This window comes from Candidatus Woesearchaeota archaeon (genome assembly GCA_020854775.1).
Taxonomy (GTDB): Archaea; Nanobdellota; Nanobdellia; order Woesearchaeales; family 21-14-0-10-32-9; genus 21-14-0-10-32-9.
Window position 1 is genome coordinate 1 of sequence record JAHKLZ010000025.1, and the last position, 85,419, is coordinate 85,419.

At 32.0% G+C, this 85,419-nt stretch carries 100 protein-coding genes and 3 tRNA genes; 43 read left to right on the forward strand and 60 right to left on the reverse strand.

The features are described from left to right. The 6 genes from KO361_04480 to KO361_04505 form a co-directional block, all read right to left on the reverse strand. The coding region (locus KO361_04480) for a hypothetical protein (protein MCC7574822.1) at positions 1-1,081 on the reverse strand (1,081 nt) is incomplete at its 3' end. Between the two features lie 43 nt (positions 1,082-1,124). Continuing rightward, entirely contained in the window at positions 1,125-2,408 is a 1,284-nt protein-coding gene (gene hisS, locus KO361_04485) for a histidine--tRNA ligase (protein MCC7574823.1), read from the reverse strand. Between the two features lie 14 nt (positions 2,409-2,422). Continuing rightward, positions 2,423-3,271, reverse strand: a complete 849-nt coding sequence (lgt, locus tag KO361_04490; protein MCC7574824.1) for a prolipoprotein diacylglyceryl transferase — start codon at positions 3,269-3,271, stop codon at positions 2,423-2,425. 10 nt (positions 3,272-3,281) lie between these two features. Beyond that, the gene (gene trxA / locus KO361_04495) at positions 3,282-3,590 is read right to left on the reverse strand and encodes a thioredoxin (GenBank protein ID MCC7574825.1); all 309 of its coding nucleotides are present in this window, start codon (positions 3,588-3,590) and stop codon (positions 3,282-3,284) included. A gap of 68 nt (positions 3,591-3,658) precedes the next feature. Then, positions 3,659-5,062, reverse strand: a complete 1,404-nt coding sequence (locus KO361_04500; protein ID MCC7574826.1) for a site-2 protease family protein — start codon at positions 5,060-5,062, stop codon at positions 3,659-3,661. A gap of 24 nt (positions 5,063-5,086) precedes the next feature. Continuing rightward, positions 5,087-6,325, reverse strand: a complete 1,239-nt coding sequence (locus KO361_04505) for a hemolysin family protein (protein ID MCC7574827.1) — start codon at positions 6,323-6,325, stop codon at positions 5,087-5,089. A 117-nt stretch (positions 6,326-6,442) separates the two neighbouring features. Between KO361_04505 and KO361_04510 the strand changes: the two genes are divergently transcribed. Genes KO361_04510 through KO361_04520 form a run of 3 tightly spaced genes read left to right on the forward strand, consistent with a single transcriptional unit; the run spans position 6,443 to position 8,135 of the window. Then, positions 6,443-6,910 (forward strand): hypothetical protein, encoded by a 468-nt coding sequence (locus KO361_04510; protein ID MCC7574828.1) that lies wholly within the window; start codon positions 6,443-6,445, stop codon positions 6,908-6,910. A 6-nt stretch (positions 6,911-6,916) separates the two neighbouring features. Further along, the gene (locus tag KO361_04515) at positions 6,917-7,486 is read left to right on the forward strand and encodes a methyltransferase (protein ID MCC7574829.1); all 570 of its coding nucleotides are present in this window, start codon (positions 6,917-6,919) and stop codon (positions 7,484-7,486) included. Further along, the gene (locus tag KO361_04520) at positions 7,473-8,135 is read left to right on the forward strand and encodes a hypothetical protein (GenBank protein ID MCC7574830.1); all 663 of its coding nucleotides are present in this window, start codon (positions 7,473-7,475) and stop codon (positions 8,133-8,135) included. Before KO361_04515 ends, KO361_04520 begins: the two co-directional genes overlap by 14 nt. Here KO361_04520 and KO361_04525 read toward each other — a convergent pair. Beyond that, the gene (locus KO361_04525) at positions 8,113-9,039 is read right to left on the reverse strand and encodes a transcription initiation factor IIB (GenBank protein ID MCC7574831.1); all 927 of its coding nucleotides are present in this window, start codon (positions 9,037-9,039) and stop codon (positions 8,113-8,115) included. The two genes, KO361_04520 and KO361_04525, sit on opposite strands and share 23 nt — an antisense overlap. Before the next feature lie 301 nt (positions 9,040-9,340). On the opposite strand from KO361_04525, the gene eif1A reads away from it, so the two are divergent. Next, a complete protein-coding gene (eif1A, locus tag KO361_04530; GenBank protein MCC7574832.1) occupies positions 9,341-9,667 on the forward strand; it encodes a translation initiation factor eIF-1A in 327 nt (108 codons plus the stop codon). A gap of 48 nt (positions 9,668-9,715) precedes the next feature. Next, positions 9,716-9,789: transfer RNA gene (locus tag KO361_04535), tRNA-Phe, on the forward strand. Between the two features lie 129 nt (positions 9,790-9,918). On the opposite strand, the gene KO361_04540 is transcribed toward KO361_04535, so the two are convergent. Further along, complete coding sequence (locus tag KO361_04540; GenBank protein ID MCC7574833.1) at positions 9,919-10,848, reverse strand: metallophosphoesterase; 930 nt, start codon at positions 10,846-10,848, stop codon at positions 9,919-9,921. Between the two features lie 41 nt (positions 10,849-10,889). Continuing rightward, positions 10,890-11,303 carry a secondary thiamine-phosphate synthase enzyme YjbQ gene (locus tag KO361_04545; protein ID MCC7574834.1) on the reverse strand — a complete coding sequence of 138 codons (414 nt, stop codon included), beginning with the start codon at positions 11,301-11,303 and terminating at the stop codon, positions 10,890-10,892. Positions 11,304-11,392: 89 nt separating this feature from the next. Here KO361_04545 and KO361_04550 point away from each other — a divergent pair, with 89 nt between their 5' ends. Both KO361_04550 and dut read left to right on the forward strand, forming a co-directional pair. Beyond that, a complete protein-coding gene (locus KO361_04550) occupies positions 11,393-13,489 on the forward strand; it encodes an AAA family ATPase (protein ID MCC7574835.1) in 2,097 nt (698 codons plus the stop codon). A gap of 19 nt (positions 13,490-13,508) precedes the next feature. Continuing rightward, positions 13,509-13,934 (forward strand): dUTP diphosphatase, encoded by a 426-nt coding sequence (gene dut / locus KO361_04555; GenBank protein MCC7574836.1) that lies wholly within the window; start codon positions 13,509-13,511, stop codon positions 13,932-13,934. Here dut and KO361_04560 read toward each other — a convergent pair whose 3' ends face one another. Then, positions 13,935-14,432 (reverse strand): HIT domain-containing protein, encoded by a 498-nt coding sequence (locus KO361_04560; protein ID MCC7574837.1) that lies wholly within the window; start codon positions 14,430-14,432, stop codon positions 13,935-13,937. 84 nt (positions 14,433-14,516) lie between these two features. Here KO361_04560 and KO361_04565 point away from each other — a divergent pair, with 84 nt between their 5' ends. The 3 genes from KO361_04565 to KO361_04575 are packed head-to-tail and all read left to right on the forward strand — an operon-like array spanning position 14,517 to position 15,996. After that, the gene (locus KO361_04565) at positions 14,517-15,089 is read left to right on the forward strand and encodes a DUF2179 domain-containing protein (GenBank protein ID MCC7574838.1); all 573 of its coding nucleotides are present in this window, start codon (positions 14,517-14,519) and stop codon (positions 15,087-15,089) included. After that, positions 14,999-15,241: an SDR family oxidoreductase gene (locus KO361_04570; protein MCC7574839.1), complete on the forward strand. Its 243-nt coding sequence runs from the start codon at positions 14,999-15,001 to the stop codon at positions 15,239-15,241. Before KO361_04565 ends, KO361_04570 begins: the two co-directional genes overlap by 91 nt. After that, positions 15,226-15,996, forward strand: coding sequence for an SDR family oxidoreductase (locus KO361_04575; GenBank protein MCC7574840.1), 771 nt, complete (start codon positions 15,226-15,228; stop codon positions 15,994-15,996). The genes KO361_04570 and KO361_04575 overlap by 16 nt, the downstream gene beginning before the upstream one ends. 57 nt (positions 15,997-16,053) lie before the next feature. Here the strand turns inward: KO361_04575 and KO361_04580 are convergent, their stop codons facing one another. The 3 genes from KO361_04580 to KO361_04590 all read right to left on the reverse strand — a co-directional run bounded on the left by KO361_04580 (position 16,054) and on the right by KO361_04590 (position 19,033). Further along, positions 16,054-16,422: a hypothetical protein gene (locus KO361_04580; protein MCC7574841.1), complete on the reverse strand. Its 369-nt coding sequence runs from the start codon at positions 16,420-16,422 to the stop codon at positions 16,054-16,056. Beyond that, positions 16,361-17,206: a hypothetical protein gene (locus tag KO361_04585; GenBank protein ID MCC7574842.1), complete on the reverse strand. Its 846-nt coding sequence runs from the start codon at positions 17,204-17,206 to the stop codon at positions 16,361-16,363. The genes KO361_04580 and KO361_04585 overlap by 62 nt, the downstream gene beginning before the upstream one ends. Positions 17,207-17,293: 87 nt before the next feature. Continuing rightward, positions 17,294-19,033 (reverse strand): ATP-dependent DNA ligase, encoded by a 1,740-nt coding sequence (locus tag KO361_04590; GenBank protein MCC7574843.1) that lies wholly within the window; start codon positions 19,031-19,033, stop codon positions 17,294-17,296. A gap of 117 nt (positions 19,034-19,150) precedes the next feature. Between KO361_04590 and KO361_04595 the strand changes: the two genes are divergently transcribed. Further along, the gene (locus KO361_04595) at positions 19,151-19,531 is read left to right on the forward strand and encodes a hypothetical protein (protein ID MCC7574844.1); all 381 of its coding nucleotides are present in this window, start codon (positions 19,151-19,153) and stop codon (positions 19,529-19,531) included. A gap of 24 nt (positions 19,532-19,555) precedes the next feature. Here the strand turns inward: KO361_04595 and KO361_04600 are convergent, their stop codons facing one another. After that, positions 19,556-20,500 carry a hypothetical protein gene (locus KO361_04600; protein MCC7574845.1) on the reverse strand — a complete coding sequence of 315 codons (945 nt, stop codon included), beginning with the start codon at positions 20,498-20,500 and terminating at the stop codon, positions 19,556-19,558. A 141-nt stretch (positions 20,501-20,641) separates the two neighbouring features. Here KO361_04600 and KO361_04605 point away from each other — a divergent pair. After that, a tRNA-Gln gene (locus tag KO361_04605) sits at positions 20,642-20,714 on the forward strand. Positions 20,715-20,895: 181 nt separating this feature from the next. Here KO361_04605 and KO361_04610 read toward each other — a convergent pair. The 4 genes from KO361_04610 to KO361_04625 form a co-directional block, all read right to left on the reverse strand. Further along, positions 20,896-21,414: an AAA family ATPase gene (locus tag KO361_04610; protein ID MCC7574846.1), complete on the reverse strand. Its 519-nt coding sequence runs from the start codon at positions 21,412-21,414 to the stop codon at positions 20,896-20,898. A 70-nt stretch (positions 21,415-21,484) separates the two neighbouring features. Then, on the reverse strand, positions 21,485-22,087 hold the full coding sequence (locus KO361_04615) for a hypothetical protein (GenBank protein ID MCC7574847.1): 603 nt from the start codon (positions 22,085-22,087) through the stop codon (positions 21,485-21,487). Further along, complete coding sequence (locus tag KO361_04620) at positions 22,084-22,683, reverse strand: hypothetical protein (protein MCC7574848.1); 600 nt, start codon at positions 22,681-22,683, stop codon at positions 22,084-22,086. Before KO361_04620 ends, KO361_04615 begins: the two co-directional genes overlap by 4 nt. Before the next feature lie 157 nt (positions 22,684-22,840). Then, positions 22,841-22,990 carry a hypothetical protein gene (locus KO361_04625; GenBank protein MCC7574849.1) on the reverse strand — a complete coding sequence of 50 codons (150 nt, stop codon included), beginning with the start codon at positions 22,988-22,990 and terminating at the stop codon, positions 22,841-22,843. A 288-nt stretch (positions 22,991-23,278) separates the two neighbouring features. Between KO361_04625 and KO361_04630 the strand changes: the two genes are divergently transcribed. Then, the gene (locus KO361_04630) at positions 23,279-23,797 is read left to right on the forward strand and encodes an HD domain-containing protein (GenBank protein MCC7574850.1); all 519 of its coding nucleotides are present in this window, start codon (positions 23,279-23,281) and stop codon (positions 23,795-23,797) included. Here the strand turns inward: KO361_04630 and KO361_04635 are convergent. Further along, complete coding sequence (locus KO361_04635) at positions 23,794-24,348, reverse strand: hypothetical protein (protein ID MCC7574851.1); 555 nt, start codon at positions 24,346-24,348, stop codon at positions 23,794-23,796. The genes KO361_04630 and KO361_04635 overlap by 4 nt on opposite strands. Before the next feature lie 355 nt (positions 24,349-24,703). Between KO361_04635 and KO361_04640 the strand changes: the two genes are divergently transcribed. The 3 genes from KO361_04640 to KO361_04650 are packed head-to-tail and all read left to right on the forward strand — an operon-like array spanning position 24,704 to position 26,576. After that, positions 24,704-24,904, forward strand: a complete 201-nt coding sequence (locus KO361_04640) for a hypothetical protein (GenBank protein MCC7574852.1) — start codon at positions 24,704-24,706, stop codon at positions 24,902-24,904. 40 nt (positions 24,905-24,944) lie between these two features. Continuing rightward, positions 24,945-25,424, forward strand: coding sequence for a hypothetical protein (locus KO361_04645; GenBank protein ID MCC7574853.1), 480 nt, complete (start codon positions 24,945-24,947; stop codon positions 25,422-25,424). Between the two features lie 51 nt (positions 25,425-25,475). Then, positions 25,476-26,576: a hypothetical protein gene (locus tag KO361_04650; GenBank protein ID MCC7574854.1), complete on the forward strand. Its 1,101-nt coding sequence runs from the start codon at positions 25,476-25,478 to the stop codon at positions 26,574-26,576. Here KO361_04650 and KO361_04655 read toward each other — a convergent pair. Then, the gene (locus tag KO361_04655; GenBank protein MCC7574855.1) at positions 26,573-27,133 is read right to left on the reverse strand and encodes a hypothetical protein; all 561 of its coding nucleotides are present in this window, start codon (positions 27,131-27,133) and stop codon (positions 26,573-26,575) included. The two genes, KO361_04650 and KO361_04655, sit on opposite strands and share 4 nt — an antisense overlap. 152 nt (positions 27,134-27,285) lie before the next feature. On the opposite strand from KO361_04655, the gene KO361_04660 reads away from it, so the two are divergent. From KO361_04660 to KO361_04670, 3 genes are all read left to right on the forward strand, one after another. Further along, the gene (locus KO361_04660; protein MCC7574856.1) at positions 27,286-28,437 is read left to right on the forward strand and encodes a 2'-deoxycytidine 5'-triphosphate deaminase; all 1,152 of its coding nucleotides are present in this window, start codon (positions 27,286-27,288) and stop codon (positions 28,435-28,437) included. 76 nt (positions 28,438-28,513) lie between these two features. Then, entirely contained in the window at positions 28,514-29,167 is a 654-nt protein-coding gene (radC, locus tag KO361_04665; GenBank protein ID MCC7574857.1) for a DNA repair protein RadC, read from the forward strand. A 61-nt stretch (positions 29,168-29,228) separates the two neighbouring features. Then, positions 29,229-29,645, forward strand: coding sequence for a type II toxin-antitoxin system VapC family toxin (locus tag KO361_04670; protein MCC7574858.1), 417 nt, complete (start codon positions 29,229-29,231; stop codon positions 29,643-29,645). Here KO361_04670 and KO361_04675 read toward each other — a convergent pair. After that, the gene (locus tag KO361_04675; GenBank protein ID MCC7574859.1) at positions 29,575-30,471 is read right to left on the reverse strand and encodes a hypothetical protein; all 897 of its coding nucleotides are present in this window, start codon (positions 30,469-30,471) and stop codon (positions 29,575-29,577) included. The two genes, KO361_04670 and KO361_04675, sit on opposite strands and share 71 nt — an antisense overlap. A 243-nt stretch (positions 30,472-30,714) precedes the next feature. Between KO361_04675 and KO361_04680 the strand changes: the two genes are divergently transcribed. Beyond that, positions 30,715-30,855 carry a hypothetical protein gene (locus KO361_04680; protein ID MCC7574860.1) on the forward strand — a complete coding sequence of 47 codons (141 nt, stop codon included), beginning with the start codon at positions 30,715-30,717 and terminating at the stop codon, positions 30,853-30,855. Positions 30,856-31,057: 202 nt separating this feature from the next. Here the strand turns inward: KO361_04680 and KO361_04685 are convergent, their stop codons facing one another. The 3 genes from KO361_04685 to KO361_04695 are packed head-to-tail and all read right to left on the reverse strand — an operon-like array spanning position 31,058 to position 33,681. After that, positions 31,058-31,756 carry a hypothetical protein gene (locus KO361_04685; protein MCC7574861.1) on the reverse strand — a complete coding sequence of 233 codons (699 nt, stop codon included), beginning with the start codon at positions 31,754-31,756 and terminating at the stop codon, positions 31,058-31,060. A 7-nt stretch (positions 31,757-31,763) separates the two neighbouring features. After that, positions 31,764-32,216, reverse strand: coding sequence for a hypothetical protein (locus tag KO361_04690; GenBank protein MCC7574862.1), 453 nt, complete (start codon positions 32,214-32,216; stop codon positions 31,764-31,766). A gap of 25 nt (positions 32,217-32,241) precedes the next feature. Then, entirely contained in the window at positions 32,242-33,681 is a 1,440-nt protein-coding gene (locus tag KO361_04695) for a DUF2779 domain-containing protein (protein MCC7574863.1), read from the reverse strand. Positions 33,682-33,811: 130 nt separating this feature from the next. Here KO361_04695 and KO361_04700 point away from each other — a divergent pair, with 130 nt between their 5' ends. Then, positions 33,812-34,102, forward strand: coding sequence for a phosphotyrosine protein phosphatase (locus KO361_04700; GenBank protein ID MCC7574864.1), 291 nt, complete (start codon positions 33,812-33,814; stop codon positions 34,100-34,102). Positions 34,103-34,372: 270 nt separating this feature from the next. Next, on the forward strand, positions 34,373-34,597 hold the full coding sequence (locus tag KO361_04705; GenBank protein MCC7574865.1) for an HNH endonuclease: 225 nt from the start codon (positions 34,373-34,375) through the stop codon (positions 34,595-34,597). Between the two features lie 18 nt (positions 34,598-34,615). On the opposite strand, the gene KO361_04710 is transcribed toward KO361_04705, so the two are convergent. Next, entirely contained in the window at positions 34,616-35,383 is a 768-nt protein-coding gene (locus tag KO361_04710; GenBank protein ID MCC7574866.1) for a tryptophan-rich sensory protein, read from the reverse strand. 1 nt (position 35,384) lies between these two features. On the opposite strand from KO361_04710, the gene KO361_04715 reads away from it, so the two are divergent. The 3 genes from KO361_04715 to KO361_04725 all read left to right on the forward strand — a co-directional run bounded on the left by KO361_04715 (position 35,385) and on the right by KO361_04725 (position 36,704). Continuing rightward, positions 35,385-35,822 carry a ribbon-helix-helix domain-containing protein gene (locus KO361_04715; protein ID MCC7574867.1) on the forward strand — a complete coding sequence of 146 codons (438 nt, stop codon included), beginning with the start codon at positions 35,385-35,387 and terminating at the stop codon, positions 35,820-35,822. Further along, the gene (locus KO361_04720) at positions 35,795-36,127 is read left to right on the forward strand and encodes a type II toxin-antitoxin system PemK/MazF family toxin (protein MCC7574868.1); all 333 of its coding nucleotides are present in this window, start codon (positions 35,795-35,797) and stop codon (positions 36,125-36,127) included. The genes KO361_04715 and KO361_04720 overlap by 28 nt, the downstream gene beginning before the upstream one ends. Before the next feature lie 94 nt (positions 36,128-36,221). Next, a complete protein-coding gene (locus tag KO361_04725) occupies positions 36,222-36,704 on the forward strand; it encodes a hypothetical protein (GenBank protein ID MCC7574869.1) in 483 nt (160 codons plus the stop codon). On the opposite strand, the gene KO361_04730 is transcribed toward KO361_04725, so the two are convergent. From KO361_04730 to KO361_04750, 5 genes are read right to left on the reverse strand one after another with little or no spacing between them, the layout of a single operon-like run. Next, positions 36,705-37,520 carry a prenyltransferase gene (locus KO361_04730; protein ID MCC7574870.1) on the reverse strand — a complete coding sequence of 272 codons (816 nt, stop codon included), beginning with the start codon at positions 37,518-37,520 and terminating at the stop codon, positions 36,705-36,707. It lies immediately after the preceding gene. Then, entirely contained in the window at positions 37,520-38,524 is a 1,005-nt protein-coding gene (locus KO361_04735; GenBank protein ID MCC7574871.1) for a polyprenyl synthetase family protein, read from the reverse strand. Before KO361_04735 ends, KO361_04730 begins: the two co-directional genes overlap by 1 nt. Position 38,525: 1 nt before the next feature. Further along, on the reverse strand, positions 38,526-39,353 hold the full coding sequence (locus KO361_04740; protein MCC7574872.1) for a squalene/phytoene synthase family protein: 828 nt from the start codon (positions 39,351-39,353) through the stop codon (positions 38,526-38,528). Beyond that, positions 39,337-40,803: a phytoene desaturase gene (crtI, locus tag KO361_04745; GenBank protein MCC7574873.1), complete on the reverse strand. Its 1,467-nt coding sequence runs from the start codon at positions 40,801-40,803 to the stop codon at positions 39,337-39,339. The genes KO361_04740 and crtI overlap by 17 nt, the downstream gene beginning before the upstream one ends. Positions 40,804-40,811: 8 nt before the next feature. After that, positions 40,812-41,183, reverse strand: a complete 372-nt coding sequence (locus KO361_04750) for a transcriptional repressor (GenBank protein MCC7574874.1) — start codon at positions 41,181-41,183, stop codon at positions 40,812-40,814. 83 nt (positions 41,184-41,266) lie between these two features. Between KO361_04750 and tpiA the strand changes: the two genes are divergently transcribed. Beyond that, complete coding sequence (gene tpiA, locus KO361_04755) at positions 41,267-41,929, forward strand: triose-phosphate isomerase (protein ID MCC7574875.1); 663 nt, start codon at positions 41,267-41,269, stop codon at positions 41,927-41,929. Between the two features lie 13 nt (positions 41,930-41,942). On the opposite strand, the gene KO361_04760 is transcribed toward tpiA, so the two are convergent. From KO361_04760 to KO361_04780, 5 genes are all read right to left on the reverse strand, one after another. Beyond that, on the reverse strand, positions 41,943-42,461 hold the full coding sequence (locus tag KO361_04760) for a hypothetical protein (protein MCC7574876.1): 519 nt from the start codon (positions 42,459-42,461) through the stop codon (positions 41,943-41,945). A gap of 45 nt (positions 42,462-42,506) precedes the next feature. Next, a complete protein-coding gene (locus KO361_04765; protein ID MCC7574877.1) occupies positions 42,507-42,746 on the reverse strand; it encodes a hypothetical protein in 240 nt (79 codons plus the stop codon). Positions 42,747-42,759: 13 nt separating this feature from the next. Next, the gene (locus KO361_04770; GenBank protein MCC7574878.1) at positions 42,760-43,242 is read right to left on the reverse strand and encodes a hypothetical protein; all 483 of its coding nucleotides are present in this window, start codon (positions 43,240-43,242) and stop codon (positions 42,760-42,762) included. Positions 43,243-43,341: 99 nt separating this feature from the next. Next, the gene (locus KO361_04775; GenBank protein ID MCC7574879.1) at positions 43,342-43,926 is read right to left on the reverse strand and encodes a hypothetical protein; all 585 of its coding nucleotides are present in this window, start codon (positions 43,924-43,926) and stop codon (positions 43,342-43,344) included. A gap of 9 nt (positions 43,927-43,935) precedes the next feature. Continuing rightward, the gene (locus KO361_04780; GenBank protein MCC7574880.1) at positions 43,936-44,181 is read right to left on the reverse strand and encodes a YhbY family RNA-binding protein; all 246 of its coding nucleotides are present in this window, start codon (positions 44,179-44,181) and stop codon (positions 43,936-43,938) included. A gap of 114 nt (positions 44,182-44,295) precedes the next feature. Here KO361_04780 and KO361_04785 point away from each other — a divergent pair, with 114 nt between their 5' ends. Next, positions 44,296-44,751 (forward strand): hypothetical protein, encoded by a 456-nt coding sequence (locus KO361_04785; GenBank protein MCC7574881.1) that lies wholly within the window; start codon positions 44,296-44,298, stop codon positions 44,749-44,751. Between the two features lie 25 nt (positions 44,752-44,776). Here KO361_04785 and KO361_04790 read toward each other — a convergent pair whose 3' ends face one another. Beyond that, positions 44,777-46,363: a hypothetical protein gene (locus tag KO361_04790; protein ID MCC7574882.1), complete on the reverse strand. Its 1,587-nt coding sequence runs from the start codon at positions 46,361-46,363 to the stop codon at positions 44,777-44,779. Between the two features lie 242 nt (positions 46,364-46,605). On the opposite strand from KO361_04790, the gene KO361_04795 reads away from it, so the two are divergent. Beyond that, a complete protein-coding gene (locus KO361_04795) occupies positions 46,606-47,100 on the forward strand; it encodes a hypothetical protein (protein MCC7574883.1) in 495 nt (164 codons plus the stop codon). A gap of 1 nt (position 47,101) precedes the next feature. On the opposite strand, the gene KO361_04800 is transcribed toward KO361_04795, so the two are convergent. After that, positions 47,102-47,569 (reverse strand): hypothetical protein, encoded by a 468-nt coding sequence (locus KO361_04800; GenBank protein ID MCC7574884.1) that lies wholly within the window; start codon positions 47,567-47,569, stop codon positions 47,102-47,104. A 138-nt stretch (positions 47,570-47,707) separates the two neighbouring features. Here KO361_04800 and KO361_04805 point away from each other — a divergent pair, with 138 nt between their 5' ends. The 4 genes from KO361_04805 to KO361_04820 are packed head-to-tail and all read left to right on the forward strand — an operon-like array spanning position 47,708 to position 50,817. Then, positions 47,708-48,127: a hypothetical protein gene (locus KO361_04805; protein ID MCC7574885.1), complete on the forward strand. Its 420-nt coding sequence runs from the start codon at positions 47,708-47,710 to the stop codon at positions 48,125-48,127. A 3-nt stretch (positions 48,128-48,130) separates the two neighbouring features. Then, a complete protein-coding gene (locus KO361_04810) occupies positions 48,131-48,586 on the forward strand; it encodes a hypothetical protein (GenBank protein MCC7574886.1) in 456 nt (151 codons plus the stop codon). Positions 48,587-48,638: 52 nt separating this feature from the next. Then, positions 48,639-49,592, forward strand: a complete 954-nt coding sequence (locus KO361_04815) for an AAA family ATPase (protein ID MCC7574887.1) — start codon at positions 48,639-48,641, stop codon at positions 49,590-49,592. Further along, entirely contained in the window at positions 49,534-50,817 is a 1,284-nt protein-coding gene (locus tag KO361_04820; GenBank protein MCC7574888.1) for a VWA domain-containing protein, read from the forward strand. The genes KO361_04815 and KO361_04820 overlap by 59 nt, the downstream gene beginning before the upstream one ends. Here the strand turns inward: KO361_04820 and KO361_04825 are convergent. Genes KO361_04825 through KO361_04835 form a run of 3 tightly spaced genes read right to left on the reverse strand, consistent with a single transcriptional unit; the run spans position 50,814 to position 53,567 of the window. Then, a complete protein-coding gene (locus KO361_04825; protein ID MCC7574889.1) occupies positions 50,814-51,851 on the reverse strand; it encodes a ribose-phosphate pyrophosphokinase in 1,038 nt (345 codons plus the stop codon). The genes KO361_04820 and KO361_04825 overlap by 4 nt on opposite strands. A gap of 54 nt (positions 51,852-51,905) precedes the next feature. Then, entirely contained in the window at positions 51,906-52,505 is a 600-nt protein-coding gene (locus KO361_04830) for a peptidase C39 family protein (protein ID MCC7574890.1), read from the reverse strand. Positions 52,506-52,541: 36 nt separating this feature from the next. Continuing rightward, positions 52,542-53,567, reverse strand: a complete 1,026-nt coding sequence (locus tag KO361_04835; GenBank protein ID MCC7574891.1) for a tRNA pseudouridine(13) synthase TruD — start codon at positions 53,565-53,567, stop codon at positions 52,542-52,544. Positions 53,568-53,589: 22 nt separating this feature from the next. Here KO361_04835 and KO361_04840 point away from each other — a divergent pair. The 4 genes from KO361_04840 (at position 53,590) to KO361_04855 (ending at position 56,636) form a co-directional block, all read left to right on the forward strand. Further along, positions 53,590-53,664 (forward strand) — tRNA-Arg (locus tag KO361_04840). Positions 53,665-53,972: 308 nt separating this feature from the next. Further along, the gene (locus KO361_04845) at positions 53,973-55,067 is read left to right on the forward strand and encodes a flippase-like domain-containing protein (protein ID MCC7574892.1); all 1,095 of its coding nucleotides are present in this window, start codon (positions 53,973-53,975) and stop codon (positions 55,065-55,067) included. Beyond that, the gene (locus KO361_04850; protein ID MCC7574893.1) at positions 55,042-56,187 is read left to right on the forward strand and encodes a hypothetical protein; all 1,146 of its coding nucleotides are present in this window, start codon (positions 55,042-55,044) and stop codon (positions 56,185-56,187) included. The genes KO361_04845 and KO361_04850 overlap by 26 nt, the downstream gene beginning before the upstream one ends. Beyond that, complete coding sequence (locus KO361_04855; GenBank protein ID MCC7574894.1) at positions 56,184-56,636, forward strand: GNAT family N-acetyltransferase; 453 nt, start codon at positions 56,184-56,186, stop codon at positions 56,634-56,636. The genes KO361_04850 and KO361_04855 overlap by 4 nt, the downstream gene beginning before the upstream one ends. Here KO361_04855 and KO361_04860 read toward each other — a convergent pair. Both KO361_04860 and KO361_04865 read right to left on the reverse strand, forming a co-directional pair. Further along, entirely contained in the window at positions 56,633-58,039 is a 1,407-nt protein-coding gene (locus KO361_04860) for a glycosyltransferase family 39 protein (protein ID MCC7574895.1), read from the reverse strand. The two genes, KO361_04855 and KO361_04860, sit on opposite strands and share 4 nt — an antisense overlap. A 1-nt stretch (position 58,040) precedes the next feature. Beyond that, complete coding sequence (locus KO361_04865; protein MCC7574896.1) at positions 58,041-59,099, reverse strand: glycosyltransferase family 2 protein; 1,059 nt, start codon at positions 59,097-59,099, stop codon at positions 58,041-58,043. Positions 59,100-59,245: 146 nt separating this feature from the next. Between KO361_04865 and KO361_04870 the strand changes: the two genes are divergently transcribed. Continuing rightward, entirely contained in the window at positions 59,246-59,668 is a 423-nt protein-coding gene (locus KO361_04870) for a hypothetical protein (protein MCC7574897.1), read from the forward strand. Positions 59,669-59,673: 5 nt separating this feature from the next. On the opposite strand, the gene gatE is transcribed toward KO361_04870, so the two are convergent. The 9 genes from gatE to KO361_04915 all read right to left on the reverse strand — a co-directional run bounded on the left by gatE (position 59,674) and on the right by KO361_04915 (position 68,130). Next, positions 59,674-61,101 carry a Glu-tRNA(Gln) amidotransferase subunit GatE gene (gene gatE, locus KO361_04875; GenBank protein MCC7574898.1) on the reverse strand — a complete coding sequence of 476 codons (1,428 nt, stop codon included), beginning with the start codon at positions 61,099-61,101 and terminating at the stop codon, positions 59,674-59,676. After that, positions 61,094-62,377 (reverse strand): Glu-tRNA(Gln) amidotransferase subunit GatD, encoded by a 1,284-nt coding sequence (gene gatD, locus KO361_04880; protein MCC7574899.1) that lies wholly within the window; start codon positions 62,375-62,377, stop codon positions 61,094-61,096. Before gatD ends, gatE begins: the two co-directional genes overlap by 8 nt. A gap of 302 nt (positions 62,378-62,679) precedes the next feature. Then, positions 62,680-62,991 carry a 30S ribosomal protein S10 gene (gene rpsJ / locus KO361_04885; GenBank protein ID MCC7574900.1) on the reverse strand — a complete coding sequence of 104 codons (312 nt, stop codon included), beginning with the start codon at positions 62,989-62,991 and terminating at the stop codon, positions 62,680-62,682. Positions 62,992-63,084: 93 nt separating this feature from the next. Then, positions 63,085-64,374 carry a translation elongation factor EF-1 subunit alpha gene (gene tuf / locus KO361_04890; GenBank protein MCC7574901.1) on the reverse strand — a complete coding sequence of 430 codons (1,290 nt, stop codon included), beginning with the start codon at positions 64,372-64,374 and terminating at the stop codon, positions 63,085-63,087. Between the two features lie 144 nt (positions 64,375-64,518). After that, positions 64,519-66,696, reverse strand: a complete 2,178-nt coding sequence (locus KO361_04895; GenBank protein MCC7574902.1) for an elongation factor EF-2 — start codon at positions 66,694-66,696, stop codon at positions 64,519-64,521. A gap of 35 nt (positions 66,697-66,731) precedes the next feature. Then, entirely contained in the window at positions 66,732-67,310 is a 579-nt protein-coding gene (locus KO361_04900; GenBank protein ID MCC7574903.1) for a nucleoside-diphosphate kinase, read from the reverse strand. A 49-nt stretch (positions 67,311-67,359) separates the two neighbouring features. Continuing rightward, a complete protein-coding gene (locus KO361_04905) occupies positions 67,360-67,554 on the reverse strand; it encodes a 50S ribosomal protein L24e (GenBank protein MCC7574904.1) in 195 nt (64 codons plus the stop codon). A gap of 10 nt (positions 67,555-67,564) precedes the next feature. Beyond that, entirely contained in the window at positions 67,565-67,813 is a 249-nt protein-coding gene (locus KO361_04910) for a 30S ribosomal protein S28e (GenBank protein MCC7574905.1), read from the reverse strand. Positions 67,814-67,824: 11 nt separating this feature from the next. Continuing rightward, positions 67,825-68,130, reverse strand: coding sequence for a ribosomal L7Ae/L30e/S12e/Gadd45 family protein (locus KO361_04915; GenBank protein ID MCC7574906.1), 306 nt, complete (start codon positions 68,128-68,130; stop codon positions 67,825-67,827). A gap of 240 nt (positions 68,131-68,370) precedes the next feature. On the opposite strand from KO361_04915, the gene KO361_04920 reads away from it, so the two are divergent. After that, a complete protein-coding gene (locus KO361_04920; GenBank protein MCC7574907.1) occupies positions 68,371-68,847 on the forward strand; it encodes a hypothetical protein in 477 nt (158 codons plus the stop codon). Here KO361_04920 and tsaD read toward each other — a convergent pair whose 3' ends face one another. After that, positions 68,848-69,843, reverse strand: coding sequence for a tRNA (adenosine(37)-N6)-threonylcarbamoyltransferase complex transferase subunit TsaD (gene tsaD / locus KO361_04925; protein MCC7574908.1), 996 nt, complete (start codon positions 69,841-69,843; stop codon positions 68,848-68,850). It abuts the gene before it with no gap. A gap of 54 nt (positions 69,844-69,897) precedes the next feature. Here tsaD and KO361_04930 point away from each other — a divergent pair, with 54 nt between their 5' ends. The 4 genes from KO361_04930 (at position 69,898) to KO361_04945 (ending at position 73,287) form a co-directional block, all read left to right on the forward strand. Next, positions 69,898-71,115, forward strand: a complete 1,218-nt coding sequence (locus tag KO361_04930; GenBank protein MCC7574909.1) for a hypothetical protein — start codon at positions 69,898-69,900, stop codon at positions 71,113-71,115. Positions 71,116-71,569: 454 nt separating this feature from the next. Further along, entirely contained in the window at positions 71,570-72,109 is a 540-nt protein-coding gene (locus KO361_04935) for a hypothetical protein (GenBank protein MCC7574910.1), read from the forward strand. A 172-nt stretch (positions 72,110-72,281) separates the two neighbouring features. Then, positions 72,282-72,479, forward strand: a complete 198-nt coding sequence (locus KO361_04940; protein MCC7574911.1) for a hypothetical protein — start codon at positions 72,282-72,284, stop codon at positions 72,477-72,479. 88 nt (positions 72,480-72,567) lie between these two features. Then, a complete protein-coding gene (locus tag KO361_04945) occupies positions 72,568-73,287 on the forward strand; it encodes a metallophosphoesterase (protein ID MCC7574912.1) in 720 nt (239 codons plus the stop codon). 40 nt (positions 73,288-73,327) lie between these two features. On the opposite strand, the gene KO361_04950 is transcribed toward KO361_04945, so the two are convergent. The 3 genes from KO361_04950 to KO361_04960 are packed head-to-tail and all read right to left on the reverse strand — an operon-like array spanning position 73,328 to position 75,543. Continuing rightward, the gene (locus KO361_04950; GenBank protein ID MCC7574913.1) at positions 73,328-73,639 is read right to left on the reverse strand and encodes a hypothetical protein; all 312 of its coding nucleotides are present in this window, start codon (positions 73,637-73,639) and stop codon (positions 73,328-73,330) included. Between the two features lies 1 nt (position 73,640). Beyond that, complete coding sequence (locus KO361_04955; protein MCC7574914.1) at positions 73,641-74,795, reverse strand: hypothetical protein; 1,155 nt, start codon at positions 74,793-74,795, stop codon at positions 73,641-73,643. Between the two features lie 4 nt (positions 74,796-74,799). Next, positions 74,800-75,543, reverse strand: coding sequence for a hypothetical protein (locus tag KO361_04960; protein MCC7574915.1), 744 nt, complete (start codon positions 75,541-75,543; stop codon positions 74,800-74,802). 214 nt (positions 75,544-75,757) lie between these two features. On the opposite strand from KO361_04960, the gene KO361_04965 reads away from it, so the two are divergent. Beyond that, entirely contained in the window at positions 75,758-78,469 is a 2,712-nt protein-coding gene (locus tag KO361_04965) for a DEAD/DEAH box helicase (protein ID MCC7574916.1), read from the forward strand. 76 nt (positions 78,470-78,545) lie between these two features. Here the strand turns inward: KO361_04965 and KO361_04970 are convergent, their stop codons facing one another. The 5 genes from KO361_04970 to KO361_04990 all read right to left on the reverse strand — a co-directional run bounded on the left by KO361_04970 (position 78,546) and on the right by KO361_04990 (position 84,927). Beyond that, positions 78,546-79,397, reverse strand: a complete 852-nt coding sequence (locus tag KO361_04970) for a tyrosine-type recombinase/integrase (GenBank protein MCC7574917.1) — start codon at positions 79,395-79,397, stop codon at positions 78,546-78,548. Positions 79,398-79,838: 441 nt separating this feature from the next. Continuing rightward, positions 79,839-82,499, reverse strand: coding sequence for a DEAD/DEAH box helicase family protein (locus tag KO361_04975; protein ID MCC7574918.1), 2,661 nt, complete (start codon positions 82,497-82,499; stop codon positions 79,839-79,841). Position 82,500: 1 nt separating this feature from the next. Beyond that, positions 82,501-83,079 (reverse strand): hypothetical protein, encoded by a 579-nt coding sequence (locus KO361_04980; protein ID MCC7574919.1) that lies wholly within the window; start codon positions 83,077-83,079, stop codon positions 82,501-82,503. Position 83,080: 1 nt separating this feature from the next. Then, positions 83,081-84,784 carry a DNA methylase gene (locus KO361_04985; GenBank protein ID MCC7574920.1) on the reverse strand — a complete coding sequence of 568 codons (1,704 nt, stop codon included), beginning with the start codon at positions 84,782-84,784 and terminating at the stop codon, positions 83,081-83,083. Next, complete coding sequence (locus KO361_04990; GenBank protein MCC7574921.1) at positions 84,781-84,927, reverse strand: hypothetical protein; 147 nt, start codon at positions 84,925-84,927, stop codon at positions 84,781-84,783. Before KO361_04990 ends, KO361_04985 begins: the two co-directional genes overlap by 4 nt. Positions 84,928-85,419: the final 492 nt, after the last annotated feature.

The window sequence follows — 85,419 nt, forward strand, 5'->3', positions numbered from 1 at the left end:
AACAAGTAGCTTCAGGATCCTCAGGGATTTCTTCTACGCTACAAGGCTCACAAGGCCCACCACAATCAACACCATCCTCACAAAGAATACTACCATCAAGCATAACATGACAATTCTGAACACCATCAAAACAAGTAGCTACGTATTCACAGTCTCTCCAAAAAGTTTTATCTTTTTCACAACCCATCCTATCTCTGCAAAACCTGTACTGAGTACCATTAATGAAACAATCAGACCAAGGATCGCAACGCCAATCAGAAATACAAGGACTATCAAAACCAGACAGGTCCCTACCAGGATCAGAATCAACACCATCACACCTAGACTCAATAGAAACAACGTTAGAATCAGCTGTTAAATTACCACCATCCTTAGCTTCAAAAATAACATAATCAGTTTCACAATTACCTTCAGGACTAATAACCGTAACGAAAGAATTAGGAGAAATAATTACTTGAACCCTAAGATTGCCAACAGCAGCATAAGAATAATTCAAAGAAGACTTACCCCACTCAGGACGAATATCCACGTCCCCAAAGTAATCACCAAGCGCGAAAGCAACAATAGTAGAACCATCCTTTAAAACAATGTTAGGCAAATTATTCTTCAAATAAGGAGGATCATTAATATCAAGAACCTCGAAATCATAATACTCAACGGCCCAAAAAGAACATTCACCAATATCAAAACCAGAAACCGGAACGGAACGATTACCTACGCCTGATTGATTAGCGCTCAAAGAAAATGAACCATCCTCAAACAAATTAAAAAATAACCCGTTGTAAACAGAAGAATAATTATCAATAACGACTTCGTGCCCCCTAGGATGACTAGCATTAACATAACAAAAAACAGTGTTATCCTCTAAAGTAGTTGATTGATTAAAAACAGAAGGACAATGAGAAACATTAAGCACAGGAGGAAAATTAAGACAAAACTGAAAAGAACCAGACCTAGTAGCATCCCCTTTGAATAAGTTAGACTCAACAGAAGAATCAAACAAAACAACCAATAAAACTAATTGAATCAAAACTACTGATACAACAAAAAAAACAAGGAATGAAAGGAAATCTTTTTTCATAAATAACTAAAGTCAAGAGAGAACTATATAAATATTTTTATAATTAATTAAGAACAGAAAGAACCTTCTTAGAAATATCCTTCGGTGATAAGAACTCTTCTTCCCCAGAAGACATATTTTTAAGCTTGAACAAACCTTTTTTTAATTCATCTTCACCAACAAACACGACGAAAGGAATCTTTTTAGAATTAGCATAATTAAGATTCTTATTCAAATTCCTACCAATAATATCAGTTTCAACTCTTAAACCTTGATTCCTAAGATCTTTAACAACATGCAAACAAGACTTATCATCCACTAACGGAACAACGAATACTTGAGTCAAAGAATCAAAATCATCCTTAGAGAAAGCAACACTTAACCTGCTTAAACCAAAAGAGATACCTACGCAAGGATACTCATTCTTGGAATTCAAAAACTGAGAAACAACTTTATCATACCTGCCACCAGAAGCAACAGAGCTTTTAACTTCGCTATTAATAAGAGTTATCTCAAAAACAGTGCCTGTATAAATATTTAATCCACGAGACAAAGATAAATCAAGCTCATAATTATTAACATTATAAGCATCAAGATAATCAAATAAATCAAACAACTCAGAAATACCTTGCTTACCTTCCTCAGAAACAACAACTTCTTTTAACTTAGCAAGTTTCTCTTTGTTGTTGCCAGAAACATTAAAAAAATCAAAAACCTTATCAGCAGTTAATTTATCAACACCCACACTTTTCAATTCAGCATACAACTCTTCAATCTTAACTTTTTTTAATTTATCAATAATCAAAATAACCTCTTCCTTATTGGAAATCCCTGCAACATCCAGTAAACCATTTAATAATTTACGATTGTTAACACTAATCAACACACTCATATCTAATTCATTAAAAACAGAAGATGCCAATTCTAATATTTCCGCGTCAGCACTCATCTTCTTAGAACCAAGAATGTCAACGTCACATTGCCAAAACTCACGAAACCTTCCAAGACCAATAGGACCATCACGCCAAACCTTAGCCATATGATAACGCTTAAAAGGCAACTTCAACATAGGATTCATACCAATGAACCTAGCAAAAGGAACTGTTAAATCATACCTTAAACCAAGCTCCCTATCCCCTTGATCTTTCAACTTAAAAGTTTCCTTAAGAATCTCGGATCCACCAGCATACTTAGCAGATAAAATATCAAAACGCTCAATAGCAGGCGTATCAAACGGAACAAAACCATACTTCTCAAAAGTATCCCTTAAAAAATTCATAGTCCTCTGTAAAGAAATCATCTCCGAAGGAGAAGAATCACTCATACCCTTAGCAAGTTGCAACTTCATATTATCACGAAACACTAATTTTTTCTTGAATTAAACCTAAGATTCTTCTTAGACTTTAAATCTTTTTTTACTTTTTTTAAAAAAAAACCAGGATATTTAATTTTTATTATGAAAAACAAAGATACTAATGAGAAAACAATACAAAGATACTGCCCTGTGCCTAAACCAAGAAATAAAGGTTGTTCACGATAAAAATCAATAAAGAACCTTAACACGTTATAAAAAAACAAACCATACAAAAACAACAATCCTTTTTTCAAAGTAGAAAAAGAAGAATAAATCAATAAAGCTATGCTCACAGCGAAGTTCTTAAAAGACTCATATAATTGATAAGGATGCCTACAACCTTGAGGCGCATTATAAACGAAGTTGCTCTGAGAATAATCAATACAAAACTTAGCAGAGGAAGGAACACCCCATAATTCTCCGTTAATAAAATTAGCAATCCTGCCTAACCCAAGAAAGAACATGAACGGAACAATGAATTGATCAGCTAAATCATAAAATTTAACTTTCCTATCCTTAACAAATAATAAGCCCGCAATGACCGCGCCTATTATTCCTCCATGAACAGACATACCACCGTGCCAAATCTTAAAGACCTCGAAAGGACTAGTTAACAAAACACTAGTGTTAAAGAAAACAAAGTCAAAGAAACGAGCCCCGATGATGCTACCAAGCATGAAATAAATCATTAAAGAATCCAAATCATTTAAGCCAAGATGCTTAATCCTAGCCCTTTTAATTTGATATTTTAAAAAAAAATAAGCAAACAAGAAACCAAGAAAATAAACCAACCCATAATACCTAACCTCGAATACACCAAAACTAAACGCTACCGGATCAATATTATGAATAAACACTTAACCACCTTTAACTAAAAGACTCACTGATCTGAGACTTCAAAACATCTTTAGGAACGAAACCAACAATCCTGTTAAGCTCTTTACCATCCCTAAACAAGATAATAGTAGGAACTCCTCTAACACCTAATTCAACAGCGGCTTCACCCACTTCGTCAATGTCAGCTTTAGCAAATTTAACCTTTTCTAATTCTTTACTAACTTCTTCAAACACAGGACCAAGCATTTTACAAGGACCACACCAAGAAGCCCAGAAATCAACAACTGTATCTCCTTTAGAAATAAAATCTTTTAATTCATCAACTTTCAAATCTTTCATTAAAAAAACCCCCTACACTAAACTAAATGAACTAATCAATACTTTATAAAAATTTCGCCAAATAAAAATTAAATCAAAGCCCTAATAATAGGTATAAAAACAAGAATAAGAACTAAGAAAAACAAAAACTTAGATAACAAAGTTAAATACTTTGATGCTTTCTTTTCACCAAACTTTTTTTTCATAACAAGAAAAATCATTCTGCCACCATCAAGAGGACCAACAGGTAATAAATTAACAATCCCTATACCGAAGCTTAAAACAAATATTAACCATAATAATCCAAGATTATTATTAAGACTTGAAGAGAAAGGATTACCAATTAACCAAAAATAAGCATAACTAAAAAACTTGTTATTAGAAACCACGGTTGTACCAGAAACCTCTGTGTCAAGGAAAACACCAATAAAAGGTCTTGACTCATTGTTAGGATCGGAACCAAGAACAACTAATTTTTCATCATCATCAATCATGAAAGAAACAACATCACCCGGACTAAGATTCTGAACAAAAACAACTAATTCATAACTAGAAAGAACAGACACGTTATTAACACTCTTAATAACATCACCTTCATCAAGCATAGATAAGTCACGACCATCATCCATGTTTACGAAACCATCAATTCTGACACCTGAAGGCTCATATAATGAAACAGATAACAAACTAAACAAAGCCAATAATATGAACAAGAAACCCGCTAATAAAATATTAGAAAAAGGACCCGCAGCAAAAACAGATAATTGCGCCTTAGAAGAAGCATTCTTTAATTTTTTTTCATCAGGTTCAACGAATGCACCAGGCAAAGGACCAAACATGACGAATCCAGAACTCTTAATAGGAACTTTGTAAGATTTAGAAACAACACCGTGACTAAATTCGTGAATAACAACGACGACTAACAAAGAAATCAAGCCTTCAAATAAAGGAAGCTTGAAAGGAGTGCCAGGAATACTTATACCTGGAAGTACAGGCGCGAACATAGGCGGAGCTGAAGGATCAAAAAATAACTGATACAAACCCATACTTAACAAAACAAGCATGAACAACATACCAAGAAAACCAACATAGACACCTACGTAACTCGCTGATTTAATCTGCCTAAAAAAAACAATAGACACACAAACACCAAGAAAAGATAAAGCTAACAAAAGCCTCAAAGATAAAGCAAAAAAGAAACTAAAACCAAAAATCATATCTAATAAGAGAAAGAAAACAAGAACTAAGAAAGAATAAGAAGAAATCAAAAATATTTTTTTACCAACCAAATCTTTTTTCTTAGGAAGAGGCGTAGCGAACTTCTTCATTTGCTTAATCCCTAACTTAGTCTTTAATAAAGCGACTAAACCTTGAAACTCGAAGCGACTCCTATAAAAATAAATTAATAAAGCAACACCCAAATAGAAAAGAATTACTAAAGCGTGTTCTTGCAACCAATTAAATGACATGAAATAAAAAGGAAAATCAATCATATTTAAATTTTGTTAAAAAAAAAATCATAGTTTCTTAATGGACACTAATAAAATCTTATCATTATGAACTTGCTTAATCGTGATAACAACTTCATTATCTTTACATTTAAAGAATTTGTCTTTCTCAGCGGAATCAATACGCTCCATTAAGAAACGAGAAACAGGCTTAAACTCATTAGTAATAGGCAAAGAAAGATTCAGCTTCTTATTAATAGTCCTAATAAAAGTTTTGCCCTTAACTAACCATTCATCATCAGATACTTGCTTAATCAAAGAATCAACACGATCCTCTTCATCAAATATTTCACCTACTAATTCCTCAACGATGTCTTCAACAGTAACCAAACCAACAACTTGCTTATAAGCCCCAACAACTATAGCCATGTGATAATTACGTAGCTGCAACTCTTTCAAAGTTTCATCAAGCTTCTTAGCCCTATTAACAAAATAAATAGGATTCATCACAGACTTTAATTTAGCAGTATTATTACCCTTAAATATTTGACCAACAACGTCCTGAATAGTAATCATGCCCTTAATATTACCTTTGTTACTTGAATGAACAGGCATCCTAGTATAACCATACTCAATGATTAAAGGCATAGCTTGCTCAACGGTTAAGTTCCAATCCAAAGAAAAAACATCTTTAATAGGCGTCATAATCTTAGAAACAGACAAATCATCAAGCTTGAAAACCTTGTTAATAATAGCTTTTTCATTCTTATTAATCTCACCTTCTTTTTCACCAATATGAATCAAATACTTAATTTCACTCTCAGTAACCAAAGGATCATGATCAGAACTACCAATAAAACGATTAATCACTAAACTAAGATAATTAAAGCTTTTAACAAAAGGATATAATAAATAAAACAAAGTAAGCAAAATAGGCGAAATAGCTAAAGCAATATTCTTAGAGTTCTTAACAACGAAAGTCTTAGGAATAATCTCCCCGAAAGTAAGAAGAATCAAAGTCATAACCCCTGTAATAATACCTATGTTCATATTATTAAAATGATCAAACGCGATCTTAGTAGCAATCGCGGAACTAGCAACATTCATGATGTTATTACCAATAAGAATAGTAATCAGAGACTCATTAGGATGATTCTTAAGCTTAAGCAAAGCTTGAGCATTCCTAACTTTCTTATTAACGAGTTGCTCAGCTTTAAGCTTAGAAGTCGCAACAATCGCAACTTCTGCACCACTAAAAAAAGCTGACAAAGCAATAGTTATTATTATCAAAAAAAATTCTGTTTGCATTTAACCCCTGAGTAACAAGTAATTGTAATGATATAAATATTTTTCTGTGAAAAAACAACAAAATAAACAAATATTGAAGTAAAAATATTTAAATAAAACCAACATTAAACAAATAACATGGCTAAAACAATATCAAGAGATACTCCTTTAGCAGAGATAACCCTTAGAAAATACGAGAAACCAATAACTCTGCAAGGACGAGAACTTATAAGAAAATTTTGCTTAAGCATAGGATTATTACAACCAGGAGATTCCAGAGACGTAGTCGTAGACGTTTTACAAGTTTTCTTAACTAATAAAGGAAAAGAACTCAGCTCCACAGAAGTAGAAAAATTAGTAATAGAAAACAGAGAAAAATACAACTTAACAATACTAGGCGTGGCTCCTTCTAATATAAGAAGACAAATACTAAGACTTAGAGATTCTTTCCTAATAGAAAAAAATGGAAATAATTACAGAATAAACGAAGGCGCAAGTATTAAAGAAATATTCTTAGAAAAAGTAGAAAAATATTACTTTAGCTCCATTATGAGCAGAGTAAAAGAATACGTTGTTAAAGTAGATGACGAATTCCTAAAAGAATAAATAAAAATGTACGAACCACAAGAAGACTCAATAATGCTTAAAGAAGCAATAGAACAATTTCTAAAAAAAGAACCTCAAGAAATATGCGCGGACTTAGGCACAGGAACAGGAATACAAGGATTAACAATGATTCCGCGCTGTAAAAAAGTTTTATTCATAGATATAAACCCTGAAGCCATTAATTATGTTTCTCATTCCTTAAATAAAGAACAAAAACAAAAAGCAGAATTCATAGAATCTGATTTGTTCAAAAACGTGAATCCTGAACTGAAAGGAAGAATTGGATTAATAGCTTTTAATCCTCCTTATTTGCCGAGAGAACAAGACGAAGAGGAAGATGAAGAATTAACAAGTGGAACTAAAGGAATAAATACAACTCTTAGATTCATAAAAGAAAGTAAACCTTTCCTTAATAAAAAAGGAAAACTTTTATTCGTTGTTAGTTCTCATTCAGACGTTGAATCAATAAACGAAGAATTAAAAAAACAAAATTACAAATACAAAATAATTAAGAAAGCACATTTTTTCTTTGAAGACATAATGATTTATGAGGCTTACCTTGATGAAGATAAATAAAGAATTAGCTCTTGAATTATGGAACAAAAAAGAATATTTCTCAAAAGGAAAAAGAGGATATATTTACTTAGCGAAAAACAACGAAGAAGTCTTTGTGATAAAAACAAGGAATCCTGAAAGCAAAGCTCCTAATACTATACTAAGAGAATATGAAAATAATAAATCATTAAATAATCACGGAGTAGGACCTGAAATGTATTATTACGACGAAGAATTAGATTTTGTGATAAGAGAATTCGCGGAAGGAACAAGTATTTTTGAATGGATGAAAAATGTTAATGACAAAAAAATAATAGAGAAAGTATTCTTGAATTTGTTAGATCAATGTAAAAGAATGGATGAAGCAAACATAAACAAATTAGAAATGAATCATCCGCACAAAGATTTACTAATAAGAAATAACGAACCAGTAATAATAGATTTTGAAAGATGTAAACAAACAATAAAACCAAAGAACGTAACGCAACTATGCCAATTCTTAAGTTCTAAACACATAAACATAGAATTACAAAGATTTAACGTGCAAATAAGTAATGAATCATTAATGAAACTAGCAGAGACTTATAAAAAATCAAAACAAAAAATAAAAGAATTTGAAAAAATAAAAAAAGAAATAATTAACGCTTTTAAGAACCCATCTTCTTCTTGATTTTCTTAATTTCTTTTTCTAAACCAAGCTCATCAAGCAACTCTTTGTACCTGTTCCTAATAGTTACTTCTGTAACCCCTGCGACGTCCGCGACTTCTCTCTGCGTTCTTTTCTCGCCGTTAAGCAAAGCAGCAACATAAAGAGCAGCAGCAGCAATCCCCGTAGGACCACGACCACTAGTTAATTCTACTTTTTGAGCTTCCTCAATTATCTCAACTGATTTAGTCTGAGCCTCAGGACTCAAACGAAGACTAGAAGCGAACCTAGCAATATAATCTGAAGGATTACTAGGTAAAATCTTTATTCCTAGCTCCCTAGTAATAAATCTGTAAGTCCTACCAATTTCTTTTTTTTCAACACCAGACGCTTCACTTAACTCATCTAAAGTACGAGGAACATCGTGACGACGACAAGCAGCATACAAAGCACCAGCAACAACTGATTCCATGCTCCTACCTCTTACTAAGCCACGTTGAACAGCTAAAGTATAAATCCTAGAAGCTTCTTCTTCAACAGACCCAGGAAGTTTCAAATAAGAAGAAACTCTTTTAAGTTCAGCTAAAGCAAGTTTTAAGTTACGCTCAATAGCAGTACTAATTCTTTGTTGCCATTTTCTTAATCTGAAGAATTTACTTTTATCTCTACCGCCCAATTTATAAAAATCAGCTTTAGTACCAACTTCAGTACCTAGACCTTGATCAAATTGAGTGTAAGACATAGGCGCTCCCGTTCTTCTTTTATTAGCAGCAGCGTCACTATCAAATTCACGCCATTCCTGATCAAAATCAACCATTTTCTCTTCAAGAACAAGACCGCATTCGCGACAAATAATTTCTCCTTTCTCTTTGTTCCACTGAAGATTTACAGAACCACATTCCGGACATTTCTTAACGTATCTTGACATAAAAATTTCACCTCGGAAATCACTAAACATTGAACCAAGTCGTCGAGAAAAAAAATAATCTCGAAAAAAAAAACTTGAAAAAATGTTAAATTTATAAACAAATTAAGTTCCTAGTATATAAATATTTCTGTTCTCGACTAGTTTTTTTTAGAAACACTTTTAAAATAACAAAAAAAATAGTAATCACTAAAACATAATAAAAAAACAAATAAAGTTTTTTGAAAAAAAACAACAAATAAAAAAAGAATAAAAAAAACAGCAGAAAAAGTTTATAAATAAGCCTGTACTCTTCAAAAAAACAATGAAACAAAAATACGACGACCAAGAACAAGAAGACTTCAGAGTAAGACTACCAAGAGGAAACGAAGTACTAGGCATACTAGAAGCAAGACTAGGCGCATCAAGATGCGACGTGAAATGCCTAGACGGAAAAACAAGAAACTGCAGAATACCAGGAAGACTAAAAAGAAAACTGTGGGTCAGACCAGGAGACATAGTAATAATAGAACCATGGGAATTCGGTGGAGACGAAAAAGGAGATATAATCTTCAAATACAGACCAGTACAAGCAACCTGGCTAAAAAACAACGGGCACCTAGACAAACTACAAGATCTAGATGACTTCTAAAAAGAAAACAATATAAACAAAACAAAAAAACACAAAAAAAAAACGAATGGGACCTTAGCTCAGACTGGGAGAGCGCCACGCTGAAGACGTGGAAGTCCTGGGTTCAAATCCCAGAGGTCCCATACACCATTATTCTCACACAAAAAACCCTAAAAGGATTTGAACATGCACAAAAACCCCAAAAAGTTTTGGCACCCCTCACCAAGGTTCTCGAAGCACGAAAACCCTTAAAACACGAAAATACAAAAGAATCAGAACTTATACGCATCAAATTCTTCCCTAGAAAACATTAATTGCTTCTTCGCCTCAAAAGACTCATCAGACTTCAAATCCTCAAAAAAAATCTGATCATTATCCTTCTCAATCAACAAAGCATGATTGCCAACAGCCCTAATAGTAGGCTTACCAACCGCGTTCTTCATCTTATGAGAAGAATGAAGATGACCATCAACAGTCACCTTAGCAAGCAAACTAAGCTTCGCAGCCACAAGAAGCGTAGGAGTCTCATCAGCATGCTTCTCAGCGCGCCAAGAACCCCTACCAATCTGACCATGAGTAAAAAAAACATCCAACCCCTCAAAATCCCTCATGATACGAATCCAATCAACATCATCAACAGGATCACGAAGATCCTCAACTTTTTCCCTATCAAAATCAGATATTAACTTTCGCTCAGTACGAAGATGACTAAAAATATTAGATAATTCTTTCTCAGACAAAATACCATAACAATAAGACTGCAAATGACCCGTATTAGGAATCCCCGCAACTCTTACACCATTAAGATTTAATACGCCTTGATACGAATTCAAATCAATAAACAAATCCTTATTCTTCAAATAATAAGAAACCAAGTCACAAAAGAAAACAGGCTCATGATTACCTAACAAATAAACAGTTAAAACCTCGTATTTATCAATTAAATCAGCAAGTTTCTTCGCGTGAAGAGCAATCATCGCCTTGTAAAGCTCCTTTAATTGCTTACCATGCTTATAAGTATCAGAATACTTTTCAGGAACAGTTAAACCCATAGCCATAGCTATCCCCTCAAAATTATAATCACCAACAACATCACCATTAATCACGAAAGGAACCTTTTTTTCATTCGCAACTTTGAACCAGTGCTCAAGAGCACCCCAATTCGCGTGATGATCCGAACTTGTAAGCAAAGCATTAATCATTTATTCAAAAAAATTGAAAGAATTAAAAAAGTTATCGAAAATCACTCCCCAATTATTTTAATGACCACTCTTTTCTTTCTACGACCATCAAATTCAGCATAATAAACTTGTTCCCACGTACCAAGATCCAAAGAACCATTCGTGATAGGAAGAGTAACTTGATGCCCCATCAAAGTCCTTTTAAGATGCGCATCAGCATTATCCTCACCAGTCTGATGATGCTTATACCCAGGTTTTCTAGGAGCCAATTCTTCTAACCAGACTTGAAAATCCTCAATCAAGCCAGATTCCGCGTCATTAACATAAACAGCAGAAGTTATATGCATCGGATTGATTAAACAAAGACCTTCTTTTACACCTGACTTCCTAACAGCAACTTCCACGTCATCAGTAATGTTAACAAACTCCATTTCTTTATCCGTATTAAAATACAAATACTCAGTGTGCGACTTCATAAAAAAAAAGAAATACTTCAAAGTTTTTAATTATTACTCACAACTAATAAGAGAAAAACATTTATTAGTAAAGATTTATTCCTAAACCTATGATTATTAAATCTTTAAGTTTAACAAATATTCGCTCCTACAAAGAACAAGAATTTTATTTCAAAGAAGGACTGACTCTTTTATCAGGAGACATAGGAAGCGGTAAATCAACCGTTTTATTAGGAATCGAGTTCGCGTTGTTCGGATTAATAAGAGGCTCAATAAATGGCTCATCATTATTAAGACACGGCTCAAAAGAAGGAATTATTAAGTTAAAATTCTTGATGAACAAAGAAGAATACGTAATAGAACGAGGATTAAAGAAGACAAGCACAGGAATAACACAAGATAATTGTTCTTTAACAAAGAATAACAACAAAGAATTGTTAACACCCGTAGAATTAAAATCTAGAATCCTAAGCTTGTTAGGATACCCTGAGGACTTAGTTACGAAGTCCAAGACTTTAATATTTAGGTACACCGTTTACACACCACAAGAAGAAATGAAGCAAATAATCTTTGAATCAAAAGATGAAAGATTAGAAAAACTTCGTAGAATCTTCGGCGTTGATAAGTACGAATTAATAAAGAATAACGCTTCTAATTACGCAAGGGATTTAAGGTCAGAACTAAAAAATTATAATGTTTTAAGCGACGAAAAATCTGATTTAAAAGAAAGAATTAAGAATTTGTTAACTGAAGTAAATTTGTTAAAAGAAGAAAATGATGAATTAAAAAAGAAACGAAACGAATTAAGTAAAAAAGAAGATTTAATCAAAGAAAAGCAAGAATCAATAGAACAAAAAACTAAGAAGTTTAATGAATTAAAAAATAATAACAACTTGTTCATCAATAATATTAATTCTTTGAATAATAACTTGGAAGAATTAGAAAAAGACATAAAAGACTTAGAAGAAAATACTACTAAGAAAGAAAAAGAAATAGAAAACGTTCCCGTAATTAAAAGAAGCACTGAAGAAATATTAAAAGAAATAAAAGAATTACGAATTAAAGAAGAAGAATTCGAAAATAAATTAATGAATAATAAGAATCAAGACGCAGTCGTAAAGAACAAGGTTTTAGAAATAAAAAAATTAATAGAAGAAATAAATCATTTAGATAATTGTCCTACGTGTAAACAAAGTGTTAGTAAAGAACATAAAAATAATTTGGTGAACGAAGAAGAAAATAAATTATTAAGTTATGAAGAAAAAGAAAAAATTCTAAGAAGTAATCTTGAAAAATTAGATTCTATAAAGAAAAAATTCGAAGAGAAAAAAATAGAATTAGAAAAAGAAAAAGAAGAAACATCAAGGAATGAATACAAACTAAAAATAATAGAACAAAACAAGAAATTTGTTGATGAACAAAAACAAAAATTATTATTGCTTAACAAGAAAAAAGAAGAACTAATACTGAGAATAAAACAACAAAAAGAAGAACATGCAAAACTAAAAGAAGAACTAATAACTTATGAGGACTTAGAACAAATAATTAAAACAACAAAAAAAGAACAAGAAGAATTAAACAACGAAATAAAAGAAGAAGATAAAAGAATTTTAAGAAATGAAGAAGCAACTAAGTACAAAGAACAAACGTTGAAAGATAAAAAAACAGAACTAGAAAAGAAAGAAAAAGATCTTGATTTATTAGGAAAGAAAAGAACATTAGAAAATTGGATAAGCAATCACTTCATAAACTTAATGAGCATCATAGAAAAACAAGTACTCGCGAAGATACACAGAGAATTTAATGAGTTATTCAAAGAATGGTTCTCAATGCTAATAGATGATACTGAATTAGAAGCTAACATAGAACAAGATTTTTCTCCAAGCATAACGCAGAACGGATACGATTCAAGTGTTGAGAACTTGTCAGGAGGAGAAAAAACAGCTGTTTCACTAGCATACAGACTCGCATTAAATAAAGTAATTAATGATTTGGTGCATGACGTGAAAACAAAAGGATTGTTAATACTTGATGAGCCAACAGATGGATTCAGCTCGGACCAATTAGATAAAGTAAGAGATGTTTTAGAAAGAACAAATACTAAACAAACAATAATTGTTAGTCACGAAGCAAAACTTGAAAGCTTCGTACAAAACATAATAAGAATAAGTAAGAATAATCACGAAAGCGAAATCATACAAATATGAAATAAAAGAGGAAAACAAAATGAAACTAAAAATGAAGAAATTAGAACAAGACGCAAAACTATTCAGTTACGCACACGAAGGAGACGCAGGCCTAGACATATATTCATACGAAGATAAAACCATAAAAGCAGGAACAAGAGAAACAATAAAAACAGGCATCGCAATCGCACTAGAAAAAGGATACGTAGCATTAGTATGGGACAAATCAGGACTAGCATCAAAGAAAGGAATAAAAACCATGGCTGGCGTAATAGACTCAGGATACAGAGGAGAAATAAGCATAGTATTATTTAATACAAGCAAAGAAGATTATGAAATAAAAAAAGGAGATAAAATCGCACAAATATTAATACAACCAATAATCAGCGCGGAAATAGAAGAAGTTAATTCGTTAGATGAAACCAGCAGAGGCGAAAACGGATTTGGAAGCACAGGGAAACAATAACTAATTAACAGATCTTAATTTATTAGCTAAAACTTTTAATTTCTCAGAGTCCGCTTTAGGACCATCAGCAGAAACTAAGTAACCCTCATATTTATCAAAATAATAAGATTCTTTGCTCAAGTATTGTTTCCAAACACCTTTCTTAATATGACCCGTACCATGCATAGGAATAAGTTTTATGTGAGCATGATTAACACCTGTTCCCTCCATGATTAAACCAATCCTACCAACGTCTTCAAAGTACTTTAAAAGAATATTAGAAACTTTTTTCGCAGCTAAAATAAATTTTTGTAAAACATCATCAGGTAAAGCCAAGCAATCACTACCAAAATGTTTCTTAGGAACAACTACTGTGAAACCCTCAACGCTAGGCCACGTAGATAAAAAAGCCATGAATTCATCATCTTCCCAAAAAATACCAGGCGTTTGAATATTACCTTTAATTATTTCACAAAAAACGCATTCACCACTACCAGTTTTAGAATCATAATCAGCCATAACGAAAATGAAAACAAAAAAAAGTTATAAATCTTACGAAAAAAAAGCAACATATATAAACAAGTAACTTAACAAAAAAAAGTGATGGAAGCAGCAGTAAGCACTGATTTAGTAACACTCATAATAATACCATTACTAATATTAATCGCGAGAATAGTAGACGTTACGCTAGGAACAATAAGATTAATATTCATATCTAAAGGAGAAAAATTATTATCAGTAATAATAGGATTCTTCGAAGTACTAATATGGCTAGTAGCAATAACTAGGATAATGGATAATTTAACGAACGTATACGCTTACTTAGCATACGCAACAGGATTCGCAATAGGAACATACTTAGGAATAGTAATAGAGAAAAAAATACGCATAGGAAAAGTAATAGTAAGAGTAACAACGCACAAAGACGCACAAGACTTAGTAGAAGAACTAAGAAGAAAAAGATACACCTTCACAAGCATAGGAGTAGACGGACCAGACGGAGAAGTAAAATCACTACACACAATCATACACAAAAAAGACTTAGACAAATTACTAAAATACATAACTAATTATGATAAAGACGCATTCTACACAGTAGAAGACGTAAAAATAGTAACCGAACACAACAACGACTCAGCAATCAAACAAAAACCAGTAATAAGCGTAAGAAAATAAAAACAAAAAAAACATTACTAGAAAACATACCAATAAACAGATTAGGCAAACCAGAAGACATCGCGAGAGCAGCAGTTTTCTTAGCATCCGAAAGATCAAAGTATATCACGGGACACAACTTAGTAGTAGACGGAGGATGGCTCTGCCACTAAAAAAAATGAAACTAAGAGGAAAAATCGCGATAATAACAGGCGCGGGAAACGGGATAGGAAAAGCAACCGCGATAGAATTCGCAAGGGAACACGCAAAACTAATATTATTAGATATAAATGCTAAAACAACTAAGGAAGTCGCAGAACAAATAAAACAACAAGGCGGAGAAGCCGAATACATGAAGTGCGACGTAACCAAGAAAGAACAAGTAAAAAAGTGCATCAATAAAATAATAAAAAAATACGAAAGAATAGATATACTAGTAAGCAACGCAGGAATATTCACGCAGAAACCAATACATGAGATGACAGAAAAAGAATGGAACAACATAATAGATGTGAACTTAAAAGGAGCATTCCTAACAATAAGAAGCGTCGCTGAACACATGAAGAAAAACAAGAAAGGAAAAATCATAACGATATCATCCATCGCGGGAAAAAAAGGAATGATAAACACTTCCGCTTTCTCAGCCGCGAACGGAGGCATCATAAACCTAGTAAAAGAACTAACACTAGAATTGTCACCCTACAAAATAAATGTTAATTCAATATCACCAGGAATCATAGCGACAGAGATGCTAACAGAACTCATGGATGACTTAGAAAAAAGAAAAGAAATGCTATCAAACATACCAATGAAGAGAATAGGAACACCCGAAGAAGTAGCAGACGCAGTAGTATTCTTAGCTTCAACAGATTCAGACTTCATAACAGGACACAACTTAGTCATAGACGGCGGATGGACAACTCATTAAACAGACAACGAAAAAGACCAAGAACTCTCTGATTTTAATATTTTTAAGTTAATAAAATCAAAAACCTTGCTTAGTCATTTCATCTTCATAATATTTATGTTTGTCTAAAAATAATTTTATGAAGTATTTATCCTTTTTTTTGATTAATATTGCTCTGACGTTACTACCTATTCTTTTTACGAAACCTATTATTTCAGGGTTTTTCTTTGATTGTACAGGATTAACTTTTTTTTCTTCGCAGTTCTTAATCCAGTTAATTAATTCTTTTTGCTGAGATTCTTTAAGGTTCTCAAAACACTTGTTGAAATGACCATCAAATTTTAAACCAGTGCCTAATAATTGCTTTATTTTGATTTTTGCTTCGCTAACTGAGAAATTTGAGTGTTTCTCTGTATGTCTTGATGTAGAACTTGATGTTTTTTGCATTTTTATACTCTATTTGCAGTTTCTCATAAATTAGTAATTGATCTTGTATAAGTTTTCTTCTCGTTTTAAATAAAATCAAGGAAGTAATAAGCTCATTGGACAAAATTTCGAAGTTCTTCCGATTAAATTTTTTTATTAAACCATGAAGTTGCTTCGGATTCAAAATTATTCCCTTTAAGAATTCTGTTTGCAAAAAGAAATCCCTGAGTGTCTTTTCATAGCTTTCATCACTTATTATTTCATTTATTAGTAACTCGAATGTTTGCAACGAATTTTTTATATTAATTTCAGGATTTGATTGTTCATGAGCAAAATTACTAACACTTATTTGTCTTAATGAATTAAAGAATAAAGAATTAAAGAAGGATTCTTGTAAATAAGTTATATGTAAATTCTTCTTTTTTACGTCTTCTTTTTTGTACTTTGAAAAAATGAAAACATCAATATCTTCATAGTGTTTGTTGAATAAGAAAGAACCAGATATCATTATTTTTTTATTTTTGTGTTGTTTTTCCAGTTTCTTCATTAATTTTTGAGCTTCATCAAGCCTGTTTTTATGAAAATATTCCTCGCCCTTAATCATTAATTTGTTTAAGCTGAAGAATTCCAACAAAGCACTAAGTTTAGGTTTTATAAATTTGTAATAATAAGTTTTTTCATTAGAATCAAGTTTTTTATTCTGCAATTTCTTCTTTAAGATTTTAATTTGAAGCTCAGTGAATAACTTCGTATCTACCAATAAATTGGTTTTTTCAATCATCTCACCAGTTATAAATTTCTCCATTTATGATAATAAAATATCATATTAATATAAATATTTATTTATTTTTTTAGAATGTTTTAAAATCATCATAATTATCTAAAAAAAAAACTAAGACTTCTTCTGCTCGTAATACAAATCTTCTAAGTGCTCAACATCCAAGACATCATCAGGCTTCCTATCAGACCTTAAAGCAACAATCCTAGGAAAACGAAGAGCAAAACCCGCGGCGTAACTAGGACTCTTCTGAATTTCCTCAAATAAAACACTAACAACGACTTCGGGCTTAACCTTAACATCTCTACCTTTCTCCTCTACTATTAAAGGCTTTAATAAATCAGTTAATTCTTGAAACGAAAGACCTTCCTCAGGCTTTTCTTTCAAACCAGTACCAACTTTGCCAAGCTCAAGAAAATCAGAATCAGACACGCAAGCCAAAGTAAAACTAGTAAGCCAACCACTACGCTTACCCTCACCCCACTCAGCACCCACAATTACTAAGTCAAGAGCATCCATCGAGGATTTAAATTTAACCATGGAGCCAACCCTCGCACCAGGTTTATACGTTCCTTCAAGGTTTTTGAACATTAAGCCTTCATTACCAAGAGCAACAGATTCCTCAAAGAATTTGTTCGCTTCGTCTTCATCACTCGTAATTAATTTTTTAGATAAAACAATTTTCTTAGGAACCTCTTTGATTAAAGACTCAATTATTTTTCTACGCTCACTAAACGGCTTGTTTAACAAGTCCTCACCATTTAAGTATAATACGTCAAAGACATTAAGTTCAATCGGTAATTTCTTCGCTAATTCCTCGATGTTATACTTTCTTTTAATCCTCTGCGAGATGTTCTGAAAAGAAGTATACTTATTAGTCTCAGGATTATAACCTACGGCTTCACAATCAAGAATAAAAGAATCCGCTTCCACGTTGTGCTCAACATATTCTTTGACTTCAGGGAATTGAGCAGTCACATCCTCAAGTCTCCGCGTAAATATTTTAACCTCGCCGTTTTTATGAATCTGCATCCTGAAACCATCATACTTATACTCCAAGATAGCAGGAACACCAACGGATTTGAAAGCATCCTTAATCGTAGGCGCTTTTTGAGCAAGCATAACTTTTAAAGGTTTGCCCACAACTAATCTTATTTCTTTCAAAGCACTAAGACCTTTTTTAGCAGTGAGCGCCGCGATCTCAAAATCATTAGTTTTATCAATAACGGATTGCAACAAATCCACGACTTCATTATACTTTTCTCTGTTCTCAGGATTAATCGAACCATCATCATAATTAGGCTCAGCCTCCGATAAGAAAGCCCAAGCAATCGCGTCACGAAGAGTACCTTCAGCCACGCCAACCCTTAAGTCTTGAAGAGCAATCCTAACAACGAATTTAGCCTCCAAAGGCTCAGCCAAGGATAAGAGACGAGAAATAATTTTTATTTTATTATCAACACTACCCGTACCCTCAAGAGACGCGAGCTTCCTAAAACTAGAAAAAACTTCTTCAACAAATAATTCTTCTTTAAACAAAACGTTTTGTTTTTTCTTCGAAGCTAAGTCCTGCGCAACAACGCCTAAATCACCCTTGTTCCTCCAAAGATTCTCTATATTATCAGTAGAAGAACCAAAAACAGAACTCATCGCCTTAATCACTATTTTAGAAGCAATCCCCAAGTCCTGCTTCTCAGCAGTATTAAAAACCTTACCCTGAAGCAACAAGATTAACCTACCTAAATCCTCAGAGTCAGCGTTTCTTAACAAATCACAAATAATCTTAGTTTTCTTCAAACGCTTAGACTCAGCCCCAAGTGATTCATAAGCAGAAGCTAACAAAACGAATTTCATAAAAAAACAATAAGAACCCTCTTTTTTTAAATCTTATCAAAAAAAAAAAAAAAATTACGAAACGCAAAATATATAAAAAACAAGAAAAGAACAAATAAACAACGAGGGGGTTGAATAATGAAGAAAATAGAAAACACACACCTACTAATACTATACATAGTCGTAACCATATCAATACTACTATCCGCGACTACACTAACCGGATTCGCAACGAAGAACAAAGACACAGAAATGGAATGGATATGCAACTACGCAGAATGCACGAACTACGTAGAAATAAGCGGAGAAGAATGGGCAAGAGAAAACTGCCAAATAACAGCTGAAGGCACCATATGCTTACTAGTAATGGATGATGGAAGACAATTCCAAGTACCACTAGAAGAACTAAACCTAAACGAAATAACAGCTACGAAGTGCACGAGTTACGTATGCGTACAAGAAACACCAATAAAAAAAGTTAACTACGAAATAAACATCGAAGACTACCTTAACAACTAAAAAAAAAAAAAAAAAAAAAGTTAATTATTGGTTTTGGAAGTCGCGATTAATTAATCTTTCCAAGTTATAATCCTTCGCGGAATCATCACTCACTAACACTTCAGAGAAAGAATAAGGACGCAAAGAAAAATCACCAAGAACAGAACCCCTAATAAAACTCTTAGCATCACTAACCCGTTCCTTAAACAAAGAAAACTTCTCACTAAACCAAGAACCATGATTCTTCTTCAAATAAAAAAAACCATTAAGAACCAAACCCGCATAACCAAACGCGGGACGAGCCTTCTCATCCCTATTATACAAACGATAAGAATTCCAAACAAGATTACCAAGAGCCATAGGCGTAGTAACCACTAAGGACCACAACCCAAAATTAGACACGAAATCCCCATAACTAGAACTATTCATCGCGGTCTCAGCGCCACCACACACAAATAAACCATGATCCAACATGCTAAGAGGCGCATTCCAATCCTGACAATACTTCTTAGAATAACCAGTATAAGGCGCGAGCTTAGAAGCAGTCTCATCATCAGCCATACCCACAACCATGGTAGCATAAACCCAGTTACGAGCCTCATACCAAGCCCTCAAAACACCAGAAGAACTCTCCACCATGAAACGATGCTTAGCAATCTTACGAACACGCCTAAGATCCGCCCTAGAACTAAGACCCTCAACTTCAACAATTCTTCTATACAAATCAAAATAAGGCTCACCCTCAAGAACATCACTAGAACTCTTAGATTCCTCAAAACCCTGCTCCACCCAGAACTCATCCCAGAACTCATCAGAAAACACACCCGAACCATCACTCCCAGAATCACCACTCAAACCAGAACCACTCATTTTAGAAACACCACTAACATTCACCGACTCAGAAGAACCATTCGAACCATTAGAAGACTCACTAGGTAACAAATCATACAAATTACGCAAAAAAGGCTTAAAATCCAATTCATCAACCATAACCAACACTCACAACTAGCCAATAATAAAAAAAAGAAGCAATAAAGAATTATTAAAACTATCTAAAAACAACGAAGAAACAAACCCAAAAAAAAACAAAGAAAAAACTTTAAAAAGCACACACAAATACTTAAAAAATACAGCCCCGTAGTGTAGCGGCCAATCATCCAGGACTTTGGATCCTGGGACCTCGGTTCAAATCCGGGCGGGGCTATATACCATCAGGCGATTGAGAGGACTCTTCGTTTTTAAATCGCCAGATTTTTTTAAAAAGTAAAAATTTTCTCATATCAGAGTCTTAAATGATGATTTTACTATTTGAGTATTTTTCTTAAAAATTAATATTTTTATCAAATTTTAACAAAAAATGATGTTTTATCATAGCCCATGCAGGGCTATGCATCCTTTGTGTTTAATCGCGCTAATTCTGATTTTATTAGTTTTATTTTTTCTTCAACAGCATCATCTTCATTTAGAATAAGTGTACCGTAGTCAAATTTTGAAACTAAATCATGCACCGCAGTCGTAGCAATAATTCCATATGATTTTTTTCTTTCAGCATCTCTTTTTATACATACATCTTTTTTTGCTTTTAGCGTGAATACAAAGACTTTGTGTTTGTTGAATTTTGTTAAGAGATCTTCTAATACTGTTTTATGATAAAAATTTCCATCAATTACAACTGACTTTTTTTTATTTAAGTTTTTCAATATATCTGGATAAATAAGTTCATTTATTTTAAGAAAATTATGTTCAGGAATACACCCAATTTCAAAATCTATAACATCTAACTCGTTTTTTGCAAGAATTTCATCAACCGAGAAGTATTCAGCATCTAAATCTTCTGCTAATTTTTTAGATATAGTAGATTTTCCTATTCCTAAAGGACCTCTTATAATTATAATATCAGGCATAATATCTTATCAAGAGCTGTTTTTAAATATTTTGTGCTGTTTTCAACAATTAACTTAAAATATAATCTCTTTATTTAGTTAATACGTCTAGAAATAGTTTTAGATGTTCTTCTCTTTGTAGTTCTTTTATGTCAGCTTGATTTAGTGCATCACCAGCATTATTTAATATTTTTTGATTATTAAAAGATTCATTTATTTTATTTAATAAATAGTTTCTTTCTAGAATTAATTGCTCTATTTTTTCATTAAAAAAATATTTCACTAAATTCTCTTTAACACTGTTGTTTTCTTGTTCTTGTTTTATTAATTCTTTTGCAACATATAAAAATCCTTTGATGCATCTTTGATAATCCTCATCATCTAATTTTTCTAGGAAAATTCTTATTTCTTGATTTCTTGCATACAATTTGAATTGTAAATGTTTATCTGAATGCCCTTTTTTATGATGATGAATCATCGATTCCTTCGTCTCACCTTCTAATGTGAACTTCGCTGATTTTAGATTTAAGCAATATTCATCTTCTACTAAAGAATTTGTTTCAGTTAGACTTATTTGTATATCTTTCTCAGAGAACGTAGCTGAGTATTCATCTTGAAATTGCCCCCTTTTATTTTTCAAATTAGTAGAGTTGGCGAATTCTGGCAAAATATAAATATATTTTGGCTTACTCATGGAAGATGCCTCCTGATATCGAAGTGCAATGAATCTTTTGATAAATTGTTCTTTTCATATACATTTGACCAAATATCTCCATTAAAATAATCTTCTATTGTTTCAAATTGATATAATTTCATATCAAATACATCTTCAAGTAATTCTTTTAGACATATAAAATATATTAAATTAGCCTCTTGCTCTCGCATATGTTCAGGATCTTGCCAACCTAAGCCATGATTAGTATTTATAATTTCTAAATCAAGACGCCAATCAAAATCTTGCCTGCCTGAGAGTTCTTTTAATGATTTATTTTGCAAAAGAGCCATTATTGAAATATCATTATACTTACACACAACGCTGTATTCTAAGTTGTTTATTTTTATTTTTAATGTTTTATGAGTTCGCTCATATTTTGTACCTATAATATTCCCTTTTTCTAGTATGGTTGTGTTAGTATTAGATTTTAAAACATTAGCAAGTTTAATTAATCTTAGAATTATTTGCTCATGCGTTTCTTTGCCTTTCGCTAATTCTTCTAACATATTCTTTGTTTTTTGCTTCAATCTTATTGTTGAAGATTTTTCATTTGAAGACACATTTACATTTTTCATTTTCAATACCAAATCTTATGTATATGATGTATACAAAATATACGAAGTATATAAATTTTGTGTTTTTGTAATACAAAATCTGAATTTTATTTATAAATAAAGACATACGAGTCGGGCGGGGCTATATAACCACCACGCCTTTTTAGTGGACTCTTGGTCACAATTGGCGTGATTCTTTTTTAAATTCATTATTTTCTTTGATTTTCTTTTTTAAAACCGCTATTACTTCATCAAGGGTTTCACAATCGTATTTTTTTAGAAGTTTTTGCTTTTCTTTTTCAAAATTTAATTCATTTAGAAAATCCAATTAAATCACCAAGAGTTAAAAGTTCTCAGTGATTTTTATATGAAGATGTAGATTCAACCAAATATTTATTACAATACGAAGAAGAGATACCATCTCAACAATTTAGAAAATATATTGCGAATATTTCTGAAATAAAGGATTTGAACGAAGAATAGTTAAATATAAATAATTCAAATATTCCTATACATAATTGTTGGGAATGTATGGTCTTTAGACCTGCAGATAGATTTTTTTCAACTGTAAATAAACTAAGAGAGGCTAAGATTTATGCTAACAACTAAAGAATGTATGACTTTATTAGAAAAACATGGTATAACTGGTCATGTACTTAGACATATTCTAAGAGTTAATCAAGTCGCTGTTTTTCTTGGATTGCGATTGAAAGAACAAGGAGAACATATTAATATCGATATATTGAATGCTGCAAGTTTATTACACGATATTGGTAAGAAGAGAGGAGATGATTTAAAAATTAATCATGTTCCTGCAGGAGTTATGATTTTAGAAGAAGAAGGTTATCCTGAACTAGCTGAAATAATAAGCAAACATTCAATAAATGCAATAGTCGAAGAAAATATAATTCCAACCACATGGGAAGAAAAAATAGTTTATTATGCAGATAGGCGTGCTAAAGAAGACGAGCTAGTCAGTATCGAAGAAAGGATTAGTGATTTAAGAAAAAGATACCCTGATATAGAAAGATTTATTGAAACTGCAGAACCAAAAATACAAGCCTTAGAAAATGAAATATTCAACATAATCAAAATCGATAAAGAATTAATCGAGTTGAAAAATCAACCTCTTTAATTTTTCTTGTAATATTTCAATAATTCTTCATAATATTTTTTATTTCTCTCTGCATTTTCATTATTAACTTTGGCACTTATTTCTAAAAAATGTAAATAATCTCTTTTATTTTCTTTTCCTTTTTTTGTATGCATGTCTAATGCATACTCAGGAATAACTAACATCATCCCGTCTTTCCTCTTTAAGCTAAGATAATCATATATTTCACTCACAAATCTATCTTTTTTAGCTTCGCAAAGAATCTTTATCGCTTTAATTGCTTGCATATGTCTATCCCACACCTTACTTGATTTTAATTCATAAAAAACATTTTTTAAAGCATTCACTTGACAAATTGCTTGATTATCTGATATGTCTTCAACAACAATAACACTTACTCTTTCCCAAAACTTATCTATAAAGACATCTCCTGATTCTAAAAGTTCTAAACCGAAAAAGCACGCATTTTCAATATTTCCTCTTCTGATTTCTTTTTGAAGCGCAGATATTACTTCATCAGCAGAATATCCTGAAATTGTTTTAAGATCTGCAAAGCGTTTTGTTAAAGACATATAACAAAGAATATTACCAAGTTTATATAAATTCCTTTTTAATCAGCAATCGAAATCGCACACAAACATATGTTCTTGAAGATGGAAAAATAGCACTTACAGGCGGAAAAGAAATTATAAAAAACTTAAACCAAAAACAGAAGAAAAATAAGAAGAATTCGTAGGCTATGTTAAAGAGCTTAGAGGCGATTTAAAAAAAGAATTAGCAAGATTCGACGAAGTTCAAGAAGAAGCCCTGAATACTGGGCACGACTCCGTAAAGATTCCTTCTTTCGTAGGCGTCATCAAGATGTATTCTCCTTCAAAAAAAGACCCTAAAGTATTAGTAGAAAAACGAGCCATTTTAACGGAGGATATGAGCGCAAATAAAAAATACGAACTAACCACTAATTCAGGAGATGAAACCGCGAAGATGTGGCACTCAGAGAATGGAAAAAAAAGATTTGTAGGAACTTGCTTCATAGACCCAGGCAATACAAACCAAGATGTTACTCGCGCAAACAAATATTTACAAAACTCACTAGGCATAACTAATCTATATCATAGTAAGCAATAAAATCAAAAATTTTATTTAATAAACAATTTCTTTGTTAAAAATGATCGAAAACAAATTAATCGAAGTTCTTAGAATAATAGTTGAACGATTAGAACAACAAAAATTTAAGTGGGTCCTAGTTGGAAGCGCTAGTTTAGCATTACAAAACGTTAAGATTAAACCCGGCGACGTAGATATTCTAACTGATGGCGATGACGCACTTAAAATGAACGAGATATTTAAAGATTTTAAAGTTAGAGACGTCGAGTTCAAAACATCAGAAATATTTGAGTCTTACTTCGGCGAATTCAATATTAACGGAGTTAAAGTTGAAATAATGGGTGATTTAAAAGAAAAGATCGACGGGGAATGGACGAGCCTTAAAGACAGACTAAAAAGAACTGAGTACGTAGAAGTTGATTCTTTTAAAGTTCCTGTATCTCCATTATCTGAGCAACTTGTTTCTTATGAAAAGCTCGGACGAGAAAAAGATAAAGTTAAAGTAGAATTGATAAGAGAAGCGTTAAACAATAAATCTTAATTTTTTAGTTGGTCCGAAAAGCTTATAAACTTTTTAATGATTATTTGAAGAATGAGTTTGTTGAGTTTTTTTAGTAAAAACAAAATTAGTGAGTGGAAAGACTTAAAAAGCACCACTAAAGAAGCCCTAAGCATTTATGAAAAATATTTTCTTAATTTTCTAGAAAGAGTTGAACTTTCTCAAGCGGTTTTTTTGAAAAGCGAAGAATTCATTAGAAAAGGTATTGATCTTTCTGTGCCTGAAGAATACGATACTTCAGGAACTAATAAAGCCGTTGTGAAAGAATATTCTGATTTTGTGAGTTCTAATCTTAATAAGATTAAAGCTTTGTTAAATAAAGAAATTAAGATTGATGATGTCGAAAAGTCTGATTTGGAAAAAATAAATTTTAGTTTAAAAAAAACTTTGTCATTTTCAGATGATTTTTTTCATGAATTTAAGAAAGATCAAGATTATTTAACTATATTAAATAATGTTATGCTTAATTTGTCCGAACAAATAAATTTAGTGGAAGATATAACTAATAGTTTTCTTGGCGAAGATATGTTTAATGTTGTATTGTCAGATAAAGACTTAATGAACGAGTTTAAACAATGTTTGAAGAAACAAATAGAGTTGCTAAAAAAAGAATTTGAATTATTAACAAATGAACGAGTTAATTCCGCTGCTGAATTAGGATATAAAGTAGAGGAAGCTTTGAAGAATTCTTATTTTGAAAAGAATTTACACAACATATTAATGAAATCTGAACAAATAGTTAAGTTGTTTAATGAGCAAAAAATATCTTTGTATCATGCAAAAAATATAAGCAGCCATAACAGTGCCAACATCAAAATTCTTCCATTATCAGAAGATGTTTATCCTGATAATTTTTATGTCACAACTAAAAGTCCTAAAGCAGCCATTAACATAAAAAAAGGACATTCTAATAATCAGCAAGGCGTAGTAATAGCTGTTTATGAAATAATTATTCCTGAATCTTTAGTTAGTCATTTGAAGTCAGATGCTAATGAAGGAAATCATAATATTTTAGGTTCTGAAGAAGCTTATTTAAACGCGTATTATATACCTTTAATTTCTTTTTCTTTGTTTAATAAATATTTCTTATATGGTTTAATAAAAGAGAAACATTTGTTTTCTGAAACTTATTAGTATTTTATCCCATTTATAGATCTTATTTTTCCAAGTCTTGTTTCTAAATTTTTGTATAATTCATCATTTGGTTTTTCTAAAAGAGATAAGTTTTCAGTGCTTTTAATTGTTCCATTTAAAGAATAAACTAAAGAGTCAGACGCGAATTTACCATATTCAACGTTATTTACATTTCCAAATTGAACTAATGATTTATTTAAAGAATTCTTACAACTTAATGCATATTGTGAAAATAAATCGTTAAAATCATTACTCATTGGTTGATTGAAAAAAATGAAGTTTTTAATTATGTGACTTTGCGAAGTTTGATTTGGGAATTCATAAACGTTTTCAGGAACTTCTACGAGCATTTCATCCAATTTCGCATCTATTGCTGCTTTTAGAAATATTCCATTCTTAACAACTTCATAATTATTATTCACAGAAGGTATGAAGTATTTTGTATTATCTAATTTCAAAGTTGAAACTAAGTCATCAAAAACAATGCTTTGTTCTAATTCTTCTTCATTAGTAGATTTGTATTTTAAGTCATCAATTTTAATTACTTTAAATCCCATAATGATGATAATTCATCTTAATTTATAAAGTTTACGTTTTTTAACTACTTTTAAGTGATTAATTAATCTTTTTGTTTTTTTTCGTAAATCTTACGAAACATTACCACTTTTAAATAGAAACATTTATAGAGTGTTTGTTGTTCCTTAAAAACATGGAGCGAGGAGTACTTCCAAGACAAGAAATCATAAAATTCATAGAACAAGGAATCATAAAACTAAAAAACTTCAACGAAAAACTACTACAACCAGGAAGCATAGACCTACCAATAGGAAACAAAGCATACCACGTTTCATCATCATTCTTACCAAAACCAGACGAACCAGTAGAAAAATACATAGAACAATTCTGGAGAGGAGAAGTAGACCTAACAGACAGCAAAGGAATACTCAAAAAAAACAACATATACGTGATACCAATAAACACTGAACTAAACCTACCAAGCAATTACTGGGCACAATTCAACCCAAAAAGCACCACGGGAAGAAGCGGACTAAGTAGCAAAGTAGTAAGCGACGGACACACCGCGTTCGACGAAACCAAAGGCGCATCCGGTAAAATATACGTAATAGCACAACCAAAAGCATTCGACACAAAAATAAAAGAAGGACTAGCCATAGGACAAATGAAGCTATGGAAACACCAAATAATACCCTTAGGAAAAGAAGTACTACAAATGTACAACCAAATAAATCCATTAATACACGACGAATACGACGAACCAATACCCTTACTAAATGACTTATTCAAAAACAGCGCCATAAAACTAACCGTGGACCTAGAAAGCGACGTAGTAGCATACCGCTCAAAAGCCAACTCTAACCTAGTATACGACTTATCAGGAAGCAGAGGATCAATGAACGAACAACAAGAAAAATTCTGGGAAAAAATAACCGCGCCAGAAAAAGGACAACTACTACTAGAACCAGGCTACTTCTACATCATGGGCACAAGAGAAAGAGTAAGATTCCCAAGAAACATAAGCGGAACACTAGAATACATAGACAAAAACGCGTTCGAAGGATACGTACACGAAGCAGGATTCATGGACATAGGCTTCGGATTCGGAGAAAACGGAGAACTACCCGCAACACACATAACACTAGAAATGAGAGTATTCGAACCCTTCACGATTACGCACGGACAATACATCGGCAAAATGAACTACGAACCCGTACTAAACATACCAACAGACAAAGAAGGAAAACTAGCAGTGTACGGAGCAGGAATCTACAAACTAAGCAACTACCAAGCACAACCAAGAGGCCCAACACTCGGAAAACAATTCCTCGAACCCAAAAAATAACCCGAAAAAACAAATCGAAAAACATCCGAGATTCAACACGAAGAATCTTTTAAGAACAAATATTTCTTTAACACAAATGAAAATCAAAGACATAACTTCAGAGAACAGACCTCGGGAGAGAATGATGACTCAAGGAGCCGAATCACTATCCAACACCGAACTAATAGCAATAATCCTACAAAAAGGAACAAAAGAATTTAACGCATTAGATTTAGCCAACCAAATAATAAGCATGTACGGATTAGAAAAATTAAGCCAATGCTCCCTACAAGAATTAATGAAGATAAAAGGCATAGGCAAAGCCAAAGCCACACAGATACAAGCCGTTTTCGAATTACACAAAAGAATAAAAACCAAAAAGAACGGAACACAAATCAAGAACGCCAAAGACGTGTATGATTACTGCGAACCCATGCTCCGAGACAAAGACAAAGAACACTTCATGATACTACACCTAAATACAAAGAACCAAGTCATAAAACACGAAACAATAAGCATAGGAACCCTAAACGCGTCCATCGTACATCCACGCGAAATATTCAAATCAGCCATCAAAGAAAACGCGAACGCAATCATTCTTGTACACAACCATCCAAGCGGAGACCCCGAACCCAGCCCCGAAGACGAAGAAATCACACATCGACTCGAAGAAGCCGGAGAACTTTTGAATATTAAAATTTTAGATCATGTAATAATAGCGGAAAAAAAGTTTTACACATTCAAAAAATGACGTTCACTGGACATTTTAAGCGAAACTTTTTATTAATAATAGCTTATCTTTATTCTAAAAAATGAAAATTTATGTTGATACCAATGTTTTTATTGACTTAATAAAAGAAAATTCATCAAGAAGAAAATCAGAAAGAGTGTATGAATTTTTTAAAAAAGGTTGGAATTGTGCATTTGAATTAATTGTATCTGATTGGACTAGAACTGAGATTTGCAGACACGTAAAAGAAGAAGAACTCACACTTTTATTTAATGAATTTAAAACAAAAAACAAACTTTATTTTGTAACCCACACTAAAGAAGAAACTCAAGAAGCTAAATCTAGAAATGAACATTGGCAAGATGAACTACATTTAATGCTCGCAAAAAAATCTGGTGCGGATATGATTGTTACTTACGATAATGATTTTATTTCTTATGCTTCACCCATCTTTGATATAAGATATCCTGAGAATGCTTTTGCTCACCGCGAGAAATAATTAAGTCGTCCAAAATATTACTTATTTCTAATTCACATTCTTTAATCTTTTTATTAAAATAAATACTTATATCATAATCAAAATATTTATTATTTTTCAGATCTTCTTTGAAGTTTACAACCGCGATGTATTTCCAAACTAAATTGAACAATTCTCTTGTTTTATGATTCCACCCGAGAAACATAACTGATCGCGCATAATCAGTAACTAATTCTTTAGTTTCTTCAGGAACTAACATTATTAAATCCATCATATGAATATTAACATTATCTTCAAAAGAAAAATCTTTTAGGGATTTTTTTAATAAATATAATTTGTTATCTGTTTTTTTATAAATTTGATTTTCTAATTCAAAATTATCTATAACAGAATATTTTTGAGTGGTTTCTTTTAGAAAAAGTGTTTGTTCTTTATTTAACAAATTATATTCTGTTTCATTTCCTCTGAATTGAGTTAAACAAACAGGACCATAAAGATACCAACCCATAGGTATTTTTAAATTAAATTTTTGATTTAATTCAAACAATATTTTGTGTGCTTGAGTTTTTGTTACGCTAGGTGCGAATTTTTTTATTTTTGCAAAGATGTCTTGAATTAATTGTTTTGTTTTTTCAGGAACAGGTATTTTAAAGAAGTTATCTCTATCATATAAGTAATAAAGTCTTTTATTACCTTTATCATCAGAAAATACAATGTCTATTTTTTCAAGTATTTCTAAGTATTTTTCTGCTGTTTTCCAATTAAAATCCCCATCAGCTATTTGACTAATTGGTTTTGGTCCAGATTCTAATTTAGATGTCATAGTTTGAAATGCATTATTTAACATGAAAGTCACCTCACTTCATCGTTAAAAATTTAAAAAAAGTTTCTAAATGATGCAAATCGTCTTAAAACAATACAATTTGCGATAATAGTAGAATATAGTACACTATTTCATTATATAAATATTTATGTGATGCAATATATATTTAGTATTTTAATATTAAATAAATAGAAAATAATATTTCATTTGTCTTTGAAGTACTAAATGAACAAAAAATTTATAAATTAAATTACACTACTAAGGAATATGAATATTAAAATAAATAAAAAAGGTGCTGCTTTAGCATGGTTTGTTATGGCAATTGTTTTTTTACTGATCGTTGTAGCTTTTATACCTGAAGTGAAAGAAACATTGTTTGAAGCCTTGACTATTGTTTCAGCTAAATAAAAAACAAAGAATAAATTGTGAGTCTTCACAATTAGGTTTAACTATAAAAAAATATTTTCTTCTTTAGAAACATATAATAATAAATCATCTATTTGTCTGTTGTTTAAAGTTATCCCTGTTTTTTCTTTTATCATTTTTTTAAGTATAAACATTTTGTGTAGAATTCAAAATAATCTTTGTCAAATTCAGGTGTATATACGAATTATTCTTTGAATTTTTTGTAATCAACATCTTTTTTTAGTATTTCTTGATAAAAATTTGTTTTTTTAATTTTATAAATATTTTCTGGATTAATTGTTGAGGATTGTGGATTTTTCAAAAAATAATAATCATACTTTTTTAATTCTGGTACTGCTTCTCGCCATCGTTTTTCTGCTCTTAGTATTATTATGGTCGCTTTTCGCTTTATTGCTTGTTCAACTAAGTAAAATCCGTATTCTTGTGAATATATTTTTTTCATAGCTTTGTAATTCTTTGAATGATAAGGAAAATATTCCACACACAATACTTTTGATGATAATTTTTTTGGTTCGACATCTTTTCTTAATTGATTAAGCTTTCTTTTCCACCACTTATAACCTGGCGTTTTTTCAAATTCAGGGTTTAAAAAATAAAAAGGATACTCTGCTTGTTCGTGAATTAGATTTTTTCTAATTGCATCAACATAATTTATTTGTTTATGCAATTCTTTATCTTTTTTATCCACACCCGGATTTAAATTTAACAAAACTATATCTGCGTCCTTATTACCTATAAACGGTTCTGGAAGTAAATCTAAAACTATTTTATACTTATCCTCTGCTTTAGCATTAAATTCATCTATGAATTTTTTATCCTCTTCTAAAACATAAGGTGATTTATCCGGTAAATTTTTCCATAGGTTTTTCATCTTTTTACTCATTATATTATCATATCTTTATATTTATTTCTGTGGTTGATGTTAATTTGTTGTCTTGCGTTAGTACTATGCTTGGAAGGTATTCTTTGACTGCTATTTTGTTTCGAGGTATGCATAAGTCTTCATCTATAAAACAATAAAATATTTTTGATTTCTCGTATTTGTTCTTTTTTCTTGTAAAAACGATGTTGTCTTCTGAATCAATAACCGGGATCGCTATTTCTTTCAATTTAGGCATTATTCTTTTTAATTCTTCTTGAACTAATAAATTTACTAATTCCGCTACATAAATTCTTTCTAAATCGCTATCAGGGTGTTTTAGCACGTACTCAAACGAGACTAGTTTAGGCCCTTCAACTACTAATCTATGTGTATCGTTGGTTTCTCCGAGTGATTGTTTTGCTAGAAATGAAAACAAGCCTTTCGCTTCATATTCTTCTTTTAATTTTTCGTTAAAACTCATTTTAATTCCCCCTTAACAATTTTTTTTATTTAATAACGCTTCTCAGGCCTTTTAGTATTATCAGCATTGCTTCGGTGTCTAGTTCGCAGTAATCCAGTAAGTCTTTTCGTAGTTCTGACGTTAATTTTCCCCTGTTTTTTTTATATAAAATCATTGCTTCTGAGCCGTTGCTAACAACTAAGCCTTTATGCGTTTTATCGCTAAATACTGGTAATATGTTTTTGATTGAGTTGCTTCCTCTTTGTTTCTTGTTGTGATACCAGAAATTTGAAAATGGGTCTTTTAAATCTTGTATTCTTAAAACTATTTTGTGTATTTCTTCTTGGTACTTTGGAAAGTCTCTGGCGATTTCATTTAACCTTGGAATTTCGTATGCTTTATGAAAAACTAGTATTGTTCCTTCTTTTGGCAAATCTTTGATTAAAGTTTGAATAAATGTTTCTCTTGGGTCTCCTTCTTTTTCGTATAAGAATTCTTTATGTTCAACTTCTCCTGATTCGTGTTCGATGTGCATAGAGTACTGAAAAGGCAGATGTTGATATGGTTTTGTTTTCTCATATTCAGGTATTGCTAAAGAGAAACTTTCAAAATCCAAGTGAATAATTGGCTTGGTTAATCCTGAAATGAAATCTTTTATTTGTTTTACATCAACGTAAACGTTTTCTTGTGCTTTTATTTGTATTTGTTGGTTATTATTAGTTTTGTAATTGGTTTGTATATCTCTCAAAGAATGTATTCCTTGCAAGTACATTTCTACTGCGGTTTTTCTTTTAACTCTGTATAATTCAAAAACGTTTCCTTCAGGTAAACTTTCTAGGAATTCATCAATAAAAATATTCCCGTAATCTGATTTTGGATAATCTTCAACATTAAAATCAGGACATTCAGGCAAATCAATAACGCGCAAAAACTCAGCTATTTTTAACTCAACATAATCAACAGAAAACACTTCAGGAGTCACATCTGTTTGTTTAAACAAAGACTTCAAATCAAGACTCTTCCCCCTAAAATATTCGTTATTTAAATGTAAAACATAAACATTCTTGATTATTAAGCCATTTTTTTCAGCTAGATATTTTTGAAAAGCCAAATCGTCTATATGGGCAGACTTCACACCAGTAGTGCTTTTAACCTCGATTAAATCAAAACCATCCTTGTTAGGAACTAAAATATCAAAACGAGCATGACAACGCCCATGCAAAAACACGCATTCAAACAAAACTTTTCCTTCATTTAACAATTCCTTAGTTTTATTAACATTATCCAAAAAATCATAATCAGACAAATCAACCCCTGAAGAAAACAATTTTTTAGCCAATTCCCCCACGTTATGACCTTCATCAAATTTATCTTGCAAAACCATATCTGGTTCAGAAATACGCTCAGAATTATTTACCAAAGTCCAAAGTAAAGCATGACTCTCAAGACCAGCCATATACTTAGATTTAGATAACATTTTCCCCATAAACAATATTAAAAAAACTTAATTTATAAAGATATTCATAATAGAAAACGAGCATCAAAATACGAACATATTTATAAATAAAAAATCATAAAATAAGACTATGAAATTACTATTTATATGTAACCAAAGTATGTATCGAAGTAGAACCGCCGAGGATTTATTTAAAGACAAACACGAAACACAATCCGCAGGTATTTATTCTTATAGAAACCAATTAACCAAAGAAAAACTAGACTGGGCTGACTTAGTAATAGTTATGGAAGACCATCAAAGAAAATTCATAGGTGAGAATTTTCCAAAACAATACTTAAACAAAAAAATTATTTGCTTAGATATAAAAGACATATATAATTACGACGAGCCCAAATTAATTAAGCTATTGAAAGAAAAAATATTTAAAGAACAAATAAAAAAATCATAAAAGTAAAACAATAACAAATATTAACTTATTAAATGTGTTTAAAATAGATTCTGAATCATTAGGAAAAGGAATATTGATGTTTATAATTTTATTTTTTTTAATTTGGTTAAGAATAAGAAATAAAAATTCTAAAGTTCAACAAAATGTTTGAAGAGATTATCTTGAAAGTGTATTAAAAATATATAAATTGAGTCTTATAACTTCACTGGTCAACTATGCCCAAATAATATTTAAATGTGTTCTTGCAAACTATGATGTAGGTGATATTTTATGGCTGGGACGTATGTTGATAAGAATAGTTATCGTAGGTTTTCTGATAGTGGTAAACTTGTGTCTAGGTGGGTGGCTGAGGATAAGATTGGTCGTCCTTTGAAGAAGAGCGAGGTTGTTCATCATGGCTACTACGGTAAGGATTGTAATGATCCTGATAACTTATGGGTTTTCAAGAATCAATCTGAGCACATGAAAAAGGCTCACAACAAGAAAAAGAACTAAAAAAAATAATTAATAGAATCAGATTAATTTCTTGTAAATCAAATAAAGAATCGTTGATGTGAACAAGAACACACACAAAATAACCGTGAAGATTATCGAAGGGTACTGACTCGCGAATCCCGACGTGGAAACGTGTTTTAACAATATGCCTAAGTAAGCCCAAACAAGTACTGAAGCGTACGCGACGTCTTTATTCTTCAGCGTCGCTAAAATACCTATGGTTGCACCTATTAATAAAACAATGATTGTCCAAATAATCTCGCTTATTCCGAAGCCGTTCCAATTAACACTAACCAAAAAAACGGTTACGTTCGCAATAGTCGCTACGGTTATCCAACCAAAATACACGCTGAAAGGCAACTTCATCAAAAAATAATCTTCGCGTTTCAACTTGTAACCATGAAGACATTCAGCTATCTTAATAAGACTAAAAAGTATTAAACCCATAAAAAACAAGGAAAGCCACATAGCGTCGTAGTGCCAACAAAAAAGCCAAGAAATATTTGCAAGAGAACTAATAATGAAATAAAACCTTATTTTTTCCAGAACTTTTTCGTGTTTCTTAACGTTACCAAAAACATTGAACTGATACAGAACAAATAAGCTTAGCAATAAGTAAATCAAACCCCAAATAGAAAACGTTAAACCAGCCGGAGCAAACAAGTTAGGATAAGAATCAGACACAGCACCCGTAGCAACGTTATTTATAGGCAGAGCATTAGCTAAAAAATTAACCAAAACCATGCCGAGATAAGACAATAAAACAAATATTTTTGTTAAACGCATAATGAATCAACGTAAAACTAAGTATTTAATTGTTTCTAAAAAAAAGTATTATGAAAATAAATTCCTAATACTCCACAAGACAACTGTGCACACAGTGTATTTAAACAACAATTTTTTTCAAATATTGATGGTTGAAGTTTTAGAACAAGAAACAAAAAATATAAATACTGAATCGTATTTATTCGTACTTATGGGTATGCAAATAAGTTTGAAATTGTCTGATAAAATGTTTAATACAGCAAAGAATTTTTCTGAAGAAAAAGGTTATGATACACTGCAAGATTTTATCAGAGAAACAATAAGAGAAAAATTGTTTGAACAAAACAACGAAAAACTTAGAGGAATACAAACTTACAAAGCTAGTGAAAAAACTTTAGCCAAACGCTGGTCAACAGCCAAGGAGGCTAAAGCATGGAGTCATTTACAAAAAAAGAAATAGTTCTTTTTCCTTTCCCATACACTGATTTATCTAATAGAAAACTCAGACCTTGTTTAGTATTATCTGAAGATTTAGGAGATGATGTTATTCTTTGCCAAATTACTTCTAAAAGAACAAAAAAAGACAAGTATTGCGTGGAAATAAAAAAGAACAATACTTTGAATGGTTCTTTGCAATTGAACAGTTATGTTAGGTGCGACATGCTTTTTACAGCAGAAAAAAATCAAGTAATAAGAAAGATTTGTAAAATTAAAGATGAAGATTATGAAAAAGTCGTATACAAAATACGCGAAATAATAAAATGATGTGTTTAACAAATCATTACGCGGAATAGAATAATATTTAAATGATGAATTCTAAGAAAAGAATTATTAAGACTTTTTGTTATTGCAAGGTGAGATGTTGCTCAGAACTTTTGATAAAAACAGAATTATTAACAGCTTAACAGGATTTAAAGCAAGAAATTTCTATGCAAGAACTTTGAAAATGAAAGAACTCATGCACGCCATGACTAACAACGTTTTAAGTTTAGACGTTGTTGATGAAATGGGCAGAAGCATACACGATCAACCCGTTCATTACGATGATGATTACATTCACAGCATTTACCGAGTATTATATGATTCTAACAAGCTAGGAATAATAAACATAAGTCTTTCCCGCATAATTAATAATGAGAGCTTAGAATCCGCTGTTTTAACAATGATTAATAACGTGAGCCCTGAAACTCTTAACATTAACTTATTTGAATATGACAAAGAAGAATACACTTTTTGTATGACTCTAAGCAGAAAATTCCCATTAATTGGCAGGGTTAAAGGAGAAGTTGTTCCTAATTATAATTTTCCTTACACAGATACAACTAAGCACTTCTATGGATAATCAAAGAATAAAGAATAAAGATGCGTGCACAAATCCTAAGAATCCGATGAACGCTGTTACGTACGGGAAATACCAATAAACCTTGTTTATCCTGTTAATATTCTTTAAAGTGTACAAAGCCAGAATAGGATAAACTATTGTTAAAGCACCAAGAGGAGATGCCTTAATACTTATTATGACTGAGAACACCGACCAAAGAATAACGCATAAAAACAAACTCATTTTTTGTCCGAGAACCAAAGCAGTAGTTTTTAACTTAGCCTTCTTATCAGCTTCCACGTCAGGAACAGCCGAATAAATATGCATAGCCCAAACCCAAGCAAAAGAAGCAATTATAACTAATAAAGAAGGAAACTGCTTAGTTAACTCGAAGTAAGCATAAAAACCAGGAAGAACATACAAAATGTTACTTAAAAAATCCAAGAAAGGAATCGCTTTAAACCTAGGAGGCGCACTGTACATAGTTGATAAAACAAGCCAAACCAACAAGATTAATGAACCAGTAAGAGAACTCCACACAAAAATAGGAATAAGCAACAAAACACTAATAATTAACCAAATAATTAATTGCTTTTTTTCTTTAAACAATAACCTATGCTCCTTACTCGTTTTTTTCTCATTAAAAAAATCAGTGTCCCTATCAAAATAATCATTAATCCCGTACAAATAAATATTAGCAGGCACCAAGAAATAAAGAAAAGTATAAATGAACTGCCAAGAAACACCCAAAGAATACAAGCCATAAAAATAACCAAGCAAATAAGGACCTGCTAAGTACAACCAAAACCTAGGCCTGCTAATCTTGAATATGTTCATCAAAACTTCCTCTCAATAACATAATTTAATAATTTTTCTAATAAGAACCTAATCCTAGGATCTTGCTCTTTTATTAATTCAACAGTTTCTTCCTTTAAATTATTTATGACTTTCCTAGTCTTATCAGCCACATCATATTTTTCATAAAGCTCCTTAATCTTAACAACTGATTCATCACTCAAATCAGAATAGTACTGATTCAACAATAATAAGTCTTCGTCAGAAACACTTATCTCCAAAACTTTTCTAGGATAATGTTGCTTACCCGCCTTTATATCAGACGTATTAGACTTACCTATTTCTTCAGCGCTTCTATCCAACTCTAACAAGTCATCAGTGAACTGAAACAAAATCCCTATGTTATCAGTTATTTTCTCCAAGTCCTCAGTGAAAGATTCCCCACTCAGAATATACGCGAGCTTAAAAGGTAACGTGATGGTGTACTTCGCAGTCTTAAACTTATAAATATTCATGACGTCATCATTAGTAACAATTTCTTTTTGAGAAAGAATAATCTCATTAAGCTCCGCGAAACCAGTTTTTACGAATTCCTCAGATAATTGCTTAGTAACATCTTTATTAACCCTTGACAAATTCATATAAGCAGAATAAGTACCAATTAAGCCAACGCATTGAGCAATACTCTGCGCGTCATGATCCAAATCCTTAGAATCAGGAATAAGCTCCTTAACTATTACGTGAATAGAAGGCTTACCCCTCCTAACATCGTCCTTATCAATAATATCATCAATAACTAATATGGATGAATGTAGAACTTCTAAGCTAGTCGCGGTTATTAACGCGTCATCATTAACCTTACCTGTTAAGACATCATTAATTAAAATGATTAAAGAACCACGAATAAGCTTACCCCTAAGAGAATACTCCTTTAAGTAATCATAAATCTTCAAGTCCTCAGTCCTAGTTATTAAAGAAGAATTCTTATCAAAAAAACTAATCATCTCATTTCTTAATAATTGATGATAACTTTGCAATTCTTTCAAATCATTCACCCCTAAAATAATTAACTAATAACTTAAACATTATTAAATGTTTCCCAGGTTTTACTTGTTTTCTCAAAACAATCCTAGGATTCTTCTTAATCTTCTTAGCAGTCCAAACAAACATGTCTTGAGCAGTCATTATAGGAACTAAGCAATCACTACGAATATAACCAAAACCCTTCCTAGCACCAGAATCTAACTCAAAGAATCTGTTTAACTGCGCTAACAAAAAAGAATCAAAAGCCTCCGCGTTTCGCTCATCATTAATAGTATCAAAATCAAGATTCTTCAAACCAGAAATCTTAGCTTCATCCAAAGGAAGATAAGACCTGTTCATCTTAGCATCTTGATTAATATCCCTAATGAAGTTTATGTACTGCATAGCTTTACCTAGAAGCATAGCGTGCTTATACGAAGACTTCTTCAAATTCATTATTTTAGCCATGAACAAACCAATAACCTCAGCGGAACCATAAATATAAGCATAAGTATCAACCAAAGATTTACACTTAGTACGCTTCAAGTCAGACTCCATAGCACTAAGAAAAGCAACAACCCAAGACTCCCTGAACTTTTTATTATTATACAAATCAACAAAGTCATCAATGACTTCGTAACCAGACTTCTTACCACGTAAAGCAAGCAAAGTCTTATTCTTAAAATCTAAGAATTCTTTTTTCTTCTGAGGCACACTATCAACTAAGTCATCAGCAGTCCTAACGAATGCATAAAGCGTAAAAACATCTTTCCTAATACTCCTAGGAAAAAAAATACTACTAGTATAATACGTAGTGCTACCTTTCTTGAAAATATTATTTTTTGTACTCATTTTTTATCTTATTAGCTAAAATCTGCGAACTAATAATCACCATAGGCACACCTATACCCGGATGATTATAATGACCCGTGTAAAACAAATTCTTAACTTTTTTACTCTTCATACTCGGCCTAAAAATAGCTGTTTGAAACAAAGTATGACTAAGACCAAGAGCAGAACCCTTAAAAGAATTATACCTTGATTTAAAATCAGAATGAGAAAAAATCTTTATTACATCTATGTGCTTAATAATCTTAGTCTTAAGCGTTTCCTCTAAGTGCATCAATATCTTATCTTTGTACATATTCCTTATTTCCTCAGAATCCCTAAGACCCGGAGCAACAGGCACCAAAACAAATAAGTTCTCCTTATCCTTAGGAGCAACAGACTTATCAGTTTTAGAAGGACAACAAACATAATAAGACGGCGCATCAGGCCACTTCTTTTCTTTAAATAATTGATTAAAATGATGCATCCAATCATTTTCTAAAAACAAATTATGATGCTCCAACCCCCTAATCTTCTTATTAATACCAAGGTACATTATGAACGCGGAAGGAGCCACAACTCTATTAGACCAATACTTCTTAGAATAAGACCTGTACTTCTCATCTAATAAATAATTCTCAGTGAACCAATAATCAGCGTTACTAATAACTAAATCCGCGCTGTAAGAATCCACGTTAGTAACAACCTTCTTTATTACACCTTTATCCACGACTAATCTCTGAACAGGTTCATTAAGCTTATACTTAACCCCTAATTTCTTACTAATATCATAAATAGATAACGCGACAGCATTAAGACCTCCTTCAGGATAAAACACGCCCATGTTGAAATCAATATGACTCATAATGCTGTAAAGAGCAGGAGTATTCTTAGGCGCGCCACCCAAGAAAACCATGGTGTACTCCAAGATTTTTTTTATTTTATCAGACTCAAAATTATTACTAACGTACTTATCAAGATTCTGAAAAACATTAAGCTTAGTACCCTGAACTAATAATTTGAAACTAAAAAAATCAGACAACTTATTGTATTCACGGTAAATAAATTCACGCATAGCAGTATCATATTGATACTTAGCTCTTTCCAAGTACTTTTTGAGTTTCTCCGCGCTACCTTTCTCCAAGGATTCGAACAAAGCATAAGTTTCCTCGATGTTAGGCGTTACTTCTAATTCTGAGTCATGAAAAAATATTTTGTAACTAGGATTTAACAATTTAAGATTAAGCTCCTTATTAGGAGATGTGCCAAGCTCAGCATAAAACTTCTCAAATACGTCAGGCATCAAGTACCAAGAAGGACCCGCGTCGAACCTGAACTTCTTCTCAACGAACATAGAAGCCCTACCCCCTACTTGTTCGTTCTTTTCAAAAACCGTTACTTCATGACCTTGCTTAGCTAGAAGCGCAGCCGCGGATAAACCACCAAAACCAGAACCTATAATTATTATCTTCATCAAAACACCTACTTAACGCACTTATCACAAATACCTTTAACCTCTAATTGAAAACTATTAATAGAACCAGGAATCTTATCCTTTAAGAAATCAATATTATCAATCTCGAAATGAATAACCTTGCCTGTTTCTTCACAAACAAAATGACAATGACTCTTCTTACCACGAGAATAAACTTTTTTCCGGTCACAAATATAAGAAATAAGCTCCTTGTTTTTTTCAGCTTCGTTTAAGAATCGATAAATAGTAGCCACTCCAATACTTTCATCTATTTCTTTAACCCTTAAAAATAAGTCTTCAGCACTAAAAAAAGAATTAATACTGCTTAGTTCTTGTTTAATTAATTCTTTTTGCTTAGTATTCCTATTCTTACGAGGCATACTATTTAAGAAAAACTAATTATTTAAAATACTTATTAAAAAATGAGTAACATTTAAATAATGAATCCGCAAAGAAAAGAAACATGGAAGACGTACTAATAATAAACTTCAAGACTTACAAAGAAAGCACAGGAAGAAACGCACTAAGAATAGTTAGAGCCGCAGAGAAAGCTTTAACAAAGAAAAAAGGAAAAATAATACTAGTTCCACAAACAGTTGATTTAAGACTAGTAAAAAAATCAACGAAGATACCTGTTTTTGCACAACACACCGATTTAGAAGAACAAGGAGGACACACAGGGAGCACGAACATAGACGCAATAAAAGAAGCAGGAGCTAAAGGAATACTAATAAATCACTCAGAGAAAAGACTCTCAATGAAAAGAATAGAACAAACAGTTAAGCTATGTAAAAAAAAGAAACTTCTAAGCTTAGTATGCACGAAGAACTTAGCAGAAACCAAGAAAGTATTAAAATTCAAACCTGACTACGTAGCCGTAGAACCACCTGAATTAATAGGAGGAACAACTTCTATAAGCGAAGCCAAACCAAAACTAATACAAGAAGCATCTAAGACCTCAAACAAAATAAGAATACTTTGCGGAGCAGGAATACACTTAGAAGAAGACGTCAGAATAGCCAAACAATTAGGAGCGAACGGAGTACTAGTAGCGTCAGGAGTGATAAAAGCAAAAAACGTAGAAAAAGAAATCATTAGCTTACTAAAAGGATTTAACAAAAAATAAAAAAAATAAGAATTTATTTGTTTATGTACAACAATTTCTTATTATCATGCAAGTTCCAATGAGAACCGTTATAATGCTTAACTTCTAAAGTAACTGAGTGCTGACCCTTAGGTAAATCCTTAACAGGCACAATAACGAACACAGCGGCTTTATCCCTGCGAGCAATCGTGAAATTCTCCTCGTTCATGTACGAATGCAAAATATTCTCATCTACTAAATCATCATTACCACTTACGCTCATAGTGAAGTTCCTAGGCGTGTTGTAAATATTATGAATACCCACACCGAAAATAACAGAGTCCTCACCCTTACCAGGAGTTAAAGGATTCCTATGAATATAAATAGGATCATTAGACACAAAAGCATTAATTAACTCTTGCTCCATCATCGCGTCAACTTCCCCACTAATCTGATTAGTCCTAAAAATCAAGTTACCAAACAAAGCAATACCCGCCATTAACATCAAAGCAGCAATAATAATACCTACTAAAGTACTAATAGCTATTTCCATACCTTTCTTGTTACGAATCATTTTCATCAATCAAACACCCTAAAAAAAAAGAAAAAATTAGGAAAATCATAATTTCCTAAAATCAAAATGCCTAAGCATGATAGACGTGAACATCAACAAAATCGTGACACCCACCAACAAAATCAAAGCGCCTAAGCCCCATTCAACGTTCTTATTCAACAACAAAAAAATACCCGCGACTATACTAATAGTACCAAGCCACAAGTACTTATCAATTATTAACTTGAACAAAGCAAACTCTTCATCATGCGTTAAACTCAACTTATTCTTTCTTTTCTTAAACATACTAATTCACCTCTTAGTTCTGAACAATCATAATGAACTGACTTTGAACATCAGAACCCTTCATTGACAAAGTACAAACATAATGACCCGGATCAGTTGCAGAAATTATTGCTTCAAAAGTACCTATAGCACCTGAACCTATCTTTTGTTCACCTACCAACAAATCAACACCCCCATTAGAACCCGCACCATTATCACAATCAACATCCGGTTCAAACTCAGCTTCAGCATCTTTATTATAATAACCTATACCTATTCTTACTTTATCCGCAGGTTTAATTCTTAATTCATTCCCAGAAGAAAGAACTAAAGGATTAGTCCTTGAAGGCTCAACCCTGAAATCTACGATGTCAAAAGCACCCATCAAGCTCTCATCACCCTTAGCAAAGAAACCTCTAATAAAAGCGATTGCTGCACCTATAATAACAATAGCAATAACCAACATAACAACAGTACTAATACCTAGTTCCATCGCTCCTTTTTTTCTAAAACCCATATTTTACACCTCTAAATCTTTTTTTTAATCGAATAGACTAAAACACTCGTTAAGAAACTATTAAGATTTTCATTTAAATAATTTTCTATAAATTCAACACTATTGAAACCGCTTCTTAATCTCTAAGCCGAATTTTTTAAGCAAAAAATTATTTCTTTTAAGCTTATCATTAGCTTTGCTAAACAATAAGTCTAAGTGATTATCAGAAACTAATAAGACTTTGTTCTCAGAAATAGGACAATCAATTTTTTCATTAAAAATAATTTCAACCATTACTCTCCTACTAATACCTATTATTCCAGAATGCTTAAAACCTAAGTCTCGACACAAGTTTAAAAGAGCAGAAGCTGATTCGATGTTTCTGCAAGCAACATGAAAAATAGGCGCTTCTTGTCTGAACCAAACCGTGTCTAAAGGAACAACTTTTAATTCATCACTAATTTCTTTCTTAGTTACTTCCCCGTGCTTAACGAATAACCAACCAGAATCAAACTTTTTTTTACTCTTAGCTTCTCTAAACAAAGAAATTCTTCCCGAACAAGAACTCGTAGTGTAAAAATCCTTAGAATCATTAAGAGCAGTAATGACTGGTTTAGCATCTTCATCAACGTTTCCTTTTCGGGATTTATCTTCTTTTTCTAATTTCTTAATAATTGAAGATTTAGACCTGTCAAAGTACTCCATGATGACACCTTATTTTTTTATTCTTTTAAGAAATAAAACGTTACCAACTAATTTTTGTTCGACAGGAACACGTAATTCTTCAGTGATTAGCAGAGCTAATTCTTTTCTTGATTTTCCTTCTAAAGCATTCTTTAAGAATTTAATTTTGACAAGTTTATTATTAGCTAAGTTCTTCTTCGTGTTATCTATTAATTGCGCAGAAACACCATTCTTACCTAGTTGAATAATTACTGCATTACTTTCTTGAACATTCATGAACTTAAGAAATAAAGATTCATTAATAAAACCTACGAAAAACAACAAAAAAAGTGTTCACTTTACAGTAATTAAAAAAGTAATATTTATATATTGTTTTTTGTTCCCAAAAATATGAGCGACGAATTAGAATCTTTAATAAATAAGAATCTTATGCAAGAACTATATAGCATCAGACATTTCTTAGAAAAATACGAGCCTTATTTTCCTCTTCATAAATGCATAAAAACATCTTTCTTAGTAAGTCATTTAACAGGCTTAGAAACAAGTTCAGGATTCTGGATTCCTAAACACAGACAAAAAAATGATTGGGAATACAAAATGCATGAAGATCAATCACACACTTGGAATTACGATCCTAGCAGCGAATTATACATTGATTTAACTCAAGACCAATTTAGTGAAACTTCTAAGAAAATAGTTATATTACCTCGAAATAATCAAGTACTAAAAGAAATAAGTTCTGAAAACAAAAACAATCAATACTTTTTAACCGATAATGATTTTAGTAAATGGATAATTCTTGCTAGAAGACAATATCATCAAGAAGTTACAGTGAATCACTTCTAAAAAAATAAAAAAAAATAAAAAAAAGTTATTTTTTGAATACTGCTACTAATAACAATATTACTCCTACAAGTACAAGAACGATTAGCGCTGTTAATAAAACAACGTAGACATTGCTGTCTTTGTCAAAGATTGATGTTTTCTTTCCCGTAGCTTCAGAAATAGGAGTTCCTGGAACAACTACTTCTTGAACAGGAGGAACAACCACGACAGTATCTTCCTTTTCATCTTCTTTAACAGGTTCGCAAGATCTTACGTTAAACATCAATATTTCTGTGCTAGTATCACTTGTGCTCGTCATCCTAGGATGAGCAATTAATTCCATGAAGTATTCTCCAGGAATCGCGTCTTTAGGCACGTCAAAGAACTTAGTTATTGTTCTTGAATCATCGTAATCAAGAACTATGTTTCTTTCCCATTCATTAATGTTAAGTTCAGGAACGTAGTATCTTACACCTGCAAGACTTAAATCCCTAGTACCTATGTTTCTTAGATTCATAGAAACTCTTAGTCTTTCACCTGCACAAACAGATTCAGGAACTATTGCTATGTTGCTCATTAACAAATTATAAGATTTTGATTCAAGTCTTAATTCAAGAACCCAAACATCTGATAATAAGTCACCAGCTCTTGTTTCCCCTGTTACTCTTATTTCTAAGTCAAAAGGCGCATCATCAGGATGAACATCAACAGGATCAATGTAAAAAGATATTGTTTGATCTTCTGTTCTTCCAGTTCTTATTCTTGATATAAAAGCTTCTTGACCGTCCGCATCAACTAAGTCATAGCTATAAATTTCTATTTCTACATCTCTTAATTCATTATCATTGTGTGTTGGTAAATTATTCCTAATAGATATTCTAAGTTCTATCATGTCACCAAGATTAGCTTCTCTATCAATAGCGTAAGGTACAGAACTTGATAAGTAATTATCTCTTGAAATTGTTTCAAGTCTTCTTCCTTCAGCTCTTACTTCTATTCTATCAATAGTCATTCCTTGAACACTCACAGTGAAAACACCTTCAACAGGATTAAAATCTGAAGGAGCGTCTTGTGGAAGTGCTGAGACTCTCACATTGTAAGAACCTAATTGAGAAATTGTCGGAGTCCAAATTAATTCATCATTCAAAAGAATCATTCCTTCAGGACCATCAATTAATTCGTAGTTGTAACCTTCAACAGCCAAAGGATGACTGCTAGATGCTTGCAACTTAAATTTGTATTCTTTTTCAGGAATAGCTGAAACAGGTGCTGAACCTGTGTTTAAGCTGATTGTGAATGCAGAATAAATAACTGTTAAGTCAAATTCTTCAACATCGTTGTTTGTAGCATTTGAAACTTCAACTCTTATGGTGTGAGTTCCTATGTCTGCTAATTTTGGAGTCCATGTTATTTTTCCATCGTTATTTATAGTCATACTCGCAGGATTATCAAGCAAAGTATAAGTTAGATCGCCTACGTTTTCATAACTAGTAAGTTCCACGTTTTGAGAGAATTCTACTCCTACGTGTGCGTCTTTTTCTTGTATTTCTTTTATTTCTAATGCTGAAGCTGCATAAACAGTCACCATTAATAATACAAGCGCTATTAATATTGTAAATAATTTTTTCTTCATCTTTTATTACCCCCGTCGCGCAACATAATACTTTTTTTTGATTGTGTTCTAAAAAGATCACAAATTGCTTTGTTATTACATGATAGTGAAAACTCCTTTATAAATTTTATGGTGAGTTCTATTCTTTTAATAATAAAAAAAACAAAAATAGTAACATTTATATATTCTAGTGATGTTATGTGTATACTAGGGGCAATTATCTTGCTTTCTGGTTTTTTTATCAAAATAGGTGAAACAAAAAAATGAATAAAATAAACGAATTAAAAGATGAAACAATCAAAACATTAGCACAAACACTAAAATCATCAGGATTAGCAGCATCAGAAACAGAAGCAATAAGAATGGCAATGAATATGGCCCAAACAAACAACAAAGTAAACAGCAACTTCGAAGAAAGAAAAGAAAAAAACATAATGGGCTTATCCTACTTAAAAAAAGAACAAACAAATAATTCACCAAAACAAGAAATGAAAGAAGAAGAAGTATACGCAGAAGTAGAACCAGAACACACAGAATCAGACTGCGAATCCTGCGGATTTTGCGGATCAAACGAAAGTCTTAACGAATTATTTGAAGCAGAAACAAAAGACGAATTCATAACCCAAGACTTACTAAAAGAAGAACAACCAGAAACAACAAAAGAAATACCTATTGAAGAAAACAGACCTAAAAAAGATATGAATTCCTACAGAGAATCATCAGTTAATCTAGGCGACGTATTCAAATTCAAAGAATGAATTAACAAAGAGGAATATTTTCTCTAATCAAAGATTTGCCACTACAAAGAACTTTCTCATTAAGCACAATAATAACAGGAATTAATTCAGCTCTAATCCTACCAGGCATAATATCTATCTCAGTACTAAGAATTTGACCAACCCCTAAACCCGAATTAGGAATAAGAATATCCTCAACCCTGAAATCAGAACTTATCTGCCTATTAACAATACTATTCAAAGGAACCTTACCAGAATTAGAAATAACAATTTTGAGTCTGCCAGAATCCTCATTAAAACAAAGCATTTCTTCACCCAAAAGAACTTGAGGCGCAATCCTAATATCATCACAACTAGAAGAATCTCGCCTCTCAGAATCAGAACCCCAACTCATAACCATAGCTCCAAGAGCAACAGCGAAAGCAACCAAGAAAATAGTCACCAACAAAGGAGACATACCTTTTTTATCAACAAAGATTCTGAAAAACATTACTTGATTCACCCTCAAAGAAAAGAATAACCAAGAAGTTATATAAATATTTCGAAACCAATAAATAAAAAAAAACAGACAGAAAAATATAAATACTACATGACCCAAAACAAACAAATAAAGAAAAAAGGGGAAATAATGAAAAAAAATCTAAAAGGACAAGCATGGTCCATAGACATAATAATAGGCGTAGTATTATTCTTAATATTATTAGTAGTGGTTTACACATTAGTAGCCACTTCGAGAGCAGGAACCATAGAGCTAAGAAGAAACGCGGAACTAATACACACAAAGTTCGATAAAACAAAATCAACACACCCAGATATACCATCAATACTAAGCGGAAACATCTTAGAACCAGATAAACTACAAGAATTAATGGCAAAAGAATACGACGAGATAAAAAGAGCGCTAGGAATAACAGGAGAATTCTGCATAGTAATAACTCATCCCGATGAAGGAATATACGAAGTAAACGGAAAAAAATCATTCGGAGATCCAAGCCACGGATTAATCGTAGGTCAAAACGAAACAGGATCAATATATTGCGGACAATAAAAAATGACAACACAAATACTTCTATTAATATTATTGTTCCCCCTAGCATTCATAACAGGAAAATTCATAACTAAGAACAGCGAAGAAGAAATACAAGAACTAAGAAACACAACAATAAAAATAATGAAGATATTCATAATTTTAACTGCGTACCTAACAATAAAAGAAACACTAAGCGAAATAACCTCCCTAATAATAACCGCGTTAATATTAACAAGTTTCTTACTTAAAAAACAAAGCATACAAGAAAAAATAATAATATCATTAATAGCCAGCACCGCCATATTTTATGAATTACAAGAAATAATAATTCTAGGATTAATAAGTATTTTCTTAAAAGGAATAAACACACAAGAAGAAAAAGAAAAACTAGTAACAAAGAAAACAATGCTTCAAGTAACTCTGATCATATTAACAATAAGCATTAAGTTCTTAATATTATATTTTTTCGCTCAATAAATAAAAATAATAGCCAAAGCTTTTTATATTACGCAAACATTCCAAAAATTCTATGGAACACGACTTTTCTTATGAAAAAAAAATAATAGCCAAAGAATTCCAAGGAATCATAGGCCAAAAAGAAGTAATACAACAAATAAAATCAGCTATATTAATGAAAAGAAACCTCATAATAGTTGGTTCCCCAGGAATAGGAAAAACAACCCTAGTAAAAAACCTGGTAAACATATTACCTGAAAAAATAATAAAAAAAGAAGATGGAAACGAAGAACACAAAAAACCTCCTTTCATCAGGGTTCAAGGAAGTCCTGATTTAACCGCTGAAGACTTAATAGGAGATATAGACCCAGTAAAAGCAATGAAACACGGACCACTATCTTTAGAAGCATTCACACCAGGAAAAATATTCAAAGCAGACAAAGGAATATTATTCTTTGATGAAGTAAATCGTTGCTCAGAGAAATTACAAAACGCGTTACTACAAGCATTAGAAGAAAAAAAAGTAACTATAGGTAGCTACGACGTAGATTTAGAAGCAGACTTCATATTCATAGGAACAATGAATCCTGAAGAAGCAAGCACAGAGCCATTAAGCGACGTGTTCCTAGACAGATTCGACTTAGTGTACATGGAGCCACCAGAAACAAAAGAGCAAGAATCACAAATCGTGAAGAAATACGGCAAGAAACTCGTTGAATACCCTGATGAATTGTTAAATATGAGCTTAGAATTCATAAGAGCACTAAGACAAAGTAAGGACTTAGAAAAAAAACCATCAGTAAGAGCAAGCCTAGGAATATATGAACGAGCACAATCAAACGCTTACCTAAAACAAAAAGAACGAGTAAGCTTAGAAGATGTGCAAAGAGCAATGATCTCAGTTCTAAGTCATAGAATAAGATTAAAACCATCTCTGAAGTATTTAAAATCAACTTCTGATTACGTGAATGAAACATTCACAGAATTCTGCGAGAGCACAGAATCAGAAACAGGAGGTTCTCCCTGACAACAAAGATTCGCATGATGAAGAAAAAGAACAAGACACCATAAAAGCAAAACCTGAAAAAGAAAAATCGGATGAGCTACAAGGTAAGTTAAGAAAAGATAATAGAGAAGATAAATTATTACATTCTAAAATACCTTTGGATAAAGACAAAATAGACAAAGGCAAACTACTAATGGACGCGATAAATAATAACATAAGTAGTTTTAGTCCCGACACGGCTTTTGAGAACTTCGTTAATAATTATCACACAACTAAGAAATTAACTGGAGAAACAATGATACGAGAATTAACAGGTTATGATCCTAAGTACGTAGATAAAAACATAAACATACCTGAATTCAAACGCGAACTAAAAGAAAGAATCAAAAAGAACATAGAAGAACTAAAAAAAGATGGATTACTAAACAAAGAAGGATTCATAACCGAGCAAGGATATGACTTCGCATCATTATCATTACTATCTGAAGAATTAGATAAATTAGAAGGAAAAGGATTGCTAGGAGAAAATAAAAGCAAAGAAAAATCTTTACTAGGAAGCATAACTGATTATAGACCTTATAGAAACAGCGACAACTACAAACAACTAAACACGAGACAAACAATAAAAAAAGCAATAAGAAGACAAAGAACAGAAATAACAAGAGATGAATTCGTATCAAGTGAAAAAGAAAGTAAGGGCAACTTAGAAATAATTTACGTAATAGATAACTCCGGGAGTATGAAAGGACAAAAAATAGGAATGGCAAAAAAAGCAGGAATAGCTTTGATGTACAAAGCCATAAACAACAAAGACGAAGTAGGACTGGTAATATTCGGAGCGAAACTAAGCAAAGAAATAAGACCGACAAATGATTTTTATTCATTATTACAAGAAATGAACAACATAAAAACGAGTGGAGAAACAGATATAAGCCTAGGAATAGAAACAGCGACAAAGATGTTTAGTTCAAAAACAAAAACAAAACACATAATATTATTAACAGACGCAGTACAAACACTAGGAAAAAAACCAGAACAAGAAGTACTAAAAAAAGTAAGTGAAGCGCACAACCAACAAATCACGATAAGCGTGATAGGAATAAGTCTGAACAAACAAGGAGAAACTCTTGCTAAAAAAATAGTAGACATAAGCCAAGGCTCACTATTCAAAGCCACGAAGATAGAAAACCTAGACCAAATAATATTAGAAGATTACTACAGAGCAAGACATAAAAGAAATTATTAATCAAGAAGCCTACTTATACTTCTACCCTCATTAATGTTACAAATAACTTTAGCGAAATAACTCTGCAAAGATACTTGATCATACCAAGAATTATTCTCTTTAAAATTACTAGGCTTATAAGTAACATTAGTACCAATTATTTTATCAATCAAACTCTCAGAGTACGCTTTATTTATCCTAGAAACAGCAGGACCATTAAACAAATCAAGACTCGCACCAAAATAAACACGCCTAGCACCATTCTCCTTAAGCTCCTTAGCAGCAGTAACCAACGTACCCGCAGTATCAATTATGTCATCAATCACAAAAACATCTTTATTCTTAACATCACCTAACAAAGCCATACATTCAACTTTATTAGCACAAGAATAATCTCTTTTCTTATACAAAACCGCGAGTTCAGTCATCAAGTTCTTAGCAAAATAATTAGCCCTTTCAACCCCTCCTTCATCAGGAGCAACAATAATCAAATCAGAACTCATATAGTTCTTCTTAATATGCTCAATCAAAGTCTTAGAAGCCCTAAGATTCTCTAAAGTAGCAATACGAAAAAAACCAGCAATAGCCTCATTATGAATATCTAAAGTAATAACCCTATTAGCACCACAATCCTCTAATTCCCTAGCAACCAAAGCAGCAGTTATACTCTCCCTTCCCTTCTGTCTATCCTGTCTAGCATAAGCAAAAACAGGAACAACAGCAGTTACTGCTTGAGCATTAGATAATTTAGTAGCATTAATAGCAGTCTTCAAAGCCATAAAGTTATCATTAACAGACAAACCATTACTTTTATTCTCAACATCCTGAAAAATATAAACATCTTGATTCCTAACACAATCTTCTAATTCCGTTTTTATTTCACCATTCGCAAAAATAGTCTCAGCAGAATTCACCAATATTTGTTTATTAGCATCATCCCCTCTTTCCAAAACTAAATCTTTCAAGCTACTAATAACTTTTTCAGCAAAATGCTTACCAGAATCACAATGAATAATACTTAACTTGCCACGATTAAACTCTTGAAACAAGGACATAACAAAAAGAAAACAAAAACCATTAATAAACTTTACTATAAAGTAGTTACAAAACTAGTTGAATATTAAGACTCTGTGATCACGCTTCTTCTTCGTCTGAAGAGTATCAAAAGATTCCTCTAACGCCTTCTGATCAATAAGAATCTCCCCTTTCATAGGATCAAGAACAGTTATTAACTCAGAACCCTGACGCTTAAAAAAAGGCAAATATTTAGACGTACTACGAGTATCACGAAGAGACCCAGCATTCACCCTAAGAAGAAGAATCTTACCATTATTCAAAAAAGCCAAAATCTCCTCTAATTTAAGCTCACGCTCCTCCAAAGAAATCTCCAAAGAAAAAAGCTCCTTAGCAAAAATACGAGACATATACTTAGCATCATCAATCTCTTTCTTAGTATAACCCTTAAACCTATAATCAGGATAATCATACTCACGCTCCTCAAGAATAATACGAACATCAAGCCCTAACTTCTTAGCAAAACAAGCCATACCGTAAATACTAGGCGCACGGGTAGGCAGATTAACAGTTTCTCTCCAAACCTTAAATTCGTTTTCACGATTAAGCTTAAAATCAGGATTAAAATGATTAAGAATCATCATCAAAGAGCAAGCCGCACACGTATAATCCGTTGTTTGTTTATACAACTCCATAAACAAAGAAAAAAGAAAACAAGTTTATAAACCTTGCTAAGAATCAGCAAATAATTGCTCAACAACATTAGTAGCATACTCGCCTTTACCAAGAGAAAAACTAACAACTAATTTCTTCTTACCAATATTAAGTTCATCATCTAAAAAATCACTAATAACCAAATCAGAAGGCTTGATAAAAACCTTTCTAGTAGTGCCCTCAACACTCAAAAAAGAAATATCCCTATTCAAAAAATCTTTACTAACCACTCCTTCCTTTTGTAATAAATCATTAACAACTCCTGAAACTTCTTCACTCGCAGAAAAACCACCAAAACCAGGCAAAGGAACAAAATCAACAACCACTCCTTTATTCAAAAGAATCTTAACAGATTCATTCCACAAATAACTCTGATAAGCATGAACATACAAAATAAGAATCTTCTTAGGTAAAGTCTTAAGAGCACCCACGAAGTCATTCTTAGACTTCTCTAAGTGCTTCCTAATATTCTCACCCCAAGACCTATCATTAATTAACAAATTCACAGCGTCAGAATACTTCTTTTTTAGCAGATATTTACCAATAACCACGTTGTTCTCAGAGAAACGTTGCTCATGAAAAAAATTAATAATACTTTTATCACTAATCTTCTCATCACCACTCAAACCACGAATAGTTATCCTAAAAGAATTACCTTTAAGCCTACCAAGACTAACAAGCTCATCAGACTTACCAAGAAACCTTAAAGAAATATCTTCATGATTAAAACTTTTTAATTTATCAGGACTTGTCAAAACAGATATTGTTTGAGACGTAACTGCTTGCTTATCTTTTATTCCCGCGTAACTAATACACTTCCTAGGAATTCTAAGTTGACGAGAAACTTCAAAAACCGCGTCTTCAGTGTTACGATTCCTTTTAGATAATTCGCAAATGCAATACTTTCCTTTATCAAGTACTTCAAGTAGCGGAATCTCAGCGACTACGAAGTCTTCAGGAACTTGTTTTAAAATCATTAAATAATAAGAAACAACGTTCTTATTTAATATTTTTGAAGACAATGGACAAATTTTAAAAACCACGAAAGAACCCCTTTAAAAGACTGAACCTGTAGCGTAGCCTGGATAGCGCGATTGCCTCCTAAGCAATAGGTCGAGGGTTCGAATCCCTCCAGGTTCGTTAGAAACTGGAGGCTTACAAATAACACATTTGGATTGTCTCCAGGTTCGTTAGAAACTGGAGGCTTACAAATAACACATTTGGATTGTCTCCAGGTTCGTTAGAAACTGGAGGCTTACAAATAACACATTTGCATTGTCTCCAGGTTCGTTAGAAACTGGAGGTCTCTTATTACAAAATAAGATTATCTCCAAGTTCGTTAGACCTTTTATTTTCTTTCTCATTATCTTATTATTAATTATTCTTACATAAGAAAAACATTTTTAAAGAAAAAAACATAACGTTCAAACAAAAAACAACTTGTGACAATGAAAAAAAAATTGAAGACTAAAAAAAATTATGAATTAATAAATAAACTAAGTCAGTTTAACAAAACAAAAAGACCTTTATCAATAGTCATTTTTGCATTATTAGGCGTTGTTGGCTTAACAATAATATTATTAAAATCTGATTTTAACGAGATACTTGGTTTTTTAAGAAACACCACGATGATCTTAATAATTTTTTATTTATTAATACAAGTACTTCTAATGCTTGTTTTAACTATGCGCTGGGCAGTAATACTTGAATCTCAAGGGCATCGAAGAATTAATTTATTCAGATTAAACAAATACAGAGTCGTAGGACAAGCCGTTAGTTTTCTTACCCCAACCGCTAAAATGGGTGGTGAAGGAATAAAAACTAGGATTATGTCAAAACGAGAAAGTATTCCTTACAGCAAAGCTTTATCAAGCACATTCATAGATAACTCTGTTGATTTAACCGCTTCAGGCCTATTTTTCTTAATAGGAACCATAATAATACTTTTGAGTATAAACGTGGGCTTTAAGACTAAAATGTTTTTAGGTTGTTTAATATTCTTGTTTTTGTTTTTTTTAGGTGTTTTTAATTACAGGTTGTTTAAAGGAAAACCCATGATGCATGGTTTAGCTAAACGCTTTGGTTTGTTTAAAATAAAAATGATAAAAGATTTTGAGCACGAAATAAAGAAGTTTGATGAATATCTACACGAATTTTATAGAAAAGACAAAAAACATTTTTATTACGCGATATTATTATCTCTTATTAGTTGGATACTTATGTTTTTTGAATATTACGTGGCTGGGAGAATGCTAGGATTTAATTTTTCTGCTTGGATGATTTTTTTAATAGTGACACTAGTAGGACTAGCTTATTTAATTCCTACACCTATGGCTCTAGGAACATTAGAAGCAGGACAAATTTCCGCTTTTAGCATATTAAATATAAGCTCAGCCGCAGGTATAGGTCTTAGTTTCATAGTTAGAGCTAAAGATATGTTAATAGCTTTTTGGGGCGTGGGAATAATGAGTTTTTATGGTTTTAATCCAAATAATGCTCTTGAAAAAGCAGGATTCGGTGACGAAGTTGAAAATAAGAAATAATTATTTGCTTTTATTAGACGGATTAAAACTTTTTTTCAGAAGCAAAAAGAAAAAATTCTTAGGAACAAAGAAATATGAAGGAACCACTAATAAAATATGTGAAAAAATAATAATAGATTGTTATAACACGAAGAAAAAATACTTCATGGTCAGTCCGAACAATTTTAATCAATTCTACTCCAGAGATTTCGGAATGATTTGCGAATCATTAATAAAATTAGGATATGAACAAGAAGTGATAAACACCATTAATTATGCTATGAACATATATGAAAAGAAAGGAAGAATAACTACTCAAATAAATAGCAGAGGACAACCATTAGATTTTCCTTGTTGGACTCCTGAATCAACTTCTTACATGCTTAACTCAATAATTTTAACGAATAATAAAGAATTAATAAATAAGTATAAATCTTTTTTTAAAGAACAAGCAAGAATAATTTATGAAGAAGCAATAGATAAAGAAACAGGGCTTGTGAGAAAAGATAAAAATTTTAGTTCTATGAAGGATTATGCAAAACAAAAAAGTTCTTGTTACGTGAATTGCTTAGTAGGATTATTCTCTGAGAATCTTAAAAAAATAGGCTTAAAAACAGAACTGCAAAAATACGATTACGAATACATAATAAAGAAATATTTTTGGAAAAAAAATTATTTCGCGGATGATTTGTCAGGAAAAAATTTAATGAGTGGAGACGCTAATGTTTTTCCTTATTGGACTAAACTAATAACAAATAAAGATATGTTCAAAAAAAGTCTTAAATCAATCAAAGAAAAAAAACTTAATGAGCCTTTCGCATTGAAATACAATAAAGAAGAAGACAACGCGGATTGGAACTTGATGAATTACTTAAACAAAAATTATGAGAATGAAACTATTTGGTCTCATTTAGCTATTTGTTATTTGAAAACTTTATATTACTTCAAAGAAGATAAAGAAGTAAGAATTGAATTAATAAAACAATTAAATAAGCACTCCGAGTTAATAAAAAAACAAAGAACGATGTACGAAGTGTACACGAAAGAAGGAAAACCTTTCAAGAGCTTAGTGTTTGAATACGATGAAGCCATGTCTTGGTGCGCAGAAATATTAGAGCTTAATAAATTATTAAAAAAATGAATTACGAACTCAGAAAAGCAAAAAGAACGGACTTAGAAAAACTTTTATTAATACAAAAAGAAATAATTATTAAATCAACACATTATGATTCTAGTATTAAAAAAAATACGACTTTCGTAGATATAAAAAAACTAATTTTGTCAAAACAAACAAATTTCTTAGTAATAGAATTAAACAAAGAAATAATATGTTGCGGATACGCAGAAATAAGGAAATCACCTAATTACATGAAACCTAAGAATTACGGATACATAGGAATGATTTTTGTTTCTGAGAAACACAGAAAAAAAGGATTAGCAACAAATATAATTAATAATCTTGTTAAATGGTTAGAAACAAATAAAATAAAAGAAATAAGACTTGAAGCTTACACAAAGAATGAAGACGCAATAAAATTATTTAGAAAAACAGGCTTTGAAGAATTATTTGTTACTATGAAAAAAGTTTAATCTCTAACTTCATAAACAGTTAAATCCCAACCACAAGAATCACTAATATAAAACAATTCATGAACTTGAGAATGATTAACAACTCCTAAGAAAGGAATACCTGCTTGTTCAGAGAACGCGAAGAAATCAGGATCATAACTCATAAAGTAATCAGACATATTAACAGACCAAGGACTATACGCTTCTAAGTTCGCGTAGTAACCAAAATAAGGCCAAACACTACTAACTATTAATTGTCCAGGCTCAGATATTTCTTTTATCAAACTAATTGATTGATGCAAAGCGCCTGAAGAAGTACACTTAGATGTTTTTATCAAATCATTAATTCCATGAATAGACGTCAAAAAAATGGAAACAAACAAAACAATTAATAAAAAAACAAACATCAAATCTTTATATTTATTATTAGTTAATAATAAAACAACGTTAAACCCAAGAACTATGAGTAAAACAATAAAAGGAGACATCTCTAATATGTAACGCGCAAGTTTTAATTTCACAAAGAAAAAATAAAATAATAACTGCGAAGACAAAACAAGCAACAACAAAGAAGTCTTAGAATAAAATTTTTTATTAAAACCCCGCTTCCAAAATTTAAAAAAATAAAGAACGTTAAACAAAATCAATAACAAAGCTAAACCATACTCAGCTAATAAGAACCTTAACAAAATCAGAGGGGATTCCCTAGCAGTATATTCTAAGATAGCGGAGGTCTGCGATAAAGCAAAATACAAAGGATGACCTTTTTTTATTAAACCATGAATTAACCAAGGAATAATAGCCAATAAGAAACCAGAACCATAAAATAATAAGTTCCTGAACCAATTCTTTCTTAACAAGAAAAAAATCACCAAAACAAAAGAAACAATAATTGTTGAGAGACGAGCAGAAAAAGCCAAACCAGAAAACAAACCCGCTAAGAAAACAAAAAAATAACCCTTCGTAACAAATTTGTTTTTAATCTCTTCGTGTTTAAGAAAGAATAAGAACGCTAATAAAAACAACAAAACACCTAATATGTCAGTGTAAATCCTAAAACCCCAAGTTATGAATTGTAAAGAAAAACCAAAAATTAAAGAAGCTAACAAAGACAAATCATCACTCAAAAAATATTTAGCAACAAAATAAAACACTAACACAGAACCTAAAGAAAAAAGAATCATTAATAATTGAGCAACAATAACGAACTCCCCAGTTAATAACCAAACACCCCCAATAACCGCGCTAAGAAGAGGAAAACGAAAATCCTCAACGAAGAAAGAATCACCTATGTAAGAACGAGCATTAGCCAAATAAACAACTTCATCCCACGCAAGCAAACCCTGAAGAGAAATAAAATAAGAAAACAAAAATAACAAGAAAAACAAAAATGAAAACAACAAATACTTATTATTAAATTTCAAATCAAACACCTTTAAAAGTAAATTTATCATTAGCTAAATAATTCCAAGTAGCCGCAATAATTATCCCAATAAAATTAGATAATAAATAATACACACCTAGCTCAGTTAATAACCACAACACAGAAACAGATATTCCCAAACCAACAAGAGACACCCCATTAAAAGAAACCAAGCGCTTAAAAAAAGAATACTTCTTAGCCCTAGATTTCCAAGTCCAAAAATTATTCAACAAAAAATTACTAATAATAGCCAACTCCGTAGCAATGATACCAGATAAAACATAAAACAAATCAAAACGCTCAGTTAACAACCAAAGAATACCAGTATTAACAACGACGCCTGAAGCACCAACAACTAAGAATTTAAACAAAGTAGCATATTTCTTCAAAGCAAAAGAAAACAGCATAACAAGATAAGCAATAATCACATTAATACCTAGTTTACTCTCGCCTCTTTTTCTAATACGAAAAACATACGGAACCTCTTTTATTTTAACTTTCTTCTTAGACTCAAGAACAAAGAACATCTCCAAAAAAATCTTAAAACCCCTACCAGACAAATCATTCTTAACTTTATTAAAAACAGATTTATTAGTTAAAAAAAAACCAGCCATAGGATCATTAACACTAGCAGAAAACAAAGGCCTAGACAACAAAGCAGCGAATCTACTCATAAAAACTCTTTTCTTAGACCACCCACTCACCCCTCCGCCTCGAACGAAACGAGAACCAACAACGAAATCACAATTCTTGTGCTTCAACATTTCTTTAATAATAGAAGAATCATGCTGATTATCAGCATCAAGAACCAATAAATAATCATACTTAGCCTCAGAGAAACCGCGAATAACAGCTGAACTAAGACCTTTATCATTAACGCGCCTAATACACCTAACATGACTAATACCTGAATCATTAACAACTCTCCAAGTCTCATCAGGAGAATCATCATCCACAACTATTATTTCATGCTTAATCCCTTTAATATTCTTCTTAAGCTCCTTAATAGTACTAAGAACAGAATCTTTCTCATTATACGTAGGAATAATAACTGATAACATAAAAAAAAACCTTTTTTTAAATTAATCAATAAATAAAATAAATACTTATATAAACATTTCTTAAAAAAAAGAACATAACAACGTAAAGTTTAAGAATAAAACACATTTTCTAAACCTTCTAAAAAATCAAAAAAAAAGGAATAAACATGATGAAGCTATTTAAAAAAAACAAAAAACAAGCAGTACCAGTAAATTACGAAGCATTCGTAGCAAGAGAATTCAAAAAATCTAATAATTTATACTTCTTAAACAAAGAAAAACAAATCAAAGACATAATACAAGTAATACCAGCTAATGCGAACATACAAGTAACCGCGTTCTACAACAAAGCAAGACAACTATCAGAAAAAAACGACACAACCCCTATTTACGAAAATGAAGCAATGAACCAAGAAAAGTTCTTAAAAGGATACGCCTTGTTAACAAAACACAATAATCACGTAGCAAGAGGCATCATAAGCCAAAAATACGCAGAACCAAACACCACACAAATAACACTAGCACTACAATTCTTACCAAGAAACATTAACAGATCAACCATCACCGCGATAATACAATACTACAAATAAAAAAACTAATTACTAAATTCTTTATCAAGAAGCTCCTTAACTTTCTTACCATCAGCCCTACCCTTCAAAGAAGCCATGACTTTACCCATTAATAAACCAAGAGGCGCACCTTTATTATCCTTAAGAGTCTTCCTAATAACCCCCCTTATTTCCTCATCACTAATCTGATGATACTTAGATAAATCAAGATTATTATTTAAAGCATCACCCAAGATGTCCTGCACAGAAGAATAAGCAATTCTATTATCAGAAAAAGCTTTTAATATTTTATCAAAATGCTCAGGACTCAAAGACTTATTAGCTTTTTTCTCCGCACTAGGAACTTGAGATAAAAAGAAATCAGCAATGTTAGTAGGAGAAAAAGTAGAAGACTCAAACCTAGAACAAACACTCTCAAAATCCAAATCAGACTTAGACTCTTTCTTCACAACTTTAACAGCTAAATCCCTACTAAGATTAAAAGAAGTCTGATAACGATTAACTTTTTCATCAATAGTCTCAGGAATCTCAAACAAAACATCCTTCAAAATAACAGACTCAACATCAGTTTCAGGATACATACGATCCGCACCAGGCATAGGCCTAAGAAAAGACGTAGACCCATCCGGTTCAGCCTTCCTAACCTCTTTTCCCACTTTTTTACCTTTACTCAACAAATCAACATGGCGCTGAACCTCATTATTAACAACAAAAGGAATCTTCCTTATATCCTGAAAACCCTTAATTTCGACTCGCTCACCACCTTTAATAGAGATGTTAACATCCTGCCTAATACTACCAATACCACGCATACAATTATCCAAACTACGAAGAATCATACCAAGATGAGACGCAACATCCTTACACTCATCAGAAGAACTAATATCAGGAGCAGTCGCAATCTCAATCAAAGGAATACCCAGCCTAGAAATATTATATTCATCACGAGTACTAGAACGACTAATAATCTGAGCCGCCTCTTCCTCCAAACAAAGAGTTTCAATCCTAAACTTCTTCTTATTAACCTCAATGAAACCATCATAACCAATAAGAGCAGTCCTTTGAAAACCAGAAACATTAGAACCATCAATCACGGTTTTACGCATAAACTGAACCTTATCAACCAAACGCATATTCAACAACTTAGCCACAACAACCGCTGATTTTAACGCATCAAAATTAACAGAATGAGGGGGCTCCTCATCCAACTCCACCAAACAAGAACAATCATTAAAACCATGATAAACAAATTCTTTAGACTTCTGAGTCTCAAAAAAAGCAGCCTTATCAACACCACCAAACTCCCCTGCACTAGCCCTTAAACGCCTCACAAACCTAAAATCAGACTCACCCTTCTTAATAACAGTAGGACAACTACAAAAAAGCTTTTTACCACTTAACTGCTGATGAATCTCCAAGCCACACTTAAAACCCAATTCCTTAAAATTAATCATCAAAACCACCAATTAATCTATTAACACATTCACCAACGAAATCCTTATCATACAAATCTTTAATCTCTTCTTTCTTAAAATTACTAAGCAACCACGCAACCTTAATATAAGCAGTCTCAGGAGACAAAGCAAAATCATGACCAAGAACCCCTAATTCTTTCAATTTACGCCCATGAGAATAAACATTAAGATTAACCCTGCCATTAATTGTTTGAGTAACCATAACCAAAACAACGCATTTACTCAACAAACTAAGCTTATTAAAAATCTTCTTATTAATCCTAGTATTATCATCAAATTCACCAATAGGAAAATGACCAAGACCCGTACCCTCAAGAACCAAAGCATCAAACTTCTTATAAACATCAAACTCCTCAGGCCTCAAACCAGGCCTAGCCCTAATCCAACCAACCTTAATCTTATCATTAAACAAAAACAACTCGAACTTATCCCTAGAAACCACTGGCTCAAAAAACATAACTATTTTACGAGACTCAAAATTAACCCTAGCAACAGGCAACGCATTAACAGCTTTAAACGCGTCTCGCTTACTAGAATGCAACTTCCTAACATTAACACCCCTAAAAACAAAAGAATCAGGATCATCCAAAGAAGAATGCATACAAACAAAGACCCCACTAAAAGATTTCTCAGAAATAAAATGAACAGCATTCAACAAATTAGAATAAGCATCCGAACTAGGACGATCACTACTACGCTGAGAACCCACAACTAAAACAGGAACAGGAATATTAGGAAGCATAAAAGAAAGAGCCGCACTAGTATAATGCAAAGTATCAGTACCATGCGTCAATATTATACCTTTAAGCTTAGGATATTTCTTAACAGAATCAAAAATTTTCTTAGCAATCAAATTATAATGAGAAAAATTCAAATCATCACTAGGCATATTACTAATAAGCTCGCTACCAATCCTATGATTCTTTTTCAACTCAGGATACAACCCTAACAAGTCCTCAGGAGAAACCAAAGAAGTAACAGCGCCAGTAGAATAATCAACCCTGCTAGCAATAGTACCACCAGTATGAAGAATCAAAATATCAGGCTTAGACTCCAAAATACAAGTCTTACTAAGAACCCTAGGCGAATCACTCAGCTTCTTAAAAGACCTTATATTCTTCAAAAAAATACCCTCATTATAACCCGAACTAAGCTTTAAAAAAACAGAATCATCATCCTTAGAAACAAGAACTCCCTTCCTAACAATACCATCAACAAGAACAAATTCGTATTTAGCACCAATAACTAATCTCATACAACAAAGAAATAAACTTCGTTTATATAAATATTACTAAGAAAAATAAAAAAAAGAATTAATCCTAAAAAGAATTAAGAATCAAGCATCTCAATCTCAATATTCAAACCCTCACCACCAGTACCCCCGTGGACGCGCTACTAGCATAGGGCACATACTCACGCAAAGCTTTCGTAGGTTTCAAGACAAGCTTGAAACTAAAGCCCTATACCCTAATCCAAACACCACACTAAAATAATACAAAAACAACTCTAAACTAAGAAAAATAAAAAAATAAAAAAAAGAATTAATTCCAAAAAGAATTAAGAATCAAGCATCTCAATCTCAATATTCAAACCCTCAGGAATAGGAACCCTCATGATTAAACGAAGAGCACGCTCATCCACGCCCAAATCAATCAAGCGCTTATGAACACGCATCTCGTACCTATCCCAAGTAGCTGTACCATCACCACAAGGACTCTTCCTAGTAGTCAAACGAAGCTTCTTAGTAGGCATAGGAATAGGACCTTTAATAACAACTCCTGTTTTCTCCGCTATACCTTGAATGTACTCACAAGTAGCATTAATCTTCGAAATGTCTGTGCTTGCTAATTTTACTCTTGCTCTCTGCATCTTCTTACCATCCACATAATCCATAATGAAAAACTTTTTTCGCCATGAAAAAAAATAATGAAAATAAAAAAAAAAAAAAAAAAAAAATTATAATTAAACTTTCTTAACTATTTCAATACACATACCAGCCGCGACTGTTGAACCAGAATCCCTAATAGCGAATCTAGCCAATTTAGGATTAACCTTGGTATTCTCAATCACTAATTTTTGAACTGGTCTAAGTGTAACAATAGCCGCGTCACCATTCTTGATGAAATCAGGATTTTCCTGTAAAACTTCACCAGTAGCAGGATTAAGCTTCTTATCAATATTAACAAATTGACAAGCAACCTGAGCTGTGTGAATGTGAAACACAGGCGTGTAACCTTTAGTAATAACACTTGGATGATTCAAAACAACGATTTGAGCTTTGAATTCTTCCACAACAGGAGGAACATCAGCAGCGTCACCGATAACATCTCCCCTAGCAATGTCTTTTTTACCGAAGCCACGCACGTTGATACCAACGTTGTCACCAGGATAAGCTTCCCTGTGTTGTTCATGATGCATCTCGATACTCTTAACTTCACCAGGAACCCCTTTACCTTCTCTTCCAGGTACCGCAATAACTTTTTGACCAACTTTCATAATACCTGTTTCTATTTTACCAACTGGAACAACACCAATACCCGTGATGTTATAAACATCCTGAATTGGCATCCTCATAGGTAAATCAGTAGGTTTTTCTGGTGGATTCAAATTATTAACAGCTTCAAGTAATGTTGGACCTTTATACCAAGACATGTTCTCTGATTTCTTAACAATGTTTTCACCTTTAAGAGCAGAAACAGCTAAGAATTGAACGTTTTCAGGTTTGAAACCAACACTCTTAATTAACTTAGTTACTTCTTCTTTAACAGCATTCCATCTTTCTTCTTTGTAATCAACACCAGAGATGTCCATCTTATTAATAGAAACTATTAATTGACCAACACCAAGTGTTTTTGATAAGAAAACGTGTTCTTTAGTCTGAGCGTTAACACCATCGTTAGCCGCAACAGATAAAACAGCTGCATCAGCTTGAGAAGCACCAGTAATCATGTTCTTAACGAAGTCTCTGTGCCCCGGAGCATCAATAATTGTGAAATCATACTTATCAGTAACGAATTTCTTATGAGCCAAGTCAATAGTAACTCCTCTTTCTCTTTCTTCTTTCAAAGAATCCATTGCGAAAGCGAATTCGAAACCAGCCTTACCAAGTTCTTGAGCTTTCTCTTTAAGCTTCCTCATGGTTTGTTCATCAATATTACCTGAATCAAACAATAACCTACCTACAGAAGTAGATTTACCATGATCTACGTGTCCTATGAATACCAAGTTCATATGAATTTTATCTTTTGCCATTTTTAGTTTCCTCCCGAAATCTTTTTTTTACATTAATTGTTTTTTTAAGCAAATAAGTGCTTAAACGCTTATCACCTATACTCATGGGAATGGTAAGCGATTTATAAAACTTTTGAAAAAAAATAAATAAAAAAAAAGTTGTTATTACTCGTTATTCTCCTCTTTTTTCAAGCCTTTACGTTCACGAATTCTTTGAACAATTTTACCCTGAAGCTCATCAGGCAAACGCTCAAAAGTCTGATCAACAAGGAAAGAACTACCTCTACCCCCAGTTGCGCCTCTAAGATCAGAAGCTAACCCAAACATTTCAGCAACAGGCAATTTACCCATAACTGTGACGGTGTTACCTTCTTGAGTCATATCTAATAATTGACCACGCTTATTCTGAATAAGCTTAGATATTTCACCCATGTACTCAGACGGACCTTCAAAAGACATTAACTGAACAGGCTCAAACAAGATAGGCTTAGCCATACTCATAGAACCACGAATACCTTCTCTAATCGCAGGATACATCTGCGCAGGACCACGATGAATCGCGTCTTCATGAAGCTTCACATCATCAAGAATAACCTTAACGTTAGTACAAGGCTCCCTCACAAGAGGACCATTGTTCATAACGTCTTCAAACATATCCATAACCATTTCAATGATTTCCCCGATGTGAACAATACCACGAGTACCATCAATTAACAAGTTACCTTTGTATATATCCCTAACATTCCTCGAAGTCTTAGTATCCATACCTGCTTCTTGAAGAGCTTGCCAAACCTCAGCAGAATCCTTCTTCTTAATCCTACCCTGAGGAATCTTACCTTCTTTAATCGCGTCAGCAATTTCTTTCTCCAAAGGCTCAACCTTAAAATAAAGCTTGTTATGCTTATTCGGAGACTTACCCTCAAAAGTTTCATCAACCCCTTTAGTAATAGTTTCCCTATACACAACTATTGGAGGACTAGATGTTAAATCCACGCCTTTCTCTTTTTTAATCCTATTCTCAATAACTTCTAAGTGCAATTCACCCATACCATGCATTAAATGCTCACCAGTTTCCTGATTAATCTCAATCACGATAGAAGGATCCTCCTTAGAAACCTGAACCAATACATCAATAAGCTTAGGTAAATCACTAGGCTTCTTAGCCTCGATAGCCTTCGTGATTACAGGTTCAAAAATATAACTAATAGCTTCAAAAGGCTCAGCTTCCCCTGTGAAAACAGTTTCACCAGGGTACGCATTCTTTAAACCACCAACACCAACAATATTACCCGCAGTTACGTAATCAACGATTTCTTTCTTAGCACCGTTATAAACATAGACTTGCTGAACCCTAACCTCAGTGCCTTGCTTAGCCAACTTAACAGTGTCACCTTTCTTAATAGTACCTGAGAACATACGACCAGTACAAATCTCACCTGCTTGAGGATCAATAACTACTTTAGTAACAACGAACATAGTATTACCCTTAGTGTTACAAGCTAACAAGTCCTTACCAACAGGACTCTCTAAGTCACCATGCCAAATCTTAGGAATCCTATAAGACTGAGAAAAAACAGGACTAGGATGATGCTTAATAACCGCGTCAAGAATAATTTCGTGAAGCGGAGCCTTCTTTTTTAATTCATCAGCACTATCAGATTCATACGCATTAATAATGTCAGCGAAAGTAATTCCTTTACGCTTCATGTAAGAAATACTAAGAGCCCAATTATGAAACGCAGAACCAAAACAAACACTACCATCCTGCACGTTAGTTTGCCACTTCTCACCATACTCTTTCTCAGCAATTTGCCTAATTAATCTATTAACATTAGTAATAATCTTAACGAATCTTTCCTGCATAGCTTCAGGAGTAAGTTTTAATTCTTTGATTAAACGATCAACTTTGTTAATAAAAAGAATAGGCTTAACCCTCTCCTTCAAAGCTTGTCTAAGAACAGTTTCAGTTTGAGGCATAATACCCTCAACTGCGCAACAAACAACTATGCAACCATCAACAGCCCTCATAGCCCTAGTAACGTCCCCTCCGAAGTCAACGTGACCAGGCGTATCAATAAGATTAATCAAATAATCTTCACCATTATACGTGTGAACCATAGAAACAGCGGCGGAATCAATAGTGATACCACGCTCTTGCTCATCCTCATGAAAATCAAGCTGTAAAGCCTTACCAGCTAAGTCCTCAGACATCATACCCGCACCTAATAAAAGATTATCAGAGAAAGTAGTCTTTCCATGATCAATGTGCGCCGCGATAGCGATATTCCTAATCTTCTTCTCGTTGTTCATCAACCCTTTTACTCTATCAACCATTTTTGCCATAAATATTCACCTATTAAAACTCCAAATTTTTTTATTTATTTATTACCCTTCCTATAAAGAAGAGCCTCATCAATCCTTGTCCAGGAATGAATTTCATCATCATTAAACCATAATTTAATTTCACGCTCAGCTTCATGAACTTCACCAGAAGCATGAATCAAATTCTGAATCGGCCTCTTACTATTATCAGCTAACTGATAAGTATCAAAACTAAAATCACCCCTGATAGTACCAGGAGCCGCGTCACCAGGACTTGTAGCCCCAACTACTTTACGAACATGAGCAACAGCGTTATGTCCCTCAAGAACAAGAGCAACAATAGGACTCATAGTTAAAAAATCAATTAATTGATTCCTAACAATTAAACCGATGTCTCGCTCAGCAGTATCAATAATTATACCTTTCTTAGCATAAGACTCCTTCTGCTTCTTACCAACAGTAACAAGCCATTCCTCATCCGCTACGTAATGATTACCCGCCAATTCCTCATTAGGATAAACCATCTTCATAGCTATAATTTTTAAACCACACCTCTCAAATCTAGAGATGAACTCACCAACTAATCCTCTTTGAACCCCGTCAGGCTTCACTAAAACCAATGTTTTCTGAATCATAAAAACTTCCTCCTCCTCACATTAAAAATAAAAAAAAAATAAAAAAAAATTATTGCTTAGTACCCTTCTTAACAGAGTGATACTCCTCAGTCCACTTAGTAGTCCTAGACTTACGCTTAAGCTTAAACATATTCTTCTCACACTTAGAGGAACAAAAATCAAAAAGTTTACCATCATTCTTAACGAACTTCTTACCTGTTCCCTTAGGTATGGATTCTTTGCAAAAATCGCATTTAGTAGCCATAATTAATCACCTAGTTATTACCCCTACCAGCCTTATTAAGAGGTCTGGCTTCTATCTCAGTTTCCCTAAGCATTAAGATATCACCTTTCTGCACAGGACCTTTAACGTTTCTTCTTAAGATTTTGTTCTTATCTCTTCCTTCAAGTATCTTACACCTGACCTGAATAGCTTCACCCCTAGAACCCGTTCTGCCAACAATTTCTTCAACGCTAGCAGGAACAGCAGGTGAAAAAGATATTCCTTTTGATTCTTCAGCCATTTTCAGATACCTCACTCAAACTCCTTTAACAAATCCTTAGCTTCCCCAGCTTCAACAATAGCAACAGCCACTGTACCAACAGGTAAACCCGCAGCAGCCCCTAGCTCCGCCCTAGAAGGAACCTCTACGCAAGGAACCTTTTTTTCTTTACAAATCATAGGTAAATGCATAACTATTTCCTTAGGAGATACATCACCTGCAAATAAAACAAGCTTAGCTTTTCCCTTCTCAACTACTTTAGTTACTTCATTAACACCTTTTTTTATTTTACCTGACTTATTAGCCAGTTCAACTGCTTGATACGCTTTTTCCGACATTTTTTTATACCTCCAAAAATTGGTAAGAGAGACGCGAATACACGAATAAACGTTAAAAAAAATAAGAAGCGTTTACCTCTCTCAGCACTTAACAAGTGCCTCATTAATCATTGGTAAACACAGGAAAACCATGACCCTTTATAAAATTTAGCAAAAAAATTAGAATAAAAAAACGCGCGAAGTTTTCAAAACCTTTAAATAAAAGAAAAAAACATGTAACATCATAAAAAGAGGTAAGTCATGAAAAAGAAGAAAGGACAAGCAGCGATAGAATTCTTAACAACTTATAGTTGGGCCATAATGGGAATACTAATAACCATAGGCGCTCTTACTTATTTTGATATTTTTAATACGAACAGATTCGTAACTGAGAGATGCGACACAGGTGCACAAATATCGTGCGTAGAAGCAGCGCTAACAGAGGAAGGAGTTTTCTTAATGAGATTAACAAATAATCATCCTGTAAGCATAACCATCACGAGCCTCAATCTTAGAAGTGAAGGAATAAATCAAGCATTCACGTTAACTGAAGAAATAGATCGAGGCGCAACAAAAATAGTAAGCGTCCCAATAAGCGGATTCGCACCTACGAGGAACAGAGAACTCATAGACTTAGACCTAAGTTATAGAAGAACCACAGGAACCAGAGAATATAACGTTTCGGGTTCAGTCGTTGTAAGACCAATATCCGCGGAAATATTCACCCCGACGCCTTAATTAATCTCTGTAATTAATTATTACTTCATCAGTTCTCTGATAAGGATTAATACTTGATTCATTAAACAAGTCACGTTTCTCAAAAGAATAAATAAGAACCCCTGTTAAAGCAATCATAGCCGCGTTATCAACCAAGAACTGATTCTCAACCACGAAGCTCTTCGCCCCTCTTTCATCGCACATAAGCCTAACCATTTCCTGAAGACGCTTATTACACGCAACGCCTCCACCAAGAATAACTTGTTTCTTATCCGTGTGAGCCAAAGCCCTCTCAGTTACTTCTGTGAGCATAGCGAAAACAGTTTCTTGAACCGAGAAACAAATATCCTCAACAGAATACTTATTTTCTTTTATTTTATGCTTCAAATTCGTTAATAAACCACCAAGAGAAATATCCATTCCTTTAACAGTGTAAGGTAACTTAATGTACTTGCCTTTCTTAGCTAACCCCTCTATCTTAGGACCAGCAGGAAAACCTAAACCAAGAACTCTACCAAGAGAATCCAAGAAATTACCAACCCCTATATCTAAGGTTTCACCAAATACTCTGTACTTCTTAGCTTCATACCCAATTATTTGAGTGTTAGCACCTGACGCGTATAAAAGAATAGGATCTTCAGCGCCAGTCATTATCCTACCAACTTCTAAGTGAGCAATACAATGATTAACAGGAATCAAAGGCTTTTTTAATCTTAAAGATAAAGTCCTAGCAAAAAAAGCACCAATCCTTAAAGAATGACCAATACCAGGACTAGCAGAAAACGCGATTAAATCAACATCCTCAATAGGAATGTTTGCTTTAGTTAAAGCGTTAATAAAAACTTCATCAAAAATCCTGACGTGATGATCAGCTACCTCCGCGGGAATCATACCTCCTTCTTCGGTTGAGAACGCTTTTTTTTCATTGCACAAAACTTTTTTTCCACGAACAATACTAACCCCGAAGGTATGAGCCGTGGTTTCAATACCTAAACAAACAAGGTTATCAAGTTCCATTCGCAAAGGAGATTTAATAACTTTTATTAATTTAATTATTATTCTTTTAAAAAAATGAAGATTCCTAATTCTTTAAGATTCACAGGTAAAGACCCAGGCATAGTAGGTTCTGAGAAGCAAAAATTATTAGATGAATTAAGAAAGAAACTAGAAGAAGAAGGACATAAATCAATAATAACTGATTCTTTAATGGGACAAGTACCTAATTTATTAATAGGAAGTTATGGGTACCCTAATGTTAATACTGGCTTCTTAGCCAGTGATTCTTTAAAAGAAGAAGACAATCCTAAGAACTGGGTTTCAAACAAAGACATAAGTATAAAAGACATAATATTAATGAGGCAGAGTCTTACTAATTCAAGATTCACAACTGACGTAAAAAATAATAATAAATTCTCTGATAACTTAAAAGAAGTAAGTCTTAGTAGTAAAGCGTTAGACGCAGAAATATTCTTTGATGGAAAAACAACTAAGGAATTTAGTTTAAACAAAGATACTTTGCCTCACGGACCCGTTGGTGCTTTAAAAAAATTAGATGTTCTTGAGAATCCTAGAATTCCTTTTCACGTACAAAGAGCAGAGTCAGATATTGATTTAAAAGCTAACGAAGCAGTTACTATTCTTAACAAAAAAGGAATAGATGAACATTTTCTTACTAAAATAATCAGTGCAGGAAATTTAGGTGTTAAGATTCAAAGAAAAATAGTTCCAACTAAGTGGTCTATAACTTTGGTTGATGATTCTTTAGGAAAGAATTACATAAATAAAATAAAGGATTTTGAGAATCACGATTATTGTTTCTTTGAAGGATCTTATTTAGGAAATTATTATTTTTGTTTAATATTCCCCGGGCCTTGGAGTTTTGAATTGTTTGAAACGTACGTGGGAAATCTTAATAATTCAAGTAATTATGAAAGTGCTAGTGATTATGAAAGTCCTTTCGGAAGAAAGAGTTACGCGTTTAATACTAGTGGAGGATATTATGCTTCTAGACTCGCTGTTCTTGAATATTTTTTAAAGAAAAAAATGAAGGGCAGAGTATTAATGTTTAGGTTCATAACTGAGGAGTATTGGGCTCCTTTAGGGGTGTGGGTTGTTCGCGAAGCGTCTAGGAACGCTTTTAAATCAAATCCTTTGTTTTTTGAAGAAAAAAGCAAAATGTTGAATCATGTATTTGTAAAAGCTTTAAAGAGTTTTAAGATAAACGTTAATCATTTGTATAGACAGAGTAAATTGGTTAAGGATTTGGCAGAGCAAAAAACCCTGACCTAGAAACAACAAAAAACATTGATTAATACGATTGAAAAAAACAACAGACTTCTTTTTATCCTTTTTTTGTCCATCACATTCGTTTTATCTTTATAAAAAGTGGCGTTTTTATATATTTAGTGTTTTTCACCACAAAGTTTTTAATATGTTCTTCATTACTGTAATAGTCTGCTTTACATTTCGTGCTTAAAGAAGCACGTTAAAAATACGAGCCAGAAATGAGTTAACCGAAAAAATCACGGATAACCAAACAAAAACTTTATATATTCATAAAGGCAGGAACCTAGAGGTATGCGATAACCAATAAAGGATAACAGTGAAAAGATCCCAAAGGTCTTTTTTCTAAGCAAGAACGTTAAGATTCAAAGGTAAAAATTACTTTAGACCTTTTAATCCAACAATCCCGTCCTTTAAATAAAAGAGGCTTAGCGACAAAAAAGCAGAAAACAAGAGAAAAATGAACAAAAAAAACGAGAACTTACTAAAAAAAGTCGTGGTTGAACTAGTATCTGAAGACGCTTTACCAATAGTAAATTATCTAAAAGGAAAAACTCGTATCTCCGAATTCGTAATCGCTGAGGAATTAGAAATAGAGATACATAAAACAAGATTCTTACTTTACAAATTATTAGATCATAACATAGTTTCATTCATTAGAAAAAAAGACAAAATAAAAGGATGGTACATTTGTTACTGGGACTTAAACGAAGACATGCTTCCTTATCTAAATGAAAAAATAAAAGAAGAACAACTCGATAAATTAACAGAAAGATTAGAAAGAGAAGAAAGAAATCAATTCTACATGTGCAGAAGCGCGTGCGCAAGAATGGACTTTGATAAAGCAGTAGGATTCAACTTTAAATGCCCAGAATGCGGAGAAATAATGAATCATCAAGATAATCAAAGAACAATAATTTTCTTAAGAGAAAGAATACAAGAACTAGAATCAGATCCTGACATTCAAAGAAAAAGAAGCAGAGCATCATTCAAAATATGAACAACACATATCCTTCTAAAAAAAAACTATTTTACCTAAATAAAAATTATAAATAAACAATCCAAAAAAAATTTGAGGTGAACAAATGGCAAAAAAGAAATCAAGCAAAGGAAAAAAAGAAATCAACATAAATCTTAGTTATGATGATGACATAAAAAAAGAATGTAAAAATATTAATTGGAACAAACACGTAACATGCACAACTAGTAATGGATGCGGAGGAGCATTTTATTTTCTAGGATTCTTAGGCGCAGCTATATATTACGTGTCACAAGCCACAGGTTTCTGGGCAGGCGTACTAGGAATATTAAAAGCATTAGTTTGGCCAGCATTCTTAGTGTTTGAATTACTAACATTCATAGGATTGTAAATAATTTTTTTATTTTTTTATTTAATAACTTTTTTTCTTATTAGTTATAAAACAAAAATATAAAACTCGTAAAGAAACACTACTTAATATGAAATTAAAAAAAGATTTGGAAATAATAGGAAAATCCTTGTTTATAACAAACAAGAAAATACTTATTTTATCAGATCTACACATAGGACAAGATGAATCAATGAATGCTAACGGATTCTTAGTACCTAGGTTTCAATACGATGACTTGTTTAAAGAAACACAACAAATAATAAGAAAAACAAAACCAAAAATAATAATTCTGAACGGAGACATAAAACACGAGTTTTCAGGAATACTACGAGAAGAATGGAAACGCGTAAAAGAATACATTGATTATTTACAAAGAAAAAGCGAAGTAATACTCATTAAAGGAAATCACGACTCAATACTAAAACCATTAGCAGAAAAACAAGGAATACAAATGGTTAATCATTATTTAATAAATAATTTGTTCGTGTGTCACGGAGACAAAATAATAAAGAATAATGATTACAAAAAAAGCAAAACAATAATCATAGGTCATGAACACCCCGCGGTGACTCTGAGAGAAGGTGTAAGAACAGAAAAATATAGATGCTTCTTGATAGGAAAATACGAAGATAAAGAATTAGTAGTTATGCCCGCTATGAATCCATCAAGTGAAGGATCAGACATCTTAAATCAAAAACCGTTAAGTCCTTATCTTAAAGGAAATAAGGAATTAAAAAAATTCAAAGTAATAATAATAGAAGAAAATCAAACATATGACTTTGGAAAACTAGAAGATTTAGAAGAATAAAATTCGATTAACGCATTTATAAATTCTATTTCGAAAATTTTCACATATAATCTTCTTTTAATGTTTTTAAAATTTTCTTAATCCTGCTTTCAATTTTCTTTTTTGAAAAAGCAATATGATCTTCATCATACATACCATATTCACATATTAAAGAAACATTTCCTAAAGCTTCCAACATGATTTTTGACAATATTTCATTAGATGAAAGTTGAGAATAACTAAGTAAACCTGAATATTGCTCATCTATCTTTTTTGCTTTTTCTTTAATTTCATCACTATTAGGATTATTAATAAAAGAAGAAAAAACTAAAATAAGTTCTTTTTTTAAATCCATTATTTCTTTATCTTCCATTTTATTTCAATATTTTTTTAATGTAATCAGGCAGCATTAAATCAGCCATGGCGGCATCATAACCATTAATTGGAATTTTATCTTTTCTATCATAAGACCTCCAATGTGCTGTCCCACCAGGACCTTCATGCATATGTAATTGAACACCTGATACAGGAAAATCTCTAATTGTTAAATTAGGATTAAAACCAGATAAATTATTATCTTCATTATTTAAAAAGTTTGTTGTGTAATCAGGCATTTTTAGTTTAGGTTTGAAATTAATACCAATATTCTTCAAAACATAATCATCATTTATATAATTTAAACCAGAATAATCATTAACAGACTTCGGCTTATTCAAATCATCAAAAACACTCTTATACTTACTTAAAGGCTCATCTTTCTCAAACAAATAATTATTCACACTAAAATTATTAACACTCTTCCAAGAATTAAGATTATTAAGAGCATCAAATCCACTTTTATTCAACAAATCAAAATCAACATTAGGCCTATAATCGCCTAAATTAAAATAATCAAACTTCTTTTCTGGTTTATCAAAATCTAAATTTAACATAGGTGTAAAATTATTAACTGAATCTAATTGATTCACCGTATCAATGTAGCTCGGCAATTTAAATTCTGAATCAATAGATGAAGATACATCCTCTAATTTCTTAGCAAAACTAGTAAGTAAATAATCTTCTACTTTAGGTGATTTTAATTCAGGTCCATTTTGTAAATCAAACAATTTTGTTTGTAATGAGCCTGATTGTACACCTAGAATTTTTTCATAACTTGCAGTTTTTATTATTGTATCAAACTCTAAAGGTTTAGGTATAAAATCTGTTAAAGATTTTTTTTCAGAAACTATATCATTCCATAAAAAATCTGAATTCATACTAGCCGAAGTTTGAGGCACTACAGGATCTGGTTTGTTTAAATTAAATTGAAAATTATTTGTTACTTCCCGATAACTAGGTTCTGAAAAATTTGAAGCTATCGAACCTGATGCTCTTTCTAGTTTGTTTTTAAAAGCAGAATCTAAACTATCATGTAAGTTTTTATTTATATTATCGTAATAATCATTTCTGTGCATTAAAGGTTGAGGATTTGTTAAACCAAAATTTGGTTGCACTTGTACGTTAATATTCGTATTAATACTCCCAGTCATTTTTTTACCTTTTAATTATGTTTTCAGCTTTTTTGTAATAATTAACAAAATCTCCAAAATTTTTTTGCACATCTTGTTTTTGATAATTTCTCGTTTCAAATAGTAATTCTTCAGCCTTAGATCTAGGACAATTAATTAAATCATTAAATATTATAGGCGCTTGTTTTTTTTCGTATCTTTTTGCAGAAGCATAATAACTCAAAGCGTAATTCAACTGATTTATTGCTTTATCAAAATTAGAAGATTTGATATTTGGTTCTTGTTGTTTTAAAATTGTTCTTTTTATTTCTTCAAAGTTTATATCATTATTTACTTTTTCTAATAATAATTCATATTTTATTTGAACTATCAATTGCTCTGTTTGAATCAGACTTTCTACACTTCTTTTCTTTATATAATCTATAGCCGTACTATTTGGTTTGTTATTTAACAAATAATTTTTTGAGTATTGTTCAATTTCTCTATTTCCTTTTATTGTGTAACCTGTAAGTATTGGTTCCGTAAAATCAATATCCCACAGCTGTACTTTACAATACACCTCTTGCAATGATACTTGATTTATATCAAATAATTGTTTATTCCTATAATTAATTGTTTTTTCTTTAGGAGGTTTATCATATATTATGAATAAATCTATATCTCTTGCTTTTTCAAGTTTTTTTGTAGATGAACCATATTTTAAAGCACTAAGCATAACTGAATCCTTTGAAATTATGTTTTCCCAATCATCATTAGTTAAAACACTCATATATCTATCCAGTTAATATGATTCGAACTTGTTAAAAAGCCTCACTCATAAAATTTCGAAAGATTTCCGAGAACAAATAAAAGAAACCAACAAATTTCCGAGAACTCGACGAAAAGAAAAAAAAACCACTAGTCAATTCTAGGTAATGTTTTTAAAATCCTCTTAATTCCTTTATATGTAGGAGCCTCATTCTAAAAAATCCTATTTAAAAAAAATGAGCAACAAAATAATTACCCAAACAAAGAAGTACAAAGATGAAGAAATCCTAAACTTGTTCAATCCACTAATGAAGAAGTGGTGGACAAATACTTTCAAAGAATTTTCACCCCCACAAAAATATTCAATAATGAACATACATAATAGAGAAAACACGTTAGTATCAAGCCCTACGGGTTCAGGAAAAACACTGAGCGCGTTCGCCGCGATAATAAACGAGTTAACCTCTTTAATATTAAATCATAAATTAGAAGATAAAGTGTACTGCATATACATAAGTCCACTAAAAGCACTTGGTAACGACATAGAAAAAAATCTTAATGACCCTTTAAAACAAATAAATACTATATTCGAAGAAAAAACAAAAAAGAAATTAGGCATAAGAGTAGGAGTGAGAACAGGAGATACTAGCGCCGCGGACAAAGCAAAAATGCTAAGAAAACCACCTCACATATTAATTACTACGCCTGAGTCTTTCGCGATTATGCTTACAACTACTAAGTTCAGAGAAAAATTAGCAAGCGCTGAATGGGTAATAGTAGATGAAGTTCATTCTTTAGCAGATAATAAAAGAGGAACACATCTAAGCATAAGCTTAGAAAGAATGGCCGCGACGAACGAGTTCTGCAGAATAGGATTAAGCGCCACTGTTTCCCCACTAGATGAAGTCGCAAAGTTCTTAGTTGGATACGAAGACCCTGATAAAGACATTAATAGGCCTTGCAAAATAATAGATGTTAATTACTTAAAAAAATTAGACTTAAAAGTTCTCAGCCCAGTTAAGAGCTTAATTAATTCTTCTTTTCAAGAAATACACAATTCTACTTATAGAATAATGAACGACTTAATACAAAATCATAGAACCACTCTTATTTTTACAAATACCAGGAGCGCGACTGAACGCGTAGTTCACCAATTAAAAGATAAATATCCTGATACTTACATGAAAATAAAAGAAGTAGAAGCAGAACCAATAGAAGAAAAAGAAGATTACGAAAATGGAGACTCAGAAGAAATAAGAAAAGACACTTCTTACATAGGCGCGCATCACGGCTCATTAAGTCAAGAATTAAGATTAAACATAGAGAACCGATTAAAAAATGGAGAATTAAAAGCTGTAGTTTCTTCAACTTCCTTAGAGCTAGGAATAGACATAGGATACATAGACTTAGTAATACTAATGGGAAGTCCTAAGAGTGTGGCTCGCGCTTTGCAAAGAATAGGCCGATCAGGACACAAATTAGATGATGAATCAAAAGGAAGAATAGTCGCGATGGACCGAGATGACTTAGTTGAGTGTTCAGTTTTATTAAAAGCAGCTATTGATAAAAAAATAGACAAAATACAAGTTCCAAGAAATGTTTACGACGTGTTAGCCCAACAATTATTTGGATTAGCACTAGAAGACAGAATAAAAGTAAAAGACGCATACGCAATAATAAAAAAGAGTTATTCTTACAAAGATCTTAAGCGAGAAGACTTCCAAGAAGTAATAAAGTATTTGTCAGGCGAATACGCGTCATTAGAAGATAGAAACGTTTACGCAAAGATTTGGTACGATGAAGAAACAGGCGAAATGGGAAAAAAAGGAAAATTAGCCCGCGTACTATACATGACTAACGTAGGAACCATACCTGATGAAACAAACGTGAAAGTAAAAATAGGAAAACAATTCATAGGAAGCATAGCCGAGCCATTCCTTGAAAGATTAAAAAGAGGAGACGTATTCGTATTAGGCGGACAAACATATGAATACAAGTACGCACAAGGAATGACTGCTTTCGTAAGCACAAGCATAAATAGGCCTCCAACAGTTCCTAGTTGGTTCTCAGAGATGCTACCTTTAAGCTTTGACTTAGCAATGGAGATACAAAAATTTAGAAGATACCTAGAAGAACTTTTTGCGTCAAAAACAAAAAAAGAAGAAATAATGCAATTCATACACGATTATTTATACGTAGATGAATACGGCGCGGAAAGCATCTACGAATACTTATGGGAACAATACAACTATGCAGAGATACCACATGACAAAAAAATCGTGGTGGAACACTACGACGACGCAAAAAACAAATACATAATATTCCACACATTATACGGAAGAAGAACAAACGACGTGTTAAGCAGAGCCCTAGGATTCGTAGTAAGCAAAATGACGGGTAAAGACGTAGAAATAAACATAACAGATAACGGATTCTACTTATTAGTTCCAAGAAGCAGAAACATACAAGTATCAAGAGCATTCTCAATGCTAAAAGAAGACAACTTACGAGACATAATGAAACACGCACTAGACAAAACAGAAGTACTAGGAAGAAGATTCAGACACTGCGCGGCTCGCTCATTAATGATACTAAGAAACTACAGAGGAAGAAATAAAAGCGTATCAAGACAACAACTAAACTCCCGATTATTAATAAGCGCAGTAAAAAGAATAAGCAACGACTTCATAATATTAAGAGAAGCAAGACGCGAAGTACTAGAAGACTTAATGGACATAAAACACGCAGAACAAATACTAAAAGAAATAGAAAACCAAAAAATAGAAATAAAAGAAATCCACACAGAAATACCAAGCCCATTCGCATTCAACCTAATAAGCATGGGCTACACAGACATCATGAAAATGGAAGACAAACAAACATTCCTAAAAAACATGCACAACCAAGTACTAGCAAAAATCAGCCTAAACAAAAATAAACAAAAATAAAAACTTTGATTTACACAATCTTATTTTTCTTCACGAATTTAAACGAGCCACTCAAAAAAAAAAAAATGAATAATAACTAAAAATCATCAAGAGGACTCTTAATCTTACAAAGCTCACGATTAGAAACCTTAGTATAAATCTCAGTAGTAGAAACATCGCTATGACCTAACAATTTCTGAATAAACCTAATATCTGTACCTTGTTCCAATAAATGTGTAGCAAAACTATGACGAAGCATATGCGGATGAACCTTAACACCTATTTTTTTACCCAACTCATCAAGAACCTTCTGAACAGCCTTCTTCGTGTATTTTCCATTACGACCTTCAAAAACATAATTTGTTTTGAATTCGTAAGTAGAATAATATTTTAACAAATCCATTTTGATAGATTCGGAAAGCAAAGTAATCCTATCCTTAGAACCCTTACCACGAACAACATTAATAATGTCACGATCAAAATCAATATTTTTACGCTTCAAATCAATCAACTCCTGCAACCTTAATCCAGAAGAATAAAGCATTTTCACCAACAACTTATGTTTAATGTTATCCGTAGCGTTAATCAAATCCTTAATTTGCTCCTTAGACAAAACCTTCGGCAAACTCTTAGCTTTCTTTTTTATAGGAACCTCTTCCAAAGAAAAAGGTTTTTTCAAAACTTCGCGAAAAAAGAAACTAATCGAAGCGTAATGCAAACGACTGGAATTAGTAGAAACATCCAAACTAAGCAAATAATACTTAACACCCTCATTGTCAAGATTAAGTGAACTTTTGTTTTTGTTGATGAAATCTAAGAAACGCGAAACACAAAAACTGTACGTCTTAATAGTTTGAGAACTAAATCCTTTCAAGACGCAGACATCCCTAAGATCAGACAAATATTTCTTTTTTGTTTCAAAATAATCCTCGCCAAAAGTATAATTCATTTTAGAACAAAAGAAAAACAAACATCTTAAAAATGACTCTCACCAAAAATCCGGAAAAATAAAACAAAAAAAAACCCCAGAAACCGGAAAAAACGATTAAATCAAAGCTTAATTTAATTAAAACAAAACCTTAAACAACACCCACTAACATCTATTCAGCTCTACAAAGTAGACATAATAGATGTTAGCCAAAATTTTCTTACTGCCTCCTCCGTCGGTAAACCTACGAATCCAAAAAGATAGGTGCCTTCGTTAAATCGAGAAAGAGAAAACGGTTTTTCAATAGCAAAGCTACTAAACCTAACAATGATTTAACGACTACATTTCATTCCGTCCAAATTTTTACTTACTTTAAACGGACGAGAGAGGGGGCTGGTGCTACGCACATATACACTCCCTACAGTCGAAAGTTAATAAACAAGGAGGTGAGGAAAACTCAAATTATTTCTGAATCTTTAAATCTTCTTCCATTCTATCTCCAAAAACATTCGGATCATTCTGATTATAAAATGGCAATCCAATTATCTTAAAATCTTTATTTTCGTAGTAACTATCTAAACCTTCTATTTTGAATTTTTTTCTCATATCTAATAAAAATTCTTCTTTCCAAGCATCTTTTTCTTTAAAGCCCTCTCCTTTTGGTTCAACAAATATCTGATACCCTACTTCTTTTTTTGTATTATTCTCTGTTAAGAATAAAATAAAATCTGGTTCAAAAACCCTACCTTTTTTAAAATCATAAAGCTTAACTTCTCGTTCATTTCTAATCAAAAATATATTTTTGTGTGTTTTAGATAATTGCCTTATTTTAGTATCCATAAACTCTACTAAACTTTTTTCTTCAGGGGTTCCAAAGTTAGATTCAAAAACATACCAATCTTTATCCTTCAAAAATTCTTCTTGTCCTTGCTCTCTTGAACTTCCCTTCTTTATTTCTAATGTTTTTTCTCGAATAGTTTCCTTAATTTTATATTTTGGATAGAATTTATGGGATCCTTTATAAATTGATGAATTTTGTTTTATTTCTTCTTCCAATTGATTTAATAGGCTAATAATAGCATCCAAAAAATCTTGATTAGATATGTTTTCCAAATTTTGCTTAGTTCCATTAAAATCAATCCTTAGATTTGAAAATAAATTTTTATTCTGAATAAAATCATTCATTGAATTCAATGATGGCAAGAATTCACTTAAACTTTCAAAAGTGAAAAATTTGTTTTTTGATAAAGCTTTTTTTATCAAATGTGGGCTATATTTATTTATTTCTTGTATATAAAAAGTTTTAATTTCTGTCTTAACTATGCCATTTTCTTTTTTTTCTTCAAAAGCTGTTTCTTCTTTTACTCTTCCTGTGACTAAAGAAAAGGTTATATTTTTTTTAGAAACACCTAATTCATCAATGTTGCATATTTTTGAAAAATCAACTTCATATTTGTCATTTGCATAAATGTTTCCATATTTATATAACGATTCTTGCTTAAATTTATCCTTTAATTTAAGTTTTTTCTTAACAGTATCTCCTTCATCCAACCAACCTTGGCTTTTTAGTGTTTGTGTTATTTCTGAGATATATCTTGATTTTTCTCCAGGATGACAATGATAATGAACTTCTTCTAATATTCTTAAATCATTATCTAAATCACTATCAAATTTTCTCTTATCTTTTTGCATTTCTTTAAAATTAAATGGGCAATATCTTGCACCCCTCCCGATTAATTGTGCTTCTTGAATCGTAGTTTTTCCCGGTTTTCTCTTATTGGTTCCTCCCATTGTTTGACCAGTATATAACCTTACAATATCAAATAAATTTAAAACATCCCATCCTTCTGTTAATTTATTAACTGTGAAAATCACCCTTATATTATTACCTTCATTTTCTAAAGAATTTAAAACATCCTGCTGATTTAATATTTCAACAACATCCTTTTCTTTTATTGTTTTTTTATCTAAATCTTCTTCGTTTGTTAGAAGACTTTTTTCTTTAGAAAAAGATTTTTTTAGAAGTGATATCAATTGATTATCTGAGATATTCTCTCTTTTGAAAAAAGAAAATATTGTCTTTATTAATTCATTATTGCTTCTATTCTCTTTAATTTTTTTAATGTCTTCGTTATTTAGATTATTAATAATTTCTCTAAATTCGAAAAAATTGTTTTTACTTTCTTCAATTGTATTTTTCGATTTAAATAATATTACAGGTTTAAAATTTGTCAAATCTTTTATTTTGCTTTTGATTGCTACTTGCCTTCTATATTCATTTAAAATTATTGCCTGCAATATCCTTTCCTTTTTGTTAAAATCACTTTCTAATAATTTTATCTCTTTTGAGTAACCATTTTTTCTAAATTCTTCTAAATCATAACGATATAATATTTTATCCTTATATTTATTGCGAACATATTGATTATCTATTTCTACTGTTGCAGTAAATTCTAAAAGAAGATTTCTTGAATTTTTATTTAACGCCTTAATAACGGTTCCTTCCCAGTTTTCTTTTTCTTCATCTTCCTGTGTTTTTGTGGATACATTTAAATGATGTGCTTCATCAGCAATAAAAACCGTTTTATTATTTTCAAAATCTTCAAAAGTTAATGAATTTTCTTTTAATGTACATAAATCTCCATGAAATTTTTGGATTGTTGTAAAGAAAATATTAATATTTTTACTAGATGTTGCTACTAAATCATTTGTTTCCTTGATTTTTACTTTTTCATTATCGACTTCAATATTTTGACCAAATAGATATTTTTCATTTAGATCATCTAAAAAATTTTTCTTTGTTTTTTCAATTATATTCTTCGAATTAACAAAAAATACAAAATTTCTATAACCTTTTTTATAGAGGTTTAGAATTAGCCCAGCCATTATTAGGGTTTTTCCAGAACCAGTCGCCATATTAAATAAAATATGTTTCGGCCATTTTTCATCTTTTTCATAATAATAGAAAAATCTTCTAAATGCTTCTTTTTGATACTTTCTAAGATTAAACTTTGGATTAATATTTTCTCTAATCTCTTGTGGCATTTCAGGATATTTCTCTTCCAAAATTCCTTCCTCTGACAGAATATTATATGTTTCATAGAGGACTTTATTTTCCACCATCTTAATCTTCCTCACCAATTAATTTATTTTTCAACGAAATAAGATCATCAAGTTGTCTAATTATTACATCATACTTCGGATAGTGAACTTTTTTCCCTTTTAATACAGTTCCAGTTTCTCTAAATTCAGCAATTTTAACAAATTTTTCCTTAGTCAACCAGCCAATAAGATAAAGTCTTTTAGTATCATTTTTATTGTATAATTTTGAAAAAACATAAATTTCGATTGGCCTTTTTATTTGATCAGATGTCACTTCACATCTCCAGTCATCTTGAGGATTATAGAATATTTCTTGCGTTTTTACATCAATTATAATATTTTTTATTAAAAAGTCCCCTTGATCTGGTGAACCGGCTATTTTTTCTCCTAAATATTCTCCCTTTATATTTTCTTCTTCACACCATTTTTTAAAAATAAATTCTCCAACATATCCTATGGCAATTTTTTCGATTCTTTCAGATTCGCTAAGCCTAATGTCTCTCTTATATTCTGTTTTAATCCTTTCTTTGGCCATCTCTATTGCTTTATCCCACATCTCACTGTCGCATTCTACAATATATGAACCACTAATAGATGCCATTTTACCTACCTTTGTAAAAAAGTTTATTCAACTCTTTATCTTCTTTTGAAACTTTATATTGAGAATCTTCAATTTCTGTTAAATTGACATATAGTTGATTTTTATCCAACATCTCAACAAGTTTTTTCTTTTGCTCTGCCAAACTTAATTTTTCAAAATCTCCTTTATTGTCATTAAATTTCTTAATATTAACATCATAATTTAAGAAATAGTTCACACACATTTCTTCCCATATTTTGAGAAGATACACTGTATTTTTTGCATCTTGGATCTTATCAATAGCTTCTTGATTGCATTTTAAAAGTTCGCAAAACACATAAGGAATATCTCCAAATCTTTTCTTTAATATTTTTTGAGTATTTTCCAGTTGTTCCACTAAAATAAATTGCCTTTTTAATTGATTTGCCATATATCCTGTTGTTCCTGCTCCAGCAAAAAAGTCTAAAACTATATCTCCTTCGTTGGAAGATGATTCGATAATTCTCTGCATTAATTTATAGGGTTTTTCTGTTAAATAACCAGTTCTTTTTCTTCCATCAGAACGTATTCTTGCAGCAACAGCTATCTTTAACCAATCATCATTATCAAAATTTTCATTTTCTTTGTAGATTTGTTCAATCTCTTGCAAAAGCTCATCTTTATTTTTATAATACCACCAATCCTCGGGAATTTTTCCTTTTGATGTATAAGATTCACTGACATCAGAAGTCATTTCATTATTAAAGCCGCCAACATGAACCTCTGATTTAATCTTTATTTTTTCACCATTAAATGTCCATGTATCCCCTTTTCTATACCATAAAATAGTATCATGCTTTCGATTAAATTGCCTCATTTTGGGAGAACCTGGCCCAGTATAACACCAAATAATTTCATTAATAAGATGATCCCTTCCAAAGATATCATCTAAGAGTAATTTACAGTAATGGGACTCATGCCAATCCAAATGAACAAAAATAGTCCCATCGTCTGTTAACAATTCTTTTGCCACTTCTAGCCTATTCTTCATAAAAGTTAACCAGGTTGAGTGGGAAAACTTATCATTATATGCAAAACTATCTAGTTCCGTATTATATGGTGGATCTAAATATATTATCTTAATTTTTCCACTAAATTCTTTTTTTAATGAATGTAATGTTAAAAGATTGTTACCCTTAATTATCAGATTGTCTTTAATGGTTCCCTTTCCATCTCTATTAAAATCTTTAACTTTTTCTTCTCCTTTTGCAGTAAATCTATTAAAATTTGTTAAAACTTTTGGATCTTCTAATCTATCAATTTCATCTTTATCTAAAATCTCATTAAAGAATATCTCATTTCTATCCTCTTCTTCTTTAGTCATTCCACCTTCTAAAATACAATCTTTAAATGGCCAAACGAGAGCAACTTCTTCCCTTATCTTCATAAATTTATTTGATATTGTTAATCCAATTTTTTGAGAAAATTGAGTATAAGAACTTCCAAGGAGATTTTTTTCCATTGAATCTACAAATTTGTTAATATCAAAAACATATAAATCTTTGATTTTCTTAAAGAAAAAATCGATAAACTCTTTCTCTGAACTTAATAATTCTATTAATTTCTCATCCAATTGATATGCTTTGTTAATAACTTCTCCTTTAATTAAATTATCTCCTTCATCAATAAAGCGTTTATCCTCTCTTAATTTCTTTTCTAATCTTTGATAAAATCCATTTTTTGTCATTGTGATTTCGCCCCCTCTCTAAGTTGTTTTTCTATCATGATTTCAAATTGACGAGAAACTATTAATCCTTTCTTCTTGCAGTATTCTCTATACTTATCATATAAGTCTGAATTGACTTTAAGAGTAATGTTTTTTGTATTCATATTCCCCACCTAATAAGCAAATGCTAACACATATTTATAAATATTACTATTACTATGTTCTTTTTCAGAAAAAGAACCAAAAGCCCCCTCTCTCGTCCTAACGGACATATTGTCTGCTACGCAGTAATTGATATTAAAGTAAGTAAAAACTACGGCACCTATCTGATTCTTCGGCAGTAAGAAAACTCTGCGCTCCACTTCGTTCCGCTTGGGGACGCTGCGCTTTCGTCGCTACGCTCCTCACCCTCGGCTAACAGGAATTTAACGGTTCGGGGCTCGGCTCGCCCCTCTCCCAAATCGTTTAATGTTCTCCGCTTCGCTCCGAACTTAAACGACTTCGTTAAATTCCGATGTTATATTCAATCGTCATATCAATTTACTAAAACTAAACGGGGGGAGCCGTCGCGTCCTTCGGACATATAGTCTCGCCTTCGGCTCGCAGAAAAACTTCTCTTAACCGACCAACGAAAACGGAAACCAAATTTTCTGCGG

Coding starts and splice junctions, on each gene's coding strand:
- hisS (MCC7574823.1), bottom strand. CDS start 2,408: ATGAAGTTGCAACTTGCTAAGGGTATGAGTGATTCTTCTCCTTCGGAG.
- trxA (MCC7574825.1), bottom strand. CDS start 3,590: ATGAAAGATTTGAAAGTTGATGAATTAAAAGATTTTATTTCTAAAGGA.
- KO361_04500 (MCC7574826.1), bottom strand. CDS start 5,062: ATGATTGATTTTCCTTTTTATTTCATGTCATTTAATTGGTTGCAAGAA.
- KO361_04505 (MCC7574827.1), bottom strand. CDS start 6,325: ATGCAAACAGAATTTTTTTTGATAATAATAACTATTGCTTTGTCAGCT.
- KO361_04510 (MCC7574828.1), top strand. CDS start 6,443: ATGGCTAAAACAATATCAAGAGATACTCCTTTAGCAGAGATAACCCTT.
- KO361_04515 (MCC7574829.1), top strand. CDS start 6,917: ATGTACGAACCACAAGAAGACTCAATAATGCTTAAAGAAGCAATAGAA.
- KO361_04520 (MCC7574830.1), top strand. CDS start 7,473: ATGAAGATAAATAAAGAATTAGCTCTTGAATTATGGAACAAAAAAGAA.
- KO361_04525 (MCC7574831.1), bottom strand. CDS start 9,039: ATGTCAAGATACGTTAAGAAATGTCCGGAATGTGGTTCTGTAAATCTT.
- eif1A (MCC7574832.1), top strand. CDS start 9,341: ATGAAACAAAAATACGACGACCAAGAACAAGAAGACTTCAGAGTAAGA.
- KO361_04540 (MCC7574833.1), bottom strand. CDS start 10,848: ATGATTAATGCTTTGCTTACAAGTTCGGATCATCACGCGAATTGGGGT.
- KO361_04545 (MCC7574834.1), bottom strand. CDS start 11,303: ATGAAGTCGCACACTGAGTATTTGTATTTTAATACGGATAAAGAAATG.
- KO361_04550 (MCC7574835.1), top strand. CDS start 11,393: ATGATTATTAAATCTTTAAGTTTAACAAATATTCGCTCCTACAAAGAA.
- dut (MCC7574836.1), top strand. CDS start 13,509: ATGAAACTAAAAATGAAGAAATTAGAACAAGACGCAAAACTATTCAGT.
- KO361_04560 (MCC7574837.1), bottom strand. CDS start 14,432: ATGGCTGATTATGATTCTAAAACTGGTAGTGGTGAATGCGTTTTTTGT.
- KO361_04565 (MCC7574838.1), top strand. CDS start 14,517: ATGGAAGCAGCAGTAAGCACTGATTTAGTAACACTCATAATAATACCA.
- KO361_04575 (MCC7574840.1), top strand. CDS start 15,226: ATGGCTCTGCCACTAAAAAAAATGAAACTAAGAGGAAAAATCGCGATA.
- KO361_04580 (MCC7574841.1), bottom strand. CDS start 16,422: ATGCAAAAAACATCAAGTTCTACATCAAGACATACAGAGAAACACTCA.
- KO361_04585 (MCC7574842.1), bottom strand. CDS start 17,206: ATGGAGAAATTTATAACTGGTGAGATGATTGAAAAAACCAATTTATTG.
- KO361_04590 (MCC7574843.1), bottom strand. CDS start 19,033: ATGAAATTCGTTTTGTTAGCTTCTGCTTATGAATCACTTGGGGCTGAG.
- KO361_04595 (MCC7574844.1), top strand. CDS start 19,151: ATGAAGAAAATAGAAAACACACACCTACTAATACTATACATAGTCGTA.
- KO361_04600 (MCC7574845.1), bottom strand. CDS start 20,500: ATGGTTGATGAATTGGATTTTAAGCCTTTTTTGCGTAATTTGTATGAT.
- KO361_04610 (MCC7574846.1), bottom strand. CDS start 21,414: ATGCCTGATATTATAATTATAAGAGGTCCTTTAGGAATAGGAAAATCT.
- KO361_04615 (MCC7574847.1), bottom strand. CDS start 22,087: ATGAGTAAGCCAAAATATATTTATATTTTGCCAGAATTCGCCAACTCT.
- KO361_04620 (MCC7574848.1), bottom strand. CDS start 22,683: ATGAAAAATGTAAATGTGTCTTCAAATGAAAAATCTTCAACAATAAGA.
- KO361_04630 (MCC7574850.1), top strand. CDS start 23,279: ATGACTTTATTAGAAAAACATGGTATAACTGGTCATGTACTTAGACAT.
- KO361_04635 (MCC7574851.1), bottom strand. CDS start 24,348: ATGTCTTTAACAAAACGCTTTGCAGATCTTAAAACAATTTCAGGATAT.
- KO361_04640 (MCC7574852.1), top strand. CDS start 24,704: ATGAGCGCAAATAAAAAATACGAACTAACCACTAATTCAGGAGATGAA.
- KO361_04645 (MCC7574853.1), top strand. CDS start 24,945: ATGATCGAAAACAAATTAATCGAAGTTCTTAGAATAATAGTTGAACGA.
- KO361_04650 (MCC7574854.1), top strand. CDS start 25,476: ATGAGTTTGTTGAGTTTTTTTAGTAAAAACAAAATTAGTGAGTGGAAA.
- KO361_04655 (MCC7574855.1), bottom strand. CDS start 27,133: ATGGGATTTAAAGTAATTAAAATTGATGACTTAAAATACAAATCTACT.
- KO361_04660 (MCC7574856.1), top strand. CDS start 27,286: ATGGAGCGAGGAGTACTTCCAAGACAAGAAATCATAAAATTCATAGAA.
- radC (MCC7574857.1), top strand. CDS start 28,514: ATGAAAATCAAAGACATAACTTCAGAGAACAGACCTCGGGAGAGAATG.
- KO361_04670 (MCC7574858.1), top strand. CDS start 29,229: ATGAAAATTTATGTTGATACCAATGTTTTTATTGACTTAATAAAAGAA.
- KO361_04675 (MCC7574859.1), bottom strand. CDS start 30,471: ATGTTAAATAATGCATTTCAAACTATGACATCTAAATTAGAATCTGGA.
- KO361_04680 (MCC7574860.1), top strand. CDS start 30,715: ATGAATATTAAAATAAATAAAAAAGGTGCTGCTTTAGCATGGTTTGTT.
- KO361_04685 (MCC7574861.1), bottom strand. CDS start 31,756: ATGAGTAAAAAGATGAAAAACCTATGGAAAAATTTACCGGATAAATCA.
- KO361_04690 (MCC7574862.1), bottom strand. CDS start 32,216: ATGAGTTTTAACGAAAAATTAAAAGAAGAATATGAAGCGAAAGGCTTG.
- KO361_04695 (MCC7574863.1), bottom strand. CDS start 33,681: ATGGGGAAAATGTTATCTAAATCTAAGTATATGGCTGGTCTTGAGAGT.
- KO361_04700 (MCC7574864.1), top strand. CDS start 33,812: ATGTATCGAAGTAGAACCGCCGAGGATTTATTTAAAGACAAACACGAA.
- KO361_04705 (MCC7574865.1), top strand. CDS start 34,373: ATGGCTGGGACGTATGTTGATAAGAATAGTTATCGTAGGTTTTCTGAT.
- KO361_04710 (MCC7574866.1), bottom strand. CDS start 35,383: ATGCGTTTAACAAAAATATTTGTTTTATTGTCTTATCTCGGCATGGTT.
- KO361_04715 (MCC7574867.1), top strand. CDS start 35,385: ATGAATCAACGTAAAACTAAGTATTTAATTGTTTCTAAAAAAAAGTAT.
- KO361_04720 (MCC7574868.1), top strand. CDS start 35,795: ATGGAGTCATTTACAAAAAAAGAAATAGTTCTTTTTCCTTTCCCATAC.
- KO361_04725 (MCC7574869.1), top strand. CDS start 36,222: ATGTTGCTCAGAACTTTTGATAAAAACAGAATTATTAACAGCTTAACA.
- KO361_04730 (MCC7574870.1), bottom strand. CDS start 37,520: ATGAACATATTCAAGATTAGCAGGCCTAGGTTTTGGTTGTACTTAGCA.
- KO361_04740 (MCC7574872.1), bottom strand. CDS start 39,353: ATGAGTACAAAAAATAATATTTTCAAGAAAGGTAGCACTACGTATTAT.
- crtI (MCC7574873.1), bottom strand. CDS start 40,803: ATGAAGATAATAATTATAGGTTCTGGTTTTGGTGGTTTATCCGCGGCT.
- KO361_04750 (MCC7574874.1), bottom strand. CDS start 41,183: ATGCCTCGTAAGAATAGGAATACTAAGCAAAAAGAATTAATTAAACAA.
- tpiA (MCC7574875.1), top strand. CDS start 41,267: ATGGAAGACGTACTAATAATAAACTTCAAGACTTACAAAGAAAGCACA.
- KO361_04760 (MCC7574876.1), bottom strand. CDS start 42,461: ATGATTCGTAACAAGAAAGGTATGGAAATAGCTATTAGTACTTTAGTA.
- KO361_04765 (MCC7574877.1), bottom strand. CDS start 42,746: ATGTTTAAGAAAAGAAAGAATAAGTTGAGTTTAACGCATGATGAAGAG.
- KO361_04770 (MCC7574878.1), bottom strand. CDS start 43,242: ATGGGTTTTAGAAAAAAAGGAGCGATGGAACTAGGTATTAGTACTGTT.
- KO361_04775 (MCC7574879.1), bottom strand. CDS start 43,926: ATGGAGTACTTTGACAGGTCTAAATCTTCAATTATTAAGAAATTAGAA.
- KO361_04780 (MCC7574880.1), bottom strand. CDS start 44,181: ATGAATGTTCAAGAAAGTAATGCAGTAATTATTCAACTAGGTAAGAAT.
- KO361_04785 (MCC7574881.1), top strand. CDS start 44,296: ATGAGCGACGAATTAGAATCTTTAATAAATAAGAATCTTATGCAAGAA.
- KO361_04790 (MCC7574882.1), bottom strand. CDS start 46,363: ATGAAGAAAAAATTATTTACAATATTAATAGCGCTTGTATTATTAATG.
- KO361_04795 (MCC7574883.1), top strand. CDS start 46,606: ATGAATAAAATAAACGAATTAAAAGATGAAACAATCAAAACATTAGCA.
- KO361_04800 (MCC7574884.1), bottom strand. CDS start 47,569: ATGTTTTTCAGAATCTTTGTTGATAAAAAAGGTATGTCTCCTTTGTTG.
- KO361_04805 (MCC7574885.1), top strand. CDS start 47,708: ATGAAAAAAAATCTAAAAGGACAAGCATGGTCCATAGACATAATAATA.
- KO361_04810 (MCC7574886.1), top strand. CDS start 48,131: ATGACAACACAAATACTTCTATTAATATTATTGTTCCCCCTAGCATTC.
- KO361_04815 (MCC7574887.1), top strand. CDS start 48,639: ATGGAACACGACTTTTCTTATGAAAAAAAAATAATAGCCAAAGAATTC.
- KO361_04820 (MCC7574888.1), top strand. CDS start 49,534: ATGAAACATTCACAGAATTCTGCGAGAGCACAGAATCAGAAACAGGAG.
- KO361_04825 (MCC7574889.1), bottom strand. CDS start 51,851: ATGTCCTTGTTTCAAGAGTTTAATCGTGGCAAGTTAAGTATTATTCAT.
- KO361_04830 (MCC7574890.1), bottom strand. CDS start 52,505: ATGGAGTTGTATAAACAAACAACGGATTATACGTGTGCGGCTTGCTCT.
- KO361_04845 (MCC7574892.1), top strand. CDS start 53,973: ATGAAAAAAAAATTGAAGACTAAAAAAAATTATGAATTAATAAATAAA.
- KO361_04855 (MCC7574894.1), top strand. CDS start 56,184: ATGAATTACGAACTCAGAAAAGCAAAAAGAACGGACTTAGAAAAACTT.
- KO361_04865 (MCC7574896.1), bottom strand. CDS start 59,099: ATGTTATCAGTTATTATTCCTACGTATAATGAGAAAGATTCTGTTCTT.
- KO361_04870 (MCC7574897.1), top strand. CDS start 59,246: ATGATGAAGCTATTTAAAAAAAACAAAAAACAAGCAGTACCAGTAAAT.
- gatE (MCC7574898.1), bottom strand. CDS start 61,101: ATGATTAATTTTAAGGAATTGGGTTTTAAGTGTGGCTTGGAGATTCAT.
- gatD (MCC7574899.1), bottom strand. CDS start 62,377: ATGAGATTAGTTATTGGTGCTAAATACGAATTTGTTCTTGTTGATGGT.
- rpsJ (MCC7574900.1), bottom strand. CDS start 62,991: ATGCAGAGAGCAAGAGTAAAATTAGCAAGCACAGACATTTCGAAGATT.
- tuf (MCC7574901.1), bottom strand. CDS start 64,374: ATGGCAAAAGATAAAATTCATATGAACTTGGTATTCATAGGACACGTA.
- KO361_04895 (MCC7574902.1), bottom strand. CDS start 66,696: ATGGCAAAAATGGTTGATAGAGTAAAAGGGTTGATGAACAACGAGAAG.
- KO361_04900 (MCC7574903.1), bottom strand. CDS start 67,310: ATGATTCAGAAAACATTGGTTTTAGTGAAGCCTGACGGGGTTCAAAGA.
- KO361_04905 (MCC7574904.1), bottom strand. CDS start 67,554: ATGGCTACTAAATGCGATTTTTGCAAAGAATCCATACCTAAGGGAACA.
- KO361_04910 (MCC7574905.1), bottom strand. CDS start 67,813: ATGGCTGAAGAATCAAAAGGAATATCTTTTTCACCTGCTGTTCCTGCT.
- KO361_04915 (MCC7574906.1), bottom strand. CDS start 68,130: ATGTCGGAAAAAGCGTATCAAGCAGTTGAACTGGCTAATAAGTCAGGT.
- KO361_04920 (MCC7574907.1), top strand. CDS start 68,371: ATGAAAAAGAAGAAAGGACAAGCAGCGATAGAATTCTTAACAACTTAT.
- tsaD (MCC7574908.1), bottom strand. CDS start 69,843: ATGGAACTTGATAACCTTGTTTGTTTAGGTATTGAAACCACGGCTCAT.
- KO361_04930 (MCC7574909.1), top strand. CDS start 69,898: ATGAAGATTCCTAATTCTTTAAGATTCACAGGTAAAGACCCAGGCATA.
- KO361_04935 (MCC7574910.1), top strand. CDS start 71,570: ATGAACAAAAAAAACGAGAACTTACTAAAAAAAGTCGTGGTTGAACTA.
- KO361_04945 (MCC7574912.1), top strand. CDS start 72,568: ATGAAATTAAAAAAAGATTTGGAAATAATAGGAAAATCCTTGTTTATA.
- KO361_04950 (MCC7574913.1), bottom strand. CDS start 73,639: ATGGAAGATAAAGAAATAATGGATTTAAAAAAAGAACTTATTTTAGTT.
- KO361_04955 (MCC7574914.1), bottom strand. CDS start 74,795: ATGACTGGGAGTATTAATACGAATATTAACGTACAAGTGCAACCAAAT.
- KO361_04960 (MCC7574915.1), bottom strand. CDS start 75,543: ATGAGTGTTTTAACTAATGATGATTGGGAAAACATAATTTCAAAGGAT.
- KO361_04965 (MCC7574916.1), top strand. CDS start 75,758: ATGAGCAACAAAATAATTACCCAAACAAAGAAGTACAAAGATGAAGAA.
- KO361_04970 (MCC7574917.1), bottom strand. CDS start 79,397: ATGAATTATACTTTTGGCGAGGATTATTTTGAAACAAAAAAGAAATAT.
- KO361_04975 (MCC7574918.1), bottom strand. CDS start 82,499: ATGGTGGAAAATAAAGTCCTCTATGAAACATATAATATTCTGTCAGAG.
- KO361_04980 (MCC7574919.1), bottom strand. CDS start 83,079: ATGGCATCTATTAGTGGTTCATATATTGTAGAATGCGACAGTGAGATG.
- KO361_04985 (MCC7574920.1), bottom strand. CDS start 84,784: ATGACAAAAAATGGATTTTATCAAAGATTAGAAAAGAAATTAAGAGAG.
- KO361_04990 (MCC7574921.1), bottom strand. CDS start 84,927: ATGAATACAAAAAACATTACTCTTAAAGTCAATTCAGACTTATATGAT.